The organism is Bradyrhizobium sp. WSM1253, assembly GCF_000244935.1.
GTDB classification, from domain to species: domain Bacteria; phylum Pseudomonadota; class Alphaproteobacteria; order Rhizobiales; family Xanthobacteraceae; genus Bradyrhizobium; species Bradyrhizobium canariense.
The window spans coordinates 1219342-1334684 of sequence record NZ_JH600073.1 but is presented as its reverse complement, the minus strand read 5'-3'; the positions used below and the strand labels follow the sequence as shown (position 1 = coordinate 1334684).

Sequence of the window (115343 nt, the reverse complement as noted above, 5' to 3'; positions counted from 1 at the left end):
TCCCCTTGCTGTGGCCGCCGGTATTGATGCAGGACTTCGGCATGCTCCAACGAGTGCGACGTGAGCGCCATGGATACCATTCTTGTTATCAATGCCGGCTCTTCCCACCTCAGATTCCGTATTTATTCGGTCGAAGGAGAAGGAAGCCTACGGCAGCAGATCAAGGGGCGGATCGACGGGATCGGACGTTGCCCGCGACTGCAGGCGAGCAGCGCCGGTGGCGATCCGCTTGCCAATCGCGCCTATCCGATCGAAGCAGTGCGGGATATTCCGGCCGCACTGAACATTGCAGGCGCCTGGTTGCGGGATGAGCTTCATATCAGCCCCATCGCTGTCGGGCACCGCGTCGTTCACGGCGGTGCGGAGCATGACCGGCCGGTCCTGATTGATCAGGGGATGCTGGCTCGCCTGGAAGGACTGACGGCGTTGGCGCCGCTTCATCTACCGCACAATCTGGCGCCCATTCGAGCGATCCTGGCTGACTTCCCGACGCTTCCGCAGGTCGCCTGCTTCGAGACCGCATTTCATCGAACACATGCTGCGGTGGCCGACCACGACGCGATCCCTCGTGGGCTTCATGCAGAGGGCGTACCGCGCTATGGATTTCATGGCCTTTCCTACGAATACATCGCGAAGACCTTGCTGAGGGTTGCGCCGGAAATCGCGATGGGACGCGTGATCGTCGCGCATCTCGAGAGCGGGGCATCAATGTGCGCGCTCGATGGAGGGCGGAGCGTCGAAAGCACCATGGGCTTCACCGCGGTTGACGAACTGCCGATGGAAGCGCGACCAGGGCAGATCGACGCGGGAGTTGTGCTTTATCTCATTTCGGAGAAGGGAATGGCAGCATCCAGAGTGCAGGAGCTTCTCCAGGGAGATTGCGGGCTGAACGGCCTCTCGGGCCTCAGCTGCGATATGCGTCAGCTCGAGGCAAGTAAAGACGTCAACGCGAAATTTGCGATCGACTATTTCGTTCACTGGGTCAGCCTTAACGCTGGTATGCTCGCAGCTGCGTTGCAGGGGCTCGATGCGTTCGTCTTCACCGCCGGGATCGGCGAAAGCTCCGCGTCGATCCGTTTGCGTGTGGCGGAGCGGCTCGCATGGCTCGGTGTCAAGCTTGATGTGGCGCAGAACGCGCGGCAATCGCAGTTGATATCGTCTGCCGCGAGCCGCATTCCGGTTTACGTCTTGCCGTCCGACGTGGATCTTATGATCGCGAGACACACGTTGGCGCTGCTAATGAACAGCAGCTCGACAGCATCAAAGGGGGCGTCGTGATCGGTTCCCCTTGATCGGGGTTGCGGTCAAGCGTCAACGGGGTCCCGTGGTCGGCGCTTGCGGAATCATCGGACGGCTTCTTCGATGTCGGCACCAGGAGTGCGTATTGGCGGTTCAATTCCTGCTCGGTACCTTGATCAGCGTGATCAACATCATGATTCACGCGCTGGTGACCGTTGCGGCCATCGACATCGCCCGTACCGCCGGATTGAAGCATACGGCGCGGCCGCGGTCGCACCTGATGGCCGTGATGGTCATCACTGCTGTCATTTTGATGGTCGCGCACGTCCTCGAGGTTCTCATTTGGGCGCTCGCCTATGCGGCGGTCGGCGCGGCGCCTCCGGGAAGCGATCTGCTATATTTCACCTTCGTGAACTACACCACGCTCGGCTATGGGGACATCACGCCCGTGGCGGGCTGGCGGCTGACCGGACCTATGACCGCCATGAACGGCATCCTGATGTTTGGTTGGTCGACCGCGGTTCTTTTCGAGGTCCTGCGCAAGACGGTTGAACATCTCGCGGCGATTGCGGCGCCTAAGTCTAGTTCTGGAGATCGAGGCTAGCGAGCTTCAGCCGGTCCAGCAGCACGATCTGGCGCTGGGTATTTCCGACGAAGCCGAGGATACCGAGTTCATGCAACCGCGATAATGCGCGGGAGACGGTTTCCAGCGTTAATCCGAGATAGTCGGCGATATCGCGCCGCGACATCGGCAGCGCCATGATCCCGGCGGCTGTCAGCCGCTTGTCCATCTCGATCAGGAAGGCTGCGACCCGCTCCAGCGACGTCTTGCGGCCGAGCAGCAGCATGTGGTCTTCCGCATGCTGAAGGTTGGTCGTGGTCATGCTCAGCAGGTTGCGAGCCACCACGGCGTCGTCCTGCGCGACCAGCTCGAGACTTTGGCGCCTCACCAGGCGAACCGTGGTATCGACGATCGCTTCCGTCGTGAACCTGTGCGCACTGCCGTTTTCCAGCCCGAAGATGTCGCCCGCAAGATGAAATGCGCCGATCTGGCGGCGGCCGTCCGACAGCAGCTTGTAGCTCCGCACAGCGCCGTTCTTCACCTGATAGACGTACTCTGCGGGCTCCTTTTCGCCGTAGACTTCGGAGCCCTTCTTATAGGTAAACTCGTTTAAACTGATGATCGGGTTTGAATCGGTGTTTAACCCTAGCTCGCGGAGCGAATGAAGCCGCGAGGAGGCGTCGGCAGCGGTGCGAACGAACATGGCCAACTCCCGAACTGATGGTGACGCGGTATTTCCATCGCGGGAATAAGGAGCCGCCGAAAATCCGCTTCCCGCGAAGGTTGTTTAGGCGATAATTGGGGTTTTCAACCATTGTCTGTAGGTGCATTGTACCAAGGTACAGGAGGGGTTCGATGCGCTGACTGAGAACCCGTCAGAGTGTCTGTCAGATGGTGCGGCAATATGCCGAAAACGGACGCTTCGTTCCCGATTGCAGCATCCCAATTGGGCTGCTTTGCTTAGGCATCAACGGCACGTCTGGTCTTTCTGCATTTGAAGTACCCATCGAGGGGAAAAAACTTGTCCGGCTTCGTATATGTCGTGGACGACGACGCATCCTTTCGGATGGCGATTCAGCGTCGGCTCAAACTGGCTGGGTATGAAGTTGTGACCTACGCGTCTGCCCAGCAGCTGCTGGATGATCCGCCAGGGGCCGACCATCCGGGATGTATCTTGCTCGATGTGCAGCTTCCGGGCCTGAGCGGGCCGGAGTTGCAAGCCTCGCTCGTCCAATGCCATTCGCCGCTGCCCATCGTCTTTCTGACCGGACATGCGGATACCGCGACGACGGTCCGTGCAATCAAGGCCGGCGCAGAGGATTTTCTGACCAAGCCGGTGTCGTCGGAACAGTTGATCGATGCGATTGAGCGGGCAATGGCTCAACAGGAGGTGGCGCGGAGCCAACAAAGCAAGCTCGATTCGGTACGTTCTCGCTTGAGGTCTCTATCGCGACGCGAGCGACAGGTCTTCGACCTGATCGTGCGCGGGAAGATCAACAAGCAGATCGCCTACGAGCTTGGAACGACCGAACGCACGGTGAAGGCGCACCGCCACCAAGTGATGACAAAGATGCAGGTACTATCGTTTGCCGAATTGGTGTCCGCTGCCGAGCGGCTCGGCCTGCTGGATTCGGCAAAGGTGTGACGCAGTCCGGTTTTCGTGCGCTTCGTCAGGTCTGCGATCAGACCTGTACGATGGGACAATATGAAATGTTATTGACATAATTCGCCCTGGGCCGCCTACATACCGGCGTCGTTAGCCGTCGGATTAGCGCAGGAACCTTTGCCGCGTAGCGTCGTTGCGACGCGAGTGCCAGGTTTCCAATCAGAAAGACGGGCCCATTGTTTGCACGTAAGCCGATTTACGTCGTGGATGATGATTTATCGATGCGCCGAAGCTTGGAGCGGTTGCTTCGAAAGCATGGGTTTGAAGCGGTTGCTTTTGATTCCGCCGCTGCGCTGCTTCGTTATGGCTGCATCGAAGAGGCGTGCTGCATCGTTCTGGATATCAATCTGAACGGAGAGTCGGGTATCTCACTCCGCGGCAGGCTCGCGAGCGAGTGTGCCAGTGTCCCGATCATCTATATTACCGGCAACGACTGCCAGGCAAATCAGGCTGCCGCGATTCAGTCCGGGTGCGCCGCCTATCTGGCCAAGCCCTTTGCAGCAAGCGCACTCATCGACTCCATTGAACGCGCCTGCGCCGAGCATGGCTGAAGCCGCCGCTGCTCACTCGTCGATGTCCTGCTCCAGAGTCTGTGCGGGCGCGCCGTTGTGAGCCGAGCCGAACTGTGCCAGCGGCAACGATGTCGTCAGAGACAGAAGGTTGGAATCGGTGACCTCGAGCACCAGAGTCTTGCCGGCTTCCATGTCCTCGATGAACCTGGGATCGGCGGCGTCTGCGGCGATACAGGTATTGGTCAGGCACCAGGTGTAGGGCAACGATCTGGAAGTTCCCTGATCGACGGTCAGCTTGGCAGGCCGTTGCAGATACATCCCGACGGGGACAAACACTTGCAGCCGGGCAGTGCGGTCGCCGTCGCGCTCGATCAGGTCCACGCGCACCGCCATCTGGCCCGTTGCAAACTTGCCGGTGATCGAGGTCCGGCACAGCATCGGCGCACCGCCGGGCTTGACGCAAAGCTTCCGCCAGTCGCTATAGGTGATGTCCTTGGCTTCGCGCTGTCCGCGAGGCGCGATTTCGGCGGACTTTGCCTCTGGAGCCGGCTTGGGCGCGACTGCATTCTGCGCCGAAGCTGGTCCGGCAAGAGCCGCCGCGAACAATATCGACACGCAGACGAGCGCACGCCCAGACGAAAGCACTGAAGTTGTGTCAATCATGTTCTGCCTCCACGTCAGCCTCTGCGGCTATTTCTGCGCGTCAAGAAATCGTTCGACGAGCGGTGACCACATCGGGATCGTGTCGGGCGAGCCGATGAAGAAATGTCCTTCGCTGCCGAAGGGCGGCATCAGATGATATTCGGCCCTGCCGCCGGCCGCGGTGAAGGCCTCATGCATGCGCTTCGATAGGGCAGGGCCGAAGAACGTGTCGTTCTCGATATAGAACCACAGCATTGGCACCCGCGACGTCCGGCCGAAATCGGCGGTCGCTTCGACCAGCTTGTCCGGTGCGCAATTGTTATTGGGTTTGCCATCGACGCGGCCGCCGCGTCCTGCGGCGAAGGTGATGATCGCCTTGACCTGCGGAGGATTTGCGCTGGAGAGCGCAATGGAAGCCCAGCCGCCTGCGGACTGTCCGATGACGATCACGTCCTTCGGCAGAACGCGTTTCTCGGCCACCATGTAGTCGATGATCCAGAGATCGACCTGTGCCACCGCACGCCCGGCGTCGTGGAAGTTCGGATTGGTGCAGCTTCCGACCTTGGAGAAGAAGGGCCCGTAAAGACCGTGCTCGGGAATATCGATGGCGGCCGCGCCGTAGCCGGTTCCGACCGGCGCTACGACGAAATAGCCGCGGCTGGCGAACCACTTCGCGGCATTGCGGAATTCCACCAGCGGGAAAAAGCTTCGGTCGACCGCTTTGAGCGAGACGCCATGGTTCATGATCGCCAGCGGGAAGGGGCCATCGCCGACCGGCCGCACCACATAGGCAAACATCGGCAGCGGGAGCGGCAGGGCCCAGACCTCTTCCTGGATCCGAACATTGTCGTCGGCGCGCACAGGGGCAAGAAAGCAGGCCAGGATGCTCAGTGCTCCCGCCAGGTAGGTCACTGTTGAAGCATGCCGCAAATTCACGTGCGCCTCCTTCAACCGGCGAAAGTGCTGGCCACGATGATCGGGCCAAGCACAGTCAGCACAACGTTGCCGACCGCGTAGGGCACAGCGACCCCAAGCACCGGCGTTTGGCTTTCTGCAACTTCGCAGGCCCCGGTCACCGCGGCGTCGACAGTCATGGCGCCGGCCAGCGCGCCGCAAATGATGACCGGGTTCATGCGGAGCACGCGATGGGCAAACAGGGTCGTCACGATCAGCGGTACCAGCGTGACGACCAGGCCCATGCCGACCAGCAGCATGCCGTGCGACTGGATCGCGACCCAGGCCGCGTGGCCGTTGCCGAGCCCGATCGCGGCGATAAAGCCGCCGAGCCCGAGGTCGCTCAGCGTTTGCTGCGCGGCGGGCGGCATTGCACCCATCGTCGGCCGGCGCGAGCGCAGCCAGCCGCAGAAAAGTCCCGCTATCAAGGCACCGCCGCCGCCGCCCAGAGTCAGAGGCACTGAACCGATCTTGACGCTCGCGAGGCCGGCGAGCAGACCTATGGCAATGCCTGCGGCAAGGAATGCGATGTCGGTGCGGTCTTCGGAGCTCAGGATCTGTCCAACCTGCGAGGCGGCGCGCTCGATGTTGCGGGTGCTGCCGACCAGCGTCATGACATCACCGACATAGACGCGGGTGTCCGCGCTCAACGGGACCTCGCGTCCCATCCGCGTCAGGGTGCGCAGGAACACGCCGCGCGCGGCGTCGCCGACGCGTTCAGCCATGTCCTTGACGGAGCGGCCATGGAGCTTGCGATTGTCGACGAGGACGTCGACCACGTTGCCTGGAAGCGCCTTCAGGATCTCGTCGGCGTCGATTTCTGTGCCAACAATCGGCTTTGCAGCGACGATGGCGGCGGTGCGGCCCGCGATAACGATGTCGTCGTTCGCTTCAAGAACGGTGTCGCGATGCGGTTCGACGTCAGCGCCCTGGCGCACGATCCGCTCGATCACGCTGCGGCTGCCGATCTGGTCTTCGACGGCGCCGACGGTCCGTCCCGCCGCTGCCGACACCCGGTACGCGCGCGCCTGGAACTTTCGATAATGCAGATTTTCGGTCTGCGGCGGGTTGCCACCCGACAGCTCCGCCTCGAGCTTTGCAGCTTCCGCTTTCAAATCGATCCGCATCAATTTCGGCGCGACGAACGGCACGTACAGGAGCGTGAGGATATAGCCGAGCACGTAGGTGACGGCGTAGCCGGCCGCGATATTGGCGTCCTGCTGCTGCAGCAACTCTTTGGGGAGTCCGAGCTGAGCTAGTGCGCCAGATGCGGTGCCGATGACCGACGATTGTGTCAGGGCTCCCGCAGCAAGACCGGAAGCGGTGCCGGGACCGAGCGCGAACACATGGGCAAATACGAGAACGATGACGAGGCCGGTGCCGCCAAGCACGAGTGCGAGCGCAACCTGCGCCAGGGTCCGGATGCTCAACGAGGCAAAGAACTCGGGTCCGGACCGGTAGCCGATCGTGAACACGAACAGGCTGAAGAGGATGACCCTGAGCAAGGACGGAAACGTGAAGGTGCCAAGCTGCCCGATCAGGACGGCAACGATGAGCGTGCAGGCCGTGGTGCCGATCGAAAAACCGCGGATTCTGACGCGGCCAAGAATGGTGCCCAGCGCAACCGACAGCAGCAGGAAAATTTCCGGGGCGGCGGAGATGATCCATCTGACCGTGCTCATGGCGCATGCCCTCCAGCGATTTGTGCTAAATCTGGTTCGTCAAACCTGGCGATGCTTGATTCAGATCAACCCCTGCCGGGGGTTAACCCGCTCCGTGTTGAGCCGCAGGATTTGACGTGGGGACCTGAGCACGATGGATACCGCCGTTGCTTCGTCGATACGCCGCGACGAAACGGCGCCGATTGCGCTGCTGCTTGCCTTCGCCGGCGGCTATATCGACGCCTATACGTGGATCATCCACGGCGTGATGGCCAATGCCCAGACCGCAAACCTTGTGCTGTTGTGGGTTTATGGCTCGATCGGAAATTGGACGAAGGCGCTGCACTTCGTCCCGCCGATCCTTGCATTCGCCGCCGGTATTCTGGTCGCTGCATGGCTGCGCCGGGCGACCGGAGGGCGCGCCAGCGCGATCGGTACACTGATCGAAATCCTGCTGCTGGTCACCATCGCCATCCTGCACAATCGCCTGCCGGATCTCGCGGGAACGCTTGGCATTTCCTTCGTCGCCGCCGTACAGAGCGCGGTCTTCACGAGGGTCGAGGGCGCGCTCTACAGCTCCGTCATGATCACGGGCAACATGCGGCAGGCGATTGAAGGGCTGTTCGCTGCGGCCTCCGGCAATGGGACGCTCCGTCCCCCCGGCATTTTCGCCACGTTATGCGTCGCCTTTGGTCTAGGGGCGGCTGTGGGCGCCTTCGCGACCAAGCAAATCCCGAATCTGGCGCTCGGTCTTCCCGTGATCGCACTGCTGGTCGTGCTGTTGCTCTGCGAAGTCTCAAGCGAGGAGGGCAGGCTCTGATGTCTTCCGGGCGGAAATGGCGCTGGATCTTCCTGTTTCCGCCCGCAACCTGGTTGGCGCGGTATCACCGCGCCTGGCTGCGTTCGGACGCCATCGCCGGCATCACGCTCGCGGCCTACGCCATTCCGGTGTCGCTGGCCTATGCCACGCTGGCGGGCCTGCCGCCCCAAATCGGCATCTACGGCTACATGCTCGGCGGCGTCGGCTATGCGCTGCTGGGGTCGTCGCGCCAGCTTGCAATCGGTCCGACCTCGGCGATCTCGCTGATGATTGCGGCGACCGTCGGGACGCTGGCCGGCGGAGACGCGGCGAAATACGCCGAGATCGCGAGCCTAGCCGCCTGTGCGGTAGCGCTGCTTTGTCTGATCGCGTGGCTGTTCAAGCTCAGCGTTCTCGTCCGCCTGGTGAGCGACAGTATCCTGGTCGGTTTCAAGGCCGGTGCGGGACTCACCATCATGATGAGCCAGTTGCCGAGCCTGTTCGGCGTCGCCGGAGGCGGTCACAATTTCTTCGATCGCGCCATCAAGCTCGCCGGCCAGCTCGGCGGCGTCAATTGGCTGGTTCTGGCGATCGGAGCCATCGCGCTCTTGTTCCTGCTGGTGGGAGAGCGGCGGCTGCCGGGAAGGCCGGTCGGGCTCACGATCATGGCGCTATCGATCATGCTGGCGACACTGCTTGGCTTTCCGTCGCTTGGCGTGCCGGTGACCGGCAAAATTCCGGAGGGATTGCCGGCGTTTGGATTACCCAGCTTTGGTCTATTGGAGCCCGACGAGCTCTTCCCGCTGGCCGCGGGATGCGTGCTGCTGGCCTATATCGAAGGCGTCTCCGCCGCACGCAGCTTTGCTGCCAAGCACGGCTATGCCCTCGATGTCCGGCAGGAGCTTTTGGGGCTCGGCGCGGCGAACCTCGTCACCGCCTTCGGCCACGGCTATCCCGTGGCCGGCGGGCTGTCGCAGTCTGCGGTCAACGACAATGCCGGGGCGCGCACGCCGTTGGCCCTGGTGATCTGCTCGGCGGCGCTTGCGCTGTGCCTGCTGTTCTTCACGGGGCTTTTGACGAACCTGCCCAAGGCGGTCCTGGCGGCGATCGTTTTTGCCGCCGTCTACAGGCTGGTGGACATCCGCGCGCTGTTGCGAATGTGGCAAGTCAGCCGCATCGACTTTTATGCCGCGGCGATTGCCCTCCTGTCAGTGTTGCTCCTGGGCATCCTGCAGGGCGTCTTGCTGGCGGCCGTCGCGTCGATCTTCCTGCTCCTGGCGCGAGCCTCGCGTCCGAATGTTGCTTTCCTCGGCCGGCTGCCCGGTACCGGCCGCTATTCCGACAATGCGAGGCACGAGGGCGTCGAGCCATTGGTCGGCATCATCGCGTTTCGACCCGAAGCCTCGCTGCTCTACATCAATGCCGAAACGATCCTGGAGACAGTGTTAGGCACCTTGCCGCTGTCGGCCGGCGTCAAGCTCGTTGTCTGTGATCTGTCGGCCGCGCCCTACATCGATCTGGCCGGCGCGCGCATGCTGCACGATCTCTATGACGAACTCGCCTCCCGGAATATCACCTTCCGCATCGTCGGCGCGCACGCACAATTACGCGATCTGCTGCGGGCTGAAGGCTTGGCGGAAAAGACCGACAGCAGGACGTGGCTTCGTTCGGTTGACAGCGTACTCGGGGAAACCATGACCGGGCAATCATCTGATCCCAATCCATAAGATACGCCCGACCTATGGGCGGGCCGGCTCTGACGCGATCTCACCATCATCCTCAATCGGTCACGCGGTAGCGCCTTGGACGATGTCCGCATCGCAAATTGTTCCGGGCCTCTTCAAGGCGCTCGACCCTTGACTTGGATCAATGGGCCGAGGTGAGCGGGCATCACGATCCCGGCCGAGACGTCGCAAAGATCCGGAGAGAGACATGTCCAAGGACGCCAAGGCTACAGAAAAGCGCATCGATCAGTTCATTTCCGGGCCCGGCGGACGGGCGGATGATTGGCGCGATCTGGTGGAGGCAGCGAAGGCATGGGCGCGCGGCGGTGACCGCACGAAGTACGATGCGGCGCTGGCGGATCTCTCCGTGATAGAGGAGTTTCACGGCTATCCGGGGCTGCAGTTGATGGCGGCTTTGCGGGAAGCGGCCTCGGCCGGGGATGCGGCGGGTTCACTTGCTCTCGCGACGCGCATCACGCAGGCGTTGATGACGAGATCTTTCCGCCAGCTTGCCGGCGACTGGAATGCCAAGGACGACGGCAACGGTGATGCGCCCGAGCTTGTGCCGTCAACTTTCGGATCGCATGAGGGCCATCGACCCTATTTCGAGACACTGATCGTCACCGGCCTTTCGTCCAACCATTGGCCGGCGCTCGCCGCCGAATGGCGCAAGTTGCGCCGTCCGGTCGATTCTTTCGTCTATGAGCCGGTGATCGTCGGTAGTCTTGAAGACGCCTTCTGCGCGACGATGCTCAACCCCAATATCGCCGCCGTCGTCATCAACGAAGGGTTCGGCCTGCGCTCGCGCCACGATGCGCCGATACTCCGCACCATGACCGCCGCCGCGGGCATCAAGGACGAGGCGGACGCGTCCGCGCTCCGGCTGGCGCACGTCATCAAGCGGGTACGTCCCGAGCTCGACATCTACCTGATGTCGAATCGCGACGTGGAGGCAATGGCGGGGAACCCCGAAGCCAATGTGGTTCGGCGGATATTTTACTCCATCGAAGAGCTCCTCGAGCTGCATCTCTCCATCCTCGAAGGGATCCAGGATCGCTTCGACACACCGTTCTTCGACAATCTCAAGAAATACGCGCAACGCCCGATCGGGACGTTTCATGCGCTACCGATCGCTCGCGGCAAATCTGTCTTCAGGTCGGACTGGATCCGCGATATGGGCGAATTCTACGGGCTGAACCTGTTCCTGGCCGAGAGCAGCGCGACCACCGGCGGTCTCGACAGTTTGCTGGAGCCGACGGGCACCATCAAGAGAGCGCAAGATAAGGCGGCACGCGCGCTCGGCGCCGATCGCGTGTTCTTCGTGACCAACGGCACCTCGACATCCAACAAGATGGCGGTGCAGGCGCTGCTCGGGCCAGGCGACATCGCGATCGTGGATCGTAACTGCCACAAGTCGCACCATTACGGCATGGTTCTGGCCGGTGCTCAGCCCATCTACGTCGAAGCGTTCCCGATGACCGAATATTCGATGTATGGCGCGGTGCCGCTGAAGACCATCAAGCAGGCCCTGCTGAATGCCAGAGCCGACGGCCGCCTGGACCGCGTCAAGATGCTTGACCTGACCAACTGCACCTTCGACGGCCACATCTACAACACCCGCCGGGTGATGGAGGAATGTCTCGCGATCAAGCCAGATTTGATCTTCCTGTGGGACGAAGCCTGGTTCGGCTTCGCGCGCTTCTCTCCGTTCCTGCGGCGACGGACCGCGATGGGCGCCGCCAACGAGATCGAGACCTGGATGCATGATCCGAAATCGGTCGCGGCTTACGAGAAGCAGCAGGCCGACCTCGGCAAGACCCCCTCGGACGAGGTGCTGCTCAAGACTCGTCTGATCCCGGATCCGCGTCAGATCCGCCTGCGCGTCTACCAGACCAACTCGACCCACAAGTCGATGTCGGCGATCCGGCAGGGCTCGATGCTGTCGGTCAAGGACGTCGAATTCCACACCGTCGAGCAGCAGTTCAAGGAGGCGGTGTTCACGCACGCGTCGACCAGCCCGAACCAGCAGCTCATCGCCAGCCTCGATGTCTCGCGGCGCCAGATGGAGCTTGAGGGCTACGGTCTCGTCGCCAACGCGATCGAAATTGCGTTCGCGATCCGCAAAGCGGTCAACAGCAATCCGCTGATCTCGAAATACTTCCGGATTCTCGGTGCGGACGCGATGGTGCCGGCGCAATATCGCCAGAGCGGCTTCACCGACTATCTCGCAACAGGCATGAACTGGGCGAGCGTCCTGAAGAGCCTGGACGACGACGAGTTCTGCCTCGACCCGACCCGGATGACGTTGGTCTGCGGCACCGCCGGCTACGACGGTACGCAGTTCAAGGGCATCCTGGCCAACGACTACAACATCCAGATCAACAAGACATCGCGCAATTCTGTGTTGTTCCAGTCCAACATCAACAATACCCGCAGCGACGTCGCGCATCTGGTGAGGGTGCTGGCCGAGATCGCGGGAGAGGTCGACCGCGGGTTGGTTCAGGGCGGCGCCAATGCGAAGAAGACCTTCGAGGCGCGCGTCAAGAGCCTGATGACCGATGTGCCCGACTTGCCGAACTTCTCGCAGTTCCACGACAGTTTCCGTGGCGATGCCGGCACCAGGACCAACGAGGGCGACATTCGTAGCGGCTTCTACTCGGCCTATGACGCAGCGGGATGCGAATATATCCGGCTCGGCGATTCCGAGATCGACCGTCGTCTCAAGGCCGGTCCCGACCTCGTCTCCGCCAGTTTCGTGATCCCGTATCCGCCGGGCTTCCCGATCATGGTGCCGGGGCAGGTCATCACCCAGGAAACCATCGACTTCATGCGCAAGCTCGATGTGAAGGAAATCCACGGCTACGACGCCAAGGAAGGGCTGAAGCTCGTACGTGCCGAAGCCCTGGCGAAGATTGGGCGGCCCAAGCCCGGCGCCGCGCCGAAGCTGAAGGCGGCATCGTAATAAAGGGGACGGATATGCAGAGCTTTTTCACGTTCTTGCAGCAGAACCCGTTTCTGTTGCTGTTCTTCGTCGTTGGGCTCGCCGTCTGGATCGGCCGGGCCAGCATCAAGGGTTACGGCCTCGGCATGGTCGCCGGCGCCATCGTGGTGGGCGCAGCCCTTTCGGTTTGGGCGTCGGTCTACGGCGTGAAGCTTGAGCTGAACGCGTTCGCCAAGAGCCTGTTCTACTATTTGTTCATGTATGGCGTCGGCTTACGTGTGGGACCGTCCTTCATCAACAGCCTGAAGGGCGATGGTCTCAAGTTCTGCATCCTGGCGCTGGTGTCGAGCGTTCTCGGTCTTGCGCTTGTCGTTATGCTTTCGAAGCTCTTTGCGCTGCCGATCGGCGCTGCCGGCGGCATGCTGGCGGGATCGCAGACCATGTCGGCCGCGATTGGCTCGGCTGAGCAGGCCATCACCTCGGGCGTCGTGAAGCTTCCCGAAGGCATGAAGCCCGAAGACGCGTCGGGCATGATCGCGCTGTCCTACGGCATCACTTATATCTGGGGCACCGTTGGCATCATCCTAATCTGCAAATATCTGCCGCGCTGGTGGGGCGTCGACGCCAAGGCCGCAGCCAAGCAGTACGAGCAGGAGTTTGGCGTCAAGGACCTCGAGGGTGGTGGCCTGACCGGTTACCGGCAGTTCGGCCTGCGTGCCTACCGGCTGGATAATCCGGCCCAGGTCGGCATGAGCATTGCCAAATTCCGCACGATGAATCCCGAATACCGCATCGTCAATGTGGCGCGCCGAGGAGAACCGCTGGGTGCCGACCCCGAACTCGTTCTGCAAAAGGGCGACGTCGTCGCGCTCGGCGGCTCGACCGAGCATCTCACCGACAAGATGGGCCTGCTCGGTCCGGAGGTTGCCGACGCCAAGGCACTCGGTATTCCCATGGATCAGGCGGACATCCTCGTCACCAACAAGGAGATAGCCGGACGGACCTTTGAATCCTTCCGCGATACGGCCATCGCCGGCCAGCTGCAGGTCACCAAGGTGGAACGTGGCGGCGTGCAGATTCCGGCCGGTCTCAAGACCGAGTTGCAGCGGATGGACATCGTCTCGGTGGTCGGCATCAAGTCGGCTGTCAACGAGCTCGGCGACATGTGGGGACGCATTGCGCGGACCAACACCTCGACCGATCTGTTGACGCTCGCCTCAGGCATGATCATCGGCTTCCTGATCGGCATGATCGAATTTCCGGCCTTCGGCGCCAAGATCGGCCTCGGCAATGCCGGCGGTCTGTTGCTGTCCGGCGTGATCGTCTCATCGCTGGTCTCGCGACTGCGCTTCTTCGGCAATACGCCGAACGCGGCGCGCAACGTGCTGGAGGATCTCGGCCTCGTGGTCTTCGTCGCCATCGTCGGCATCAATGCCGGCGCCGGGTTGTTGGCGCAGCTCACGGGTGCGGTCGCGTTGAAGATCTTCGTCGCCGGCTTCATTGCCTGCACGATTCCGCCGTTCATCGTCTGGGCGATCGGCTTCCACGTCTTCAAGATCAACCCGGCCGTGTTGATGGGCGGCGTTGCCGGTGCGCGATCTCACTCCGGGCCGTGCCGTGAGGCCGCGGTGGAAATCCAGAGCTCCGTGCCCTGGATTGGGTTCCCGGTCGGGTACGCGGTGTCCGGCATTCTGCTCACCGTGTTCGGCTACTTCGCAATGATCCTGGCTCAATAGCTCGGCGTCACAACCAGAGGAAATAAGACTCATGAGAAAAGTCGCTATCTATGCCGCCCTGGTCGCTTCGCTGGCAGGCGTCGCCGGCTTCAGCACGCCGTCGCGGGCAGAGACCGGCCAGGTCGCCGTTGTCTTCACCAAGGGCGGTTTCATCGTTGGCGTCGGTGGCGGCGAGGGCGTTCTGCTGTATCGCGGCCACAAATATCCCTTCACCGTCTCGGGTATGAGCGTCGGCTTCACGATCGGCGCTTCGACCACCAAGCTGGTCGGTCGCGCCCTCAACCTGAGGGGGCCGGAGTCGATCGAAGGCTCCTACGCTGTCGGCGGTGCGGGCGGTGCTATCGCTGCCGGCGCAGGTGCCGTTCAGCTCCAAAACGGCAACGGCGTGATTCTGCAGCTTAGCGGACCGAAGGTCGGTGCGGAGCTGTCGGCCGCTGTGGGGGGCGTGACGATAGCTTTGAAGCGGTAGAGCGGCACTCGCGCCGCTCTAGCTGAATGACGGCTGCTTCTCTCATGCACGTAAGTCAGGGAAGCGGCGGCAAATCAGCGCCAGGTTCGGATGCCAGCCGCGTTTCGCGAGGCATCGTCGAAAAGCGGATCACGGTACCCATATCGAGGGAGGACATGCCATGCTTCGTTATCTTCTGGCTCTTGTTGCGGCCGTCGTTCTTCTCACGGCAATGCTCATTCCCGATGATGCCTATGCCCGCCGCGGAGGTGGCGGTGGTGGCTATCGCGGAGGTGGAGGGGGCATGCGCGCCGGAGGTTTCCATGGCGGTGGCTATCGTGGCGGCGCCGTTCACGCGGGGCGGATCCATGGCGGAGGCGGACGCCATTACGCAGGAGGTCCGCGGCCAAGCCATCCGATCGCCGGTCGTCCTGGCCGTCCAGGTTACCCCGTTGCGGGCCGTCCCGGCCGTCCCGTCGCCGGTTATCCCGGAGGCTATCCGCGATATGGCTATCGAGGCGCGGCTTACGGCGCTGCTGCCGTCGGTGCGGCCGCCGCGGGCGCCTACGGATACTACAACAACAACAACGGTTGTTATCAGGATACGTACGGCAACTGGGTCTGTCCCAACCAGTACCCGTATTGAAAGAATGCGCTGCTGACGGACCCAGCGGACCGTCAGCAGCGCGGTCAAGGATCAGACCGCACCGGCAGTGCGTTCGATCACCTCGTCAATAACGTTCGGCGACGAAGTTCATCCCGCGCAGGACCGCTTGGTCATTGTAGCGTCCTTTGTCGGAGCGCTTCGGCAGCTTCACCTTGTCCTTCTTGATCCGCTTGTGCGGGATAGCCTCCAGGATGTGCGCGATACAGTTCAGCCGCGCCCGCCGCTTGTCATCGGAACGAATGATGTACCAAGGCGCGTCCTTCGTGTTCGTTTTCTTGAGCATCAGGTCGCGCGCGCGCGAATAATCATACCAGCGCTTGAAGGATTCGAGGTCCATCGGGCTCAGCTTCCATTGCCGCACCGGATCGTCGATGCGGGCGTTGAAGCGGCGCTCCTGCTCCTCCATCCCGACCTCGAGCCAGATCTTGATCAGGATGATGCCGCCGTCGATGGCGTACTTTTCCATCTGCGGGCAGAGCGACAGGAAACGATCGTGCTCGGCGGGCGAGCAGAATCCCATGACATATTCGACGCCGGCGCGATTGTACCAGCTGCGGTCGAAGATCACGATCTCGCCCCCGGCCGGAAACTGCTTCATGTAGCGCTGGAAGAAAAGCTGGGTCTTTTCGCGATCCGATGGCGCAGGCAGCGCCACCACGCGAAACACGCGCGGGCTGACCTTTTCTGTGATCGCCTTGATCGTGCCGCCCTTGCCGGCCGCGTCGCGTCCTTCGAACAGGACGATGACTCGAAGCTTGTTTTCCCTCACATAATCCTGGAGATGGCAAAGCTCGATCTGGAGCTTTTCGAGCTCCTTCTCGTAGTCCTTGCGCTTCATCCGCTCTGAGGCTTCGTCCTTTGCCATGCCGCTCCGCCTTCTCTTAACTCGGCCGAAACGTGATCAGTCGCCCCAGGAAATGATGACGCCGATGTCGCCGGGCACGCCGCCAGGAAAATCGATGACCTGATAGCCGATGCGATAGCCGCGAGGCTTGAGGTATTCGGTCCAGAGTTCGAAGATCTCTTTTGGAATTCCGGTCAGCGTTTTCTCCCAGCCCGCCTCCATCTGGTTGATTGCGCGGCCCTTGTCGGTGCACAGGGTGTTCGGGAAGCGATAGACCTGCACTTCGGTCAGGCCGTTGCGAACCGCGCGCTGGATGATGGTCGAGGCGAGCTTGATTTTCTCCTCCTCGGATTTGCCGGACGGTTTGCTCAGCCGTTCGATCAGAGCGCGTTTCTCGGCTTCGGCCGCGGCGGCGAGGCGAACATATTCCTCGGCCTTTCTGGCTTCCTCGAGCGCAGCTTCCTTGCGAATATGCAGTGCGTTGGGAATGAGCTCATCGATGCCGGGCATGATTGGGGCGTTCCTGGCTTGCTGTGGGGTCGGCGTCAGGGCTAAGCTAGGTTTCGCGCCGTTCGGACCTTTGATTCATATCAAGCAATTTTCCCACCTGCGCGGCCACGGTAACGAGCCGGCGCGCAGACCGCCCTGATCCCTTCCGTGGAGGCGACCATTGAGCGAGCAACTTCATCCGATGGCCCCGCATCATCTGCCGTTCTATCTCGCGCCGGGAAGCGGCACGGACGTGCTGATGGTGGTGATGGGGATCTTCCTGATCGGCACCGTACTCTGGGTTGGCACGCTCTATTGGAAGCTGCACAGCCTGCCCGAACGGATGGCGCACAAGTCACAGAAGCTACAGTTCGAGATCGTGGCCGTGCTGGGCATCATCTCGCTCTTTACGCACATGCACATTTTCTGGGTGGCCGGCCTTCTGCTCGCGATGATCGACTTGCCAGATTTCGGCACGCCGCTGCGGAGTATCGCAGGCTCGGTTGAGAGGATCGCTGACGCCGCGCCCGGCGAGGGTCGCGAGCCAGAACTCCCCAGCTTGCCGCCGGTCGAGAAGCCGATCGTCAAGGGGAAGGAGCACAGCCATGTTTGAGCTCATGTTCTGCTCCATCCTGACCATCCTGCCGGACTACCTTTACCGACGTTATGCCCAAGGCAAACGGTTCGGCAAGGAAATCACCTTCTTTTCCATCTGGTACGAATTGCGATGGGGTATCACCGGCTGCTTGATGCTGACGATTTCGCTGATCACGATGATCTTCTACTTTCACCCGTCAACGACCTCGGCCGCGCTCTATTTTCGGACGGTCCCCATCCTTCCTGAAGGCTCCGGCCGCGTCGCGGAAGTCAATGTCGGCTACAGCGAGGCAGTGAAGAAAGGCGACGTGCTGTTCAGGTTGGACAGTTCGAAGCAGAAGGCCGCCTTGGAGACGGCCACGCGCAAGATCGCCGAGGTCGACGCCGCGATGACAAGCGCCGAAAACGACGTGGTCAAGGCCGAAGCGCAGATCCAGGAAGCCAAGGCCAGCCTTCAGCAGGCCAAGGACGAGCTGGACGTCAAGACGGAGCTGCAGCGCCGCAATCCCGGTATCGTCCCGCAACGCGATATCGAGAAATTACAGGTCGTGGTCAACCAGCGGCAGGCTGGTGTGGACTCGGCCACCGCGTCCAAGACGTCGGCGATGTTGCGGCTTTCAACGCTGTTGCCGGCTGAAAAAGCGAGCGGCCAGGCGGCGTTGGCTGAAGCGCAGGTCGATCTCGACAAGACCTTCGTTCGCGCCGGCGTCGACGGTCGGGTCGAGCAGTTCCTCGTTCGGACGGGCGATCTCGTTGCCCAGATCATGCGACCCGCCGGCGTGTTGATACCGGCGGATGCCGGCAGGGGTAGGCTGCAGGCCGGGTTTGGACAGATTGAAGCGGGGGTGGTGAAGGTAGGGATGGTCGCAGAAGCGACCTGCATCTCCAAGCCATGGGTGATCATTCCGCTCCTTGTCACCGATGTGCAGGATTACATCGCCGCCGGCCAGGTGCAGGCTGGCCAGGAATTGATTGAAGCTCAGAATGCACGTAAGCCGGGTTCGATACTCGCCTTCCTGGAGCCGCTGTACAAGGGCGGCCTCGACGGCGTGACGCCGGGCAGCAGTTGCATCGTCAATGCCTACACCAGCAATCACGAGGAGATCTCGGCCAAGGAGACCGGTACAGGCCGGGCAATTGCCTTGCACGTCGTCGATGGTGTCGGCCTCGTGCACGCCATGCTCTTGCGAATTCAGGCGCTGCTGCTGCCGATCAAGACGCTGGTGCTCAGCGGGCACTGACCGGCATCGCTTTGGCTTGAATCGCATTTCGGTTCAGCGATGCGCCTCAGTTGAGCCGGTCTGGCGTCATGAGCCAGTCCGACCAGTCAGCGCATATTCACTGTGAGCGCCACATGGTCCCCGCAAAAATGCCGATCTGGCTTCGTTCCTTCATTGTCGCCAGCGCTGTCGTGCTCGTGCTTGGAGCTGGCCTGTTCGGCTACCGGTGGTATTCTCGCCCCACGACGCTGACCATCGCCGTCGGATCGCTGGACGGTGAGGCCGCGCGTCTGGTCTCGGCACTGGCGAGCCGGCTTGCCGTGGTGAACGCCCCGGTCCGGCTCAGACTGGTGGAAACGACCAACGCGGTTGATGCTGCCGAGCAGTTTGCGGCGGAAAAGGTCGAGCTTGCTGTCGTCCGGGGCGACGTCGGCGACCTATCGCAGGCGCAGGCTATCGTGGTTCTCGCCCACGCCGTTGTCCTGCTGGTTGCGCCGCCGGGCTCCTCCATTACCGAAATCGCTGGTCTGAAGCGCACCAGCGTCGGCGTGATCGGCGGCGAGATGAATCGCAAGCTCATCGACGTTCTGAGCGACGAATACGGTCTGGGACGTGCCAATGTGACGTTCCGCAATCTCCAGCCGGCCGATGCGCGGCGTGCACTCGATGCGAAGGAGGTGCGGGCGATCCTGGTCGTCGTTCCTCTTGCCGAAAAATATCTTGCTCTGTTACGCGGCCTTTTTCTGCAGACGCCCAAGACCGCGCCGGTTCTGCTTCCGATCGATGCGGCCGGTGCCCTCGCGGAGAAGCAGCGCGCCTATGAAAGCTTCGATGTCCCGAAGGGCACGCTGCGCGGTTCGCCGCCTATCCCGAGCGAGGATCTGACCACGTTGCGGGTCTCTTTCTACGTGGTCGCGCGAAAGCAGCTCAGCGCTGAGGTGGCCGGCAGCCTCGCCGACGCCCTGATGAAGGCACGCAGGGATCTGCTGGGGGAATTGCCGATACTCTCTCAAATGACCGCGCCGAGCACGGATTCGGACGCCTTCCTCCCGGTTCATCCTGGCGCCGCAGCATTCTACAACGGAACGCAGCAGAGCTTTCTGGACGAATGGGGAAACATCATCTTTCTCGCGCCCATGATTTTGGGCGGCCTCATCTCGGTGCTGGCCGCGGCCTGGAAATTCCTTCAGGTGCGTGATCCCTCTAAGGATGAACGGGGCCTGGACTCGCTGTATGCGCTGGGCGCGCGGATACGCAGGACGGAGGCGGAGGCCGAACTGTCCGATATCGAGGTCGAGATCGACCGGGTGCTCCAGGGCCAGCGCGCCAAGGCCGCTGCAGGAGACGAGAATGCGCTCGATGTCACGACATTGAATGTCGCTGCGCATCGTCTTCAGAGCCTGATTCACGACCGTCGGATCCTGCTGTCCGCGCACGGACATGAGCAAGCGCTCGGTCAGCCAGTTGACCGCACCTGACGGTGGTCACTCCAGACCAAGTCGAATCACGGCCGACCCCAAGCTCAGCGACCTTGATCTTGATCAAACCCTCCGGCCGCCAACCCCGTTTCCTTCAGCAATCGCGTCATGCGAAGGGTGCGGGACATCAGGGGGATAGCGGACGGGCAATGAAGCGCCGTGAGTTCATGGCCGTGATCGGGGCTGCAGTTGCTTGTCCGGTTTTCGCGCGCGCTCAGGATGGGGCACCGCGGCCGATGCCGTCGGTCGGCGTGCTGACTGGCAATTTGGTGGGCGATGGCGGCGCACAGATGCGCGTCAATGCCTTTCAGCAGGGTCTCGCCGACCTCGGCTGGATCGCCAATCAGAACTACCGACTCGATGTGCGCTGGCCGGGCTCCAATCCGACATGGCAGGAACGTGAAGCTCGCGAACTTGTTGCCACCGGACCCGACGTGCTGTTTGCGACCAGCACGGCGACGACACGGGCGCTGCGGGCTGCAACGCAGATCATTCCGATCATCTTTGTCGGGCTCTCGGATCCGGTCGGGACAGGCCTCGTCGTCGATCTGGCAAGGCCGACCAGCAATCTTACCGGCTTCTCGCTTTACGAGCATGCTATGAGCGGGAAATGGCTGAGCTTGTTAAAGGACTTGGTACCCAGCATGAGCAGTGCGATGCTTCTGTACAATCCCGAGACCGCACCATACGCGCCGCTTTATCTTCAGGCCGCACACCAGGTGGAAAATCGCCTCCGCATGACGGTTACCGGCGCCTCCGTCCGCAGCGGCGCCGAGATCGCGGGGGTCATCGAGACGGCGGCGCGGAATGGTAGCGGGCTCGTCGTGCTGCCGGATGGCGGTTTCTTCAGTACTCAGAGCGCAATGGCAATCCCGTTGCTGGCCCAGCGCCGCGTGCCGGCGATCTTCGCCGTCCGCTTCTATGCTGTGAATGGCGGGCTGATGTCTTATGGCGCCGACCTGACGCAACAGTTTCGGGACGGCGCTGGCTATGTCGCTCGCATCCTTCGCGGCGCCGAGGTCCGCAGTCTTCCGGTGCAATTCGCCACGAGGTTTGATCTCGTTATCAACGTGAGAGCCGTCCACGCGCTCGGCCTGGCGATCCCGGAACGATTGCTGATGGAGGCTGAGCTGATCGACTAGCTTGCTCGGGCGTCGCGGGGGACGAGGCAGCGTTTCGTTGATCTCGATCAACAAGCGCCAGCTCTCGGGTCTGATGATCGCCGGACATGTGTATGGAGGATCTGATGTTTTGCTGCGGCAGGACCTTGATGGCGCTTGCGCTCGTGATCGCGATTCCGCTGGCGGCGGCGGCGCAGACCGCAGATAAGGCGCCGGCCTCCAGCCCACCGCAGGCAAATCCCCCCGCGCAAGCCGCAGAGCTTCTGAAACCGGAGCAGCTCGAAGCTCTGGTCGCGCCGATTGCGCTCTATCCCGACGAGTTGCTTGCCAACGTGCTGGCGGCTTCCACCTATCCTCTGGAAGTCGTTCAGGCCGATCGCTGGCTGAAAGAGCGCAAGACTCTGAAGGGTGATGCCCTGAAGACAGAAGTCGAGAAGCAGCCGTGGGATGACAGCATCAAGGCACTGACTTCGACCGCCGAGGTCCTGACCATGATGAGCGACAAGCTCGACTGGACCAAGGCGCTGGGCGACGCCGTGCTGGCACAGCAGCCGGATGTGATGGATGCGGTCCAGCGGCTGCGGACCAAGGCTTATGACAACAAAAAGCTGGTGACCACCAAGCAGCAGAAGGTGAGCGTCAAGACCGAGGAAAGCAGGCAGGTGGTCGTGATCGAGCCGGCGGTTCCCGATGCGATGTACGTGCCGTACTACGAGCCTGCGACGGTCTACGGCGCGTGGCCCTACAACGAGTATCCACCATATTACTTCGGCTACCCATCCTACATCGGCGCAGGCGTCGTCGCGGCGGGTCTCGCCTTCGGCACGGCTTGGGCCATCGGTCGCTGGGGCAATTATTGGGGCGGCGGCTGCAACTGGGGCAACCGCAACGTCTATATCAATCACCGGACCACGAACATCGGAAATGGCTGGCAGCACAATCCCTCGCATCGCCAAGGGGTACGCTACAACAACGCCAACGTTCAGCAGCGCTTCGGCAATAGCAATCTGAAGGCCGGCGCCGCCGACCGGATGGATTTCCGCGGCCGCGACGGACAGCAGAAGCCGGGACAGGATCGGCCTGGTGGCGCAGATCGCGCCGGTGACCGTGCGGGAGATCGCGCTGGCGACCGAGGTGGCGACCGTCAAGGCGCCGGGGATCGCGCCAAGGCGGGAGGCGATCGCGCCAAAGTTGGCGGCGATCGCGCGGGCAAGGCGGGTGGTGCCAAAAACGCGGGCGCCAAGAACGCCGGGACCAAGGGGGGCGGCGGTGCCAAGGCCGCGAACCGAGCTGGCGGCAGCCCACGCGGCGGGAGTGCGCTGAACGTATCGTCTGGCCGCTCGGCGGCCGCAGCATCGGCCCGCGGTCACGCCAGCATGGCGAGCATGGGACCGCGTGGCGGCGGTGGCGGCGCGAGCTTCGCCGGTCGTGGTGGCGGCGGTGGCGGATTCCAGGGCGGTGGTGGCGGCGGCCGGGGCGGTGGCGGCGGCGGGCGCCGCTCCGACATCGTGCTCAAGCACGATGTCGTTTTGCTCGGCTATCTCGCCAACGGGCTTGGTTACTACCGCTTCAGCTATATTGGCAGCGACAAGGCCTATGTCGGGGTCATTGCGCAGGAAGTCGAAGAGGTGAAGCCAGAAGCCGTTACCCGCGGAGCCGATGGTTATCTCCGGGTCTATTACGAGAAGCTCGGTCTAAAATTCCGTACGTATCGGGATTGGCTCGCCGGCGGCGCAACGGTTCCTGCGGAGGTGATGCCATGATGAGCTTTAAGTCGCTTCATCGCGTCGCGCTGCCGGGCATCATGGCGCTGGCGCTCATGAGTTCGCCATCCCGGGCGCAGCAATCTTACCCGACACCGGAGGATGCAGCGGCGGCGCTCGCTGCCGCCGTCAAAAGCGGGCCCGACCGGGCCATCCTGAAAGTCCTCGGCAGCGCTGCCGAGGACATCGTCTCGTCCGGCGACGAAGTCGCCGATGCCGATATCCGGCAACGCTTCACCTCGATGTATGAGGCCAAGCATTCGATCAAGGCGGAGGGCAACAAGAAGGCGACGCTGGTGCTGGGCCCGGACGACTTCCCATTCCCGATCCCGCTCGTCAACACCAGGACCGGCTGGGAATTCGATACCGCCGAAGGCCGCATTGAGGTGCTGTATCGCCGCATCGGCCGCAATGAACTCGACGCGATCCAGACCAGTCTCGCCTTTGTCGATGCCGAGAACGAATACGCCGACAAGGATCGCGGTGAGGGTATTGGCGTGTACGCGCAGCGCATCGTCAGCAGTGCCGGCAAGAAGGATGGACTGTTCTGGCGCGACGACAACGACCAGAGCCCGCTCGGTGCATTGGCGGCGCAGGCTTCGGCCGAAGGCTACAAGCCCGAGGAGGGTGCGGCGCCTTATCACGGCTATTATTTCCGGATCCTGAAGGGGCAGGGGTCGAACGTGCCAGGTGGCGCGCTCAACTATGTGGCCAAGGGCAAGATGATCGGAGGTTTCGCGCTCATCGCCTGGCCTGCCGAGTACGGCAATTCCGGCGTCATGACCTTCCTGGTCAACCATGGGGGCGTTGTCTACCAGAAGGATCTCGGGCCTCGAACCAAAGTCCTCGCCTCCCGTATCACCGCATTCGACCCCGACCAGACCTGGAAGAAGGTCGATGGTGTAAAACCCTGAGCGACTGACGGAGATACTGCGTCTGGCACCCTCGTATCGATCGCCAACCTCAGCACGATCATGATCTCTATGAAGTGAGCGAAATGCGGAACGGTCGTGACGGTCTCGTACCGTCATGGCGCCGAAGCGGGAGCGGAAATTGGAATTTCCAGCTCGAAAATGGAGCCCTTGACGTCCGATTTGATCAGCCTCAGCTTTCCTCCACACCTTGCGGCCAAATTGCAGGAGATAGCCAGCCCCAATCCCATACCGCCTTGTTTCGTCGTGAAGAACGGATCGAAGATGCGCTCTTGATCACGTGGCGAAATGCCGGCGCCCGAATCTTCAATGGACAAATGGACCGTTGTGCCTCCATCAAGACGGGTTTTCATACGCAGCTCTCGTTGATCGGCGGGGACAGAGCTCATTGCGTCAATCGCGTTCTTGCAGAGGTTCAGGAGAATCTGCTGGAGCTCAGTGCCGTCCAGGACGACTGGAGGAATGTTGCCCTGAAACTCCGTCGTTACTGATACGCCGTTGGCCAGGAGATCGTGCCTCAGCAGCCTGCGCGCCAGCTCGGCGACATCCTCGACGTTTGCCGAAGCGCCGCCGTGCGCCGTTTTGATCGTCATCTCGCGAATGCTCGATATGATGTCTGCGGCCCGGCTGCCATCGGCTTCGATGTCACAGAGGATGTTCTCGAGTTCCTCCAGTTCAGGCGAGGTCGCTCGGAGGTGACTGAGCCCTGTCGCAGCATTGAGCGAGATGGCCCCTAACGGCGATCTCAGCTCATGGGCGATCGCACCAGTGACCGCGTCGATGCTGAGAAGCCGGTTCGCTCGTTCGCGTCGCTGCAGGGCGATGACGCTGGCGAGGCGCGAATAGATAAACATCGTTTCGATGAGCAATATGGTCAGCAACATGCAGCTGCCGACCAGAACGAAACCGCGTGCTGCGTACCAACCCACGGTGAATCGAACCGAGCTGCCGATGATCGCCACCAGGAAATTGGGCAGGTAGGCGAGCAAAGTCACCATCAACCAAAGGTCAAGAATGGTGCGCATGCGCGCAAACAGGACGGTGAGAGCAGTCACATTCCAAAGCAAAAGTATCAGGTTGACCTGATTACCGAGAGGCGTCTGATGCCTGACGTCATTCACGTAGAAGCTCGGGAGAAACTCGGCTTTCGCGGTCACCATCCACGTCAGTCCCGCCACCGTGGCGGCGATGCAGCCGAATGCTAACACGATCGCGGCTATCGCAGGTCTGCCTGGTCTGCCGGCGGTGGAACGATCTTTTGTGAATCCGTACACTAGGATCGCTGCGGGAAAAGCCGTGTGCCAAAGCACGTAAAGCCAAGCGGGGCTGTTCAGTCCGTCCCCAATGAGACCCGCGGGAGCGTATCCGTTCGGAAAGGCGAGCGTTTGCAAGAATGCGAACGATCCGCTGAAAACGTATCCGCTTGCGAGTGCAAGAAGTGCCCGCTGAGGCTGGATCGAAAATTGAGCAAACAGCAGGGCTGCCGTGATGAATTCGGCCAAGGCCAACGCGGTCTGCAAGACTGGAACGAAACCATTGATCTGGCCCAATTGGATCCGGGCGAACGGCGCGATGACCGCTGCAAGGACGATGAGCGAGACGGCGACACCCACGGCCCAGGCCTTTTGGCGGGGGGTTGCGGGGATGTTCGCGATGACCAATGGGAATTCTTGCTCATCATCGTAAGCGGGCTCGGCGGCTGCGTTGGCCAATCGCTCGCTCGCTAGCGCAATGCCCGGCTCTGATGCTGTCGCACCGCCGCCAAGTCCCATGAACTTGCGCTGGCTCATGCCGCCTCCGGAGCACCGCGAGACACATCCTACTCGTCTAAACGCCCTCAGTGAAGCGCCTGATTGAGAGGTGGATATAGACTGGGGGCTCCCGCCAATGGTGCGGATGGTGTGCTCCCGATGGACACGCTCCGCGTACGTCGCCAAGAGTGACTCGGATTCCATGCCATGGGGCCCTCCAGTATGAGGCTGCGCATTAAACTAAAGCCGCGGGACTCGTCGAGCGAAACACCCGCCAGCGCCGTCAACCCCTCTTTGCAAAAATATTCCACTTTACCGAAATTCGGTTTTGACGTATGTGTCACTCATCCCGGCTCATCCTTGAGGGGCGATCTTGTGGTCGTCATGTTCGCGAGCCGGGCTTGCGGTGGACGCGGCAGCGTTCGGGTGCGAGTGGCCAAGGGCAGGGCGGATTGCTCTCCGTGAGCCCAAGGCTTCGTTCCGACGAGCGGCGCTGCTAGGCTTCGTCTCGTCTGTAAGTTTCCGGCTCCGTCGACAGGGCTGGAAAAACTGCGGCGAAATGGCGGGCCGTGCGTACGGCAAAACCGTGTGGTCCTGGCCGTCGTTGCTACGGTCAAGCCCTGGCGAATGCGGCATCTGCGTCAACCGGCGCGGTGCCGGTGAATTTCGCGAAGGCGAGGGAGGCCAGCAGGAACTCGGCTCCCGGGAGAGCACGGCATAAGCCGTCCAACCATCGCGCAGGGAAGGCCGAGTGATTGGCACCACCTGTATGCTGCTGTGCGGTTTTCCTGCGCACCATTTTCGCGCAGCGGACCGCGGGTGCGAGGTCAGCACCCGGCCTTCCCTGCGCCCTCTTGGACAAGAGGGTGGAATGACCAAGCAAAGCTCGGGCGATTTGCGCCGCGAGGACGCGAAACTGCGCGGTTTGCTATCACCCATGCTGACTGGCACGCCTAGCGATCCGCTGAAAGACCAGGCCCGGATTGATCCGCCGCAGGCGCGTGATGGTTTTCACGGGGGATCGATCTGGATGATCCGATTCTCGCGATCGACGGAGACAGGTCGTGCGCCGTCGGAATATCCGGCCCGCCCGCTGGCGAGGGAGGTTCCACGACCTCGCGCACAATGCCAGGCAGGAAGGTCGCGCACTCGGCAACCCCGAGACCGCCAGGGTGGTGGGTGGCCAGACCCGTGAATTTCTCAAATCATTAACAATGTTGAATCACAGGCCGGAGCCATTGCTCTACCGTGAACTTTCCGCTGGGGCTTTCCATGATCGATACCGCGACCAAGGCGTTGTTGCGCACCGTTCTCGATGAGGTGTGTGAAGGTGTTCCACGCTGTGAGATCGGCGCCAGGACCCGCGTAGCCTCGAAGCTTCTGGAGACTGCAAGCAGGGGTGACATCTCTGCGGATTGCCTCAAACAAGCGGCCCGCAATGCTCTCTCAGAAGTCCCGACGATGTGACGACGGTCATGTGGGGGCGGGGGTGAATTTCCAAGTGACGGTCCTCAAGATCCTGGTGAGCTACCCGGATGGGTTCGCCGTCATGGAGGATCTCAAGCGGGATATGGCCATTCTAGCGACCAGCGGTCGCGACTGGACCGAGCGCACCCGGCGGCTTGCCGGGCGGGTGCCGGGGCTGGACATCTTTTCGCAAGGGCTGATCGATCGGACAAATGGCGGGTGGCGGATCACGGACAAGGGCCGCGCGGTACTTGATCTGATGGAAGCTCGTCCGGACCAAGCCCCGATTGCCGCCCAACAACCTCCCTCAGAGCCGGAGCTCGCACCGGCGATCTCGCGACACATTCCGGCGGAGAGAGGGCGAGGACGGCTCGCGGCGCGCCGTCGCCGACGCAACGCCCGCAAGCAGGCTCCGGCCTCCTAGCGAGGAACGAGCGTCGCTCCCGAAGCTTGAGCAAACGCCTTGTGATGGAAGACGCTCATGCAAAGTTCCGACTCCACGTTGTCGACGGCCCGTCTGTCGCGAGCGACGGACGATATCTGGGTCGTGGACGACGCGCCGATCAGCGCCACGGGTCTGAAACTCCCGGTGCGCATGACCGTCATTCGGCTGTCGAACGGCGATCTCGTGCTGCATTCGCCGGTGAGATATTCGCCGGCCCTCCGCGGTGAGTTGGAGCGGCGAGGCGCGATAAAGTATTTGCTCGCGCCGAATATCGCGCACTGGATGTTCCTGTCCGAGTGGCAGAGGGAGCTGCCGCAGGTGACAACGTTCGCGGCGCGCGGCCTTGCGGCGCGCAGGCAAATTCGAGCAGCACGCATCCGTATCGACCGCGAGCTTGGAGACGCGATGCCTGAGGAATGGAGGGCCGACCTCGAAGCCGTCTCGGTGAACGCTCCGATGTTCTCCGAGATCGAGCTGTTCGACAAGCGCAGCCGGACACTGATCCTGACGGATCTCGTGCAAAATCTCGATCCCAATGATCTCAGCGCGCCAAACGAGGCCGCGGCAAACCTCCTCGGCATCTCCAAGCCGAACGGTACGGCGCCGGTCTATTTGCGGCTGCTGCTGCGCCTCGGCGGCCGCTCCGTGCGGTCCGCAGCCGAGCGGCTTGTACGGCTGTCGCCGGAGAGGGTGATTTTCGCGCACGGCGAGTGGTTCGAAGCGAACGGAACCGAGCGCCTTCGGCGATCTCTGCACTGGCTGCTTCCGGCGGCTGGCTCCGGATATGAGCCGCGGCAAATGACTGGCACGCACGTCGTCATTACCGGTGCCTCGAGCGGAATCGGGCGTGCTACGGCGCTGGCCTTCGCCGGCAAGGGCGCAAGCGTCGTCCTGGCGGCACGCCGTGCTGAAGTCCTGACGAGCCTCGCCGCCGAATGCGAGGCGCTCGGAGGCCGCGCACTGGCGATCCCGACCGATGTCACCGATGCAGAGGCGGTGCAGCGACTGGCCCGAGAGGCCGAAGACGCGTTCGGCGGCATCGACGTCTGGATCAACAACGCCGGCACCGGCGTTTTCGGGGCCTATCAGGACGCGGATATCGCGCTTCATCGCCGAACGATCGAGGTCAATCTCCTCGGCACCATGCATGGCGCTTTCGCGGTGCTTCCAATCTTTCTCCGCCAGAACCGCGGCATCCTGATCAACAACGTCTCGCTCGGCGGCTGGGCGCCGACGCCCTTTGCTGCGGCCTATACCGCGAGCAAGTTCGGCCTGCGGGGCTTCACCGCGAGCCTGCGTCAGGAGCTCAGGGCTCACCGCAACATCCATGTCTGCGGTGTCTTCCCGGCCATGGTCGACACGCCGGGCTTCGTCCACGGCGCCAACATGTCCGGCCGAACGCTCGATCCCGGTCCGCTGCTGTATCAGGCGGAGGACGTTGCCGAGACGTTCGTGAGCCTCGTTCGCGCACCCCGTGACGAAGTCGCCGTGGGCCGGCCGGCTCGTGTCGGCCAAATTGCCTACGCGATGGCTCCGCAGATCACCGAGAACCTCGTGGGAGCTGCCTTCCGCTACCTGCTGTCGCGCGCGCGCCCGGCGAAGAGCAGCGAGGGTACCATGATCGAAGCTGGTCCGCAGGGCACGTCGATCGACGGCGGTTGGCTGTCACGCAAGCAGCTTCCACCTGCCGATGTCATCAGTCAGGGGCTCGCGGTACTGGGACTAGCTGCGGGCGTGGCTCTCCTGGCTTCAGCAGTTGCGCGTCGCGCCGGCAGATCGGGACAAGGCGTCGCCAAGCACAAACAAGTCCTGCCGAGGCAGATCAGGGCAGCGCGTAGGCCCGCACGTAATCGCCGAGTTTAGTTCCGAACGAGCCGTGGCCGCCGTCGACCGTGACGACGTATTGCTTGCCGCCGGCCTCATAGGTCATCGGCGTCGACTGGCCGCCGGCAGGAAGGCGGTCCTGCCAAAGCTGTCTGCCATCGCGAACGTCGAACGCGCGGATATAGTCATCCATCGTTCCCGTGATGAAGATGACGCCGCCCGCGATGACGATCGGACCGCCCAGCATGGGAACGCCGAGCTTGAATGGCAGCGGCAGCGGGGCCTGATCGCGGATCGTGCCGATGCGATGTTGCCAGGCCACTTTGTGCGACCTCAGATCGATCGCTGCGATGTTGCCCCATGGCGGAGCAAGGCAGGGGATGCCGAGCGGTGAGAGGAAAATGCCGAGATCAACGCCGTAGGGGGCGCCGTACATCGGCTGCACACCCAGCTCGGTTCCTGGTGGATGCGCCGCATTCGGCGCGGCCGGATTGTCCTTCCCGCGCGCCACGAGCCGCGAGACGAAGGGAATCGATTGAGGGTTCGCGATCGCGATCTGGCGTTGTGGATCGACGGCGATGCCGCCCCATTCGAACATGCCGAAGTCTCCGGGAAACACCAGCGTGCCTTGTTCAGACGGCGGCGTGAACGGCCCCTCATAGCGCAGGCGCTTGAACTTGATCCGGCAGGCGAGCTGGTCGAACATCGTGCTGCCCCACATCTGCGCGTCCGTGAGTTTGCCGGAGGGGCGGAAGCTCAATTCCGAAAAAGGCTGGGTCGGCGATAGCCGATCTCCATTCGCGGCGCCCTGCGGCACTGGCTTCTCCGGTGCGGGCACCAACTGACGCCCGTCGCGGCGGTCGAGCACGAAGATGTCGCCGGTCTTGGCCGGGATGTAGATCGCAGGCGTCACGCCGCCGTTAGCGCGCAAATCGACCAGACTGGGCTGCGACGGCATATCCATGTCCCAGAGATCGTGGTGCACGTTCTGGAACGACCAACGCAGTTTTCCGGTCGAGACATCGAGCGCAATCAATGCCGAATCGTAGCGCTCGTTTTCAGGCGAACGGCCGCCGCCCCAGATATCCGGAGAACTCGAGCCGAGCGGGACATAGACGAGTCCGAGCTTCTCGTCGACCGCCGAAATGCTCCACGAATTGGGTGAACCGGCTGTAAAATGATGCGAGGCCGAAGGCATTTCGTTCGGATCGGAGTTGCCGGCATCGAACGCCCAGATCAACCGTCCGGAATAGATATCGAAACCACGAATGACGCCCGACGGCACGCGATCGGAATAGTTGTCGATCACCGCGCCGCCGACGATCAGCACCTTGTCCGTGACGACGGGTGGCGAGGTGCCCTCGTAAAGGCCGAGCGTCTGGATCTCGCTGCCTTGCTTGAGATCGATCTGTCCCTGGTTGCCAAAACTCTCGCAAGGCGAGCCGCTCTGCGCATCGAGCGCGAACATCCGTCCGTCGTTGGTCGGGACGAAAATGCGCGCCGCACAATCGCTCGGCGCCGGCGTGCCGTCGGCAGTTACCGCGCCGGGCATGGTCGCGTGATAGGATACGCCGCGGCAGGTCATGTGCTGGAACGCCTTGTTGTGCTGGACCTGCGGGTCAAACTTCCAGCGCAATCTTCCGGTCGCGGCTTCGAGCGCAAACACGATCTGGTGCGGCGAGCAGGTGTAGAGGAGATCGCCCACCTTGAGCGGCGTTGCCTGGTTGGTGATCTCGTCGGGGTCATCAGGGCCCTTGTGGTCACCGGTGCGGAATTCCCAAGCGAGCTTGAGCTTCTCGACGTTGTCCTTGGTGATCTGGCTCAGCGACGAGAAGCGCGTACCGAAGGCGCCGCCGCCGTAGGCCGTCCAGTTCTGCCCGGCGGCAGCGGGCTGGTCCGGTTCGGGAGCCGCGATGGCCCCCGTTGTTTCGCCCTCAGGTATCGTGCCGGCAAGATCGCGGCGATCACTCGTCAAGGAAATGCCGACGACGATGGCTGCGGCTATCAACACAAGGCCAAGCGCCCATCGCGCTGCGCGCAAGCGAGGCGCTAGGCGGGAGGCAATGAAGGGCAGCATTAGCCACAGGCCAAGCGGCACGAGCACATCGCCGCGCGGCGCCAGCGACCAGAAATCGAAACCCACTTCCCAGATCGCCCAGGCCATCGTTCCCGCCAGCAGCGCGGCATAGGTCCAGAGCGCCTCGGCGCGACGGCGCGCGAGCAGCCAACTCGTGAGCAGAAGCATGATGCCCGCGATCAGATAATAGACCGAGCCACCCAGGGCCGCGAGCCAGGCACCGCCAGCCAGGAGGCCCAATCCCATGATGGCGACGACCACAATGGTGATGGCCAGCAATGGCGCCTCACGGAACCAGTTCGTTGAACGATGCGTCGATGTCATGATGGTCACTTCAGCGTATAGAGAAACGCCGCGATGTCCCGCGCGTCCTTCTGCGGGATGCCCATTCGCGGCATGGCATTGCCCGGCAACGCCCGCTGTGGATCCTCGATCCAGTCGGCCATGTTGTCTGGCGAGTTCTGGATGTAGCCGGCGATGTAGCTTCGCGTGCCGATCCGATGCAAGGGTGGGCCGACATTGCCTTCGGCGCCGGCGATACCAGGAATATCGTGACAGCCGCCGCAGTGGTACTGCTTGACGAGGTCGGCGCCACGGCGCGCGTCGCCCATGAAATTGTCCGGGCCCGCAGCGTTGCAGGCGGCGCCTGTCGTGGCCAGCAGTGCAGTGACCAGCAATTTCGCGATCGGATTTGCCATTGCTGCTCCGCTCGGCCGGTCAGGGCTTCTGGCCGAAATTGAAAGACTTGGTGGCAGACCAGGGATCGGTCGTGGAGACCTGCTCGCTCGGGACTTGCTCGACCTCGGGCGATGGCAGATTCGCAGAAAAGGTGCGGCCCCATTGGTGGCTCGGCTCGTTGCTGATCTGACCGATATAAGTGACGAGATCCCAGATCACGCTGTCGGGCAATACGCCGCCCCAGGCTGGCATTCCGTTCGGCCGCCCCTGGTAAATCGAGAGAAAGATGTTCTCGGGCTGCGAGCCGTAAGTAAAGTTGTTGTTGCTCAGTGCCGGACCCATGCCGCCGCCGCCATTGGGTGCGTGGCAGCCGATGCAGTTGAAGTTGACATAGTAGGTCATCCCGCGCTGCTCCGCATTGGGATCGCCCTGCACAGGATTCTTGATTTGCGGCGGGTCCGGCTGCGCGCCGGGATGGAGGTGACTGACCGGGACCTGCATGAAGACGCCGGGCCTACCATTGCCGACGCTGCCACCGAAATTCGGGCGGGGAGACAGCGTCGGCATCTGCGCCTCCTGCGACTGCGGCAAAGTCTGCTGGGCCAGCCCCGCGCCATTCGGCACGACCACCAGCAGCAACGATAGGGCGCTCGCGCGCAGTACTGGACCAGACATCACTCATGTCCTCCCGATGCCGTGACCGGCAGCTCGACCAGAGGTACGCCGTAGCTTCGCAGCAAGGCGTTGATCTCGGATCGGTGCTCGTCGATGAAGGCATTGAGTCGGTCGCGCAGGGCGTGGTCACCTTTGCGCACGCCCATCGCGATGGCGAACTGGAATTGCTGGGGCGCAAAGCGCTCGTAATCCCTGATCGGCGTAACCGTCAGCGGCACCGGAGAGCGCTGCGCGAAATAGCCGCCCAGCGGCCCCCATGCGGCGGCGACATCGAGGCTGCCGCTTTCGACGGCTTCGATCAGGCGCCCGGGCGGATCGGCCTGGCGATAGTCACCGTAGATGGAATACCCGCGAACATTATCAACGATGCCCTGTTCGCCGAGCGCCTGCGCCGGCGGGGGATTGTTGCCGTCATCGCCGATCAGATGCACGCCGATCGCGAGGTGATGCAAGCGCGGATCGAGCAGGGACGAAAGGTCAAGGTGCTGGTCCTGCCGCGTGACGAACACGTAGCTCGAGCGATAATAGGGCCTGGTCGTCTCGACGAGATCATAGCCGGACGGCACGCCCATGACGACATCGCATCTGCCGGCTTTCAGTGTGTTGCGGATGAAGCCGCGGCGCTGCGCCCACCAGGTGTAGGAGACCTGCAGGCCTAAATGCTCGGCCACCATGGCCGCGAGCCTGTTCTCGAATCCTGCTTCGGCGCTGTTCGAGAACGGCAGATTGTTGGGATCGGCACAGACGCGAAGCCCGCCCTCCGTGGCCGGCGCAGCCGTGGTCGCGAACGCGAGAAGAAGCCCAAGGGTGAAGCCGAGGCGATTACTTGGAAGGCGCATGGCTGGTGTCCTCACCAAACGCGCCGCCGAGCTTGAATACCAGCAGCTCACTCCCGCCCGCGGTATAGAAGGGCAGGTCCTGGGTGGCGCCGGTGAAGCCCAGTGCGGCGTTGCGCACGCGCTGATCGACCTCCGCATTGGCGACGACGCCCGGCCAGCCGCCGACGCCCGACAGGATCGCGACGTATTGCTGTCCGTCGGAGCCGCGATAGGAGATCGGTTGGCCGATGAAGCCGGAGCCGGCACGGAATTGCCAGAGCACGTGCCCGTCCTTGGCATCCACTGCCTTGAACAGGCGATCCATGGTGCCGTAGAAGGCGACATCGCCTGCTGTGACCAGTGCGCCGCTCCAGACCGGCAGCTTCTCGTGAATCTCCCAGACTTTCTTGCGCGCGATCGGGTCCCAGGCCATGAACTCGCCGCGATAGCCGCCGGGGCCGGCATACATGTCTACGTCTGCACCGACGTAGGGCGTCCCGGCGATGTAGCCGACTTGAGAAGCCTTGAAGCTCATGCAGAGATGCTGATGGGGCACATAGAGGAGTTTTGTGCGCGGCGACCACGCCGTCGGTTGCCAATCCTTGGCGCCCGGCGCGCTCGGGCAGATGTTCTCGACCGTCTTGCCGACAAGCGGCATCTTCTCCTCGTTCGGGATAATCTTGCCGGTCTTCAGATCGACGCCCTTGTAGCTGTTGACGAAGTCATACGCGTCCGCCGAGATCACCTCGCCAGTGGCGCGGTCCATGACGTACATATAGCCGTTGCGGCCGGGGTGGATCAGCACCTTGCGCGGCTTTCCGTTCAGTTCGAGGTCGACGAGCACGTTCTCGTTGATCTCGTCGTGGTCGAACAGATCGTGCGGGTTGATCTGGTAGGCCCATTTAGCGCGACCGGTATCGGGATCGCGGGCAAAGATTGTCGTGCTCCAGAGATTGTCGCCGCTGCGCTGGTTCGCATTCCAGGGGCTAGGGTTGGCCGTGCCGTAGTAGATCAGGTTCAGCTCGGGATCGTAGGAGATCCAGCCCCAGACTGTGCCGCCACCAATCTGCCAGCGGTCGGCGGGCCAGGTCTTCACGCCGAGATCCTTGCCTTTCAGGCTGTCGTAGTACGGCTTGAAATCGTCTCCGATCAGCACGTCCTTGTCGGGACCTGTCGAATAGGCGCGCCACGTGATCGCGCCGGTGGTCTCGTCGAGTGCGGTGACCCAGCCGCGCACGCCCATCTCGCCGCCGCTGTTGCCGACAAGGATCTTGCCCCTCACCACCACGGGAGCCATCGTGATGGTTTCGCCCTTGTTGATCTCCCCGAGTTTCGTGTGCCACAGCTCCTTGCCGGACTTGGCATCGATGGCGACGGTATGGTTATCGAGCGTGTTGAGGAAAATCTTGCCATTGTCGAAAGCGAGTCCGCGATTGACGACGTCGCAGCAGGCAACGCCCGCGGCAGCGGGCTCCGGCTTCGGCGCGTAGGACCATTTCAATTCACCGGTCGTGGCATCGAGTGCGAACACACGGTTAGGGTAGGGGCCCGCATAGGGGCCGACCACATACATGGTGCCGTCCACCACGAGCGGCGCCGCCTCCTGACCGCGATCGGCGCCGACCGAGAACGTCCATGCGAGCTGCAGCCGCGATGCATTGGAGGCGTTGATCTGGTCGAGTTCGCTGTAGCGCGTGTTGGCGTAGTCGCGCGCCGCCATCGGCCACTGGGCCGGGTCTTTCATGCGGTTGGCGAGATCGCTCTGTGCTGACGCGGACGACAGCACCGCGCAACTGGCGCAAAGAGCACAAAGGATGCCCGGAAGCAGGCCCAGCAAACGCGTGAGACCACGCACTAACATATGTAAAGATCTCCACGGCAGTGACGAGGCCGTGCTGCGTTGCAGGCCGGTTTACGAACCTACAAACGTTCCGCCTTCGCTTGGTTCCAAAATGGTGAGATCGACGAGCTATCTCACGACGTTGCCGGATACGCCGGCGCCGAGGTCGACTGCGATCTGATCTTCCTTGCCGTTACACTTCGGGTGACCAAATCCAGACGGACTTTTGCCGTCAGGTCCGATGTCAAAGATGATCGCGTCCTTCATGTTGGGGCTGACGCCGGCCGGCACGCGGTCGAGCCCGAGCTGGTGACGCACGCGCCAGGCCACATTGTGATCCGCGCAGGAACTGTCACCGCTCACACCCAGCGCCCCGGCCACGCCGTTGCCGTCATAGAGCGCCAGCCCGCCTCCGAACACGATGGTGCCGCCGACCGGCTTGCCCACCATCGGATCCTGGGCCGTGCCGAAGTTGTCCGGAGATCCGGTGTACAAGGCTTCCGGGGATGGCGGGTTGCCGAGTGCCGCGCCGAACAGGAACCCGCCGGGCTGCGCACCGGCATAGAGATTGGCCGTCGCCATCGCCTTGTCCTTCAGGCTGAATGCATTCGCCGTGTTGGCCTTCTCGGCCGCGATGGCCCGGCTGCCCAGCCACTGGTCGTCGACCTTGCCGCCGCTGTAGGCAATTGCGCAGACGACGCCCTGCCGATTGACGACGGCAGCCCATTCGTTGTTGTCGAGACCTCCGTTGCTCGGGCCGCCGCCCGGCTTGACACTCTTCTTGAGGATATCCGCGAGCTTGTCATGGTCGACCGGGCACGACACCCCCGGCCGGGGTTGATCCTGCGCGTTCAAGACTGCAGGCATCACGAATGTCGCAGTGAGGATAGCCGTTGCCGCTATGAGCGATCGTTTTTCCATGTGGCCTCCGTGGAGTGTCGCAGTCGGCAGGCGAACGTTCGAAGAGAAGTTGCGGTTCCTATGCAGCGTCGCTCAGCCCGGATGCTGAAGGAGCAGGCGCGTCCTCCCGCCGTTCGCGGTCAACCACCGATGAGCGAAGAACAACGCCGCGCCGGTATAGAGGATGCCCATGGGCACCCACATCAGGATGCCGGCGAGTTGCTGATCCTCGAGTGTCGAAAGGCCGAACTCGCCAGCGAGGGCGCCCTGGCCTGGGATCCAAAGCCGCGGCGACACGGTCAGCAGGGCCCCGAGCACGCCGGAATGCAGAATGGTGATGAACAGGCAAGCGACAGCGATGCCATCGCGAATTCGTGTGCTACGGCCCTGACCGCGGCCATGCAGCAGCACCCACCAGAACAACAGCGCGGTTGCAAAGAAGCTGATGTGCTGGAGACGATGGATCGCCGTATTCTCGAGCGCCCACGCATACAAGGGCGGTGCGTGCCAGACCCAGAGTGCTGCGCCGTGGAGGATGGTCGCGCTCATCGGATGGCTCACAAGCCGCCACGGCCACGCCAGTATCGGCAGATTGAGCACGCGACCCGCCGCAGGGCGGAGCCGGGCCGGCAGGCTCCACAGCAGCGGACCATTGATCCGGGCGAACGCCATCAGCGGTGCCGCGACCACCATCAGGAGTTCGTGCTCGACCATGTGCGCGGTGAACAGACGCTCGCCGAGCCAGTGCAGCGGCGAGGTCACGGCGAGCGCGGCCACCAGCCATCCGGTCCAGAATGCGGCCACCTGGCGGAAGCTGACGCCGTGGCCGCCGCCCGCATGATGCCAGAGCCGCTGCGTTCCGACATAGAAGGCGATACCGACGGCATAGAGCGGGGCCATGAGCCAGGGATCGTAGCTCCACAGCGAGCCGGGATCGACCTCCGATAGTCCGTGCGCGGCGGCCGGTCCCGCGAGCAGCGCAAGCAGCAGTGCTGCAAGGCTCAGCGCAGGCATGGGCTGATCATGAGCGAGGCGGCGAACTGGTTCGCAATCACCAACGCAAACAGCACGCCGGAGCCGACGCCAAGCCAGGCCATGAACGTTCGTGGCCCGCCACCCCGCGCATCGGCCCATTCAGCCCCCGCGCCGCGCCGAACCGCGCGGGCCGATATGACAGTGCCTGCGAGGGCGACGATAGCCAGAACCGCACTCATGATCGTGCCGCTGATCCTGGTCTGTTCGCAGGAGAAGTGCGCGAGCACGTAGGCGCCCTGCAAATTGATACCCCACGCGATGGGCCCAAGCGCAACGCCGGCCCAGTAGAGCAGTCTGGATTGTTGATCGGTTGCGGTCATAGGCGTGGCACCCAATCCAGCAAGACATAGAGCGGCAGCCAGGCGAGCACGACGAAGTTCCAATAAAACACGTTGTCGGTCACGTCGCTGAACCGGCGCGGTTTCGCATGACGCGTGAACATCAACACTGCCAGCACGACCGTGTCGCCGACATCGGTGGCAAGGTGGGTCGTGTGCAGCCCCAGAATGAGCCATACGATCGAGCCGTAGGCTGAATTGTCCCAGCGGGTGTTGAGATGTGCGAACTCGAAGCCGCGCAGCACTAGGAGCGCGATGCCGATCAGGGCCATCACGATGAGACCGATCCGCACCTTCGCGAGATCCTGGCGGTGCGCGGCGCGGTTGGTGAACTCGTTGGGAATGATGCTCAACACATAAATCACGGTCTCGACCGTCCCCGGCCAGAGATCCGGCGGGGAGGCTCCGATCGGCCAGCTCGGGTTAACTGCGTAGAGATAAAGGTACGCGCCGATTGCAACGGCAAAGCCCATGCCTTCGAGGGCCATGAAACCCATGGCGCCCCACCACGGGCCACTGCGCGGGCCGTAGCCGTAAGTCGGCAGGTCCGAGACGTCGTGGACGATGGTCTGTCTCACTCCTCGTCCTCCTTGCTGCCGCTCGGCCAGAACCAGCCGATCAAAGTCACGGCCATCGGCGGCGTGCCCCAGAGCACCGCCCAAGGCGTGAAGATCGATCCGATGAAGAAGATCGTCGTTGCGATGGCTGTGAGCAGGGGCCAGATGCTCGGCTCGGGCGAAGCCTCGCGGATCTGGGGCTCGGCTTCCGCAAGCGAGGTCAGCAGGACCTCGCGCCGCTCGGCACTCAGACCCGCGACCACAGACAGGCTCTCGCTATCGGCCCACAGCGGATCGCGGTGCTTGACAACCGGAATGCGGTCGAAGTTCTGCGGCGGAGGCGGCGACGAGGTCGCCCATTCCAGCGTCGAGGCATTCCAGGGATTGTCGCTTGCAAGCGCGCCTTTGCGAAGGCTGTAGATCACATTGGCCAGAAGAACCGCGAAGCTAAACGCGAAAACGAGAGCACCGCCGCTGGACACGAGGTTCAGGTGCGCCCAGTCCATGTCGGCGGTATAGGTGTAGACCCGGCGCGGCATTCCGATCAGCCCAACGATGTGCATCGGGAAGAAGGCGACGTTGAAGCCGATGAAGGCCAGCCAGAAATTCCAGCGTCCGAGTCTTTCGCTCAGCATGCGGCCTGCGATCTTGGGAAACCAATAGTAGACCGCGCCGACCAGCGGGAAGACTGCGCCGCCGATCAGGACATAATGGAAGTGGGCCACGACGAAATAGGTGTCGTGCACCTGGGTGTCGATCGGCACCGAGGCGACCATCACGCCGGACAACCCGCCGAGCACGAAGATGACGATGAAGCCGATCACGAACAGCAGCGGCGTCCGGTACACCGGACGTCCATCCCAGAGCGTTGCCAGCCAGCAGAAAATCTGCAGCCCGCTCGGCACCGCGATCAGCATGCTGGAGGCCGTGAAGAGGGCCGCGCCGAGTTGGGGCAGGCCCGTGACGAACATGTGGTGGACCCAGAGGCCGAACGACAGGAAGCCGGTCGCGATCAAGGAGAGGATCACGACGGGATAGCCGATCACCGGCCGCCGCGCGAACGTCGCGAGGATCGCCGAGACCATTCCCGTACCCGGGATGAAGATGATGTAGACCTCGGGATGGCCGAAGAACCAGAACAGATGCTGCCAGAGCAGGGGATGCCCACCCGATGAGGAGTCGTAGAAGCGCGTATTGACGAGCCGATCAAGGATCAGTGACGTCGATGCGACCATGATCGACGGCATCGCGAACATGACAAGGAAGGCCGTCACCAGCATGGCCCAGACGAACAGGGGAATGCGGTCGAGCGTCATGCCGGGCGCGCGGAGCTTGAACACGGTGACGACGATCTCCACGGCGACTGCGAGCGCCGCGACCTCGGTAAAGGTGATCATCTGCGCCCAGACATCGGCCCGCTTCGTCGGTGTGAACTGCAGGCTCGAGAGGGGAACGTAGGAAAACCAGCCGACATCGGGGCCGACGTTGAACAGGAACGAGATCCACAGAAAGCAACCGCCGAACAGAAACATCCAATAGCTGAAGGCATTCAGGCGCGGAAACGCGATGTTACGCGTGCCGACCATCAACGGCACCAGATAGACGGCGAACGCCTCCATGACCGGGACGGCGAACAGGAACATCATCGTCGAGCCGTGCATCGTGAAGACCTGATTGTACTTGTCGGCGGAGAGAAACGTCTTCTCCGGCCCGGCAAGCTGAACACGCATCAGGATCGCGAGAATGCCGCCGAGAAGCAGGAAGGCGAATGCGGTCAGGATATAGCGGCGTCCAACGACCTTGTGGTCGACCGACATGAGCGCACCGACAAGTCCAGACGGCGTGCGCCACACCCGCTCGAGCTGCATCGAAAGCTGCAGGCCGTTCAGGACGTCGTCCCGCAACTCATTTGGTTCAGCGGCCATGCTCACTTGAGCTGCTCCAGATAATGAATGATCGCGATCATTTCGTCCGATTGCAGCGGCATCTTCGGCATCAGATTGCCGGGTTTGATGTGCTGGGGATCGGCGATCCAGGCGCCGAGCGTGGCCGACGTATTCGGCAACGTTCCCGCCGCGATCGTCGTGCGGCTGCCGATATGCGTGAGGTCCGGACCCAGCTGCCCGCCGGCCATCGTACCGCTGATGTTGTGACACAATGCGCAGCCGCGTCCTCGAAACAGAGCTTCACCCTGCTTGCCGAGTTGATCGGTAGGGCTGTTCGCGCTCTGGTTTTCATGATCGCGCCAGCGCCCGAACTCGTCGGGCGACATCGCGATCACGGCGAACGCCATATGGGCGTGCTGGATCCCGCAGAACTCGGCGCATTGCCCGCGATAGATGCCCGCGTTCTTCGCCGTGAATTGCAGCTCGTTCTTCTGCCCGGGGATCAAGTCCATCTTGCCGGTCAGGCTGGGCACCCAGAAGCTGTGGATCACGTCGGCGGATTCCAGCTCGACTTTCACCGGCTGGCCGGTCGGGATCCGGATCTCGTTGGCGGTCACGAAACTCTGGTGCGGACTGTCGGCTTCATAGCGAACCTCCCACCACCATTGATGGCCGATGATCTTCAACGTGAGGGCATTCTCGTCCTTGGCGAAGACGGTGCGTTGTCCGGCATAGCTGACGAAGGAGAGACCGAGCACGACGACGGTGGTCGCAATCCCAAGCGCCAGGACGACGCGCCCGGAGCGTTGTTCGAAGGGCTGGTGGAGGTCCAGCGGCTGATCGGCTGTGCGCTTCCGGCGTAATAGCCCCAGGCCCAGAACGATGACGACAGCGGTCCAGACGATCGCCGCGACAATGAGGAAGATGAATAGCGTATGCCGAATCTGCTCAGACTGCAGCCCTTGAGGGTCAAGCGCCGACTGCTGGCCCGCGCACGCAGCAAGCGGCCAGGTCATGCACAACACCAGAAGCCTTCGCACCCAGACCTGCATTGACGCTTTGTCGCACTCCGCTTCACAGGCGGAACCGGGCAGGCCTACAAAGGTTCCTATGCGCTAACCGGAACAGTTGGCCGAAGAAGGACATGTCCGACATCGATCATCGGGCTAGAATGGCCAGCCCTTCACGGCGATCACGATCGCCGCGTCGCCAGCGGCCATCAGCAGCAGGACGGCGAGACCGGCGATGACCGCGCCCGGCTGGGCAAGCACGCGCAGCTGTCCAAGCATTTGTTGGCTCCAAAACGCAGCAATGCCGCGATGCGCCTGAGGGTTCCTGCGGGTCTGCCGGGGGTTGACATGCGAGCGCCGGAACGAAGACTCGAGATCGCGCGCTCCTGCGACGAATTTGAGGGTTCACGTGCCGCGCTATCATTTCGATCTGGTCGACTCCAAGACCGTTGCAGACGAGGGAGGTGCTGAATTACCCGACGACATCATGGCGCTGGATGTTGCCGAGGAGATCGCGAGGAGACTTCTTGCGGAGCGTCCCGAACTCAGGAATCGTCATTTTTCCATCCTGGTCACGAACGAGGAGGGTGAGGAGATCGGGAAAGTGCCCCTGGATGTCCTGCACTGAAGACCATCCAAGACGGTGCACAGATTGCATCGAATCACCTAAAGGTTGCTTTTGGGAATCTCGCTCTGAACGCGCCATGAATCGTCAGGAACGCCGGGCTGCTGCTCGAGAATCTCGCAGATCCAAAGGCCGCGCAGATTCTACCACACCGGTCGCTGCGCTTTTTGAGTCTGGGTTCGTCCACATGCGAGCCGGACAATTTCGCGACGCGGAGGTCTGTTGCCGCCAGGCTATTGCACTGGACGCCAACCACGCAGACTCGCTCCACTTGATGGGTTTACTATCCCAACAGGTCAAGCGCTATGACCACGCACACCAGTGGATTTCTCGCGCAATACGACAGGATCCCAAGCCAGTATACTTCCTCAGCCTTGGAATCGCCTTTCTGTCGCAAGGAGATCACAACGAGGCGCTGAAGGCCTTCGATAAGGCGCTCGAACTGGGATTAGACGATCCCAGTCTGTGGCTGTCTCACGGCCAGACCCTGGTGAAACTGGAACGACCTGGCGACGCTCTGATCAGCTTTCAGCACGCGCTCAAGCTCAGTCCACAATATTGGGAGGCTGCGAACCAGTGTGGGATCCTTCTCCATCAACTGGGGCGAACCGAGGAGTCGCTTTCATATATCAACATATGCAACCAGTTGCGGCCAAATCACCTTCCAACCCTGCAACAGAGAGCCGCATTGCTGCACGGCTTGAAGCGGTTCGAGGACGCACTAGCGATCTGCCGCGATGCGTATGAACTCGACACCCTCATGTTTCACCTTATCGAATGTGAGTTAGGCGTTTAAAATATTACGACGATCGCTTTTCCGTGGCCCCCATGATGGATTGGACCGAGAGTTCAGTATTTTCAGTTGGTTAGAAGGCGGCGTGTGCACGACGTGTGCACCGGGAGATCAAGAAAAATACATTGACGGCAAGCGTGGGCGATCACGCCTTGAGGCAATTTGACGTCTGCAGAAGCTAGCGCGCCTGGCGCTTCCGATTTTCACAGTGGGTGAATCAGCCTGCCCGATCGAGCAGCATGACGCAGTTATCACGTAAGTCCTGGTCCTGCTTTTGGTCGAGTTCGCCGGCTCCGTGACGAACATCAGCGTGCGGCAAGGCTTCAGACGCCATGCTGCCTCATCGCTATTGCTGTCGCGTGCGGCCTGCGCACCCAGCTAGTCCGTTAATGCACGCTTGCGCCCATCGACCGCTCGAGCGCGTTGTCGCGCGCGAGAAAGCCGAAGATAGCAACGGCCCGGGCGGTAGACACTTAAATGCGAAATGTGCAGCACCTCGCTCAAGCCTCACCGCGGGAGGACAGTGAAGTTCACTCCCTTCAGGGCAGTCGAGCTGCACAGTCTCTACCTCGTTCACTAACGCAGGTTAGATCGGGTTCCAGTCAGTCCTCGGGGGTCTGCTCCCCCGCGGCTCGCCGTCGCTGCGATCGAGTGCTCGGAGGCGACCGCAATGCAGGTACAGCCGAGGCGCTTCGCTCCGCCTCTTTGACTTTAAGCCGGAGATCTTCCAGCTCTGACAGTTGACAAACGAGGTCGTTCAACCGTTGGACAAGAAGGACCGAGCGATAACCCTGCATCAACGCCCTCCTGAGTCTGCAGCTATCCAGACAGCAAAAGGACCCAGCCTCGGGGCGGGTGAAGCTGGGGCTGTTGAGCTGCCTTGGCGAAGGCAGTCGCCCCTTGGGGAGGGCCCGGGAAAACTTGGCAATCGGCAAGTCGTTCCAAGCCGAACAAAAATGAGCTCCAGGCCCGCGGGGCAACGGGGAAAGCTGGGGCCGACTGCATTACCCACTTGGGGATGGGCGTTGGGAAAAGTTGGTAACCGGCGAGCCGTTCCGACTGCCGTGCCCCCGAAAATGTTTGTCGTCCTTGCCGTTGGGGCTGCCATCGCCGTCGCCGTTACCTCACGGCTCGCTTCTTCGTCGCCTCCATGAGCACGTGCGCCGGGGAGTGGTCGATCGATAAGCAGTGTCGACCGATCGAAAGCGCAGCCGGACGACTATAAATGAGGTTGAAATTATATCTTTAATCTAGTTTAATATCGAAAATTAAATCGAACTGGTATTTTCGGGATTTCGGAATCATGCCTCAGTCTCCGTCCATCGTGCCCCATCCATATCCACGTGACGTCTATATTGTGCTTGAGGATTTCGGAGGTGGGCTCGGACGTGCCTGGAGCGAAACCTCCGAGGAGGACGCTAGTCGAGCGACGCTGATGCGCCAAATAATGGAAGGCCAATACAAGCATCCTGCTCGGATCGTAGTCTTCAACACGGTAGAGGGTTGGTCCCGTGATGTAACTGTAGAGATTGCAGATGAACTGCGCCGCTGCTTTGTCGAATTCGATGACATTGCCCCAGCCGCGTTGGAATTCATCGAGAGAGTTGGAAGGAGTTGATTGTGGTGCCCACCGTACCCTAGTTTGCGCCAGTCTCACCAGCTTATCAGAGATGAGGATGATGCGACAGCACGAACGAACAAGCTGCCGCGGCGAGGCGTGAGGCGACAGCTTGGTGCGGTATTAGGCCATCCCGTTGTTATGTCTGGTTGTGTTGGGAGCTGCCATGTCGATGAACTTCCGCAGCCGTGCGCCTCAGCTGACTGCCGGCAAGCAGATATTGTCATACGATTGAAAGAGGCGGAGCATCGATCGATGGTCGAACGCAGCTTTCTGGCCGTCGCGGACCGGGTCCAATATTGGCACGTGACCGACCTCGACGCCGCTGAGCCCTGCGATGCCTGCCGCACCTGGAGGCAATGATCGCGAACCTGATCGCTATGTTGCGAACGGACGACCCGCGGTCCTAAATGCTTGCTGGTGAGCTCGAGGCAGTAACAGTCGGAGCCGCCGGGCAGCCTTCACTCATTCGCGATTCGTCAAGATCAATGTTCATCCTCGCCAGGATGTAGCCGAAGGCGAGCCCAAGGCATTCACTTCTTCGACCGCGCTCTCCATCCGTATTCCTCATGCGGAATCGTTGCGGTGATCTCGACGTCATTGCCGGCCGAAACGCGCCAGGCTGCCACCCCGAAGCACAAGGTCAGCGTCAGGGCGAGGGCAAGCAGAAGCATAGAGACGAAATGGCTCACGCGCGTGTATCCGTAAATCTGAAACCAGTTGAGAGCGTGCACAGAGGCCCGATTCGGAAAATGCAGACGATCTGACCCATCGGCCGTTTTCCCCATCCTTACACGGGGCCAAAAGCGCTCACGATCCCGATCGTGATCGGCACGAGTGCGACCACCACCCACAGAGCGGGCGAGCTGGAGGACAGGCCGACGACCAGTATCAAAACACCGATACCTACGAGGGCCGCTGAGATTGCGTAGGCGACTGCCTTTTCCATCTGTCGATCCACGAACAATAAGGGATCGGTCGCGCAAGCACGACTCGAGGCAAATCGAAACGTTCCCGTCTCGATTTAATTTGGTCTCAAAATTTCATTTAATTCCGTTTCAGTGGCTTAATTTCGCCAAATTACAACGCGCTTTCTGCGCGTCGGGGCAGGGCTATTAACCCGGAGTCCTGCATGTTCAATCGAGTAGTCGTAGCTTTATTGCTCGCTTTTGCGACATCCATTTCTTCTGAAGCACGCCCCTTGCGCGCCGCTTCGCCACCTGAATGCAACGTGATTATGCCATGCGACTTTTCATCTTCGCTGGTGCAGGCGCAGAGATACACGAGACCGGCACCGCGCCTGCAGCGAGGTGCCGTTGCTAGTCTACGGATGTCTGTGGCCAGCTCAGGGGCCTTAAGTAGTGAGATCGTCAGCGGTCGTCCGGCCGGTTGCCCTCGATCGTTCTGCGGATGTGGTGCGGCGATCCGAGTGTTTGGTCGGGTAGTACCGGAACTGAACCTCGCAGCCAATTGGCTGCGCTTTCTCCGCACCTCGCCAGCACCGGGAATGGTTGCCGCGCGACGTGGACACGTCTTCGTCCTTGAACGGCACATCGCCGGTGACATCTGGAAGGCGTACGATGCCAACTCAGGTGGGCACGCAACGCGAATTCACCCGCGCTCCCTGCGAGGGTACACCATCGTCAACCCTCATGCGGCCTAGGGCCATCGCGCAGCGTTCCCATTAGATTTTTCTCGCCATGTTCCGGAGCATCCGGCTCGCGGCTTCCGCTCAAAAACAGGGCCGCAGCAGTTTTCGCTGCGGCCCTGAAGTTGCAACTTGATTCTGCGCCAGCTTGTTCTCGCAGTTGGTCCCGAACACCGAAGTTGATAGGGTCCCGGTCGTGTCCCCGGTGGTGGTGTAGCTCGGTAGAGCAAAGCCGCCCGGACGCGCGCCCCCCAATAGCGCCGTAGCGGGCGGGCGGCTTTGCGGTGGTCACCGGCAGTTCTCCGGTAGGATCGGGTTGCGACACGCCAACGCAACCGAGGAACCACCGATGACCGACGACATGATGAACCTGCGCACGCTCGTGGAGAAGACCCCGGATGCCGATCTGTTGCGCGAGATGATCGGCTTTGCCGCCCAGCGCCTGATGGAGCTGGAAGTCGAAAGCCAGACCGGGGCGGCCTATGGCGAGAAGAGCTCCGAGCGTCTGGCCCAGCGCAACGGCTACCGCGACCGGATCTGGGAGACCCGCGCCGGCGCCGTCGAGCTGCGCATTCCCAAGCTGCGCAAGGGCTCCTACTTCCCGGGCTTTTTGGAGCCGCGCCGCATGGCCGAGAAGGCGCTCACCGCCGTGGTGCAGGAGGCCTACGTGCAGGGCGTCTCGACCCGCTCGGTGGACGACCTGGTCCAGGCCATGGGCATGACCGGCATCTCCAAGAGCCAGGTGAGCCGGCTCTGCGGCGAGATCGACGACAAGGTGAAGGCCTTCCTCGCCCGGCCGATCGAGGGCGACTGGCCGTATCTGTGGATCGACGCCACCTACGTGAAGGTGCGCCAGAATGGCCGCATCGTCTCAGTCGCGGTGATTGTCGCAGTCGGCGTCAACAGCGACGGCCGCCGCGAAGTGCTCGGCATGGACATCGGCCCCTCCGAGGCCGAGACGTTCTGGACCGCGTTCCTGCGCAAGCTTGCCCGCCGCGGCCTGCGCGGCGTCAAGCTGGTCGTCTCCGACGCCCACGAGGGCATCAAGGCCACCGTAGCCAAGGTGCTCAACGCCAGCTGGCAGCGCTGCCGCGTCCACTTCATGCGCAACGCGCTGGCGCATGCCGGCAAGAGTGGACGGCGTGTCGTCTCTGCCTTCATTGCCACAGCATTCGCACAGGACGATGCCGAGGCCGCGCGAACCCAGTGGCGCAAGGTCGCCGACCAACTCCGGCCAAAGCTGCCGAAGCTTGCTGGCTTCCTAGACGAGGCCGAGACCGACGTGCTGGCCTACATGACCTTCCCGCCGCAGCACCGGACCAAGCTGCACTCCACCAACCCGATCGAGCGCCTCAACGGCGAGATCAAGCAGCGCACCGAGGTGGTCGGCATCTTCCCCAATGAGGACGCCATCGTTCGCCTCATCGGCGCGATCCTGCTCGAACAGAACGATGAATGGGCGGTCCAGCGCGCCCGTTATATGACACTGGAAACAATCGCGCCGTTGAGCGATGATCCGAGTGTCAGCCTCACGGCTATCGCCAGCTGACCAGCCCGGCTCTCGCCGGCGAACGCGGTGATCCACCGCCAGCTACACCACGCTACGGGACACGATCTAGGTCCGCCATCATGGGAAGCTTCAATGCAGCCAGGGCGTACCATGACGATCATTGGTGTTCACATCAGAACGATAGAATTCGACGATGCGGTGCTTCATTGAGACCCGGACACGATAACCAGCGGATATCCACGCTCTCGCTTGAGGACCTGCTCTCTTCAGTGTGCTCCACCACGCAGTGAAGGTGTAGGCCGATCTCGGCAGAGGCTTCCCCAAGATCGCTTCAATTTCTGAAAAGGTCAGGCGGAGACTTTGACCGTTCTCCGTTCGCAGCCTTTCATGCAATGGCTGGTAAATCGACCTCGGCATGCGAGCACTATATCGACAAAATGGGCCGGCTGCCCGGCATTGGAATAGCAGTCTGGTGCATATAGAGCGCGGAGGCAAAAGGCATTATCATTCAGGTCTGCAAGACCTCGCGGAGCCTGACGCAGCGACGCCTCTTTAGTGTTCCCTTAGCTCTAGGTCTCTCAGCAGCACGTGGAGAAAGTCGCTGGCGTGGTCATAGCATTTACGACCATTCACGATCTCGCGGGTGCGCGGCTCCAGTGTGCTGGCGATGGCTTCCGCGCCGGGTAGATCAGCCTGGTGCGACCACTGCTGTAGCGGCCGATCAGGAATGTTTTGAGCGGATCCAAACAGCTTCAGCACACAATAATCGCCATCGTGCTTGTGATCAGCTTTCGCATAAAAAGCGAATAACCCTCGAAAGGTATTACGGGAAACGGCAGGTTTTGCCATTTAACATTCCCCAACGTAAAATCGACTCGCTTTTAGTCTAGAAATCTGACGCGTTAACAAAATAAAATCCAGTGGAATTTAATCGCTTGCCTTCGAAAAAGAGGTCATCAGAACTGACGTAAATCGAAGCACCATACGTCACAGTTCGCGCCGTCCTGCGTCTCCGATACCCTATGCTGCTACGGGACAATCGACCTTAGCAGGCGGCCGAGTAGGATGGGCGGGCCAGGGGCTGCCCCGCAAAATTGCTACCAGACCTCGCAAGTGACTGAGACGACCGATGTTCGCTCAACCCTCTCCCGAAGTCGCTCTCGTAATCAGACAGTCGGTCTGGCGCTGCCCGGTGAATAGCGCGCGATAGATCTGTCCCCGATCGAGGCCAGTTCAATTTGCATCGGCTGCGGCGACCCACTCGATCGGGGTGTCGCGACCGCATGCCGGCACCTAGCCGCTCGACAGGGCATTGTCTGGTCGCCATTTCATGGCTTGACGTAGGTCCATCCCTGCTCCTGCAACTGCATCACCCTAACGACGCCCGACCTCACCACTTGGGCTTGGGCAACGATCGGAATGTCTTTATTTTCGGCCTTTTGCATTTTCTCTTGCGTGTTTCCACAGGCTTTGAATGATACTTCCGGCGTGCTCAGAGCCATTTCCTCGATTCGTGCTTTCACCGGCGACGTGTCATCGCGGAGCATATGGAGGCCGGGGCCGAAGGTAATCACCTCAACTTTCACCCCTTCACCAACCTCCTTGTAGTATTGCGCGACGTTGAGTGCATTGTTCAATGCAAGATTCATTGACGCGGAGTCGCTTGTGTTGACCTGAAGGATTAAGCGGTGCTCTTTCTTGGCAGCAGACGATGGCACGATGCGCGCCAGCTCAAATTGTTTTGGCGTCGCGGCCCGCGCCGATGAATTCGCGTGCGTTCTTGCCACGCCATGTGTTGAGGCTGCAGGCAAACTAGGCTGTGCCGGGAGCAGGCGAGTCTCCTGTGCCGCGGAACTAGACAGCCCGACCAGGAGCGAGATGATTGTCGCGATCATCGCTGTGATAATCTTCGGAAATTTGGGCATTATGTTGTTTCTCCAAGCAAGCTGAGGTTCATGATCAATTGTTGGGCTTCGCGATCGCGCGTGGCCATTTGCATGTTGTCGCCAATTTTGCACGCACGCTCTCGATACCATCGAGAGCGAACACTGCACCGGCGCCGGCCCCCGTCCGGCGTGACACATGCACGGAAAGTTCGCTGTGGCCGGGGATCGATTGCAACAGGCGAACGACATCGCTTTCAAGTGCGACACCGCGCGCCGCCGTGATTGTCGAGACCTGAAAAGGTGGATCATCATTGATGCGCAGGGAGACGGTGTAATCCTCGCGGCGGCCCGATAGGCCGGCTCCATCAAGCAACACTTCGGTCAGGCCGCCGCGACACCGTATCGACAGGCTCATTGCTGCGTCGGAACTGCCCCCTTGAGATGGTAATGTAGCCTTGATGATCGATGAATAATCGACTGGCGAGGTGGTCTCGCTGACGATCCACGCCCCGACTCCATTTGCGGGCCGATCAGAGACGCGAACCGGCGCCACGGGGTCTTCGGCGCCTCGGGCCCGAGCGAGGTCATTTGCGATCGCGAGCGTCACGACGAGAGCGATCAGGGTGAACGTCATTGTGCCGCCTGGCTCGAACGCGGAAGACGATCGAGCCAGGCCTGCGCCGCGGGGAAGCGCGTCAGGCCAGGGACCGTCGCCGCCAAGTTGATCGACTTCCATTTCGGATCGAAACCGGGCTCCTGCAGCTTGTTGATCCGCGAGAACAGGCGGTCGACAAAGCGCGCCACACGATGAAAGCGATTGGATTTGATCGGCCAATTGAAAGCGACCAGCACGGTTGGAACGGCAATAGTCGTCACGCGTTCCCCCTGCCTGATCAAGTTCGGGTAATCAGCTGCGTCCAGCCAAGATGGCAGATAATAATCTTCAAACTTGCTCTCGTAGGGGACCGGCAAGAACTTGAAGCCGACATCCCAGCGACCACGTATGAATGCATCCACCGGCTTCGAGGTTATGAAAACGACGGCGGCCAGCTCACCCCTGCGCATTTGTTCCATCGCAACCTGATGGGGGATGAATGCCTTATCGACCTCGATCCCAAGCCGGCTGAAAATCAGCGGGCCCGAATAAGCTGCGGCGGTACCTTTGGTGTTGAAATTGACCTTCTTTCCGACCAGATCACTCAAGCTCTGAATTTCGGGCCTGACGAATACGTGCAGTTCAGATGGAAACAGGTTGAGCACATAGGTGATCCGTCGCTGGATGTCCGGCACTTGGCTCTTGTACTCGTCAAGTGCGTCGGAATTGATGATTGCTGCATCAATGCCCCGCAAATACAGCAGCGAATTGACGTTTTCGGTTGCGCCACGGGTCACGATGGGCAGCACGTGGAGGTCCGTTCCATCATCGGCCACTCGCGCCATTTCCGCGGCAAGCCGAATGGGAGCTCCTTCCAGCAGACCTCCGGCAATTCCAACAGTCCAATCGTTCATGGCCGCAATTTCCGTCCTTGCATGATCCGCACGCGCCCGCGGAGTCTGCTGGGCCATTGCCAGGCAACAGCCCATGATCAGAAGCGGAGCGGCTATCACGATGAGGAGAAACCAAGAACGTATTCCAACCAGCTGCTTCATCGATCCGGCTCCCCTAGGAACATCTATTCTGTTTTGTCCGCTGCGCTCTTCACTTCGACACGTAAGTTAAAATTCGATCTGACTAGTCGATACAGCGCACGACCATTTGTCTGCACCGATGCTGCTAACGACCAAGTGCGTCGAACCGCTCCCTTGCCTCCTTGACCCCTCCGGCTGCTGCTCTGGCGTAAAGCTCCCGCGCCTTGGACGTGTCGCCGCGCGTTCCGCTCGCGCCCCATTTTGCAAGCAGGCTCGGATCATACGTTTCGGCGAGCGCGAAACTTGCCGGTGCGCTCCCTAATTCAGCAGCACGCTCCAGGACAACTCGTGCCGCGCCAATGTCGCCTTGTCGAAGCAATCCGGTTGCGCGAGCGATCAATCGCACGAGCGCGGCTGCGTTTTCGTTCTCGAGAACCGGGGATGGCGCCTTCGGCTCAGCTGCTGTGACCACGAGCTCTCGCGCGAATTGCGCGGGCGGCGCCTGCGGCGATCCCAGCAGCAGTGTTCGGAGCAGTTCCCTTGTTGGCGAATTGCCGGCCCCGCCTTCACCCGACACCCCGGCGGGTAGCCACGGTCCGACATTCGGGCGTGTTGCGGTAAGTTCTTGCTCATCTCGGCCAGATTGGTTGCATTCTCGCCGGAGCTGCTTTTTCAACTGTTCGGCTCGATCATCGTTTGCCGCGGCTTGCGCTTCATACGCGAACAGCTTGGAATGCGCCAACGAGAGCTCTTGCGCCAGCGCATCTGCTCTTTCGTGCTCTTCCCTCAATGAGAGCTTCAGTTTGGCCGAGGTATTCTCTGCCGTTCGGTTGGCCTGCGCCGTCTCTTCGATTGCCTTCGCGATCTGCTGGGATCGGTTGTCGAGCTCGATTCGCGTCGTCGCGAGCGTCTCCTCCAGCTGTTTGGTACGATCGTGCTCCTGTCGGAGGCCTGCCTGTACCTGAGCCTCCGCTGCCTCTTTTGCACTGATCTCTGCGGCTTGTCTGGTTACCTCTGCCGACTGGGTCTCCAGGTCGTGATGAGCGGCTGTCAGATTCTGCTCCAGCCGGTTTGCCCGATCTTTCTCCCGCTCGACAGCTTGTTGCACCTCTCTCGGATCACTCTGTGCCCGGCGTTCGGGTTCGTGACCTTCGGTGCCGATTTCGCGGCTTAGCCGTGCCTGCACTTCGAAATCGTTGCGCGTGTTGACAAGTTCCCGTTCCAGACGCTCCGTGTGCAAGCGCTCCTCCCGGAGCGATTTCTGCAGCTTATTGGTTTCATTCTCGGTGGCCTCCGCAATGCTGGTCCATTGCTCGCGTGCATGCTGCAACAGCCCCAGCACGGTATCCTGCTCCCGTCGGCATGTTCGAAGGTCAGCAGCAAGGGCCTGTATCTTCTCCTGTTCTGCGGCGAGCACTTGCCGCGATCGCTCGGTATTGCTGATTGTGGCTTGTGCGAACTTCAGGGGTGTCGTGTCGGCAGATGGTTTCAGCCGCGCCGTGCGCCACCCGTCCGAGCCGGTCGTGCCGCGCAAGTGCGTCGCCATGACATGGGCGTCGCTCGCCGGCTGATTTGGCTGCTGCGCGAGAACGGGTATGGTCAATACCGATATTACCGTCAGGACAGTCGGTGCAACCCAGGCCGACCTTGTTGCGCAGGTGCGCGCACAGCTACGAACACAATCCGAGACAATCCACACGTCTGTGCGGCGAACGGGCGATCCAAGGCCCGACCCTGCCTGCATCGGCGCTTGTGCCCACATCCGCGACATTAATGCGTCAATCCGCTTCCCAATTGCAATTTATCCATAGGCAAAAATAAACCATATTATATTTTATTCAATGATTTATATCGCTAATTAAAGTTTCGGCCGATGCGGCCGGTCGCTTGAGAAGGAGATCGTCCAATGCTCCACCGAATCCCTTCGTTGATCATTGCGATTATCATGAGCGTATCTGTGCTGGCCCTGGCCCAAGCAGGTGGCGCAGTGGCGGGCTCCGCGGGGGCCGGCACTGGGACGGGCACGGGCAGCGCCAACACTGGTGGGTCAGCTCCGTCCGGCATGGGTACAAATGCGAGCAGCGCCAACCCTGGTCCATCGGCGCCTCCAGGAATGGGGACACGAGACGTTGGTGCCGGTGCAAACCTGGACCGCGCCAGTCAAACCAACAGCCCGGACGTTCAACCCGCCACGTCGAAGTCGCGGGCGGCGGCGCAGGCCAAAAGAAATGCCGGCGCTGGCCATGCTCAAAATGGTCTGCCGATCGGAGCTATTGGCACCGGCACGAGCAACGAGGAGCAGATGATCGTTGGACCGTCACCTAACCGGAAAATACCGGCAGCGAAGGTCGACGGTGATATCGCCGGAATAGTTGGTAGGGGCTCCAGCCTTTCGGACCAGGTGAGCCGGCCGCGCGCCTCACGAGCTGGGGAAAAGGTGCTGGACGCCAAAGCGCAAGTCCAACGGCGAACGACAGTTTCGCATAAGCGCATTCCCGACCCAGAAAACAGAACTCGGTAGTCTGAGCGGCCCGAGCCGGGCAGCGAGCGCGCTTTGGCGTCCCTGCTCCGGTCTGCGCGCCGCCAGACGAAGGCGCCAGCAGGGCTTGGTTCTCCATGAGGGCGCCTTGAAGAGGACTGACGCCCGGCACACGGCCGAGCGGGATTTGGGCTAGGCGAGAGCATTCACGCGGTTATGCGAGCGCTCGATTCCGCGGCATTCGGATCATGTCCGATCGGTCGGAGCGAGGAGCCAGCCGTGCATTGTTCGAAATGCTCGCGAAGCATGTCATTAGCCAAGTGCTCCCAGAACTCAGCTTCGGCGAGAAGCTTCCAGCTTCGATCAGGATGATGCGCAGAAGTCTGTCGGCACAGCGACGCCATCGCGCGCAAGCGGCGTACGGTCTCCATCCACTCCTCCCATTAGTTTTCCCTCACCTTATTTTCTGTTTTGCGTCATATTAATTATGATTATACCGGATAACTAAATTTGCCTTCCATGGCGCGACTACCGAAACGATTTGACGCGAACGACTTTCGCTTTGCTTTCAAATTGTCTTTCAGATGAAGCGCTGCTTCATAAACCTAAAAACAGATAAAAAGCCGGGGCTTAAACAACTGAGGTGCGAGACATGATCCGCAGCATGCCGCTCGTGGATGATCTCGGTCAGAGCCGGAAAGGGACGCCGGATCAAGCGCAGCACTTTTCCTGGCACAGAGCCTTCACTCGCATCGGCCTGCCTTGAAACTCCGCTGCGCGCACGCCTCATTGAGGAGCGATCGGGCGGCTTGGAGCTGTGCCAAAGGGTTATCAGAGGCTTCAGGGTCGATCCGTGAGACGATCGTCTTCGAGTTCGCTGAAATTACGCGCGCCGCTCGCCATCATTGAATCCGCGTGCGGCAACTCGTCCCAAACCGGGGCCTACGCATCCGTGACGCCGGCCCTAATCTCGCTCTTTCTCTGAGGCTTCGCCCTTCCGCCCTTCGCACTTGCTCTCGTAGCCTCTGCAATTGGGCAAGCAGGCTAACGAGCTCCATCGCCGTTTGACGCAGAACAGCCAAGCGGCCGCAAATCCCACTACTCACTACAATACCCCCAAACAGGCCCTTGCAGGATCAGCGATCGGAAGCGTTAGTTTGCGCCGACCTGCCGGTGTGACGCTTAACTTACGGTTCATGAGGGCGTCAGTTCGCTTTACGACGATAGGCCAAAATATTTCGCATCCCTCCAGTAAGCCCTCGCATGATTGAGCGCATCCAGTCCGTACCAAGACTAGTTCCCAGCCGGTGCGGCAGCCATGCCGCAACAGGTCAACTCCGCACACGCGGCGTCAAATGAGGCGGTCGGCCCAAATTCGTGTAATGCTAGTCAGTTCGGCTCCGCGTCTGTACCGAAGCCCGCTACGCATCAGCACAGCGGCGCTTCCTCGAATATCTCCCTGGGCCGCACGACCGGCTCATCGACCCAGGCCTCGCGAGCGAACCAGTTGTGATTGGCGCGACAGACCGGGCAACGAGTATTGCCATAAAACACAACGCTCCGCAGGAAAGCCTCACGCTCCGACCTAATACCAGTAGGAATCGCGCGACCGGTTTGCGGACATTTGACCATGATCATTCCCATGCGAGCCTCCCGAGGAAATTATTATTCGTTGTGGAACGAAAGAGAACCGGCCGGCTGGAGTGCGTCGTCATCTCAGTGTGGGTTACTTGGGGGGCATCGCACACTGGGAGTGCTTGTTCGAGCAGGGCGGGTTGCTCGTGACAACGTTTTTCCAACCGGCCGGATCGCTGCTTGAGCGATTCCTTGGACGCCGCCACTCTTTGGCTCGGCAGCGCGGGCGTTGATTATTCGTCTCTCGAAAGCTCCTGGGGCGCCGCTGAAAATGGGCCAATCTGAGCGGGTGGGAGTTTTGCGCGTGCTATGCCGCTCGCGACGAAGACGATCATGTCGCCCGTGATGGGCAAATTGGCTAATTCGATCACCGGTTTCACTCCACTCTCGTCAGCGAAATATTCGTTGTTAGAATTTAATCCTGCAAATTAAGCCTTGCGCTGTCGGTCTGGTTTGCGACTCTCGTCAAGTTTTATTTTTTGCTGTCCTGCACGCAGGAGGCCAAGATCATCGCGGCGATTTCTGCGACGCTGTTCTTGGTCGGCTGTTTTCGACGCAGGACCCGCTTCTTGGTATTTGAATGGTTGCATCCGGTTCAAACATGAAATAAATATTGATTATATTGAGATCATATAAATCTCGTTGTTAATTGTTGTCAATGACGTAAGCTGTTTTCGTCATTTTTTTGGTCGGAGGAGACGATGCGGGAATCAGTCCAGAAGAAGCGCAACTCCACCTCGGCTGCGAAGCAGTTGGCTCAAATGCGCGAGAAACTAGCGAGCATCAGCGAGAGGGAGCGCGTTCTACGAGAGCGGAGTGCTGCTCGCGAAGTTTACCGCTATCTGCTGGACTCTCACCGGTTGACCGCGCCGGCGACCTTTCTCGGAGGACAAGTGTTGAATATTTCTCCATCTGGGGTGAACGAGGGTGGTCAGCTGGCGGCGTGACCCGGGGCCGTATGGTCATTCGAAACGAATCCCAGTCAGGCGATGTGCATCCGCACTGAAGGTGGATTTGCGCCGCTGTAGCACGGCGATCAAACCGAATTTCCTCGGCAACTGCAGCTCGTTTGAACGCGCCGCGGACAGGACATTGCAGGATGTTGTCGCCACCGCGTCGACACGGCGCCGAAACAGATATCGTTCCTATCGGGCATAGCCATGCTGGAAAAAACATCGGCAGAGATGGTGTTGAGACCCGCCGCGGGTGCAGTCTTCGCGCTGGTGGACGGTCGATCAGTGCTTTTCAGCGAGACAAGGCAGAAGCTCTATGAGTTGGATCAGCTAGGGGCATTCATTTGGTGCAAGTTGGCACAAGGCGCTTCTTTGGAAGACGTCCATCAGGAGCTTGGGCAGCTAGGCATTGGCGAGCGCGCAGCGCGCGAGTTCACGTGGCAGGCGATGAACGTCTGGATCGATCGGGGGGTGCTCGATCTCGACTGGCGAAGGTCGGCCGATTGTGCCTTCTCAACTGTTCTTGGTCAGCGCAGGATCAGCGTCCGGGCTGCAAATCGGGACCTCTTACAACAGTTGAGTTCGCTATTTTGTGTTACGGACGACAGCGGCGAGGAGGAGGATATTGCGATCGAGACAATGATGCTCGGCGATCGGGTATTTTTCCGCGGGAATGACGCGAGCATCCAAAGATGTGAAGCCGCAGCTCTGGCCCCTACAATCAAAGCTCACATCACCGAGCGACTTATCCGAAGCAATCAGTGGGCTTTCGCGCTCCACGCCGCTTCTCTTGTAAAGTGCGGCATGGGCTTGCTGCTGTGCGGCCAACCGGGAGCCGGCAAGTCGACTCTTGCACTAGAACTGGTCGACGCTGGATTTCAGTATGCTGGCGATGACGTTGCGCTAATTGGGGCTGACGGAACGATCTGCGGCATCCCATTTGCCCTCACCCTCAAGCAGGGATCGTGGCGGTTGCTATCCCGACTGTATGGCGATTGGAACGACGTGACGCACCGCCGGTCCGATGGCGCCGAAGTGCGGTATTTGCCGATTCCGGATGCGCACAATGGGAGCCTCTCTGCCAACTGGATCATCTTTCTGAACCGGGTTGCAAGCGGCCCCGTCGAGCTGACCCCCCTGGATCAACTTGATTCGATCAAGCGGCTCATTGAGGGCGCTTTTGCCGCAGACGGGAAGCTGTCGCAGCCCGGCTTTTTCGCTTTGAAGCGGATTGTTGCGGGCGCGCGATCGTTCCAACTTATCTATTCGGAATCGGCACAGGCTCGACAGCTGCTGATGGACTTGTGCAATGACAAGGCATAGTGCGGCACTGACAAGCCTATGCAACTGCTTGCGAGGCTTGCCGCCCGTCGAAGTGGAGTGGACCTCCGTCATCGGGCTCGCAAACCAGACGTTGACGACGCCTGCGCTCATTGACTTCGTCGATCAATTTGCATCGGTGTTGCCAGAGGACGTGTGCACCTATATCCGCCAGATCCATCGCCGAAACGTGCTGCGCAACGATCGGCTGGCCGGTCAATTGGAAGAGGCCGTCATTGCGATGAATGGCCAGGGAGTTACGCCGGTGTTGCTCAAGGGTGCGGCAACGCTAGCCACAGCACCTGTCGAGCGGCGGGGAGTTCGGCTGATGTGTGATCTGGATATTATGGTCATGCCGGACGAAGCTGAAAGGGCGGTCGCCGCTCTGGGCGCAATTGGCTATGAAATTCACGATCAAGCGCGCCCTGAAAGCCGGAGGTGGTATGTCGAGCTAAGTCGACCGCGGGATGTCGGAACCATCGATCTGCAGCGGGCCGCTCCAGGCCCCGCCTACCTCTATGCTGGCTCGGGACATGCCCTGGACCATTGCGTCCCCGCGCTGCTGGGGCGCGGACGCGTGTACGTCCCGACGCCCACTTATCGAGCGCTGATGTTGATCATCCACGATCAGTTCCAAGACTACGGCTACTGGCTTGGCGAACTCGATCTCCGGCATCTGGTTGGGTTGCGCGACTTGAACGATTCTGAAGGGTTGGACTGGCAGGAACTTGCCTCTCATGTCTCGGGCGAATTGATGAAAAACGCGGTCGAAACCCAACTGCTCGCCCTTGCTGCGCTGCTTGGGGTCGAGATCCCGCGCTCAATGCGCACTCGGCTGATTCCTCGTCTGCAGTTCATGCGACAATTAATGCAAGCGCGCTTTCCGGCCACACGTGTGCCGTTCCTCGCAATGACCGTCCTGGACCTCAGAAACTACCGGCGGGAGGCGACCTCTGGCTGCACGCAAACCGGCATGCGCCGGCCTGGATTGTGGTCCGTGCCAAGAACGGACACCTTGAAGTTCCTGTTGAGGGCCGCCACCGCCGTTCGTGTCGGAAAGGTGTAAAGCCAGCAACGCTCGCACGCCTTCAAGGCCAAACAATTTTAGCAAACGACATGTCGGCAGTTGCGCGGAGTTAATGCCCTTGTCCACCGGCATTCCGATCGGACGACTCGTCGTTTTCGCGAATCCTGAACTCTTCGAGCGTGTGGCCCGATTGGAGCGCGGCAACTAGCCAGCGCGGCTGTTTGCCACGCCCCGACCAAGTCTCCGTCGGGCGGAGTGGATTGAAGTATTTTGGCACGACTTTCGGGTATTTGCGGCGCGGCGGCTCGCTCGGTCCAGCGTTGGCGGCCCGGCGTTCAGCTTCACCGAATTGATCCGGCTGGTTGAGTTGCGCAAGACGTTTTTCGAGTTCTCGCTTCTCGACAGTGATCTTTTCGGCAAGTATCTTTGTCAGCTCTTCGTGAAGGAGCCAGAGTTCCTCAAAGTCCATGGCTTCGAGATCTTGCCGACGCATAGCATTCTCGTCACCGTTTGACTGACGCCTGATCCATCTGTCATCCTCAGCTTACGAGCACATCATTGCCCGAACGCCCAAATCAACGATGGACCAAAGCCAGTGCTTCAAATCGACGCTACAGTAAATAAATAGTATATTATTTAATAATTATTACTAGGGTTATTTTATTAAATGGGGGTAGGCAGATCAACGACTTGCTGCAAAGCAAGAAAGGGGAGTCTCTCAATCGAGTTCCTCTCGGCGGCACAGTCGGAGCATCCTTCCCCGGCTGGCCCCTCGGACATTCGGGACCTGAAGCTCAAATCGAGTTCAGGCGGTTTGGGCTGAGGGACATTGAGTTCGTTGGCGCTCGTGCATATCCGAAGGCTGCAATATCGAGATTGCCCAGAACAAAGGACAGCCTACGCCGACCATATTCATCGAGAATATTGCGTCGCGGATGACTTGTACCGGCGCTCGATGTGATCTCATCATATCAGTTCGCTTGAATGGTTCCACGGCTGCCCGCTGGACGTGTGAATTTATCCGCTCAGCAATTAGATTATGCGGATAGCCCATTGTTTCGGCTTGATTGATTGCTGCGACGCAGTTATCTGGGAATGCGGATTAAGTGCGGTTCCATACATTTTGTTGGGTAAATCTAGTTCACCATCTTGATTAATGTCGATGCGGGGCATATTAAGTTTGGCGCAACTACAGGGTGCGAGCATGCCAGCTAAGAAACTCGAATTAGAATCAATGTCCCTTGACGATCTCTGGTCGCTTCATGAGGAAATTAGCGGGATCTTATCGGACCGAATTAAGGCAGAAAAGCACGAACTGGAGAAGCGCTTGGCGGTTCTCGGGGGCGGGGCGGCTGTTTTGGCGGACTCAAGCGGACCGGGCGTGTCTCCGACTGCCAAGGCGAGACGCAAATATCCGCGTGTGCTGCCGAAATACCGGAACCCCCAGACCTCCGAGACCTGGTCGGGGCGCGGCAAGCGGCCGCGGTGGTTGGTTGCTGCCATGAAGTCTGGCCGGAGAATTGAGGACTTTCGCATAGGGGATGCAAGTCCGAAGCTTCGTCAGCGCGCGTAACCTGATCTGCACTGTTCGACGGGGTGGTTGGGGTTAAATGGCCGCCGCAGTGCCGTGATCCTGTGGCCTAATAGGCGTTGCGTCCCCGCAGCACTTCGAGGGGAGTTCGCAGCAGGATTACGAGATCAAGCCGAAGGCTCCAGTTGTCGATGTACCAGAGATCGTATTGTACGCGTGTTTCGACCGTGATGGCTGTGGGGGTTGGACCGCGGCAGCCATGGACTTGGGCCCATCCGGTCAATCCTGGCCTGACCCTACGGCGTAGGGCGTAGTTCCGCACGAGCTTGTCAAATTCTCCGTCATGAGCCAAGGCATGAGGACGCGGACCGACCAGCGACATGCTGCCGTCGAGCACATTTAACAGCTGTGGCAGTTCATCGAAGCTTGTCCGTCGCAGCCATTTGCCGACGCGGGTCACCCGTCGGTCGAGGCGACGGGCCTGAAGGATCGCGGGCCCGTCCTCGAGCACATGCATCGTCCGGAATTTGCGGATCAGGAAGATCCGGCCATTAAAACCACAGCGTTGCTGTCGAAAGAATATGGGGCCGGGCGAGTCCAGCTTGATTGCAAGTGCGGCCAGCACAAGCAGCGGGGCAAGTATCGTCAAGGCGAGCGCGGCGCCGAAAAGATCAATGATTCGTTTGGTCGCACAGTCCAGCTGCGTAAGCGGCCCACGCTGGAGTTCAACACAAACCGTACTTCCAAGGCTTCGCGTGGGGTGTCGAAGCAATTCGGATGTCGTACCGACCGGCACGAACACAACCGGTAGCGGCAAGACCCGCAAGTCGGCAACGAAGGCCCGAAGTTCGGGCCATCGTTCCGGGGTCGCTTCCACAACCACCTGGTCGAGCTCGGAGCTGCGAATGTAGTCAATCACGCGAGCCGTGAGCCGCCTTCGACAGGCAGGACCGAAGCCGATTGGGGGCAAGCTGAACCGGCCTCGGACACAATAACCATGCATCGCCAGCGTTTCAGGCAGTCCGGCGTTTTTCGATGGCGGCTGGTCGCTGACCAGAACAATGTTTGTGCTGGCGAATTTTCTGCCGCTCAGGCCCTTCCCGAGAAGCGCTCTCACTCCCCACCGCTCGGCCATAAGCAAGCCCAGGCCCAGGACAGCGAAAAGTGTGCCCGCTTGGTGAGAAGAGCCCGAACCAATTGCAAAACCGTACCCGGCCCATATCAAGAACAACAATGACGCCCATGCAATCCAGACGGCGCGCATCTGACTTCGCAGGACGAGGAGCTCGGCTGGCCGATAAAGGCCGTGCGTCTTCAAGAGGCAAACGAGACATGTTGCGCTGACTAGGGCCAGGCCAAGTGCGTTGCTTAAGTCGCCTGCAGCCCATCCACTCTGAGCTTGGCTCAGCCACGTCGAAACGACGCTCGCAAAAACAACGGTCGCAATATCCGCACAGAGCGCCACGTATTCGATCGAGTCGTAACGGAGAGGCCATTTGTGCTGGCGGGATACTATCGGCCCGGGACTGACACGATCCGTAACTTCCCGGTCGGGGAAATGTCGGTTCACGAAATTCATTGTCGGGACACCCGCGAGTTAATATTTAATATATTATTAATTAATCCGATTTATCAAGAGAAAAATCCTGGTTTCCGCCATTTAAATATGTCGCACTGCTCAGAGGATCCTATCGAGATCCCTGTCGCGAATTCCGCGCGCGCATGTTGTCGAGGTAGGTCGGATCGAGCTCCGAAATTAAGTTCTCGAGATAGATCTTCCCCTCGGCCGAGGCTGACCGGTACGCGGCCAGAAGCGCTGGTCTGATAGCAGGTCGACGCGTAACGACGAGGCTGACGTCCCGCTTGATCAAGTCCCGAAATTCAAGCTCGCGTACCACAGCATCTGTAGCGAGCGCGACGGACAGCCTTAATGGAAGCAGATCCAGATCGTTCGGCGCAGTATAGTACGACATCTTAAGCATGGCTGCCGTCTGGATCGAATTCTGTTTCGGCGCCGCCGCGAGCATGAGCCAAATGTCGCCGCGGAGCGGCGACGAGCGCAGCGCGCGGGCAAACGCATTCGACGCTGCCGGAAGTTCCGTTTTTTGCTCGTCCGCGGCGAGAGCCGGATCTCCACGGGATCGTGATTCCCCTCGGATCCAAAGGTCTTCATGCGCTGCCGCAGCCGAAACTGGTTTCGAGATCCCGTTTGGCCATGCTGCTGCGGCCGAAACAGCTGCCGACAAAGAAGACTGACCTCCGAGATACCGGCCAGGGAGGACCATCCATATCGTCTGTATGATCAGCGCTATTCCAAGCACCGCCAGAGCAGCGCGCGGCCATGGGATGGCAAACGCTGGCGCGAGCCTTGGACGAGACGCCGGAGCTGGACCGGCCATCCAGTCCGAAGCCCCTTTCGATTCCAAGGATATGGCCTCACGGCCCGCACCGGAGACGCTTTGACCGAACGCCAGCCCAAAAAGCGCAGCGACCAAAAGCGATGCGCCCAAACCCAGAATTCCATGGTCGGCAAAGGCCAGGATCGTCAGTGCAATCGAAGCACCGGCGCCCAAGGCGGGGTACACGTAGTCGTAAGCTCGTGACAGAGAACGCCTGATCAGAATACAAGCGCCGAGCATCGCTATTACTACAAGGCCGCAAAGGAACGCCCAGCCCATGTCTATAACCATTGCGGCGGCAGCCGTTGGCCTTTCTCGCGGGGCGCCGATTCCAATGTCCCGATAAAGCGGCAAAAGGACCGTCGAAGCGCCGGCACCGGATCCCGCCGGCCTGACCTCCTGTAGCATCCGTTCTGTCGCGATCTGACTGCTCGTTGACAAGGCGATCGTCACATCGGTGTTCGTCCTAAACGGAATAACCGTTACGCTGGCAATAAAGAATATTGCGGCGGTTGCGAAAACGCCAGCGGTGCCCCACAAGCCCAAGAACCACCTGCGAATAACGAAAACCGAGAGCAAGATTGCTGATCCGAGGAGGGCGGCGACGACGGCGGTGGAGTTGGTCCGAATGAGCAGCGCGGCCAAGCAGACAATCATTGCGATGGTCGCGGCGGACAGTGCAAGGAACGGAACTGGCGCAACTGTTCCTGGCCGACTGTGCCGCGCTATTTGATCGGCCGCGCGTATTGCCGTGGCGCAGGAGAGCAAGACGCCGAGCACTGCGACGGTTGCGCCATCGGGCCCGGCGACACCGGCAGTTTCCTTGCCGAACCACATGGCCGTGGCAATCGTGGCTATCGACAGTAGTATATGCAAGACTTGCGCTGCGCGATATCGGTCAAGCGTGATGACCGCAGTGACGAGGGCCGCGGCGAGCACAGCGCAATACTGCGCCAGCGAGCGCATAGTCGCCCCCATATCGAGTGTGATTTTTTCGGCGAGGGGCTCGCTTAAAGCCGCCGAAGCAGTTGCCCAGATGGGATTTCCGAGCGTGTCCATAGGCATCGGCACCACCTGTAACGCCATCCAAAGGGCCGGAGCCGCGAGCACAACGACGGGACCAGTCCGGAGCAGCTTGGTGAGCCCGAGGGAGGCGGGCGATGGAAAGAGCGCTACAATCAGCGCGGCTGTTGCTAGTATGAATGATGCCAATCCCAAGCTTTGCAGGCTTTCCGGCATTGCGAGCGCCGCGGTGATCGCCACAAACTCGGCTAACAGGACAAGCCAGATAATCATGTAAACACCATGGTGTGGTGCGGCCACTCCGGTGGCCGGAGAACGTGCAGGCCGCTACGAGACAGCATCAAGAGCCGGAAAGGCCATAACGGATATAGTGGCTGTCATGATAGTAATAGCTCCGATGGCCGTCATATCGAGCCATTGCCTTGGTATCCGTCTTGCTGAGAACTGCCCCAATCAGCGATTCATGAATGTTGGGTGCCGTGTGCAGTGCGTGCTGCACGACATCTATTTTGGTCCGGCCCCATTCAACAACGAGAATGTAGCCGTCAATTAGAGATGAAGTGGCTCGGACATCAACCAGCGGGGTCAAGGGAGGAAGGTCGACGATGACGTAGTCATAGTCAGCTCGCAAACGGTCGAACAGCTTGCTTATCGCATCGGCGCACAGAATTTCGCTGGTGTGAAGCAGGGGTCCGCGCCGTACGGCGGGAAGAAATGCAATATTGGTCGTCGGATCCCGCCAGATAGCGTCCGCCAGGGAGCGGCTGCCGTTCGCAACTTCGATGATTCCGGCGACAGCTTGGGGCGCAAAGATGGCAGATAGCGAGGGATTCCTGAGGTCGCAATCAACGATGATGGCTTTCTTGCCGGTGTGTCCGATCAATTGCGCGAGCGAGGCTGCAATCGTAGTCTTCCCCTCATTCGGCAGGGCCGAGGTAATGCCGATGACTTGGGAGGAGATTTTCGCCGGATTGTGGTCGATGGCTAGCTTGATGGAGCGAATTGCCTCGGTGTATCGAGATAGCGGCATCCCGACCACGGTCCGATGAATTGCCGTTGGGGACGGAACTATCCGTTGTTGAACATCATCATCGGTTGGCTGAGAGCGAACTGGTAGTTTCGCGGATTTGCGAGCCGGCAACAATGGGACCAAGGATAGGCAAGGCAATTCCAACACAGTTTCTACTTGTGAGGAGGTACGAAAGACGCGGTCCATGAGGTCTCTGAGGAGCGCCAAACCGACGCCCAGCGCTAGACCGCCGAGAATGCCGAGCGCCAGTACCAGACTTGTCTTCGGCTTGCTCTTGCTCGCCGGCGGTGAAGCGGGAAAAAGTACCCGCGTTTCTGAGATGGAAAATGTCTCCTGCTGTGCGGATCCCATGTAACGCTGCAGGAACGTCTCGTACAAGCTACGCAAGCCCTTTGCCCGGCTTTCCAAATCCCTGATAGTCAGCTCGGCAGAATTGACTGAACGGGACTGCGAAATGGCCTTGGACAGCTGCTTTTCGATTTCTTGCTGGCGCTGTTTGGCGAATTCGAATTCGCTTCGGCTGACTTCGGCAAGTCTCCTGACTTCGTCGAAAATGGAGACGCGAAATTCCCGCACGCGGTTCCGGACATTGACGACTGCCAGGTGGTCGCGACCAACCCTGGCCGTCAACTCGGCCTCACGTCTCATGAGTTCTAGATACTGCTGGCGCAGCCCCGTAATGATCTGACTGTTTGTCGCATCGGCTCCGATAGCATCCAGATTGCCCATCGAGGACGGCTTTGTCGGATCGGAGGCAAGGAGAGATTCATACCGAGCCAACTTGGCCGCGGCCTCAGAAGTCTGGGCGCGTGCGGCAGCCAACCGATTGTTGATTTCTGTGATCTGCTGTTCGTCGATCGGCTTTCCGTCTAAAGAAACGATATTGTTCTGGGTCTTGTAGGCGTCGACGGCGCGTTGTGCAGCAAGGGCTTGGTCACCCAGATCGCGCAGCCTGTCCTGCAGCCAGCTTGTTGCTCTGCGATTGGCATCGAATTTTGCATTGAGCTGGTCCGCAACATAAGTAGTGGCTACCGCGTTGACGATCTCCGCGGCTCGGGCTGCGTTGCTCGAGTTGAAATTGACCTCAATGACGTTGCTGAACCCGACACGCCCTGCTGAAAGCCGATTCAAAAATGCGTCTACGACTGCGTCCGACGGTCCGGTCTGCGTATCGGGCGGACCATCCTTCTTCGGCCCAGGCGAGGCCCATGACCGAATTCGCTGCCAAAGCGACTGTAGAGACAGCTCTGACCCATTGAAGTCCGGATCGTCCGTCAGTTTCAACTGATCGATGACCGCAACCGCAACGGCCTTTGATCGAAGGAGTTGAAGCTGGGTTTCGATTTGACTGAGATCGAAAGCCGGCTCGGTGATAAGGGATTGCTGCTGGACGAATTGAGGCTTTGGATTAGCCAACAGGATCTGAACCTGCGCGGTGTAGGTTGGAGACGCCAACCGCAGATAGAGCAGACTGGCTGCAGTTACGAGCCCGGCAGTGACAAGGATCATGAGATATTGGCGTCGCAGAAGGCCGATGCCGAGATTAATGACCTCGCTGATTCCTCCGCCGTCCGCCTGAACGGGTTGGGCCAGCTCGGTCATAGGCAGCCGAAGATTATCCGTGTGTTGAAGATTGTTATGAAGCATCACGTACCTGTCGGACGGTGGGTCACGTTGCGGCGCCCGCCCGCACACCACATTTAAAGAGGCCAGCGAGACGGCGATAAATTATATAGCTTATAAAACTCCGCTTGCCAAATTAAATAAATCATATATTAATTGGAGCGAGACTGAAAAACAACAGTTTGGCTGTGCCTTTTGATCTACGCGGATTAAATAGAAGGTATTTCAGTGGTTTACGGTTGGTCAGCATTTCCATCGGAAATAATGTGCGTTTGGAAGCCGGATCGAGAGGGCGGGAAATTAATTCCAGCTGGATTATGGTCCAGCGCATCGACGCTCGATCCGAATTGAGGGCGGGCAGGAGGGTACCAATGCTGGAACTGCGATCCTTGGCGATCCCTGATGTCAAAGTAATTCGCCCAGATCGGTTTTCCGACGCCCGCGGCTACTTCTGTGAAACGTTCCAGCGATCGGCGTTTGCAGCAAAGGGAATTCTCCATGACTTCGTTCAGGATAATCAGTCCAGCTCGGATCGGATCGGTACTGTACGCGGCTTGCATTTCCAGCGACCGCCCTTCGCCCAGGCGAAGCTCATACGGGTGTTGAACGGAGCTATTCACGATATTGCTGTTGATCTCCGGCGCTCATCGCCCAGCTTCGGCAAGCACATCGCCATTCAGTTGGATAGTGAAAGCGGTGAGCAGCTGTTTATTCCGAAGGGGTTCGCGCATGGTTTCTGTACGCTACAGCCCCAGACCGTCGTCTTGTACAAGGTCGACCAGGTCTACGCCCCGAGCCATGACGCCGGTATCTATTGGGCAGATCCAGCATTGGGGATCAAGTGGCCCGTGACAACCTCAGAGGCTCAGGTCTCGCCGAGGGACCAGACGCTTCCTGCGCTCAACCAGTTTGCTTGCGTTTTCGAGTAGTGGGGATGAGTGAAATGCGCATCTTGGTGACCGGCGGAGCGGGATTTATCGGTTCTGCGGTGTGTCGCCGTTTGGTGCAGCAGACCGGTGCCGCAGTGATCAACGTCGACAAGCTGACATACGCAGCCAACCCGGCTTCGCTGGCGAGCATCGAGGGACTGGAATCTTATGCGTTCCTGCAGTCCGATATCTGCGATCGAGAGGTTATGCATCTCGCGCTCGCCGACTACGAGCCGGATGCGATCATACATCTGGCCGCCGAAAGCCACGTCGACCGTTCGATCACCCGGCCCGACGACTTCGTCAACACCAATATAGTTGGGACCTATACGCTGTTGGAGGCTGCCAGGACTTACTACGAACGTCTGCCGTTTCTGCGACGGAAGCAGTTCCGCTTCATCCACGTATCGACGGACGAAGTCTACGGCTCATTGGGCCCGGACGACCTGTTTCGCGAGGACACGCCCTACAGGCCGAGTTCGCCGTATTCGGCGAGCAAGGCCGCCTCGGATCACCTCGCACTCGCGTGGTTCAGAACCTACGGTCTGCCGGTCATCGTATCGAATTGCTCGAACAATTACGGGCCGTACCAGTTTCCGGAAAAGCTCATTCCGCTGACGATCCTCAATGCGATCGACCGCAAGCCTCTGCCGGTCTACGGCGACGGCAAAAATATTCGCGACTGGCTTCACGTCGATGATCATGCCGCCGGCTTGATAAGACTGCTGCACGAAGGAAGGCCGGGCGAGAAGTACAATTTCGGCGGAGATGGCGAGCGATCCAACTTGGAGGTAGTTACCCAGGTTTGTGACGTGCTGGATCGAGTGTCTCCGGGCCCGGGAGCGAGACGATCTCTCATTACTTTCGTGCCGGATCGTCCGGGACATGATGCCCGCTATGCAATCGACGCGTCAAAGGCACATCGCGAACTTGGCTGGGAACCGACGAGAACCTTCGAACAAGGCTTAGCCGAAACCGTCGGATGGTATCTCAAAAATCGTGCATGGTGGGAGCGTGCTCGCTGCGATGTCTATGACGGCTCGCGTCTCGGTCTTCTGGCTGCCCAACACTGAGGTGAAGATGACAGATCGACCCATCCTGATTGCCGGACGGCATGGTCAGTTGGCGACGTGTCTTCGTGATCTCGCTGCAATGCGCGGTCTGCCGGCGGTGGCCCTCGGGCGTCGAGAGCTCAATCTAGAGAACCGCGAAGGAATCCACAAGCTCATCGGGTCGATCGCGCCATCTGCAATTATCAATACGGCCGCATATACGGCGGTTGATCAGGCCGAATCCGAACCAGCGAAGGTGTTTAGCATCAACCGCGACGGCGCGGCGGCGCTGGCAGATGTCGCGTGGCAGATGAACATTCCGCTGATCCATCTCTCGACCGACTATGTGTTCGACGGCGCAAAACCGGATGCGTACGAGGAAAGTGACATTCCCGCTCCGTTGAATGTCTACGGCGCGTCAAAGCTTGCCGGCGAAGCTGCTGTATTGGCCGCGCATCCGCTCGCGACCGTGATCAGGTGCTCGTGGATTTACAGCCCCTATGGCGGTAACTTCGTTCGAACGATGTTGCGGCTATCTAAGACGCAGCCGATGGTAAGGGTTGTTGGGGACCAACATGGAAATCCGACCTACGCATTCGACCTCGCGGAGGCCGTCCTTCGGATCGCAGAACGGTCAGTAACGGACGATCGGAGAACCACGGCCGGCATTTTTCATCTCGCCGGTCAAGGCGAGGCAAGCTGGTACGACTTTGCGCAGGCTATCTTCGACGAACTGTCCCGTCGTGGAGCGCGGATTCCGGCGCTCGAGGCGATCACGACTGAAGAGTTTCCGACCGCTGCACGTCGACCACGAAACTCGCGCCTGGATTCATCGAAGGCCGAACGCGTGTTCGGGATTCGATTGGGACCTTGGCGCCATTCGCTCGAAGCCTGTCTTGACCAGCTAGTCGGAGGAGAAACCGATGTTGAAGGGAATCGTGCTGGCTGGCGGAAGCGGAACGCGCCTCTATCCGATCACGCGCGTGGTCAGCAAGCAGCTGCTCCCGATCTATGACAAGCCGATGATCTACTATCCCCTGTCGACGCTGATGTTGGCAGGGATCCGCGAGATTCTGATTATTACCACGCCGTCAGACCGGTGTCAGTTCGAGCGGTTGCTGGGGGACGGGAGCCAATGGGGCATTCGGCTCAGCTACGCGGAACAGACCCGTCCCGCCGGTCTCGCGGACGCCTTCATTGTTGGTGCCGATTTTATCGGCGGGGATCGCGTGGCGATGGTGCTTGGAGACAATATCTTCTTCGGCGATGGCCTGAGCGAACTGCTTGCCAGGGCGGCAGGACGCGAGGAAGGTGCAACAGTTTTTGCTTATCACGTGCGGGACCCAGAACGATATGGCGTCGTTGCGTTTGATGAGGCGGACCGTCCAGTATCGATTGAGGAGAAACCCAGACGGCCAGCTTCGAACTGGGCAATTACGGGGCTGTATTTTTTCGACAATTGTGTTGTCCGCTACGCCCGTCGCGTCGAGCCATCGCCGCGCGGAGAGCTCGAGATCACCGACCTTCAGATGCGCTACCTTTCAGCCGGCACGCTACACGTTGAGCGCATGGGGCGGGGGTTTGCCTGGCTGGATACGGGCACGGTCGAGTCTCTCATCGATGCCGGGTCGTTCGTGCAGACCCTGGAAAAGCGGCAGGGAATGAAGATCGCCTGTCTTGAGGAGCTCGCCTTCAGACTCGGCTTCATCAATCGTGGTCAACTTCTCGCCCTTGCCGAGTCGCTGCAGAAGAGCGGGTATGGCAGGTATCTCAATGAAATCTTGCAACTTCGTCGTTTAAATTGAATGTTATAATAAATGTATTGAAATCTCGGTTAATTTAATTCTTAATTGAATCGCATTCTGTTGTGCTGATTTCGAGAGGCCCGTCATGCTGAACCAAAAGGCGAGCGTCCTTGATCAAGGTACCGGGCCCCTCTTGCTGGAGGAGGGCGATGGTTGGTCAGATGCTATCGCGCGAGGCGCATGGTTGTGGCCCATGCCCGGCGCTTGGGCGCCGCCAGTGTTGAATCAGTTTTGGATGTCGCCGAATGCAGACCAGCCCGTCGGCGGGCCGGAACTCCGGTCCAGGGCAATTGCGGGTATCAACCCTGGTCAGGCGGCAAGTGCATTGCTGTCGCGTGGTGGTTTGCGCGGGACGCCGGGACTCAGTATCCCGCCATTCCAGTCGAGATTCGCCGCTCTGCTCTCGAGTTCAGCAAACCTGGTGGCCCGTTCCAACGCGGGGCGTCCGACGTTCTCATCCGTGCCTGACCATCAGGAGGCATCATCGATATCGAGCGCCGGCACCACTCATTGGATCAATTCGAGCAACGACTCCGGTCCATCCGCATTTGAGGGGCTCTGGACCCCGCTGCGCGCGGAGCCTGTCAGCGGGTCAGAGCACCAGCCCAACGCGGCTGCGGGAATGCCGAGCCAGTACTCGAAATTGGTGGATCTCAGCGCACATGGCGGATCTGCCGTCAATTCTCTGCCGAAAAGTTCGCTGTCCGTAATGACGGACAGCGCGGACTACGCACCCGGCAGTACGGCAACGTTTACCGCAGCCGGCATCCGCTCGGGAGCGTCGGTCACATTCAATATTGCCGACCTATTGAGCGCGCCCGGCGCTAACGGCATTGCCGATGTCTATACGCCTTTCACGATAAAGGACGGCGGGCGCGGCGACTTGGATGGTGTTCCCAACGGCACGGTGGTCTCGCAATGGCAGGTGCCAGCTGATGGCAGCGCCACAAATGCCACGTTGCAGCTCGTCGCGACCTCCGGCGGCCGCACAGCGACAGCGACGTTCAGCGACGCCAGCAACGAGATAGTCACGGAGAATCAACTGGCGGGTACGCCCAAGAGCGTGTGGTCAATCCACGGCTCGATTGCCAATCAAGGCGACTCGCAGATTGAGGGATTTGCCACCCAGATCAGCACTAATGCTGGACAGACAGTCTCCTTCAAGGTCGATGCCGCCTCGAGCGGCTACACTCTCGATGTTTATCGACTCGGCTACTATGGCGGCAACGGTGCCCGCCTTGTCACCAGCATGCACCATAGCGGAGCATCCAATCAGCCGGAACCCATCTTCAATGATGCGACCAACACGGTCGATGCCGGGAATTGGTCCGTTACAGATTCATGGACAATTCCGGCCAGCGCCGTTTCCGGCATCTACTTTGCAAAGCTGACGACGGATACTGGCAATTTCCAGAACATGATTCCGTTCATCGTACGCAATGATGGCACCATCTCGGACATTCTGTTCCAGACCAGCGACCAGACCTGGGAAGCGTACAACCCCTGGGGCGGATATAATTTGTATCAAGGCCCCAGCGGTACGAACAGCGATCGCGCCTATGCGGTGAGCTATAATCGTCCGATTGCGATGAACTCGACGTCGAATGAGGCCGGGCCGGCGGATTTCCTTTTTGGCGAGGAATACGCGGCGATTTATTGGCTGGAGCAAAACGGTTATGACGTCAGCTACATCTCAGGTATCGATGCCGCGACCACCGCTGGGTCGCTGCTCAACACCAAGGCCTACATCGATGTCGGCCATGACGAATACTGGACCCAATCTCAGTTCGCCAATGTCAAAGCGGCCGCCAATGCAGGTGTCGATCTCGCTTTCCTAAGCGGCAATCAAATCTATTGGGACACCGAACTTGCTCCAAGCTTCGATGCCAGCCATACGCCAAATCGGACCGTTGTCGAGTACAAGGACATCTGGAGCGGCACACAACTGGACCCGAACGGCGCCTCCAACGGCGGAGCAGGCCTGTTTCGCGATCCCGTTTACGGACCTGGAACTCCGGAGAACGCGCTTTCCGGCACGATCTTCACGGTCGACGACATTCAATCGCTCGACAACATCACGATTCCCGCCAGCATGTCGCAGCTGCGCCTTTGGAGAAACACCAGCATTGCCAGCAGCAACGGAGGAACGCTGACCCGGCTGCTCGGCTACGAATGGGACAGCGACCTCGACAACGGCTTCCGGCCAGGCGGGTTGATTGACCTGTCGTCGACGACAAGAAACGTCAATTCGCTGCTGCTAGATAACGGGGCGACGACCGGTTCCGGGACGGCCACGCACAGCCTCACGCTCTACCGTAATCCGACCAGCGGCGCTTTGGTTTTCGGCGCCGGCACGGTCATGTGGTCCTGGGGACTATCGAACCAGTACGCTCCATACCGTGGTCTCACTGCACCAGTCAGCACCGTCGTGCAGCAATCAATGGTCAACCTGTTCGCCGACATGGGAGTGATGCCGCAAACGCTGCAGACGGGTCTGGTGGCAGCCCAGACGTCGACCGATCACACTGCGCCATCCGCCGTTATCAGCTCCCCGACGGGCGGGACGAGCTTCAGTCAGGGTCAGTCGGTCACGATTACGGGTACCGCATCGGACGTTGGTGGAAGGGTGGCGGGCATCGAAGTTTCAACCGATGGCGGCACGACCTGGCACCCTGCGACCGGAACGACGAGCTGGAGTTATTCCTGGGTTGCGCCGGCCTTCTCCGGTGCGCGAGTCATCGAAGCGCGCGCGACCGATGATAGTGTCAATACGCAGGCGAGCCCTGCGACGGTCAGCGTTAACATCACAGGTAGCGGGGGGAGCTTCTTCACCACCTCTACCGTACCGGCCCAGACCAGGTTGAATGATGGTACGCCACTTGAGGTGGGTGTGAAGTTCACGTCCTCTGTGGCAGGCCAAATCACCGCGTTGAAGTTTTACCGCAGCCCCGGCGACACCGGCTCGGACCTTCTCGACCTCTGGAGCTCGACCGGCACCAAGCTCGGCAGCGCGACTTTCACCAACACCACGGCAAGCGGCTGGCAGACGGTCAATCTGGTGACGCCCGTCACGATCAGCGCCAATACAACGTATATCGCCTCGTATCACACCAATGGTGCCTACGTCGCCACGAGCAATTACTTCACCACCGCGTTTACAAGCGGAACTTTGACGGCGCCTTCGTCCACCTCATCCGGCGGCAACGGCGTCTATTCCTATGGTGGCACCAGCAGCGCTGGGATCTTTCCGACCAACACATTCGCTTCTTCGAACTACTGGGCCGACGTGGTGTTTACCGCCTCAAGCGGCGGCGGCACTGACCGGCCGCCGGTCGCGGTCAACGACAGCGGTTTCACCACGACGCAGAATACCGCGCTCAATATCCCCACCTCTGCGCTGCTCGCCAACGACAGCGATCCGGACGGGGATCCGCTGACGATCACGGCCGTCAGCAGTGCCGCAAACGGCACGGCAACTTTCAGCCCCCAAACCAATACCGTGACCTTCACTCCGACGACCGGCTATACCGGACCGGCGTCGTTCGCCTATGCCATTTCCGATGGTCGCGGCGGCACCGCCAGTGCGTCGGTCTCTCTGACCGTGACTACTTCGTCCTCAACAGTAAGCCTATTCACCGCCTCGAACACGCCGGCCCAGACCAGGTTGAATGATGGTACGCCACTTGAGGTGGGTGTGAAGTTCACGTCCTCTGTGGCAGGCCAAATCACCGCGCTGAAGTTTTACCGCAGTCCCGGCGACACCGGCTCGGACCTTCTCGACCTCTGGAGCTCGACCGGCACCAAGCTCGGCAGCGCGACTTTCACCAACACCACGGCAAGCGGCTGGCAGACGGTCAATCTGGCGACGCCCGTCACGATCAGCGCCAATACAACGTATATCGCCTCGTATCACACCAATGGTGCCTACGTCGCCACGAGCAATTACTTCACCACCGCGTTTACAAGCGGAACTTTGACGGCGCCTTCGTCCACCTCATCCGGCGGCAACGGCGTCTATTCCTATGGTGGCACCAGCAGCGCTGGGATCTTTCCGACCAACACATTCGCTTCTTCGAACTACTGGGCCGACGTGGTGTTTACCGCCTCAAGCGGCGGCGGCACTGACCGGCCGCCGGTCGCGGTCAACGACAGCGGTTTCACCACGACGCAGAATACCGCGCTCAATATCCCCACCTCTGCGCTGCTCGCCAACGACAGCGATCCGGACGGGGATCCGCTGACGATCACGGGCGTCAGCAGTGCCGCAAACGGCACGGCAACTTTCAGCCCCCAAACCAATACCGTGACCTTCACTCCGACGACCGGCTATACCGGACCGGCGTCGTTCGCCTATGCCATTTCCGATGGTCGCGGCGGCGCCGCCAGTGCGTCGGTCTCTCTGACCGTGACTACTTCGTCCTCAACAGTAAGCCTATTCAGCTCCAACCCGACGCCGAGCGTGGTTTCGGTTAACGATCTAAATTCGGTGGAGCTTGGTATGAAATTCCAGGCTTCCACTGCGGGCGACATCACCGGCTTGCGCTTCTACAAGGGGCCGAACAACACGGGCATCCATGTCGCCGATCTTTGGAGCAGCACGGGTACGTTACTGGCCACAGCAACGTTCACTAATGAGACGGCAAGCGGCTGGCAGCAGCTAAATTTCAGCACGCCCGTGACGATAGCGGCGGGGACAACCTACATCGCGTCCTACCACACTGCGGGAAACTACTCGGCGGACCCAAATTTCTTTGCCAACTCGTTTACCAACGGACCACTGACGGCTCCCGCGTCCGCATCCAGTGGCGGCAATGGCGTCTACGCCTATGGGACCGGGAGCCTCTTTCCGACCAACACCTTTAACTCGAACAGCTACGCCGTGGACGTCCTCTTCAGGCCGCAGCTGGCAGCATAGGAGTCTGGAATGCACGCAGAAATCTACACCGATGGAGTGGACGAGATCACGGTCGGTGGGTCGATCGTACGGGTCGATCTGATCAGCCTCTCGCCTAACGAGCGTGACGCCAATAACGAGCCCAAGAAGGTCTTGTGTCAGAGGCTGATCTTCTCCGTGGAATCGTTCGCGAACTCAGTCGAAGTGATGCAGAACGCTCTTCAGGGCCTGATTGATGCCGGCGCGATCCGGCGCAACCAGCCGGGGACAGCGGAGTCTCCGCACAACATTACGTCTGCCGAGCGCGTCCCCTCAGCCACGATTAGCCTACGGTCTCCGAATGTCTCGAGTAATTTCAGCTGAACTCGGCGGCGCCGACAGCTCAGTTGTGGTTTGCGCCGAACCCCCGCATACGGCTGCTCGAACCGCACAGGAATGTCTCGCCAAAGTCGCAGCTCACCACGGCGTCGATTTGCCTGCCGACCGCCTGCAGCATGCCTACGCCACCGACGGCGGGGCTCTCGCGACGGATCTGCTGTTGCGAATGGCACGCGAGGCCGGGCTTCGCGCAAAAGCTGCGAGCCTCGATTGGGGCGCGCTGTGCCGTCTGGGAGAGGCCTATCCGGCCATCGTCCGGCTCACGAACGAGAATTGGATCGTTGTCCTTGGCGCCGGGCAGGGGGCAAACGGCGTGGAGGCGGTAACGGTATTCGATCCACTTGCCGATCGCCAGCACGAGCCCCTGATCATTGACAAAGACCGGTTCTGCGCGCGCTGGGCCGGTGAGGTGGTCCTGACGAAGCGTGAGAATATGTCGTCAGACAGTCGGAGAACGTTCGGGTTGAGGTGGTTCGTACCCGAACTTCTCCGGCAATGGCGGCTGTTCGGCAATGTCGCGCTTGCCGCGATTCTCCTCTATGCGCTGGGCCTTGTGCTTCCGATCTTCTTTCAACTTGTCATTGACAAGGTTCTTGTACACGAGAGCTTCACGACGCTTTACGTGCTCACGGCCGGCGCAACCGCAGCACTCGCCTTTGATGCGATATTCGGCTTCTTGCGACGTTACTTGTTGCTCTACGCAACAAACAGGGTGGATATCCGGGTCGCAACCAAGACATTCGGCCACCTCCTCGGGCTGCCGGTAACGTTCTTCGAGCACATTTCAGCCGGCGTTCTCGTAAAGCATATGCAGCAGGCCGCGCGGATTCGCGAATTCCTGACGGGCCGGCTCTTCCTGACCATGCTCGATGCTCTATCGCTGTTCGTCTTCATCCCAGTGTTGGCGCTCTACAGCATCAAACTGACATGCGTAGTCCTGGCCTTCACTGCCATCAGTGCAACCGTCGTCACGCTATTAATGGGTCCGTTTCGGCGTCGTCTCTATGAGCTCTACCAGGCCGAGGGCGCGCGGCAGGCACTTCTTGTCGAGACCGTTCACGGCATGCGCACGGTGAAATCGCTCGCGATGGAACCAGTGCAGAGCAGGGTATGGGACCAACGCTGCGCTCAATCGGTGACGATGCGCTTCGGGGTTGAGAAGATTTCGGCAGTCGCCCAGGCAGTTACCGGATTCCTCGAGAAAATGATGACGCTCGGGATCATCGCGTTGGGCGCGCTCGATGTGTTCAGCGGCGAAATGACTATCGGCGCGCTCGTTGCGTTCAACATGCTGGCAGGACGGGTCTCGGGGCCGCTCGTCCAGCTCGTGACCATGGTGCATGAATATCAGGAAGTTGCGCTCGCAGTTAAGATGCTCGGCGAGGTGATGAACCAGAAACCCGAGCGTGATGGCAAGAGCGATGGCCTGCGCCCAGACCTTGCGGGAAAGATCGAGTTCGAGAGTGTGTCGTTCCGCTATGGACCGGAAGGAGCGCCGGCGCTCGATCAAGTCTCCGTCTCCATCGCGCCCGGCTCGATCTTCGGGATCGTCGGCCGGAGCGGCTCCGGAAAAACCACGCTGACAAGGCTGATTTCGGGAATGTATCCGGTGCAGCAGGGCTTGCTGCGCATTGACGGATATGATGCCCGGGAGCTCGATCTCTCACACCTGCGCCGGAATCTTGGAGTTGTCCTGCAGGACAATTTCCTGTTTCGCGGAACGGTTCGCGAGAACATTGCCTGCGTGAAGCCCGATGCGACCTTTGCGGAAGTCGTTAGAGCGGCGCAGCTAGCGGGGGCCGACGAGTTCATCGAGCGCTTACCCCGCGGCTTCGACACCATGCTGGAGGAGGAGGCTTCGAACCTCTCTGGCGGCCAGAAACAGCGGCTGGCCATTGCAAGAGCTCTCATCACCAATCCGCGCATATTGATTCTCGACGAGGCGACCAGCGCACTCGACTCCGAGAGTGAAATGATCATCAGGCGTAATCTGCGCCGCCTGGCGGCAGGAAGAACCGTCATCATCGTCTCGCACCGCCTCTCGATGCTGGCGGAGGCCGCCCAGATCCTCGTCATCGACCGTGGGCGCGTGGTCGATATCGACCGTCATGACCACCTGCTGTCGAAATGCACGATCTACCGCCATCTTTGGAACCAACAGACGAAGCAAGTCGCATGAGCAGGACGGTGAAATCTCCCGCGAACAGAGGGCCCGACGAATCGGTCGGAAAGACGGATCGACGGCGCCGAGCGATGTTCAGGTCGGCGGCCTTGCCGCAGCCACGCGTGGTCACGGAATTCCAATCCGACGCGCTTGAGATTGAGCAGCGGGTGCCGTCGCGGGTCGCACACATGATGCTCTATGCTGTTGTTGCGCTGATAGCGGTCGCGATCGCGTGGGCATCGCTGTCGCAAGTGGATATGATCGTAACCGCACAGGGCAAGCTGACCACAACCCACCCCAATCTTGTGGTGCAGCCGCTGGAAACGTCGGTCATTCGGGAGATCAACGTCAGGCCTGGCGATCGCGTCAACCGCGGCGACGTGTTGGCGACTCTTGATCCAACCTTCTCGCAAGCAGATCTCGACCAGTTGCGTATCCGCGTCGCCGCCTTCGACTCGGCCATCGCCCGGCTCCGCGCGGAATTGGACGCGACGGAGTATGTCGTCAGGAATCCCGCAAATGCCGACGAGATGCTTCAGCAGAAGGTGTTCCTGCAGAGAAAGAGCGCCTACGACGCCCAGTTCCAGAACTACCAGGCGCAGATCGCTTCCGCGCAGGCCAATCTGAAGACGGCGCAGGATGAAGAGGCGGTCCTGGTTCAACGCCTAGACAACATGCAGCTCGTCGAGAACATGCGAAGTTCGTTGATGGCCAAGGAGGTGGGCTCAAAGCTGAACTTCCTGCTTTCCCGCGATGCGCGGCTCGAGGTCGAGAGCAATCTGGCGCGCGTTCGCGGCAGTATCGTCGACAATTCGCATCGTTTGGACAAAGCTCGGGCAGATCAAAAGGTGTTCGCGGAGGAGTTTCGCCGCACCGCCTATCAGGACCTGGTCGAGACCTTGGCCAAGCGTGACAGTAACGCCGAAGATCTCAAGAAGGCCGAGCTCCGCCGGCAATTGATCGTGCTGCAGGCCCCGGCAGACGCAGTGGTCCTCGAGATTGCCAATCGGACGGTCGGATCGGTAGTTCGCGAGGCCGAAACTCTCTTCCTCCTCGTTCGTCGGGACGCGCCGCTCCAGGCCGAAGTCAACGTGGAAGGAAGGGATATCGGCCAAGTGACGGTCGGACAACCGGTGCGGATCAAGTTCGAAGCGTTTCCCTTCCAGAAATACGGCACTGGCACGGGAGAGGTCAGCGTCGTCAGTCAGGACTCATTTTCTTCTGACCTGAAGGGTGAGGGCGCGCGTCACCAAACGGCTCCTTATTACCGCGTGCGAATTGACCTGTCCGAAACGCGTCTTCGCCTGCCGCAGGAACGCATGCAGTTGATCCCGGGCATGGCGGTCACGGCCGAACTGAACGTGGGACGGCGCACCATCATTTCATATTTCCTGTATCCCCTGCTTCGCGGCCTGGACGAAAGCATCCGCGAGCCGTGAAGGTTCGCAGATATTGGTTTCAGTGAACTCTCAGAATGCTCGGATGAAGGTAGCAAAGCATGCTTGGTGTGACTGAATGTCCCGTTCGAATTCTTGCCGCGGTGAATTTTCACTTCCGAGAATCACGCCTCCAATATCTTTTTCAGGTCATTCGAGCGCTTTGCGAGTATCCTGTGGAAGCCTTGGATATTGTCATCACCACCAATGTTGACCGGGACGGAGCGCTCAAGGAAATTACAGACTTGTGTGGACCGCTTTTCAGGCCATTTCCCGCGCGCTCAAAGTCGACAAAAGGCCTTTCGATTGAGAGCTTCCCAAAACTTGCCACTCCCTGGCTTTTGCCGTGGAGCCACAAGCATCTCATTTCGGAGAGGTTTCTTAGTGCCGAATCGACCTACACGCATTTCATATACGTCGAAGATGATATTTTGCTGTCCTTCGACAACTTCTGCTACTTCACCCGCTATCGAGAGATGCTGAAGGGGAGAAGGCTAATCCCGTCCTTTCAGCGCATCGAATACAACGACGCTGATAATCATCTCTACCTGGTTGATCAGGTCGGCGTGAGCGATTTGAGCTCGAGAAATCGTGTGGATCTGGATGGGTATGCTTTTATCAATCTCGACTATCCATTTAACGCGATGTTCATCTTGGACCGAGAGCTCGCACTTGAGTACGTGGAAACACCCTCGTTTGACCGCGAGCGCAGCAAGCTGGTGCGGCCAGACTGGGATGTTGCTTGTCGCGCAGCAATGGGCTTGTGTTTTGAAAATCCTCCGGAGGGCTTTGCTGCTCGTTACGTGTCACCCGTCGATCCGGGCGCCCTGACCACACCATCTTGGTCTTGGGTTTATCACTTGCCCAACAACTACGCGAAAGATCGCCTAAAACCTTTTGCCAAGACGCGAACAGATCAGCAATTCAGCTCGGAAGGGAACGTTGTTGGCTGGCGTCCGGCTTCCAAGGTGGTTGAATATCTTGCGCTGATGAGGGGCAAAAAGCGGTCTAGCGGGCCCGAGCCATCATTGTGACCGCTATGAACGGCGGCACCTGGCGGTAGTTTCTCTTGCGCTGCCCGTCACCGTCAGTCAGCCACCTTCCATTGAATTTTTTGTTGTACGAAATCGCGATCGCTCAACTGACCGAGCATCAGATATTGCCTCGCCAGATAATGCTGCAATAAGCCGAAGCTGAGAGAATTGAAGATCTTCCCTCTTCGCTCCATTCCGCAGATAAGGGCATCTGTGACATTCAGGTGTGCGTCGTTGAGAAGCCTAATGGCCGTATCTTCCACGAAAAATTTAAGGTGAGTGCGATCCAAAATGCCCGCCTCCCGATAGTCGAAGCGACGTCGCAGCAGAAGGGGTATAGAAACGCTAAAATGAGCTATATTAGGAACTGAAACGATCACTCGGCCTCCCGGATTTAGTACCTTTGCTAGATTTTGAAGGGTCGCGCGTGGATCAGGAAGATGTTCGAGAACATCAAGCAAAAGGATGAGGTCGTAGCTCTTGAGCTGTGCGAAGATTTGATCAACGGGACCAATGATCGCCAAGTCCGCATTCAGCATCAACTCATCCAACAAGGCTGGATTTATCTCGACCGCAGTGGTTTCTGCCTTTGGGTAAAACTCCTTCAGCCATCTTAGCGTGGCGCCGGCCCCGGCTCCGACCTCAAGTATACTGGTAGATTGCTTCGGCAAAAGCGGCTCAATGTCACGTCGAATCCAGTGGTAATAGTCCATTTCCTTAGTCACTCCAGACTGCCCATTTCGAGATCAACATTGATGGCGACTTGAATGATATTACGCATTCTTGACGCGGCCGACAATGCAGCTTGCCTTAGCCCCAAGATCGTCCAAGGATGGAGCAATGCTTCATCTGTGAAGCGGGGTTGGTTTACGAAAGAACAAATTATCGCGTCCTGCGAGAGCAGGGAGCTGGGGGGAAGACGGGGGACGTGCGTTAAACCAGCTGCCGTGCTGCTCTCTTGGCGTTCTCAATTCTTCGTGGAGCAAACTGGCAACGTCGCATGTAGGAGGACCTCAGCATGACGTTTCGCGCAAGAGTTTGCGTTGAATTGCTCGTTGAAACTGTCGGACAAGCGGCAGCGTATCGCTGACCATTCGTGTCGGTGTGCGACGATAGCGTTCATCGCGCAAACTAGCTCAGATTTGTTCGGCTGCGGCCGAAATCGCATGAGGCCCGCAGTCTCCCAATTCGCTTTTTCGGGACTGCCGAGAGGATTGGCGACCACAAAACCTCGACTTCCGTCTGTGCCAACCTGCTCGCGGGCGCCACCCACCTCGCTTATGACGACAGGTAGACCCGCGCTTAGTGCTTCCATGCAGGCAAGCGACCATCCCTCGAAGAATGAATTCAGAACAAAAGAGTCGGCGGCGGCGAGCAAGGTAGAGGGATTCGCAAATGAATGCCTAAGGTGAATCCGGGCTCTACTAGGCAACTTGTCACGGAGTACACAAACCTGACGCGTGTACATGACGTCGTCCAAGCGACCGGCTATCAGCAGATGCACGTTTGGATTGATCCTTGCCACCTCGGCGAACGCATCTACCAAGCCATATGAATTCTTCTGCACAGTATGACGACCAAGGGTGAGGAAAAGAAACTCCTCTTTAAGGCCTAGCCAAGCCCGAGCTCTTGAGCGATCTCCAAGAGGGCGATGCGTGTCGTTAAACGCGTTGGGGATGGTGGTAATCGCGTGGCCCGGAAAAGAAGGGTTGCCTGCAAGGTACTGTCGTCTGACGAAATCGCTGACTGCGACAAAAGATGTGATGAATTTCGACCTCCGACTCTCATGTTTCCAGTCGGTACTTATGGGAGTTGGAATCCCGTGCAGCGTCTCGACAACGGGAATGCGGGCATCCGCCGCCGCTTCCAAGATCCACATAGGGGGATCATGCGCACTGATGACATCTGGACGGTTCGCGCGCAACCACCGACAACCATCGATCGGCGATGTTACGAGAACAGTCGTTCCCTCCTTCTGCAACGTTTCGGACAATTGTCCAACGTAGGATGGCGAGGTTGTATTCGCGCACATCACAGTAACGCGGAATGCCAACGCGGGGAGTCGTCGCGCTAGAAAGGCGACGAATTCATCAATGCCTCCGGCGTCGAGCACTGGAGTAACAATCAGGCAATGCACGCAGTCGGATGGCACGTGGCGTTCAGCCGAAGACAACAATGCACCGGTTGGAATTGAGGGTGGCTCGTCCGGAGCGCTTGGCTCGGCCTCGCTATCGTATGGCACGAGCGGCTTCGCCCAATCATCGATAAGCCCGTCGTCTGCCCGAGCCAATTCGCCGCGGATCATCAATTCTTTTGCCGCACGTCTTACGGCGCGCGGTAGGCGCCACGAATTTCGTTGCGCCCACAGCGCTACGCGTCCGCGAGAAGAAAAGTCGCTCTGGCTGGAACTGGTCATGCCCTCTTATTTTTTAAGCTGTGCTCCAAAAGAGCAATTTCGATACTGATTGATTGAGATTGATTGAGCTCGGCGCGCAAGATCATCTTTACTCGGAATTTCGTTAGCAAAAAAACGTCCTTTATTTAAAAGGCGATTCAAATGATAATATAGGTTGATAATGAAGTAAAAGGTATTTTATAAATCGTTTCTGAGGGTCTGGGACAGTCACGATAGCGAAGTGTGTCTCGCGGAGAAGCATAGTTCATGAGTTCCGTAGACGTAGTTGTTCCCTGTTATCTCTACGGGCGCTTCCTGCGGGAATGCGTCGAGAGCATTCTAACGCAATCGGGGCCCACCTTACGGGTGCTAATTATCGATGACGCTTCGCCAGATGACACGGCGGAAGTAGCGGGGGCTTTGGTTCGGGCTGATTCGCGTGTCAGTTTTCGCAGACATGCCTCGAATCGAGGTCACATCGCGACCTACAATGAAGGCATCGCCTGGGCATCAGCCGAGTACATGGCTCTCCTGTCTGCGGACGATTTTCTGGCGCCGGGTGCACTTCAAAGGGCGGCGGAATTTATGGATTGTCACTCGTCCGTCGGTTTCACGTTTGGTGGAGCGATTGCGCTTGAAGACGGTAAGATGCGACCCTTGGCAGTTGCGTCGGAGTTACGTCGTGGAACGCGCGTATTGCCCGGACTAGAGTTTATTAAGCTCGGTCGCGCGAGAAACATCGTGCTGGCGCCAAGCGTAGTGGTCAGAACGAGCTTGCAGAAGAAAATTGGCGGATATTTATCGGAATTAACTCACAGCGGCGATATGGAGATGTGGCTGCGGTTCGCCGCGCACGGTGACGTCGGCTTCATCGATGAGATTCAGGCCGTATATCGCCGGCATCCAACCAATATGTCACACGGGTACTCGCCCGAAGAAGATCTCCTCCAACGGAAAGCGGCGTTCGACCATTTCCTGAGTGCTTGCAGTGCGGTGATTCCAAATATTCATTACCTTTGCATCTGGTTGACCAGACAACTAGCGCTCGACGCGATCGGCTGCGCGAGCCGCGCCTTCAATGAAGGGAACATTGAACTCTCAGCACGCCTTTCTGATCTCGCGTTAGACCTTGATCCTCGGGTTGGAAGATCGCGTCGTTGGTGGTCTCTCGCTTGCAAGCGGCGGCTTGGTCTGCGTCGATGGGAACTGATTCGACCCGCCGTTGATCGGTTAAGGGGTTTGTCCGCAAGTTTATGACTTGTCTCATCGCGTCGCCTTCATCTCGCGTGTTGCCTGAATAACCAGTCGTCCGTTAGGAAACCGATTTGAGCAGTGAGCGGTCACTGATGGCAGCGATGAGGGTGGTCAGGAAGAAGCGCGAAAGAGTGCTTGGTCAGGCGACGATCGGTCGGAAATTATGGCCGATGGCGGAGAGAATGACGTTAGCGGCATCGCCGGCGCGAGATAGCAACGGCCGAGGTGACCTTCCGACTTCAGGTGACCGATGACGGGCTCGATGGCGGAGCGGCGGCGCAGCTCGCGCATGATGATACCGAAGACCCTGCGCTTCTGGCCGGAGATGAAGATACGATGCGGGTTGTGCGGGTCATGGCCGCGGTATCCTTTGTCGACATAGGCCCGCTCGATCGCACAGCCGTGCGGTCGATGGCGTCCCGCAGCGTATGACAAGAGCTTGGCATCATCGGTCGGAAAGGTGATGGCCTTCGGCTGCACCGTGGTATCGCCCGTGACCCGGGTCTTGGCTGCGGAGCGCGCCGGCCTCGTGCGCCACCCGCAGGCTATCGGCCAGCAGCTTCTCGCCGAGTCGCTTGCGCCAGTGGCTCAGATCCAAGCGCTCGCGCGGGAATGCGTGTTGGAAGAACTCAACCAAGTTTGAGCAGAGTTTAATAACAGCCCCCGATAAATCCTGGGAATGAGCAGCGATCATCGGCGTAGGACCGTTCTGAGAGCGTCGGCCACATAAATCACATCGTCCTCGGTCATTTGCGCGTAGATCGGGAGTAGGATCGAATGATCCTGCGCAAGCTCCGATTGGTGCAGCTTATGACGCGGTTTCTCGGCCGTATAGGCCGTTTCGCGGTGTGCGCACATGATGCCACGGCGTGTCGCAATACCTCGATCGAGCAGTGTCTGCATCAGCGCTTTCTGATCCAGCCTATTCGGCAGACGCACGCAATAGCTCTGCCAGTTGGACCTGGCCCACTCGGGCTCTGCGGGGAGCCGCAGCCCCTCGAAACTCCCAAGTAGCTCGGCGTATCTGGCAGCGACGGCGCGGCGTCGCGTCACCAGCTCCGAAAGCCGCTCGAGCTGTTTGCGCCCAACCGCCGCCTGGATGTCGGTCATCCGGTAATTGTACCCCACGACGAGATAGTCTTCGAAAATGATGCGGGGCGAGTCATGCCGTACCGTATCGGGAACGCTCATGCCGTGTTGGCGCAGCAGCCGGAACCTGCGGTCAAGCTCTGGATCTGCGGTGGTGAGCATCCCGCCCTCGCCAGTCGTGATCACTTTGCGCGGGTGAAAGGAGAAGCAGGCGATGCGGCCGTGCGGCTTGCCAATCCGCTCCCAGTCTCCATTGACCTGAATCTGGCTTCCGGCGGCACAGGCGGCATCTTCGATCAGTGGGACGCCATGCCGATCCGCGAGGACCGTAAGCGCCGCCAGATCGCACGGCATGCCCATTTGATGAACCGTGATGATCGCGCGCGTGCGCGGCGTAATGGCTTCCGTCGCGCGGGCGGCATCGATGTTGTAGGTCTCCGGGTCAATATCCACAAAGACAGGGGTGGCGCCCTGGTACCGAACGGAGTTGGCCGTTGCAATGAACGAATGGCTCGGTGTGATCACCTCGTCGCCGGGGCCGATGTCGAGCGCCGCCAGCGCCACCTGCAGGGCTGTCGTGCAATTTGATACGGCGCATGCGAAGGGAGCGCCGACCAGAGTGGCGAATTCGTGTTCGAAGGCGGAGACTTGCGGACCTTGCGACACCCAGCCGGACAGGACGGCGGCGCGCGCCGCGTCGGCCTCTTCATCGGCCAGGAGCGGCATTGCGATCGGAATCACGATGCAGCCAACTGTCGCGGACTGACGGCAGTGGTTCCGCGTTCGGCGCGCCACCATTTTACGAGCTCCGCCAGGCCCTGCTCAAGCGTAGTGGTCGCCCGAAATCCCAGCAAGCGCTCCGCCTTTCCGGTCGACGCGAGCCGACGCGGCACCGGATTGATCGAACGCTCTGGCGCGAACTCCAAGCCTATTCCTTGTCGTCCCATCACCGACGCGAGGGCTTGAGCGAGCTGCACCAAGCTCGTCTCGGTGCCGCTGCCCACGTTGAACACCTCGTCCGTCACCTTTGCCCTCGCCGCGAGAATATTGGCGCGGGCGACGTCGCGGACATGCACGAAATCCATGGTATGGCGGCCCTCACCGAAGATAACCGGTGGCAGACCGGCTTCGAGCCGCTCCATCCAGCGGATCAGCACCTCGGTGTAGCGCCCGTGAATGTCCATGCGGCTACCATAGACGTTGAAATAGCGGAACGCCACATAGTCAAGGCCGTACATGTCGTTGCACGCGCGCAGCAGCCCTTCGTTGAAGGCCTTTGCGGCGCCGTAAAGAGTTCGGTTCTCGTACGGATTCTGCCGCTCCGTCGTGGGAAACTCCTCCGCCATGCCATAGACAGACGCCGAGGAGGCGGCGATCACCTTCTCGACGTCATGCTTGATACAGAGTTCAAGCAGGTCGAACGTGGCATCCACCATGACTTCCTTGGCCAGACGGGGCTCGCTGGCGCAGTGCGTGATGCGCAGTGCAGCCTGGTGAAATACAATATCGGCCGCCTTGACCAGCGCGCCCATCAGCTTGCCATCGCGTATGTCGCCCTGGACCAGCCGCACCGGCCCGCGTCCCAGCGCCCGGCGGAGATTCTCCGGCCGACCTCTGACCATATTGTCGAGAGCGACGATTTCGATGCAGCCCTCGTCGCACAACAGGTCAGTGATATGGGAGCCGATAAATCCCGCACCGCCAGTGACCAGAATGCGTTTGCCCTTGAGATCGATCAACTTGCCCTCCTGTTGTTGGGCCTTGCCAGAATTTCGTCCCGTTCGCCGTCAATCGGCCGGGCGAACCCCAGGGGCGACACCGTCTTCAGCTTGGAAACGATTTCGGCCACCTGCTCCGGCAACAGCTCCGGATAAATGGGGAGCGAGAGGAACTCGTTCGCAAGCCTCTCGGTAACGGGAAGATCGCCCAGACCATAGCCGAGCTCCGCGTATGCTTTCTGCAGATGCACCGGAACGGGATAATGGATAGCGGCGCCAATACCGGCGCCGTGCAGGGCGCTCAGTGCTTCATCGCGGCGCGACAGCCTGACGGCATAAACGTGATAGACATGGCGGCTGTACCAAGGCGGCAGAGGACGAGCGGGTGAAAGACTCGACAGCAACCGATCGTACTCTGCGGCGATTGACCGGCGCGCCTCTGTCCAAGCTTCAATGTAGTCCATCTTGACATTCAGCACCGCGCCCTGAATGCCGTCCATGCGGTAGTTATAGCCGGCGATGACATGATTGTATTTGGTCTCTTGGCCCCAGTCGCGCAGCAGTGAGACGCGACGCGCAAGATCGGGCCGATCCGTCAGGACTGCCCCGCCTTCGCCAAACGCGCCGAGATTCTTGCCTGGATAGAAGCTGAAGCAGCCCAGATCGCCGATCGAACCAGCGCGGCGCCCCTTGTATTCGGCGCCATGCGCCTGCGCGGCGTCTTCGATGACAAGGAGACCATGCCGTCGAGCAATCGACATGATCGGATCCATGTCCGCCATCAGTCCGTGAAGATGAACCGGCAGGATCGCCTTCGTCCGCGGCGTGATCGCGGCTTCGATGGAGGCCGGATTCATCGTCCATGTCACTGGATCAACGTCGACGAAAACCGGTTTGGCCCCGCTGTAGAGAATTGCGGCGGTCGTCGCGACGAACGTCATCGAGACAGTGATGACCTCGTCGCCCGGTCCGATACCGGCTGCGAGCAGCGCAAGATGGAGGGCCGAAGTGCCGCTGTTTACCGCATGGCAATGAGCGACCTTGCAATAATCCGCAAAGCGTTCTTCGAAAGCAGCAACCTCCGGACCGAGCACAAATTGCGCACTCCCGATGGCCCGCGCCACAGCGGCATCAATTTCAGGCTTGATCTGACGGTACTGGGCTTTCAAATCCAAGAAAGGTATCAAGTTACGAACCTTTTTGCTGTGTATTTAATAACATTTAAAGTGCATTATTCTTATTAAACCAATTCAAAGGAAAAAACAATGAAAAAGGCTATAAAGGATTAAGCGGAACTGCTGGCGCTCGTGGAGCCATTCAGAGTCGAAATGACCCGGGCTGGTACCCCGGCGACAATCGCGCCCGGCGGGACATCCATCGTCACGACCGCGCCAGCGCCGATGATAGCGCCGGCACCTACGGTCACTCCGCACAAGACCGTCGCGTTCGATCCAATCGATGCTCCCTTGCCAACATGGGTGTGCTGCACTGTCCAATCGGCCGCCCCCTGAGGCCGGCCCTCCGCCGTGGTCGCCCTAGGATATTTGTCATTGGTGAACATGACGCCGTGCCCGACGAAGACCTCGTCCTCGATCGTGACGCCTTCGCAGACGAAGCTATGCGAGGATATTTTGCAACGTGCACCGATCGCTGCCCCGATCTGGATCTCGACGAAAGTCCCGATCCTGGTCTCGTCGCCGATCGTGCAGCCATAGAGGTTGACCAGATCGGGATGGAAGATCTTCACGTCGCTGCCGAGCTTTACGTCTTCAATGGGCATCGCCGCCTCCCAAATAGCCAGAACACTGTTACAGCGCCGAGCGCGATGGTCGCAGTTTTGGCGCAATGCGGATCAGCCCCGCTGCAGCGAGATGAAGTTGATGCAGCAGCGGGTGGCCAGTCAGTAGCAGCCCCAGCCACCAGCAAACCGCCGCAGCACACAGTGCCAACACGAGACTGGCAAGAGATGGCAGCATTCCCGCTTCCGTCAGCACCGCGCAACAGGCTACGCCGAAAGCCGTCGCCGCTGTGACGAGACCGCTCTTCATCAGCGCCCGGGCTAGATCCTTCAGCCCGAAGCTTAGGTGCCGCCCAATAAAATAAACTGCGACCGCAGCCTGGAACGGCAACGTCAAAAGTGCGGATGCGGCTACAGCCTGCACACCGAAGAAGGACGCGCCTAGAATTAGGAGAAGCGACGGCGGCAGCGAGATGAAAGAGGAGATCAATGCGTCCCGGACGCTTCCAACCGCCACAAGTACCGGATAGCTCAAGCATGCCGCAAAGAGCGCCATGTTTGCGATGCAGAGCAAGCGTACGAGCGGCACGATCTCCAGCCAAGTCTGGCCGAGCCAGATCGCGATGATCGGGCGCGCCATAATCGCCACGAATATCAGGAATGGCCATTGCGCGGCGGAGAGCAGCTCAATCGACTTAAGGTAAACGGTCTTCAGGTCCTCCCCGGCTTGGCGCTTCGCGACAAGCGCCGGCATGACGACGGGGTTCAATACTTGCGTGACCAGCCTGTCAAAAACCTGGGTCAAGTTGATCGCGCGGCTATACAGACCGACGGACGCAAAGTCGAGAATTCTTGCAAGGAACAGCTGGGGGGCGAGATTGTAGAAGACGTTGATGATGCTGACCCCGCTGGAATAAAGGCCGAAGCCGACGATTTCGCGGTATTCGACGAGCGAGGGACGCAGTGCGTCAAAGTCACGATGACCAGCAAGCAACGCCAGGGCCAGAATCACGCTTCCTGCGAGGCCACCCCAGACCGGGGCCATGTAGCTGAATCCCACCAGTGCGAGTCCGATCGAGACCAGAGCAACCGCCACACCGGCTGCGAAGTTGCAAATGGCTAACGTACCGAATTTCATGTCTCGGCGCAGCAAAGCAGAAATTGTCCCGGAAAACGGTATCAGCAGAAAATTCAGCGCCGATATCTCGATGCCTCTCTTGAGATTGGCCTCGGCGAAAAGATCTGAGAGCGCGCCCGCAAGAACAAACAGGAGAAGCGCAATCGCTAGTGAGATCCCGAGCGTGATGGTGAAAGCTGCGCGAACGTTCTCTGTAGACAATTCGCGCTTCTGAATCAGATAATTTCCGCCCCCGAACTCCTGAAAGGATGCCCCGATTACCGTGGTGACGGCATTGACGACCGCATAGATACCGAATTCCGCCGGCGACAGCAGGCGAGACAGAACCGCGGTGGCGACAAAGAACAGCGCAAGGCTGCCATAGCGATCGGCCGCCGAAAACAGGATGGAACGTTGTACCGAATTCATCGCAGACCGTCGCGTTGCTGGCGGAGTAGAACGTCGTCCGCCAAAGAGTTCAGGCCGTCGCTCTCGTCTGCGCCCGGATCCCGGGCTGCTGCCGTTTCAGCAGGACCGGTTTGCCGTGCTCGGCGATCGAGCGCGATGCAGCCTCCAGGACCTCGATCACCCGCAGTCCAGACATGCCGCACGAAATCGGCGCCGCGCCGCTACGCACACAATCGACAAAGTGGTCGACTTCGATCTGAAGCGCTTCATTGGGAGAGACGTGAGGCGCCCACATATCGCCAGCTCGATATCCGATCCGCAGTTGATGGGCATTGTCGGAGGGCCCGTCGACGGTGATACCCTTATCATACACTTTGATCTTTTCGGTCGGTTCAAGATCGTCATAGACGATCATCTTCTTGCTGCCTCCGATGAACGTCTGGCGGACCTTGATCGGCGAGAGCCAGTTGACGCTCACGTGGGCCACGCATGCGCTATCGAAAAACAAAGTGATGTGGGCCATGTTTTCCGGAGAGCCGACCACATGGCATGACCCAGTAGCTGAAACCGCGACGGGCTCTTCATCCAAAATATAGTGGATGATCGAAAGGTCGTGCACGGCCAAGTCCCAGATCACGTTGACGTCGCTTTGGAATAGACCGAGGCTCGAGCGGATGCTGTCGTAGTAATAGACGTTGCCAAGCTCCTGCTTGAGCAAGAGCTCGCGGATCTTCTGCACGGCGGGTGTGTAGAGAAAGGTATGGTCGACCATCAGCGTTAGACCGCGCTCGGCCGCCTCATCGATCAGACGCCGGGCCTGATCCGAACTTTGTGCAAACGGCTTTTCCACCAGCACGTGCTTGCCGGCCTTGAGGGCCGACAGGGCAAGTTCATAGTGAGTATGAACCGGCGTTGCGATGGCGATTGCATCAACGGCTGGGTTCCTGAGAAGATCGTGATAAGAGGATGTCGTTATTATGCTTGGATACAGGCGTTTGCCAGTCTCAAGCTTCTTCGAGTCGAGGTCACTGAGGCCGACCAGGTGCACCTTGGGATGAGACGCAAAATTGCGGACGAGGTTTGGTCCCCAGTAGCCATATCCAATAACGCCGACGCCGACAGATCCATTTGACATCTCGAGTACCATTTCTCTCTATGTATGTTGGCAGCGTCTCATCTGAGTTTAGGTGAAATCAGACCTCGAATTCGATGAGAAGGCGAATGGGGAGGGGGGCTTGTCGCGTTCCGGACTGGACGCGCCCGCCGCGGGGTTGCTCGCCGAGTGGCCAAGTCGCTCTGAGGAGCGATGATTGACTGTGCCTTGTGAAAGAGCATTCAAATCGTGCAAAGTGGGTATATTCATCAGGCACTCACCCGTCTCTTTCAAAATCGACGCGCTAAAAGTATATCGTAGCAAACCGGAAAGCCATATTTAATTTTATTATTCTGCCTAATTATAAAATAATTTCGGAACGGGGCTATTCCCGTGGGAATTATGCTTCGGACCGGTAACATTTGACCTTTAGCTCTAACTGAATCTCGGTTTTCGCAGCAGTCGTCGGCGTCGGCGGGTTCGTGCGCGTGTTCGGAAGCTACTCTCCACTGCGCGGTTGATATTAATATGCAGAGCAGTCTGATTTATCGTTGATTTAAATGTGCGGCTGATTTAAACGTTCGTGGGTTGGCGGCATGTGCTCTCTTCGATGTTACGGACCGAGCGAAAAGCAGCCAAGAGGCTTGCTGCACCTGCTGCCTCACATCTGATCCATTCCGACCAGGCCAGCAATGATCTCGATCATCGTCCCAGCTCACAACGAGAGTTCTGTAATTGCTCGGCTGTTGGGCCAATGGGTCAGCAATCTGGCCTCTGACCAAATCGGCGTGGTCGTTGTTTGTAACGGGTGTACGGACGACACCGCGAACGTCGCTCGCCGCTTCGGTTCAACTGTCCAGGTTGTCGAAACCGATACCGCAAGAAAAACACACGCCCTTAACATCGGCGATCAGGTCTCGGGCGCATTTCCGCGGATGTACGCTGATGCCGATATTGTTATTACCCTCGATGCCATTCAAGCTCTCGCACGGCGCCTGGAGAAGGGTGACGTTTTGGCGGTAGCGCCAACGGCTGATATCGATCTGACGGACTGTTCCCGGCTCGTCCGCGAGTACTACGGGATTCGATCGCGGCTGCCTTCCTCGCGCGAAGGGATCGGTGGTTCCGGCGTCTACTTCTTATCCGAGGCGGGGCGCAGGAGGTTCGGGCAGTTTCCAGACGTCATTGCTGATGACATCTATGTTCGCCTTCAATTTAAAGCGGAGGAACGCGAGACGCTCTCTCACGTCAAATCGACGGTATTTCCCGCGCGCACAATCCCGCAGCTTATCGCTGTCAGAAGTCGCACCTACGCCGGGGTACTTGAAATCACCCGTCGCTTCCCCGAGCTCTCGGTGAACAGAAGCGAAACCAACGATCGAACGCTCATTCGACTATTCAGGGAACTACGCCTGTGGCCGGGATTGTTGATCTATTGCTATGTCAATATTCTTGCTCGGTTAAGAGCCGTAATTCGTTCTCGTGTCAAAGCTGCCGTGTGGCAACGAGATGGTACATCACGTCGAACGTTATCAGCTGGTTCGCACTCATGAGCTCGTCGCAAATTTAAGCAGGAAACAATGAAACGCATCTTTTTGAGAGGTGACACGTGGTCAGTTTTTGTACAAGCAGCCGATTGCAACGTCTGTCAGGGAAGAAGATGATTGAGAGCCACATTCCCGGCGGCCACTCAGCGCGGCGGATTGCATTCGCTACCATCGGCGATGCGAGCGAGGTGAAGTTCTGGTCCGGCACGCCATTTTACATGTCGAAATCCCTCGCAAACCAGGGTCACGAGGTCGTCAATATCGGACCCCTGAGCGCACCGAGCCTGCCTCTGTACAAGGCATATTCTAGACTTCGCCGTACTTTTCGCAGTCGGGGCCTCTCCCCATTCCAGGCGGGCCCTGTCGTTGCACAGTATGCAGCGGACGCAGTACGCAAAATCCGCGCCGTGTCGGCCGATATCGTCTTCGCGCCCGCCGGATCCACCTTCGCTTGGAGCGTGCCCGACGGCGTTCCCCTCGTCTATGCGTCCGATGCGACCTTTCGGCTTATTGAGGACTATCATCCCAACTATCGAAACCTGTCACGCTCGGCTCGAGAGACCTCGGAACGCCTGGAGCGGGATACAATCGCGCGTGCCGATCTGATCCTCTATCCGTCGCAATGGGCGGCCGAATCCGCCGTTAGGGATTATGGCGCCGATCCCGCGCGGGTGCACGTCGTTCCTTGGGGCGCCAACCTCAAAGCGGCGCCCGGTCGCGACTCTGTGCTTGGATGCCGGAAGCCTGGCCCGTGTCGGATGCTTCTGATCGGCGTCAACTGGAAGGAGAAGGGCGCCGACACCGCGATCGAGATCCTTGCTGAACTGAACAACAGGGGCGTGAAGACGGAACTCGTGATCTGCGGATGTACTCCGCCGGAGCCTGTCACCCAGGATGGCCTGACGATCATCCCTTACCTCGACAAAAATGATCCTGCACAGCGCAACCGGCTCGAGCAACTCTATCGCGATGCGGATTTCTTTCTGTTGCCGACGCGGGCGGACTGCTTCCCCATTGTGTTGTGCGAAGCCGCAGCCCACGGCGTGCCGAGCATTGCGCGCGCCACCGGTGGCGTGCCGTATGCCGTCCGCGAGGGGAAGACCGGCGTACTGGTGCCGCCGAACGCGACGAAGGCAGACTACGCTGGCATCATTGCGGAGATTTTTGCGAACCCGAACAGGCTGGCCAGCCTGAGACAATCGAGCCGAGAGGCTTACGAAACCCAGCTGAATTGGCAGGCCTGGGCCCGGCGTGTTTCAGACTTGATGCAAGCTCTATGATTGTCCTCAACTATCACGAACTGGTGGAAGCCTCACCTTCGAATGCGTGGTGCCTGACGCATGGAATATTCGATGCGCATCTCGCCGTTTGCGGCGACAAGCTGGTCTCACCCCAAACTTTTCTGGAGCATTGCCCCGATCCGAAAACCAGCCGCAGCGGTGCAGTCCTGCTCACGTTCGACGATGGATTTCTTTCGGACTACACGCACGTCTATGCTCGTTACCTGGAGACCAGTCGAATTCCAGGATTCATGTCCTTTATCCCGGTGGATTTTGTGGGCTCGCCTGGACGTATGAGTTGGGACATGATCGAGGAACTTGGCAGGGCCGGCGTTGTGATTGGCTCGCATGGCATGGCCCATGTCGATTTGACCACTGTCTCGGATGTCGAACTCGATCGCGAGCTTACGATGTCGAAGTCGATGCTGGAGGATCGCCTCGGGCAACAAGTTACCCTTTTCGCCTTCCCATACGGGCGCTTTTCACGACGGGTTTGGGACGCGGCTCTGAAGACGGGTTACTCGCACCTCTTTACAATCCAGCTTGGGCATCATCGCGGGTTCGAATCCTTTCTCTATTCCCGCCTTTGCCTGACGAACGACATGGATGCGAAGTACATGCGCCAGCATTTGCTTGATCCGGATGCAAAGCGCGGCTTTGCCTGGAGGATCAGCACAAGATTGGGGCTCTATCGCCAACTGATGCGCTTGCGGTATCGATAATGTCACCAGTTCAGCGAGGCGGCCAGGGCATTTTCATATCGGATGGAAATCGGTGGAAAGCATTGCAACAAGAACACCTCGTCATGTTGGAAGATCGTTGCCTTCCGTCGGCCGACTAGCGGTTCAGCCGACACGGAGGCTCAAGATCTGCCCGCTCATTGCGATTTTTGTCGTTGGCCACGCCGGTCCCTTTCTACGTCGATCCGACCCATACCGGCTAGTACTGGTAGCGACCTTCATTCCGTGTTTGCTAGCGTGGATGTCAGGTCGGGCAGGGCGGATACGGCTGCCGGACATCTTGATGCTCTTGGCAGCGATATGGCCCGTATTGGTGAGCCAACACGGCATCGATAGGGATCTGCAGTCAGGCATATCGGGTTTGCAGTCCGCAGGCATATTCGTACTAGAGACATTCGGAAGATTCCCTTTTGCAGGGCAGGGCAATAAATTCGAAATATTTGCGCGTTTCAACGCATGGTGAGATGTCTGGCACTCATGGTCGTTTTGCTCCTGCCATTCGCCGCGTACGAGACTATCTCGGGCTCGCTGGTCTTGATTGAATTGTTCGGCAAGGTATTTTCCGTTTACAGGATCGTCGATGATGAGTCACGACTGGGGCTTAGACGAGCTTAGGGTCCTTTCGAACACCAGATCCTGTTTGGTGTCGCGTGTTCAAGTGCATTCGCCTGGGATGCTCCTTACGTCTTGCTCATCTTCCTGCTCGGTAGCGGCATGTTGATGTTCGACCACAGCAACGGGATCGCTTACCGCGTACGACATTCATTCCCGTTGGGTCACTCATCCCGACGTGTGAAGATTGCCCTGATCTATGTTTCGTTTGAAAGTTGAAAAAGACAAAAGGCCCGGAACGCCGGGTCACTTACATCTTACGGTTGTATGCCCCCCCCAGGGGTCGATCCGTTGCGTCGGGCGTGTTCACCGAGTCGCTATCGGGTAAGCGGCTCGCTCTTGCCAGTTCTAATTCCCACTGGTACGCATGTCGTACAATTGTTGATAGTTCATCATAGCGGGGGAGCCAACCAAATGATCTAAGCCGATCACTGTTTGCGACTACCGATGCCAAATCCCCAGCTCGACGCGGGGCTAACCTAACCTCAAAATCAATTTCAGTTACTGCCTTAACGACATCAACAACCTCTCTCACCGAATAACCTCGACTATATCCGCAATTTACGGTGAAGCTCTCAGCTCCTCCTTGCAAACGACTAAGAGCCAGGACATGAGCGTTCGCTAAGTCTGCAACATGGATGTAGTCTCTGACAGCAAATCCATCGGGCGTCGGGTAGTCATTTCCAAAGATTTCCATGCAAGGTCTTTTCCCAAGAGCTGTTTCAAGTGCTACCTTAATGAGATGAGTAGCAGTTTTCGTTGATTGACCATTTAGGCCCTTTGGATCAGCGCCGGCCACGTTGAAGTAGCGCAGAATTCCATAACGCATGTTGTACGCTGCTCCCACATCCTTGATCATGCACTCGGCCATGTACTTTGACCGGCCATATGGCGATTGGGGATCAGCCTTCTGGTCTTCCGAAACAAGCGATTCTGAGCTTTCGTAAACCGCCGCGGTGGAAGAAAAAATGAAATTCCTGACGTTCTCGCTTACTGCTGCTGCGAGAAGCGTCTGCGTCTTCACAGCATTCGTTAGGTAATAGCCAAGCGGGTCGCGAAATGAATCCGGAACAACAGTCTTTGCCGCAAAATGTAAAATAGAAGTTACCTTGTTTGTCCTGACCACTCGACAAACCAGGTCAAGGTCCCCTGCGTCGCCTAGAATAAGTCTAGCGGGGTCTGGGACGGACCAGCGGAAGCCCGTAGAAAGGTCGTCGAGAACAATAACTTGATGTCCCGCATCCAGGAGGGCGAGAACTGTGTGGCCCCCAATGTACCCGGCCCCACCTGTGACCAGACACGTCAACTTAGATTGCGGATTAAGCGGGCTCGTTTTTGATCCTTCCATACGGGATTCCCATTCTAGGCTGAATTTGCTTGTGGAAAAAGATCGTGGCCCGCTCGGGCGCCGTGACCTGGATCTATGCTCTCCATAACGAGTAAAGCGCTCATCGACGTGATCGAAAAATGCCGTTCTGCGTTTCACTCCGCCCAACGGACCTTAAATCCTCGGGGTACCTCGTCCTGCTCGCGGCGCTCGAACAAGGACATCGCGAGATGATTTGGATTGATACCGACATCATCCTCACTATGCCCGTGGAAAAGCTTTTCTGCGCGCTCTCCCTACCTGAAAAGAGAATCGTAGGCTGCCATCAATTTCGGCTCTTCATGCTCCCACGACAGCTCGTCGCGCACACGCTTGCGTCCGTACATGCCCATCTCGCGGCGACGATCTGGGTCGTTAATGAGTTCAAGGATCTTCTCACCAAAATCGGCCGTGTCGGTGTTACTCGCATAGAGAGAAGCAGACCGGGCCGACACCCGCCCTTCGACTAGATCGAACTGCACGATCGGCTTGCCGAGAGCCATATACTCCATGATTTTGTTCATGGTCGACATGTCGTTCATCGCGTTGGGGCGGTCCGGATTGACGCAGACGTCTGCTGTCGAAAGCACCGTGAAGAGCGTCGTGTCGTCGATCCTGCCGGTAAAAGTGACAAATTCCGAAAGTCCCATCTGCGCACACGTGTGTTTGAGCTGCTTCAGACTCGGTCCCGCGCCCATAATGACGAACTGGATATCGGTGCGTTGGCGTGCGGACGTGATGTGTCTGACCGCCTCTAGTAGAAGGTCGATGCCTTCCTGCTCCCCGATCACGCCAACGTAGGCGACCAGATGCGATCGGCCGTTGCGCCAAGTCTCATCGGGAGCGAGTTCACGCACGCGCGCCAGGTTTGGCCCTGAGCGGACGACGAACACGCGATCGGACTTCATCTTGCCGCGCTGGACGGCGACTTCGGCGTAGGACCTGTTGGTGGCAATGGATATGTCAGCCAAGCTGAAAGTCATTCGCTCGAGAAAGACAAGCACCTTCCAGATTGGTCCGCGATGTCCAAATTTTGCCTCGAAGAGCTCGGGGTTCAAATCGTGATGGTCAAATACAAACTTCTTGCCGAAAAGGTATTTGTAGAACGCACCGACCAGGAAAATAAGATCTGGCGGATTGCAGGCGTGAATCACATCGAAACCTCGCCGCCAAAACACCTTGAGCGAATAGGCGAACTCCCACCATAGCGCGCTGCCGTATTCGGCAAGGTAGCCAAGCTTGCCGCTGGCTTCGATTGGCAGCGGATGGCGGTGAACTTCGATGCCGTCAATCGTTTCGAACGGAGCTTCTGCGAACGGACCACGCGGACAGATCACTGCCACTTCGTAGCCGGCTCTGTGCAATGCTTGGGCCTCGGCCCAGACTCGGCGATCGAACGGAACGGGGAGATTTTCAACAATGATCAGGATTCTTCGCCGGCGCATGCTGCGCGTTGCGTCAACTACCGAAGCCAACGTCATAATCCATCCCCCGACTTACCAGCAAATACCGCGATATTCGCTTCCGGTCGGCTTTTCCGGCGCGATGCGAACAAGATCGATGATTATTTTGTCGTGACCTTTCAAAACCGATGAGTTCTTCAGAAACTCCTTACGGTTTCCTACGACGAGAACCTCGGCAAAGGAGGCGAGGTCGCTCATTTTCTCTCGAAGCAGACAAGCAATGTGCGGCAGGCGGCTCGTCAGATGATCCCTGTTGACCCCCGTGAGACGAGAAAGGCGAACGTTCGAGTCATAGATCGCGAGCTGATAACCGCGACCAATCAATCTTTCGGCAATCTCAAGCATCGGACTGTAGCGCAGATCGTCGGTGTCCGGCTTGAAGCTCAGCCCGATGAGTCCAATACGCCGTTTTCCGGTCGCGGCAACAAGTCGGAAAGCGCTTCGAATTTGGTTCTCATTCGCCTGCAGCACGGCATCGAGCAACGGCGTGTCAAGGTCGGCGTTTCTTCCAGCGTAGCGCAAAGCGCTCACGTCCTTTGGCAAGCAGGACCCGCCAAATGCAAACCCCGGTTTGAGGTATGCTGGGGAGATATTTAACTTCTTGTCGGCGACTAGGACGTTCATAACTTCGTGGCTGTCGACGCCCATCGCCTTGCAAAGCAATCCCATCTCATTCGCGAAGCTGATTTTCGTCGCATGCCAGGCGTTGTTTGCATATTTGACTGCCTCGGCGCCGCGAATTGATAAGATGCGAGGCGTTGCCGTAAATTTCGCGTGAAGTTGCAGGAGCCGCCGAAGCGTTAGCGGATCGTTGTCAACGCCGATAACGATAGTTCCTGGATCGTCGTAGTCGGCTATAGCAGTTCCTTCCCGCAGGAATTCGGGAAGATAGGCGACTCCGAAATCTTGATAGGCTCTTTTGCCGGACGTCCGCTCCAGGATAGGTATGACTATATTTTCCATCGTGCCCGGCAGCATCGTTGAGCGCATTACGACGGAATGAAAGTTCGTACTTTTCCGAATACTTTCTCCAATCTCCTGCGCTACCCGGCTCACGAATGACGTTTCCAGTGATCCATTATCCTGCGAGGGTGTTCCGACGCAGACCAATGAAATGTCGGTTGACGAGACAGCGGCCAAGGAATCGGTGGTTGCCTTCAGGCGACCGGCGCGAACAACGGAACGGATACGTTCAGCGAGCTTCGGCTCGACGATTGGTGGCAGCCCTCGGTTCAGAAGGTCGACCTTGTCCTGATTGACATCGACCGCCACGACGTCGTGCCCGTCTCGTGCGAGACAGGCTGCTGAAACTGTGCCGACATAACCGATTCCGAAGACGCAAATCCTGAACTTGGCACTGTCCAGGCGAGTCTTTTCGTTCTTTTCTAAGGTCGAACTGTCCCAGGCCGAACGGAACCGACTGCCAACGAATGTGTCCATCCATGATCTCTTGGAATTCAAAAACGCGCTGACGAAATTTAATTGCTGATTATTATAGTTAAATATAAATCTGATATCAACTGGAATTTAATGATGTTAAATATTGGGACCGGCCGTTTTGGCGGGCTCGGAGCTGAGCGGCGCCGGCCTCCCTCGATAGTCTCTACGGCGTGATTCTGGGCTGGCTTCGCAGAATTTGCGTTTTTGCGGCGATTCAACCCGCGACATTGATTTTCTTTGGTGGCGAGCGAAAGATCATGGTTTATTTAAATGGATTGGCGGGGCGGGCTTCTTGTTCTCCGGCCCGCGGATTATTTATAATGAAATTAAATATGGTGCTGCTCTGAGATTCGCGTTATGTCGTAGTCGCATAACGCCTCCCACTAGCGGACGGGCCGGATGGAAAGCATTGCAACAAGGACATCGCGCGATGTGGGAGGCTCGCTAGCTTTCGAAGGCGGGCGAGCCGCGGCGGTGCGGTCAACTCGGAGCCCCAAGACCTCCCCGCTCATTCCAATCTTTGTTTTCGCCCTGGCTATGCCGATCCATTTCTACCTCGGTCCGACACGCTTGTCGCCCTACCGGCTAGTGCTAGTATTGACCTTCATTCCGTGTCTGGTGGCGTGGTTATCTGGATCCGTCGGGCGAATACGGCTACCGGACATTTTGATGCTTTTGGCGGCGACATGGGGCGCAGTGATCTTGGTGAGCACGCGCGGCGTTGACGAAGGTCTGCAATCCGCAGGTATATTCGTCATAGAGACGCTGGGAACGTTCCTTTTCGCAAAGCGCTACATTCGAGATGTCTTCTCGTTCCAGCGCATGGTGAGCGCTTTGGTGCTTATGGTCCTTTTTCTTCTGCCGTTCGCTATCTACGAGAATGTCACCGGCTCGCCGATCTTGATTGAATTGTTCGGGAAGATATTTTCCGTTTACGGTATCGCTGACAGTGAACCAAGATTCGGGCTTAGACGAGCTCAGGGCCCATTCGAACACTTCATTCTATTTGGTGTCGTTTGTTCAAGTGTATTCGCCTTGAGCTTTTATGTATTTGGCTCGACGCGCCGGGGAGGGCGATTAGCTACGGGTTGTGTGGCAATGGCGGTACTCTCCTCACTTTCCGCCGGTGCTTTCCTATCGGTTGCTGTCCAGACGATCTTGATCGTTTGGGACAAGGTCACTGCAAGCGTGGCGCGACGTTGGGGAATATTGGCCGCAGTTGTCATTGCTGCCTACATTGTCGTGTCTTTCAGCTCCAATCGCAGCCCTTTCATTGTCTTTATTTCTTACCTGACCCTCAACACAGACAACGCCTACATCCGTGTGATCATCTGGAACTACGGGATGCAATCCGTGATGCAGCACCCGATCTTTGGACTTGGCTTCGGTGATTGGGACCGTCCAGATTGGCTGGGTGGCAGCATGGATAATTTCTGGTTGGTCACTGCCGTGCGCTACGGTATCCCCGGCTTTTTGTTCACCGCCGGCGGTTGTCTTTCGGTTTGCTTCGGTCTGGGACGGCTCAGAAACGTCTCATTTCAGGTGGCCCAATGCCGAAAGGGTCTCATTATCACCGTTTGCGGACTAGCCTTCGCCGCTTGCACGGTCCATTTGTGGGATGCTCCTTACGTCCTGTTCATCTTTCTGCTCGGCAGCGGCATGTGGATGTTTGAGCAGCCCAATTCACCCGCTCTGTTCGCCGCACACAACGCTCAATCCCATTCGCCGCGCAGCGTGTGGGGAGGTTCGGAAGCGCGCAGCAACGGGCCGGATGATCCTGCCAGCTGGCCTGGGCGCATGGCTACGAGACGACGTCGGCTCACAAGGAAAGCATGACGGGTGCTCTCGCCACCACAGTTCGCTCGGACCATCCAAGTCGATCAAGACGAATTTCGAGGATGTAGCGCCAAGCGGGCCGCTCAGCAGTCTTTCTGAAGAGCAGTCGCTCCCTTTGATTCTAAGGCGGCCGCACCACGGTGGAGGCGGTGGCAGCGAAGATAAAGGTACATGCGACGCGGTCACGGCCACGGAAGCTGGTCTTGTCTTGCCCGGCGACCGTCTTGATCCAGCCGAATGCCTCCTCGATCCGCTTGCGGATGCGCTGACTGACGGCATAGCTGCCGTGCCGGGTCGTTCGCCCGTCAATCGCAGAACTACGGCGGGTTGTGTTCTGTGCAACATGCGGCGTCACGTTCATCGAGCGCATTCGTTGACAAAGTCTTGTGCATCGTAGGCTTTATCGGCGCCCAGCGTGATCGCCTATCAAGGGTTTACGGCAGGCGCGGGAAATGCAGATCGCGGCCGCGGGATGAGCGCTCCGAGGACGAGTTTATCGCCCTGCCAACTCGCCCAGCGTACGTTGTCCCATTGCGCGATGTTGATGCGCCGTCCCTTTACCACGTCGAACAGGTACGCCCCGTAGCGGAAGGAACCACGCACGAAGTAGACATTCTTCAGGCTCACTGAGGAGCCGCCATCTGCCGGGATACGGAGTCCGTAAGTGCCGCCCTCGAACAGCACGTTCTCCAAGACGTGTGAGCCTCGCCAGTCGTCCGCCGACCAGTAACCCGCGGTCGTGGGTCCAGCCACCTTGAACGTCGAGTTCTTCACCGTGACCGCGCCCGTGGAACCTGGGCCGTAGCACTGTAATCCGTCCGCGTGGTCATCGTCGACCCCTGTGGCCGCGACATAGACCCACGTCAGATTGATGTTGCCGCTGATGCAGCGAACACCCTCTCGTGACTGAATGCGAACCCGCGTGAGGCTACAGGAGCCCTTGCAGGTAATCGTCGGCTCCCCGGAGTTCTCGATGATCGACAAGTCCGTCAGGGACGAATCCGACGACAACGCGATACGATCCGTGCGACTCGTGACGTTGGCATAGACAGGATCGTTGAATCCCAGCGGAACGTCGGCCGAGCTCGCTGGGTCTGGTGTGCGGTGGGGCGTAGTGTCGGGCGTCGGGCTAGGAACGACCTCTACACGTTTCGCTGCGGTTATTCCGTCGCCGCTGCGGCGCATCTCGAACGCTTGCCCTGGAGCTCCCAAGGCATGATCATTGCACGCTTCCTGCCGCTTATCAGCCCGTGTGTGGATCGAGAGTACCGCGCCCGAGGAGTCACCGCACGTCCACTCCGCGGACTCAATCCGCGTCGAGGTGACTGTTGGTTGGGCAATAACTACCCCTGCCGACAACAGGGCCAGCGCCACCAAGTAGCGCATGGAAGCTCCTAACGCCTATTTTCTCTCTGCGCATAGCCATCTTACCGAAAATCTCACAGCGGACAAGCGGCGCCGAGATGACGACGCGTTATAACAAGGATGGCTGATGATCCGGCCGCTATTGAGGCCTGTTTGTCGGAGTTTTCTGAAGGCGTATCAACTCCCGCCGGAGGAGATCATCCTTGATATTGATGCCAACGACGATGCGTTGCATGGGCACAAGTTCAGAGCCGGCTCCGCAAATCTGAACAGGGCGATAAGTGGAGTTTCTGCCTGACGGCGGGCAAGATTGTCCCGCGAATCAGGAGAGACGATGACGAGACGCGCACGCCGGAACCACACACCGGCCTTCAAGGCGAAAGTGGCGCTTGCCGCGGTCAAGGGTGACCGGACACTGGCTCAGTTGGCGGAGCAATTCGACGTTCATCCCAATCAGATCACATTGTGGAAAGCGCAACTTGAAGGCGGGCTGCCGATGTGTTCGGTCCGGGCGGCAGCAGTGCCGCGGCGGCGTTACCCGCCATCGATGTGAAGTCGCTGCACGCCAAGATCGGAGAGCTGACGCTGGAGAATGATTTTTTAGAGGGCGCGCTCACCAAGGCGGGATTGCTGAGCGCAAAGCGATGATCGACCGTGAGCACGATCTGTCGATCACCAAGCAGGCGGAAGTTTTGAAGATCAGCCGTGGCAGCGTTTATTACCTGCCGCGTCCGGTATCGCCTGAAGACCTCGCGATCATGCAACAGCTCGACCGGCTGCATCTGGAGTTTCCTTTCGCCGGTTCGCGTATGTTGCGAGGCCTGCTGGCTGCCGAGGGGTGCAAGATCGGCCGCCGGCATGTCAAGACGCTGATGCGGCGGATGTGGGATAGAGGCGCTGTACCGCCGTCCGCGCACCACCAAACCTGAGCCCGGGCATAAGATCTATCCATATCTGCTGCGCAGCATGGAGATCACACGCCCGAACCAGGTATGGGCAAAGGATATCACCTACATCCCGATGGCGCGTGGTTCGTGTACCTCGCGGTCGTACTGGACTGGGCGACCCGCCGGGTTTTGTCGTGGCGGCTGTCGATCACGATGGAGGCGGCATTCTGCATCGCGACACTGGAGGACGCTTTGGCGCGTCACGGCAAGCCCGAGATCTTCAACACCGACCAGGGCTCGCAGTTCACCGGCACGGCCTTCACCGGCGCGCTCGCCAGCAACGGCATAGCGATCAGCATGGACGGCAAGGGCGCTTGGCGGGACAATGTGTTCGTCGAGCGGCTATGGCGCAGCGTCAAATACGAGGAGGTCTACCTGCGGGCCTACGACAGCGTGTCCGACGCCCGCGCCTCGACGGCCGATACCTCGACTTTTACAATGGCCGACGTCCACACTCGAGCCTCGAAGGCGGCACGCCAGATCAAGCCTACTTCAACCCGCTGCCAATCCGCATGGCGGCCTAACCCCGGCAGAGGCTCCACTTATCGGCGCGGAGATTCTGTTCAGACAACCGGGACCAGCTCATTCTTCCCCGGCTACTGCGATTGCTATTGCTATTTGTCGCAGTAGGTGTCCTGCGGGCAGCCATCGGTTGGCCGTCAAGCTGCGGCCGGCGAAATTGCCGCCAGCAGAGCCGGAGGTGCTGGCGCACGCGCCAATCATTCTGCACGCCGACTTAGGCTTCGCCCGAGACGTCCTGATGTCGAGGTGTGAGGTCGATAGGGTCGGCTCCATGCCCGCTCCAAGGGCATGATCGCGAACGTCCCTGACTTGTCGAGGTAGGTGACGTTGGCAACCGCGTCGCCGTTCGGGAGCAAGTTGATCTCGGAGCCGAACGTGGCAAATCTCGCCCGTTCCGGCGACCCGTTTCTCCGTTACCATGTTCTCGTCGGTCAGTTCGCCGACGAGACCTTGAACATCAGCGTGATGCGCAAGAACGGACACAGGCGCGAGATGCCTCGCGCCACATGCGGGATCGAACCGGGAAATCTCACAAGTCGATTCGGCTTGGGGTACACTGCGCACAGCAGATCATCGCCGCGTTCATTGAAGAACAACGTCTCGCCCGCCCAGTCCGGGTGCCAATGCAGATGTGGGTAATACAGCAACGTGTAATGCTCGGCCACCATCGAGTCCTTGTGCACGCCGCCCTCGGCACCGAATGGATAACCATTAGCGTAGCAGCGCACCAGCCGCGACCCGCGGCGCGCTTTCTGCCACATTGCGTCAACCATTGGATACTGGCTCAACTCCTGCTCGGCCTGCGTATGCCGATCAAGCCCAGCGGTCGGCACCTCCCAGAACCCGGCGAAGTGCTTGAACCAGTAACGGCTGGCGTCGTTGCCCATATGTGAACGCGCGCCGTAGCCCCAGCCGGGGCCCTGCAAGAACTCATACATCTGCTCTTGCTCAGCATTATTCAGATAGTCGTCCATCACTTCCACATCTGCGGCGCTGTACTGGCGCGGACTAGCCCGCGCTGGGGATTGTATTGCCTTTGATGTCCCTGACATTGTTCCAACTGGATGCCATTAATCGTATCTTGCAGCCCGATGAACGCATCGCCCGAGTTTAGAGCGACGTCGTAGCTTGAAACACCGTCTCAAAGGCGCCGCAACGAGTAAAACCATTTGTCCGACAATTGGGGTTGTCCATGGGCCGAAACAAGATGAATATGTGGCCAAGTTGCTGAGCGCATTTTCACTCGTCTCAGGAGGTGGCCATAAACAGCGACTCGAGGCTCCTGATCAGATCGCGTTCCTCCGATGCAATGGAGCTCGAACAAAAGCGCCGCCTTCGCAGTGCCCTTTGCCCAGCTGAACGTGCGTTAGTGGAAGGACGCATCGAACGTGCGCAGGCCTTAACATGGGCTCGGTCGCTCGTCAGCGTCGACATCAAATGAGAAGGGGTTTCGGCTATGTCGACCGCTAACATCAAGCTTGCCGTCATTATCGTGTCATACTGCAACGCCGAGGATGTAGATCGTTGCTTGAAGTCGCTCGCGCGTTCGGATTGGGATCACTTTGAGGTCTTCATTTGCGAAAATGGCGGGGAAGCAGCCTACCGGGGATTGCTGGCTGCCCTCGTAGGACCGGACAGAACGTTGCAACGAAGTTCGGATGCGTCGGATACTCTTGACCAGCCACAGAAGCGACTGGCCGCAGTGGCAAAATGCCGGTTTCAAGATCGCACGAATGCTGTCCGAGTTGGGCTCGCCGTCGAGAACCTCGGTTACGGTGGCGGTGTCAACACCTGGCTCGAGCCGTTGCTTGCCGTCCCCGGTTGGGGTGCAGTGCTTGTCCTCAATCCTGATACCGAAGTGGATAGCCGCAGCCTGTCTGAATTGATTGCCAAGTCTGCTGAGGGATTCGGCATGGTGGGCGGAAGCCTGGTCTTCGACAACACCCCCGATAAGATCATCAACTACGGACTGCATTGGTCTCGAACGACAGGCCGTGTTGTTGCCGTAGGAAGAAATGCGCCGATTGGTAGTGCCCCCTCCGTCGAAGATCTTGGCCGGATCGATGCGGTAAGTGGAGCGTGCGTTCTGGTAACGCGGGCGTTCGTCGAAGACGTCGGTCTCATGGCTGAGGACTATTTCCTTTACATGGAAGATCTGGATTGGGGACGGCGGCGCGGAAAGCACCGCATCGGCTTCGCGAGCAAAGCCATCATTCGCCACATTGGCGGAACGACCATCGGATCTGCTGTTGCTCCCGAGAAACGCTCGCATCTCTCGATTTATCTGTCTGCCCGTAACGGAATTCTCTATGCGCGGCGCTTTGCCGGATGGCGCTGGATCTGCCATTTCGGAGTCGGCCTGTTGTTCGCAGCGCGATATATGCTCAAAGGTTCCGTGCCGGCCGCAAGAGTTGCTTTCTTGGGTTTGCTGGACGGCGCAAAAGGCAAGACAGGGCGGCCTGATGCGATGCCCGGCGCGCAAGAGCTCGGTTGATCGGGGCGCCGATCCCGCCGAGGTCCCAACGGACGCACCAGATTTTGCCCCGCCGGCCGGTGGCGTTCGGCGAGTTGACTACTCGGCAATATTGAAAATCGCGTTTAGTTCATCGATTATATTTTGTCTGGTTCGCTGGGATTGTCGTCGCAATATCATTAATTGTCGGTTGAAAGGGCGAAGACGCTCTTGTCGAGCAATCATCTCGCGACGGGAGGGCTCGGGCGGCCCAGTATTCCTAGGTATAGGTTGATATTCTTGGCGTAGCTATTGAAGCCGAGTTGATGCTTGAGTTAATTAAAGAATCCCGGATGTATTGAATTCGTGGGCGGTGAGAATTTGGTTAGGTTGGCTGGGAATTACCTTGGGTGGGCCGTCGTGTCGTCGCAAAAAAGCCTCCGCCTGTCGTGAAGACGAACCCAACGGCGCTGCGCTAGCAGAGTCGCACTTGGGGTATCGCCGCTCGGGAAAAGTTAAATTGGGCGCGTGCCACCGACAACCAATCGAAGTTATCAGGAGAAAATTGAATGGCAGCCATTCCTCTGAGCTGGAATGACCCGATGTTTGCGGGGGTTACTAATTCGAGCAGCGTCACACTCGGAAATGGCGGAACGGTTTCGAACTTAAGCATCACCGACACCGGTCCCGTGGCGTCCGTGTATGGCGCTGGCGGCCCGTTCTCCATGGATACGGTCCGTATCAATTCAGAGGAAGGTGTGCGCATTGCGAGTGGCGGAAATATAAACATCAACAATTCGTATATTGAAACGACGGGCATAAGCGGCGATCACGCTGATGGTATTCAGTGCTACAATCCCGGCGGCGTCGGGAATGTGACCGTCACAAATACGGCGATTGTGTCCCACGACCAAAATGCAACCGCTGGATTTTGGAGTGCAGACGATTATGCTGGAACGTTCACTTTCAACAATGTGATGTTCGAAGGTGGTCCATATGGTTTGCGTATCAACGCGGATACAGGAAACGACTACATCGCCCTCAAAGATGTGTATTTTGTGGGGCCATTTGCGGGGGGGCCGTTTCTCTTTGGGGAGTTTGGGGGGGCCATACACATCACTCAGTGGGACAATGTCCGCTACGCAACAATCGTGAATGGTCAACTCGTTCCGGGCGCTCTGATCCCACCTCCTCAACCGGTGGAAGGCGGTGCATCGACCACGCCGAGCGCGCCGGCCACGCCCACCGCTGCGGCTGCACCCACTATCGCCTCGTTCTCGACCGATAGCGGCACCGCAGGGGACAAGGTCACCAACGACAATACCATCGAGCTCAAGGGTGCCGCTGCTGCCGGCAGTACCGTCAAAATCTACGACGGTGCGACCCAAATCGGTTCGACGACTACGAACTCGAGCGGCAATTGGGACTACATCACAAATGTCCTGACTGACGCCAAGCATACGCTCACCGCAACGGCGACCAACTCGTCGGGGCAGACCAGCGCGGCATCGTCTGCGCTGGCAGTCACCGTCGACACCAAAGCGCCGACCGCGCCGACCATTGCCAGCCATACGGTGAACAGCGCCAATCAGGCGGTGATGTCGGGCAATGCCGAAGCGAGCAGCGTCGTAAAGGTGTTCGACGGCACGACCCAGATTGGGACCGCAACGACCAACAGCAGCGGCGTGTGGGCCTATACCACCGCCGCCCTTGCGGCCGGTTCGCACAGCCTCACCGCGAAGGCAATGGACGTGGCGGGTAATACCAGTGTGGCGTCCACCGTGGTAACGGCCAGCACCGGTACCTCGACATCCCCCACTACACCGACGTCCCCCACCACGCCAACATCGCCAACTGCTGGCACGGTGATTGAGTCGGCCGGTGCGACACGTCTCGTGGAGAGTGGTGACAAATACTACCTCAACAGCAGCGCCGGGACGGGCCCGTCCCTGAAGTCTCACGGCGTGGATTTTGTCGACGGGTCAGATGGCACCTGGGCGCCGATTGGTGCCGAGAAGACGGCCACGGGCTATGAGGTTGTCTGGAAAGAGGCGAGCACGGGTCAGTACACGGCGTGGAACACCGACAGCAACGGCAACTACGTCTCCCATGTCAGCAGCCTGACCGGCTCCACGTCGGGCGGCTCGGTGTCGGGGACGAACTCGGGCCTTAAGTCGCTCGAGACGACCTTCCACCAGGATCTGAACGGTGACGGGCAGATCGGTGCTACCAGTTCGACCACACCGACGTCGCCAACGCCAACTGCTGGCACGGTAATCGAGTCGGCTGGTGCAACACGTCTCGTTGAGAGTGGCGACAAATACTACCTCAACAGCAGCACGGGGACAGGCCCCTCGCTGAAGTATCACGGCCTGGATTTCGTTGATGGGTCAGATGGCACCTGGGCTCCCATTGCTGCGGAAAAGGTGGCGACGGGCTATCAGGTCATCTGGAAGGAAGCGAGCACCGGCCAGTACACGGCGTGGAACACCGACAACAACGGCAACTACGTTTCCCACGTAAGCAGCCTGACCGGCTCCACGTCGGGCGGCACCGTGTCGGGTACGAACTCCGGCCTTAAATCGCTCGAGACGAGCTTCCATCAGGATCTCAACGGCGATGGGCAGGTCGGTACGTCGAGCGTTGCTACGTCGTCCACGAGCACCACTTCCCTCGCTGCGACTTCGAGCTCGACGAGCAGCAACGTACAGACGAGCACGTCAGGAAATGACGCCTTCGTTGGCACCACCAAGGCCGACACGTTCTCGTTTGCTGCGAATTTCGGCAACGATGTCATCAAGGACTTCACTGCCAGCGGACCTGCTCACGACACGATCCAGTTCAGCAAGAGCGTGTTCGACAGCTTTGCGAGTGTTCTTTCCCATGCGACCCAATCGGGTCAGGACGTCGTCATCGCGACGGGGGGCGACACGCTCACGCTGAAGAACATGAAGGTTGGTTCGTTGACCAGCCAGGACTTCCACTTCGCGTAAGGTGCGGGCATCCACACCGAGTAGTACTCAACAACTGCCTTGGGGATCTCTTCGGGATCTTCCGATAAAGGCATGGTTCAAGGGCGGCTACCATGATTGACTTTGGACGGCGGGGGGGCTTCCCCCCGCCCGCGAATCTCATTCGAATTCCACTTCTTCACATATCAGCGCTCTGGGCGGCTGGACGACAGTGGGCGGATGACGCCGAACTGCGGACGCCGCGATTGATCGGCTGGGCGAAGCGCCCGGTCGAGGCCCTGCGGCAACGGATATTCGCTGGTCGATCCCGGCCAGCGGCGGACTATGACGAGCCGCATTCAGAGATGTCGGCTTTCTTACGGTCTTGCCGCCGGATTTTCTGGGCTCTCGCCGCCTTCAGCGGCATGAGCAATCTGCTTATGCTCACCGGCTCGTTCTTCATGCTGCAAGTCTATGATCGGGTGCTGCCCGGGCGCAGCATACCGACGCTAATCGCCTTGATGGTTCTGGCTACGGTTCTTTACCTGTTCCAGGGCGGGCTCGATCTCGTCAGGAGCAGGATCAGCTCCCGGGTCGGCCGGTATTTCGATGAAAGGCTCAGCATTCGCATATTCGACGCGCTTGTTCGCCTGCCTTTGAAGACCAGAGCGGATGGCGATGGCTTGCAGCCGGTGCGGGATCTCGATCAGGTCCGCAGCTTCCTGTCGAGTGGAGGGCCGACGGCGCTCTTCGATCTCCCCTGGATGCCGATCTATCTCGGCATCTGCTTCCTCTTTCACTTCTGGATTGGCGTCACTGCGCTGGCCGGCGCGCTGGTCCTAGTCGGCATTACGATACTTACGGAAACACGTACGCGAGGGCCGGCGAAGGCATCCTCGCGCCTCGCCGTCTCGCGGACCGCACTGGCGCTCGAAGGGCGGCGAAATGCCGAGGTCCTGCAGGCGATGGGCATGCGGCAACAGGCGGGCTTACGTTGGCGGGATGTCAACGCGAAGTACCTCGCGGCCCATGAGCAGGCAAGCGATGTCGCAAACGGACTCGGTGGTGCCTCCAAGCTCTTCCGGGCGATCTTGCAATCGCTGGTTCTTGCCGTGGGCGCCGTCCTCGTTATCAATCAGGAATCCACAGCCGGCATCATCATTGCCGGATCGATCCTCACCGCGCGGGCACTGGCGCCCGTCGAAATGGCCATCGCGAACTGGAAAGGATTCGTCGCCGCGCGGCAATCGGGGCAAAGGCTTGATCGCTTGCTGAAGCTTCTGCCTCGCGAGGAGGAGCGGTTGGCATTGCCTGCACCCGTTGAAACCCTCACTGCCGAGCACCTCTATATTGGCGCCCCGAACTCGGAGAGGCCCACCGTCAGTGAAGTGTCGTTCCAGCTGCGGAGCGGGCAAGCCGTTGGAATCATCGGTCCGAGCGGGTCCGGCAAATCGACGTTGGCACGCGCGCTGGTGGGAGTGTGGCCGTGCATTCGAGGCAGGATCCGGCTCGACAACGCTTCGCTCGATCACTGGTCTTCGGACGCCCTCGGCAAGCACATCGGTTATCTGCCTCAGGACGTCGAATTGTTCGACGGCAGCATTGCAATGAACATTGCACGGTTCGATCTGCAGGCAACGGCCGCCGCAGTTCTGGAAGCTTCGCATGCCGCGGGCGCACACGATCTCATCCTCTCGCTTCCAGACGGCTACGGCACGAAGATCGGCGAAGGAGGGTTAGCGCTGTCGGCAGGGCAGCGGCAGCGTATCGGGCTCGCGCGCGCCTTTTACGGCAAGCCGTTCCTGGTCGTACTTGATGAACCCTCTTCCAATCTCGATGCCGAGGGCGAGGACGCCTTGACCGAGGCGATCTTGAACGTGCGCCGTCGAGGCGGAATTGTTGCCGTTGTTGCGCATCGTCCGAAGGCGTTGGAAGGTGTGGACCATGTCTTGTGCCTCGGGGAAGGCAAGGTGCAGTCCTTCGGCAAGAGAGAGGAGGTCCTCAAGAGGGTGTTGCGAAATCCCACACCGCTCAAGGTCGTCGCGGAAGCTCAAGGAGGTGGCCGATGAATGGCCAGGTGACGCCGGCAATGCAATCCATTCAGCGTTACATGATCGTGGGTATGATCATGTTTGGTTTGGTAACCTTTGGGGTCGGCGGCTGGGCGACAACGACCCAACTGTCGGGCGCGGTGATCGCTCAAGGCGTGGTCGTGGTGGATTCGAGCGTCAAGAAAGTTCAGCACTCCACTGGCGGGATCGTGGGAGAGTTGCGCGTGCGGGAGGGCGCGCGGGTTAATGCAGGGGATGTTTTGATCCGCCTCGACGAGACGCAGACGCTCGCGAATGCCACCATCGTCACCAACAGCCTTGATGAGCTGTTCGCGCGGCAGGCGCGTCTGGAGGCCGAGCGCGATGGCGCCGAGCAGGCCATCTTTCCCAAGGTGCTGCTCGACCGGGCCAAGGAGAGCAACTCCGAGGCGAGCCGTGCAATCACTGCGGAGCGAAAGCTGTTCGAGCTGCGTCGTCAGGCGCGGAGCGGCCAAAAAGCGCAGTTGCAGGAGAAAAGCGCGCAGCTGGAGAACGAGATCAAAGGCCTTACGGGGCAGACCGAGGCCAAGCAGAAGGAAGTCGAATTTATCCGGCAAGAGCTGGAGGGCGTGCGCAGTCTCTGGCAGAAAAATCTGGTGCCGATCACGCGGCTCAATTCCCTCGAGCGCGATTCCGCCCGCCTCGAAGGCGAGCGCAGCCAGCTGGCTGGAATGATTGCTCAGTCGAAGGGCAAGATCGCCGAAATCGGGCTCCAGATCATTCAGATCGACCAGGACCTGCGGACGGAAGTGGGCAAGGATCTGATCGAAACGCGATCGAAGCTCTCCGAGCTGAGCGAGCGCAAGACTGCGGCGGTCGATCAATTGAATCGGATCGATATCAGGGCACCGCAAACCGGCCGGGTCCACGAGCTGAGCGTCCACACGGTTGGAGGTGTGATCTCTCCCGGCGAGCAGATCATGCTGATCGTGCCCGATGCGGACTCGCTTGCGGTCGAGGTCAAGATCGCACCGCGCGATATCGACCAGGTCTATATGGGGCAGACCGCGACAATGCGCTTCGCGGCGTTCAACCAGAAGACCACGCCCGAAATCGACGGAGAGGTCAGCATGGTCTCGGCAGACATCACCCAGGATCAGCGTGCCGGCACGAGCTACTACACGGGCCGTGTCCTGCTGAAGCCGGAAGAGCTGGCGAAACTCGGGTCGGCCAAGCTACTGCCCGGCATGCCGGTCGAGGTCTTCATCAAGACGGCAGGTCGGACCGCGTTGTCCTATCTGCTCAAGCCGCTGCAGGATCAGGCGGGGCGTGCATTCAAGGAGCGCTGACTCTTCTGCATGCATTCGGGACCGGCGCTCTATCCCTGGGCGTCGGCGTTGCGACCAGCCTCTGAAAGCACGGCTGGGCGGCCGCACGCATCGGCGGCGGGCGTGTCTGGTCGACGAAAGCGCGTCACGAGCCGGGACGGAGTCTGCGGTCTGGTTCTGGTGATGTCAGATCGCGGCAACAAATTAGGTGGGGCGAACGTCGTGAGGTTGCCCCACCTCCTGATCAACCGCAGTAGAACGCGCGGCCTTCGACGGATCGACCGTGACGGATGCCTGTTGCCCACGGGCAAGACGACTGAGCGCTCGAACGAGCCTCCGCTCCGCACGTCCATTCGCCGGGCGTGCAGGGTCATCGCCGCCACGAAGACAAGTATCGCGGCTTCGGCCCCCAGAATGACGAGCAGCTCATCCGGCATCTGAAATCTGTCCTATCCGAGGAAGTAGTATTTGAAGATTTTGCCTCGGTGAAGGTTTGGCCTCGGTGAGTAATTAAATCAACGGCTGTAATTATATTTTAATATAAAATGCTGGGCCGATTCCGGCTGCGCAAGGCGCGCGTCTGCGCCGCGCGTGCCCTTCCGTCGGACGCCCGAGCCAATCAGGATGTCTCGATCCATTCATCCATCCTTCGACAGGACCCGCCGGCGTCACCTCCGGCTCGCTGCGCGCGCCTTTGGCGTCGATTTAATTGTGGAATATTTATTGTGGTTTAAATTACATTATATTAGCATTAAATAATATAATTTAACCGGCGGTCATTCCCACCGCGCGGAGCGGTGAAGCCGCGCCTTGGTTTGGCGTTCGCTGGGGGATCGGGCAGATGCAACGAACCTCGGGACCGGTCGTGGCGGCAGCCATAGCCATCGTGATCGGAGGCGCTCAGTGCGGGCGAGCGGCGTTGTTGACTGTGCCAGGGGCTCCGCAGGCGGCTCTTGCACACATCGAGTTGGGACGTCCGACGCTCGCGCCCTTCAGTTATACGGTGTTTTGCCAGCGCTATGAGACCGAGTGTCGCCCGCGGCGCTTCTTCCGCGGCGGGCCGGTGCGGTTGATTGAGAAGCGATGGGCGGACCTGCGGGAAATCAATCGCACGGTCAATTCGGCGATAGCGCCGGTTCGCAACGAGCTCGGACTCGCTGGCGAGACCTGGATCATCAACCCCGCTGGCGGCGATTGCAATGATTACGCAGTCAGCAAGCGCCACGAGCTGCTTCAGCGGGGCTGGCCGGCGCGGGTCCTGCTATTGAGCGAAGTCGTGGTCGGCTCCGGAGAGCACCATTTGGTGCTTCTCGTGCGTACCAGGAGCGGCGATGTGGTTCTCGACAATCTCACCCCGCAGATCAAGCCGTGGTGGCGGACGCCCTATCGCTGGGTTCGGGTCCAGAGCCCCGGCAGGGACAGGCTGTGGGCCGTGGTTGGGCGGTAGGGGCATGAGCTCGAAATCAATGAATTTAGATTGCGGCGCGGCACGCTTGTACGAGTTAAAGCGTTAGGGAGAATCAAATGGAGTTCCGAGGATCCAGTGAGGTAGAGGCTGAGGGATTGCGAAGGGTGTGGCTGATTCCACCGTCGGGAAAGGATGTGGTTCCACACTTCGACTTTCTCGATCAAACGCGATCCAAAGGAAAACCTCATCGGCGCGGACAATGGCACTATCCGGTGGTGTGGTATGCCACGTGGGTCGTGCTGCTTTTGCTATTTCCAGTACTGACCTACGGGATGGCATTTTGGCGGCTTCCTGCCCAGTCGCTTCCATTTGGCTGTCTTGTGGCGTCTTTCGTCCTAAGCGCCGCATGTACTCTCTTTATTAGCCCCTCATCACCGGGGCGGGGATTGGGCGGGACAATCGCGTCCACAATGGCGATTTTTGGTGTGGTCTTCTTGGGGTTTGTCCTCACCAGAACCGATTATTCCCGCGCCATCACGCTCGGGATTTTCACGTCTGCCCTGGTGCTCGTCCCCGCCCCACTTCGTAGGAACTGCGGCACTGCACCAAGCTCTGGCGCTTGGCGGCCTGCTGGCAGCGGCGGCCGCGGGGTTGTTCGCATTGCGGGTTACACCCGAGATAGCGGTGCATAATACCTTAATCAAGGCTGAGTTCTACAATTTGGACGTTCACACTTATTCGAACGCGTTTCCAAAATCTGCGGTGCGCGGCGGCGCACTGGCCCGGATCGGCGATCGTTATCTTCTCGTGAGCGGAGACGGCCATCTCCATGTCTTCTCCTGGGAAGCGGTCGACCACATGACCGTCCACACGCTGCCGTATCTGGTACCGATCAACGGCGAGGCGTTTTCCGCGGCTGCAGGCCGTCCATGGGCAGACCGCTCCGACTGGGTGCCTCAAGAGACCCAGAGCAGAGAGGCCGGACACGAGATTCTTAATCCTGAGTGGTTCCGAACGTATGACCTGCTGGTTCAGGAGGTCGGCGCCAGTACACGCATTTTCGTCTCGCACGCTTACTGGCATGTTGGTCAGGAATGTTGAACCGAACGCATCTCCGTCCTCGAGGCGAACCGCGCGGCATTACTTCGCGGCGGATCTGTCTCCGGATGGAGAACTCTATATGAGACCTCACCTTGCCTGCCAACGCGCGGCGAACACCGCCGCCGCGGGATTCCTTTTGTCGGTTATTTTGGTGGGGGCCGGATGGCTCTCCTAAATCCGGAAACGCTGCTGTTGACCGTAAGCGCTTAGCCGCAACCCTATTGAGGCTGGCTTGACGTTTTGCGGAATCGCCACGGCATGAGGTCTTTGATGCGGCTATGGGGATGGCCGTCGATGATCGTCTCGAGTGTTTCGGCGATGTAGGCGGCCGGGTTGACGTCGTTGAGCTTGCAGGTGGCGACGATCGAGGCGAGCAAGGCCCAGTTTTCGGCTCCGACCTCATGACCGGCGAAGAGCGCTATTTTT

At 59.6% G+C, this 115343-nt stretch carries 90 protein-coding genes and 4 pseudogenes; 46 read left to right on the top strand and 48 right to left on the bottom strand.

Annotation, left to right across the window (positions count from 1 at the left end; all coding sequences use genetic code 11):
- Positions 1–69 precede the first annotated feature (69 nt).
- The gene (locus tag BRA1253DRAFT_RS08225; RefSeq protein ID WP_007592982.1) at positions 70–1278 is read left to right on the top strand and encodes an acetate/propionate family kinase; all 1209 of its coding nucleotides are present in this window, start codon (positions 70–72) and stop codon (positions 1276–1278) included.
- A gap of 106 nt (positions 1279–1384) precedes the next feature.
- Positions 1385–1843: a potassium channel family protein gene (locus tag BRA1253DRAFT_RS08220; RefSeq protein ID WP_007592980.1), complete on the top strand. Its 459-nt coding sequence runs from the start codon at positions 1385–1387 to the stop codon at positions 1841–1843.
- Here BRA1253DRAFT_RS08220 and BRA1253DRAFT_RS08215 read toward each other — a convergent pair.
- The gene (locus BRA1253DRAFT_RS08215) at positions 1821–2504 is read right to left on the bottom strand and encodes a helix-turn-helix domain-containing protein (protein WP_007592978.1); all 684 of its coding nucleotides are present in this window, start codon (positions 2502–2504) and stop codon (positions 1821–1823) included. The genes BRA1253DRAFT_RS08220 and BRA1253DRAFT_RS08215 overlap by 23 nt on opposite strands.
- Before the next feature lie 318 nt (positions 2505–2822).
- On the opposite strand from BRA1253DRAFT_RS08215, the gene BRA1253DRAFT_RS08210 reads away from it, so the two are divergent.
- Both BRA1253DRAFT_RS08210 and BRA1253DRAFT_RS08205 read left to right on the top strand, forming a co-directional pair.
- The gene (locus BRA1253DRAFT_RS08210) at positions 2823–3446 is read left to right on the top strand and encodes a response regulator transcription factor (RefSeq protein WP_007592977.1); all 624 of its coding nucleotides are present in this window, start codon (positions 2823–2825) and stop codon (positions 3444–3446) included.
- Positions 3447–3643: 197 nt separating this feature from the next.
- Positions 3644–4018, top strand: a complete 375-nt coding sequence (locus tag BRA1253DRAFT_RS08205) for a response regulator (RefSeq protein WP_007592975.1) — start codon at positions 3644–3646, stop codon at positions 4016–4018.
- Positions 4019–4030: 12 nt separating this feature from the next.
- Here the strand turns inward: BRA1253DRAFT_RS08205 and BRA1253DRAFT_RS08200 are convergent, their stop codons facing one another.
- From BRA1253DRAFT_RS08200 to aspT, 3 genes are read right to left on the bottom strand one after another with little or no spacing between them, the layout of a single operon-like run.
- Positions 4031–4642, bottom strand: a complete 612-nt coding sequence (locus tag BRA1253DRAFT_RS08200; RefSeq protein ID WP_007592974.1) for an invasion associated locus B family protein — start codon at positions 4640–4642, stop codon at positions 4031–4033.
- A gap of 27 nt (positions 4643–4669) precedes the next feature.
- Positions 4670–5512, bottom strand: a complete 843-nt coding sequence (locus BRA1253DRAFT_RS08195) for a S9 family peptidase (RefSeq protein WP_245286076.1) — start codon at positions 5510–5512, stop codon at positions 4670–4672.
- 56 nt (positions 5513–5568) lie between these two features.
- Positions 5569–7257, bottom strand: coding sequence for an aspartate-alanine antiporter (gene aspT / locus BRA1253DRAFT_RS08190; RefSeq protein ID WP_007592970.1), 1689 nt, complete (start codon positions 7255–7257; stop codon positions 5569–5571).
- 133 nt (positions 7258–7390) lie between these two features.
- Between aspT and BRA1253DRAFT_RS08185 the strand changes: the two genes are divergently transcribed.
- From BRA1253DRAFT_RS08185 to BRA1253DRAFT_RS08165, 5 genes are all read left to right on the top strand, one after another.
- A complete protein-coding gene (locus BRA1253DRAFT_RS08185) occupies positions 7391–8056 on the top strand; it encodes a YoaK family protein (RefSeq protein ID WP_007592969.1) in 666 nt (221 codons plus the stop codon).
- A complete protein-coding gene (locus BRA1253DRAFT_RS08180) occupies positions 8056–9762 on the top strand; it encodes a SulP family inorganic anion transporter (protein WP_007592968.1) in 1707 nt (568 codons plus the stop codon). The genes BRA1253DRAFT_RS08185 and BRA1253DRAFT_RS08180 overlap by 1 nt, the downstream gene beginning before the upstream one ends.
- Positions 9763–9967: 205 nt before the next feature.
- Positions 9968–12721, top strand: coding sequence for a decarboxylase (locus BRA1253DRAFT_RS08175; RefSeq protein ID WP_007592967.1), 2754 nt, complete (start codon positions 9968–9970; stop codon positions 12719–12721).
- 14 nt (positions 12722–12735) lie between these two features.
- Positions 12736–14436, top strand: a complete 1701-nt coding sequence (locus tag BRA1253DRAFT_RS08170) for an aspartate:alanine exchanger family transporter (RefSeq protein WP_007592966.1) — start codon at positions 12736–12738, stop codon at positions 14434–14436.
- Positions 14437–14467: 31 nt separating this feature from the next.
- Positions 14468–14905 carry a hypothetical protein gene (locus BRA1253DRAFT_RS08165; protein WP_007592965.1) on the top strand — a complete coding sequence of 146 codons (438 nt, stop codon included), beginning with the start codon at positions 14468–14470 and terminating at the stop codon, positions 14903–14905.
- Between the two features lie 55 nt (positions 14906–14960).
- On the opposite strand, the gene BRA1253DRAFT_RS44365 is transcribed toward BRA1253DRAFT_RS08165, so the two are convergent.
- The 3 genes from BRA1253DRAFT_RS44365 to BRA1253DRAFT_RS08150 form a co-directional block, all read right to left on the bottom strand.
- The gene (locus tag BRA1253DRAFT_RS44365; protein ID WP_198288233.1) at positions 14961–15239 is read right to left on the bottom strand and encodes a hypothetical protein; all 279 of its coding nucleotides are present in this window, start codon (positions 15237–15239) and stop codon (positions 14961–14963) included.
- A 376-nt stretch (positions 15240–15615) separates the two neighbouring features.
- Positions 15616–16416 (bottom strand): polyphosphate kinase 2, encoded by an 801-nt coding sequence (gene ppk2 / locus BRA1253DRAFT_RS08155; RefSeq protein WP_007592959.1) that lies wholly within the window; start codon positions 16414–16416, stop codon positions 15616–15618.
- 36 nt (positions 16417–16452) lie between these two features.
- A complete protein-coding gene (locus BRA1253DRAFT_RS08150; protein ID WP_007592957.1) occupies positions 16453–16905 on the bottom strand; it encodes a hypothetical protein in 453 nt (150 codons plus the stop codon).
- 181 nt (positions 16906–17086) lie between these two features.
- On the opposite strand from BRA1253DRAFT_RS08150, the gene BRA1253DRAFT_RS08145 reads away from it, so the two are divergent.
- The 6 genes from BRA1253DRAFT_RS08145 to BRA1253DRAFT_RS08120 all read left to right on the top strand — a co-directional run bounded on the left by BRA1253DRAFT_RS08145 (position 17087) and on the right by BRA1253DRAFT_RS08120 (position 23977).
- On the top strand, positions 17087–17497 hold the full coding sequence (locus BRA1253DRAFT_RS08145; protein ID WP_007592955.1) for a hypothetical protein: 411 nt from the start codon (positions 17087–17089) through the stop codon (positions 17495–17497).
- Positions 17490–18722, top strand: coding sequence for an HlyD family secretion protein (locus BRA1253DRAFT_RS08140; protein WP_007592953.1), 1233 nt, complete (start codon positions 17490–17492; stop codon positions 18720–18722). The genes BRA1253DRAFT_RS08145 and BRA1253DRAFT_RS08140 overlap by 8 nt, the downstream gene beginning before the upstream one ends.
- A 113-nt stretch (positions 18723–18835) precedes the next feature.
- The gene (locus BRA1253DRAFT_RS08135; protein ID WP_007592951.1) at positions 18836–20179 is read left to right on the top strand and encodes a TAXI family TRAP transporter solute-binding subunit; all 1344 of its coding nucleotides are present in this window, start codon (positions 18836–18838) and stop codon (positions 20177–20179) included.
- A 59-nt stretch (positions 20180–20238) separates the two neighbouring features.
- Positions 20239–21321, top strand: a complete 1083-nt coding sequence (locus BRA1253DRAFT_RS08130) for an ABC transporter substrate-binding protein (RefSeq protein ID WP_245285884.1) — start codon at positions 20239–20241, stop codon at positions 21319–21321.
- 104 nt (positions 21322–21425) lie between these two features.
- Positions 21426–23063 (top strand): DUF3300 domain-containing protein, encoded by a 1638-nt coding sequence (locus BRA1253DRAFT_RS08125; protein WP_007592947.1) that lies wholly within the window; start codon positions 21426–21428, stop codon positions 23061–23063.
- Positions 23060–23977: a DUF2950 domain-containing protein gene (locus tag BRA1253DRAFT_RS08120; protein WP_007592946.1), complete on the top strand. Its 918-nt coding sequence runs from the start codon at positions 23060–23062 to the stop codon at positions 23975–23977. Before BRA1253DRAFT_RS08125 ends, BRA1253DRAFT_RS08120 begins: the two co-directional genes overlap by 4 nt.
- Before the next feature lie 113 nt (positions 23978–24090).
- Here the strand turns inward: BRA1253DRAFT_RS08120 and BRA1253DRAFT_RS08115 are convergent, their stop codons facing one another.
- Entirely contained in the window at positions 24091–25785 is a 1695-nt protein-coding gene (locus tag BRA1253DRAFT_RS08115) for an MASE4 domain-containing protein (protein ID WP_007592943.1), read from the bottom strand.
- A 1233-nt stretch (positions 25786–27018) separates the two neighbouring features.
- Here BRA1253DRAFT_RS08115 and BRA1253DRAFT_RS45105 point away from each other — a divergent pair.
- The 3 genes from BRA1253DRAFT_RS45105 to BRA1253DRAFT_RS08105 are packed head-to-tail and all read left to right on the top strand — an operon-like array spanning position 27019 to position 29521.
- Positions 27019–27213, top strand: a complete 195-nt coding sequence (locus tag BRA1253DRAFT_RS45105; RefSeq protein ID WP_083869813.1) for a hypothetical protein — start codon at positions 27019–27021, stop codon at positions 27211–27213.
- Positions 27185–27637: a hypothetical protein gene (locus tag BRA1253DRAFT_RS08110; protein WP_007592940.1), complete on the top strand. Its 453-nt coding sequence runs from the start codon at positions 27185–27187 to the stop codon at positions 27635–27637. The genes BRA1253DRAFT_RS45105 and BRA1253DRAFT_RS08110 overlap by 29 nt, the downstream gene beginning before the upstream one ends.
- A 57-nt stretch (positions 27638–27694) precedes the next feature.
- Positions 27695–29521 (top strand): SDR family oxidoreductase, encoded by a 1827-nt coding sequence (locus tag BRA1253DRAFT_RS08105; RefSeq protein WP_007592938.1) that lies wholly within the window; start codon positions 27695–27697, stop codon positions 29519–29521.
- Here BRA1253DRAFT_RS08105 and BRA1253DRAFT_RS08100 read toward each other — a convergent pair.
- The 12 genes from BRA1253DRAFT_RS08100 to BRA1253DRAFT_RS45850 form a co-directional block, all read right to left on the bottom strand.
- Positions 29481–31883, bottom strand: coding sequence for a glucose/quinate/shikimate family membrane-bound PQQ-dependent dehydrogenase (locus BRA1253DRAFT_RS08100; RefSeq protein ID WP_035995029.1), 2403 nt, complete (start codon positions 31881–31883; stop codon positions 29481–29483). The two genes, BRA1253DRAFT_RS08105 and BRA1253DRAFT_RS08100, sit on opposite strands and share 41 nt — an antisense overlap.
- A 5-nt stretch (positions 31884–31888) precedes the next feature.
- On the bottom strand, positions 31889–32257 hold the full coding sequence (locus BRA1253DRAFT_RS08095; protein WP_007592935.1) for a cytochrome c family protein: 369 nt from the start codon (positions 32255–32257) through the stop codon (positions 31889–31891).
- Positions 32258–32276: 19 nt separating this feature from the next.
- Positions 32277–32912, bottom strand: a complete 636-nt coding sequence (locus BRA1253DRAFT_RS08090) for a cytochrome c (RefSeq protein WP_007592933.1) — start codon at positions 32910–32912, stop codon at positions 32277–32279.
- Entirely contained in the window at positions 32912–33751 is an 840-nt protein-coding gene (locus BRA1253DRAFT_RS08085; protein ID WP_007592932.1) for a substrate-binding domain-containing protein, read from the bottom strand. Before BRA1253DRAFT_RS08085 ends, BRA1253DRAFT_RS08090 begins: the two co-directional genes overlap by 1 nt.
- Complete coding sequence (locus BRA1253DRAFT_RS08080) at positions 33735–35591, bottom strand: methanol/ethanol family PQQ-dependent dehydrogenase (protein ID WP_007592931.1); 1857 nt, start codon at positions 35589–35591, stop codon at positions 33735–33737. Before BRA1253DRAFT_RS08080 ends, BRA1253DRAFT_RS08085 begins: the two co-directional genes overlap by 17 nt.
- A gap of 108 nt (positions 35592–35699) precedes the next feature.
- Positions 35700–36491 (bottom strand): heme-binding protein, encoded by a 792-nt coding sequence (locus tag BRA1253DRAFT_RS08075; RefSeq protein ID WP_007592930.1) that lies wholly within the window; start codon positions 36489–36491, stop codon positions 35700–35702.
- Between the two features lie 72 nt (positions 36492–36563).
- Positions 36564–37484, bottom strand: a complete 921-nt coding sequence (locus BRA1253DRAFT_RS08070) for a cytochrome c oxidase assembly protein (RefSeq protein ID WP_007592929.1) — start codon at positions 37482–37484, stop codon at positions 36564–36566.
- Entirely contained in the window at positions 37472–37825 is a 354-nt protein-coding gene (locus BRA1253DRAFT_RS08065; RefSeq protein ID WP_007592927.1) for a hypothetical protein, read from the bottom strand. Before BRA1253DRAFT_RS08065 ends, BRA1253DRAFT_RS08070 begins: the two co-directional genes overlap by 13 nt.
- Positions 37822–38421, bottom strand: coding sequence for a cytochrome c oxidase subunit 3 (locus BRA1253DRAFT_RS08060; RefSeq protein WP_007592926.1), 600 nt, complete (start codon positions 38419–38421; stop codon positions 37822–37824). The genes BRA1253DRAFT_RS08065 and BRA1253DRAFT_RS08060 overlap by 4 nt, the downstream gene beginning before the upstream one ends.
- Entirely contained in the window at positions 38418–40325 is a 1908-nt protein-coding gene (gene ctaD, locus BRA1253DRAFT_RS08055) for a cytochrome c oxidase subunit I (RefSeq protein WP_035993011.1), read from the bottom strand. Before ctaD ends, BRA1253DRAFT_RS08060 begins: the two co-directional genes overlap by 4 nt.
- Positions 40326–40327: 2 nt before the next feature.
- Positions 40328–41302: a cytochrome c oxidase subunit II gene (gene coxB, locus BRA1253DRAFT_RS08050; RefSeq protein WP_245285882.1), complete on the bottom strand. Its 975-nt coding sequence runs from the start codon at positions 41300–41302 to the stop codon at positions 40328–40330.
- A 150-nt stretch (positions 41303–41452) separates the two neighbouring features.
- Complete coding sequence (locus BRA1253DRAFT_RS45850) at positions 41453–41575, bottom strand: hypothetical protein (RefSeq protein WP_007592920.1); 123 nt, start codon at positions 41573–41575, stop codon at positions 41453–41455.
- Positions 41576–41705: 130 nt separating this feature from the next.
- Here BRA1253DRAFT_RS45850 and BRA1253DRAFT_RS08045 point away from each other — a divergent pair, with 130 nt between their 5' ends.
- Positions 41706–41924 (top strand): hypothetical protein, encoded by a 219-nt coding sequence (locus BRA1253DRAFT_RS08045; RefSeq protein ID WP_007592918.1) that lies wholly within the window; start codon positions 41706–41708, stop codon positions 41922–41924.
- Between the two features lie 76 nt (positions 41925–42000).
- Positions 42001–42717, top strand: a complete 717-nt coding sequence (locus BRA1253DRAFT_RS08040) for a tetratricopeptide repeat protein (protein WP_157158563.1) — start codon at positions 42001–42003, stop codon at positions 42715–42717.
- Positions 42718–44865: 2148 nt separating this feature from the next.
- Here BRA1253DRAFT_RS08040 and BRA1253DRAFT_RS45100 read toward each other — a convergent pair.
- A complete protein-coding gene (locus BRA1253DRAFT_RS45100) occupies positions 44866–45024 on the bottom strand; it encodes a hypothetical protein (protein WP_245285881.1) in 159 nt (52 codons plus the stop codon).
- Between the two features lie 98 nt (positions 45025–45122).
- Positions 45123–45281 (bottom strand): hypothetical protein, encoded by a 159-nt coding sequence (locus tag BRA1253DRAFT_RS44360; RefSeq protein WP_007592914.1) that lies wholly within the window; start codon positions 45279–45281, stop codon positions 45123–45125.
- Between the two features lie 1048 nt (positions 45282–46329).
- Between BRA1253DRAFT_RS44360 and BRA1253DRAFT_RS08025 the strand changes: the two genes are divergently transcribed.
- Positions 46330–47529, top strand: a complete 1200-nt coding sequence (locus tag BRA1253DRAFT_RS08025) for an IS256 family transposase (RefSeq protein WP_007592913.1) — start codon at positions 46330–46332, stop codon at positions 47527–47529.
- Positions 47530–48042: 513 nt separating this feature from the next.
- Here the strand turns inward: BRA1253DRAFT_RS08025 and BRA1253DRAFT_RS08020 are convergent.
- From BRA1253DRAFT_RS08020 to BRA1253DRAFT_RS44850, 6 genes are all read right to left on the bottom strand, one after another.
- Complete coding sequence (locus BRA1253DRAFT_RS08020) at positions 48043–48339, bottom strand: hypothetical protein (RefSeq protein ID WP_007592912.1); 297 nt, start codon at positions 48337–48339, stop codon at positions 48043–48045.
- Positions 48340–48818: 479 nt separating this feature from the next.
- Positions 48819–49415, bottom strand: coding sequence for a DsrE family protein (locus BRA1253DRAFT_RS08015; protein WP_007592911.1), 597 nt, complete (start codon positions 49413–49415; stop codon positions 48819–48821).
- Between the two features lie 34 nt (positions 49416–49449).
- Positions 49450–50010 (bottom strand): hypothetical protein, encoded by a 561-nt coding sequence (locus BRA1253DRAFT_RS08010; protein ID WP_007592910.1) that lies wholly within the window; start codon positions 50008–50010, stop codon positions 49450–49452.
- Positions 50007–51026, bottom strand: a complete 1020-nt coding sequence (locus BRA1253DRAFT_RS08005) for a TAXI family TRAP transporter solute-binding subunit (protein WP_007592909.1) — start codon at positions 51024–51026, stop codon at positions 50007–50009. The genes BRA1253DRAFT_RS08010 and BRA1253DRAFT_RS08005 overlap by 4 nt, the downstream gene beginning before the upstream one ends.
- Positions 51027–51150: 124 nt before the next feature.
- Positions 51151–52608: a hypothetical protein gene (locus BRA1253DRAFT_RS08000; RefSeq protein WP_083869810.1), complete on the bottom strand. Its 1458-nt coding sequence runs from the start codon at positions 52606–52608 to the stop codon at positions 51151–51153.
- Positions 52609–54912: 2304 nt separating this feature from the next.
- Complete coding sequence (locus tag BRA1253DRAFT_RS44850) at positions 54913–55128, bottom strand: hypothetical protein (RefSeq protein WP_007592893.1); 216 nt, start codon at positions 55126–55128, stop codon at positions 54913–54915.
- A gap of 692 nt (positions 55129–55820) precedes the next feature.
- Between BRA1253DRAFT_RS44850 and BRA1253DRAFT_RS07995 the strand changes: the two genes are divergently transcribed.
- The 3 genes from BRA1253DRAFT_RS07995 (at position 55821) to BRA1253DRAFT_RS07985 (ending at position 58458) form a co-directional block, all read left to right on the top strand.
- A complete protein-coding gene (locus BRA1253DRAFT_RS07995; protein ID WP_007592890.1) occupies positions 55821–56066 on the top strand; it encodes a hypothetical protein in 246 nt (81 codons plus the stop codon).
- 213 nt (positions 56067–56279) lie between these two features.
- On the top strand, positions 56280–57395 hold the full coding sequence (locus BRA1253DRAFT_RS07990; protein WP_007592888.1) for a hypothetical protein: 1116 nt from the start codon (positions 56280–56282) through the stop codon (positions 57393–57395).
- A 37-nt stretch (positions 57396–57432) separates the two neighbouring features.
- Positions 57433–58458 carry a nucleotidyltransferase family protein gene (locus BRA1253DRAFT_RS07985; protein WP_245285879.1) on the top strand — a complete coding sequence of 342 codons (1026 nt, stop codon included), beginning with the start codon at positions 57433–57435 and terminating at the stop codon, positions 58456–58458.
- Between the two features lie 70 nt (positions 58459–58528).
- Here the strand turns inward: BRA1253DRAFT_RS07985 and BRA1253DRAFT_RS41240 are convergent, their stop codons facing one another.
- The gene (locus BRA1253DRAFT_RS41240; RefSeq protein ID WP_007592884.1) at positions 58529–58912 is read right to left on the bottom strand and encodes an H-NS family nucleoid-associated regulatory protein; all 384 of its coding nucleotides are present in this window, start codon (positions 58910–58912) and stop codon (positions 58529–58531) included.
- A gap of 711 nt (positions 58913–59623) precedes the next feature.
- Between BRA1253DRAFT_RS41240 and BRA1253DRAFT_RS07980 the strand changes: the two genes are divergently transcribed.
- On the top strand, positions 59624–59992 hold the full coding sequence (locus BRA1253DRAFT_RS07980) for an H-NS family nucleoid-associated regulatory protein (protein WP_007592882.1): 369 nt from the start codon (positions 59624–59626) through the stop codon (positions 59990–59992).
- 67 nt (positions 59993–60059) lie between these two features.
- On the opposite strand, the gene BRA1253DRAFT_RS07975 is transcribed toward BRA1253DRAFT_RS07980, so the two are convergent.
- From BRA1253DRAFT_RS07975 to BRA1253DRAFT_RS07965, 3 genes are all read right to left on the bottom strand, one after another.
- Entirely contained in the window at positions 60060–61529 is a 1470-nt protein-coding gene (locus BRA1253DRAFT_RS07975) for an exopolysaccharide biosynthesis polyprenyl glycosylphosphotransferase (RefSeq protein ID WP_007592880.1), read from the bottom strand.
- 109 nt (positions 61530–61638) lie between these two features.
- Positions 61639–63645 carry a hypothetical protein gene (locus BRA1253DRAFT_RS07970; protein WP_035993004.1) on the bottom strand — a complete coding sequence of 669 codons (2007 nt, stop codon included), beginning with the start codon at positions 63643–63645 and terminating at the stop codon, positions 61639–61641.
- Between the two features lie 67 nt (positions 63646–63712).
- Positions 63713–66004 (bottom strand): AAA family ATPase, encoded by a 2292-nt coding sequence (locus BRA1253DRAFT_RS07965; RefSeq protein ID WP_035993001.1) that lies wholly within the window; start codon positions 66002–66004, stop codon positions 63713–63715.
- Positions 66005–66396: 392 nt separating this feature from the next.
- Between BRA1253DRAFT_RS07965 and rfbC the strand changes: the two genes are divergently transcribed.
- The 9 genes from rfbC to BRA1253DRAFT_RS07920 all read left to right on the top strand — a co-directional run bounded on the left by rfbC (position 66397) and on the right by BRA1253DRAFT_RS07920 (position 79717).
- Entirely contained in the window at positions 66397–66954 is a 558-nt protein-coding gene (gene rfbC / locus BRA1253DRAFT_RS07960; RefSeq protein ID WP_007592877.1) for a dTDP-4-dehydrorhamnose 3,5-epimerase, read from the top strand.
- A gap of 14 nt (positions 66955–66968) precedes the next feature.
- Positions 66969–68027: a dTDP-glucose 4,6-dehydratase gene (gene rfbB, locus BRA1253DRAFT_RS07955; protein WP_007592876.1), complete on the top strand. Its 1059-nt coding sequence runs from the start codon at positions 66969–66971 to the stop codon at positions 68025–68027.
- The gene (rfbD, locus tag BRA1253DRAFT_RS07950; protein WP_245285878.1) at positions 67981–69021 is read left to right on the top strand and encodes a dTDP-4-dehydrorhamnose reductase; all 1041 of its coding nucleotides are present in this window, start codon (positions 67981–67983) and stop codon (positions 69019–69021) included. Before rfbB ends, rfbD begins: the two co-directional genes overlap by 47 nt.
- Positions 68930–69811: a glucose-1-phosphate thymidylyltransferase RfbA gene (gene rfbA / locus BRA1253DRAFT_RS07945; RefSeq protein ID WP_007592873.1), complete on the top strand. Its 882-nt coding sequence runs from the start codon at positions 68930–68932 to the stop codon at positions 69809–69811. Before rfbD ends, rfbA begins: the two co-directional genes overlap by 92 nt.
- A gap of 85 nt (positions 69812–69896) precedes the next feature.
- A complete protein-coding gene (locus BRA1253DRAFT_RS07940) occupies positions 69897–74726 on the top strand; it encodes a DUF4082 domain-containing protein (RefSeq protein ID WP_007592872.1) in 4830 nt (1609 codons plus the stop codon).
- A 9-nt stretch (positions 74727–74735) separates the two neighbouring features.
- Positions 74736–75068 carry a hypothetical protein gene (locus BRA1253DRAFT_RS07935; protein WP_007592871.1) on the top strand — a complete coding sequence of 111 codons (333 nt, stop codon included), beginning with the start codon at positions 74736–74738 and terminating at the stop codon, positions 75066–75068.
- Entirely contained in the window at positions 75046–77262 is a 2217-nt protein-coding gene (locus BRA1253DRAFT_RS07930; RefSeq protein ID WP_007592870.1) for a peptidase domain-containing ABC transporter, read from the top strand. The genes BRA1253DRAFT_RS07935 and BRA1253DRAFT_RS07930 overlap by 23 nt, the downstream gene beginning before the upstream one ends.
- A 107-nt stretch (positions 77263–77369) precedes the next feature.
- Positions 77370–78686 carry an HlyD family type I secretion periplasmic adaptor subunit gene (locus tag BRA1253DRAFT_RS07925; RefSeq protein WP_035995007.1) on the top strand — a complete coding sequence of 439 codons (1317 nt, stop codon included), beginning with the start codon at positions 77370–77372 and terminating at the stop codon, positions 78684–78686.
- Positions 78687–78745: 59 nt separating this feature from the next.
- A complete protein-coding gene (locus BRA1253DRAFT_RS07920) occupies positions 78746–79717 on the top strand; it encodes a hypothetical protein (RefSeq protein WP_007592868.1) in 972 nt (323 codons plus the stop codon).
- A gap of 53 nt (positions 79718–79770) precedes the next feature.
- Here BRA1253DRAFT_RS07920 and BRA1253DRAFT_RS07915 read toward each other — a convergent pair whose 3' ends face one another.
- Positions 79771–80430 carry a bifunctional 2-polyprenyl-6-hydroxyphenol methylase/3-demethylubiquinol 3-O-methyltransferase UbiG gene (locus BRA1253DRAFT_RS07915; protein WP_035992998.1) on the bottom strand — a complete coding sequence of 220 codons (660 nt, stop codon included), beginning with the start codon at positions 80428–80430 and terminating at the stop codon, positions 79771–79773.
- Positions 80431–80684: 254 nt separating this feature from the next.
- Entirely contained in the window at positions 80685–82133 is a 1449-nt protein-coding gene (locus tag BRA1253DRAFT_RS07910; RefSeq protein ID WP_007592859.1) for a glycosyltransferase family 4 protein, read from the bottom strand.
- Positions 82134–82379: 246 nt separating this feature from the next.
- Between BRA1253DRAFT_RS07910 and BRA1253DRAFT_RS41235 the strand changes: the two genes are divergently transcribed.
- Positions 82380–83369 (top strand): glycosyltransferase family 2 protein, encoded by a 990-nt coding sequence (locus BRA1253DRAFT_RS41235; protein ID WP_007592857.1) that lies wholly within the window; start codon positions 82380–82382, stop codon positions 83367–83369.
- 139 nt (positions 83370–83508) lie between these two features.
- On the opposite strand, the pseudogene BRA1253DRAFT_RS07905 reads toward BRA1253DRAFT_RS41235, so the two are convergent.
- From BRA1253DRAFT_RS07905 to BRA1253DRAFT_RS07875, 7 genes and pseudogenes are all read right to left on the bottom strand, one after another.
- Positions 83509–83997, bottom strand: a pseudogene (locus tag BRA1253DRAFT_RS07905) (IS5/IS1182 family transposase); the annotation flags it as partial.
- Between the two features lie 59 nt (positions 83998–84056).
- Entirely contained in the window at positions 84057–85253 is a 1197-nt protein-coding gene (locus tag BRA1253DRAFT_RS07900) for a DegT/DnrJ/EryC1/StrS aminotransferase family protein (RefSeq protein WP_007592853.1), read from the bottom strand.
- Positions 85193–86194 carry an NAD-dependent epimerase/dehydratase family protein gene (locus BRA1253DRAFT_RS07895; protein WP_007592851.1) on the bottom strand — a complete coding sequence of 334 codons (1002 nt, stop codon included), beginning with the start codon at positions 86192–86194 and terminating at the stop codon, positions 85193–85195. Before BRA1253DRAFT_RS07895 ends, BRA1253DRAFT_RS07900 begins: the two co-directional genes overlap by 61 nt.
- Positions 86191–87360 carry a DegT/DnrJ/EryC1/StrS aminotransferase family protein gene (locus tag BRA1253DRAFT_RS07890; RefSeq protein WP_007592850.1) on the bottom strand — a complete coding sequence of 390 codons (1170 nt, stop codon included), beginning with the start codon at positions 87358–87360 and terminating at the stop codon, positions 86191–86193. Before BRA1253DRAFT_RS07890 ends, BRA1253DRAFT_RS07895 begins: the two co-directional genes overlap by 4 nt.
- Positions 87361–87503: 143 nt before the next feature.
- Positions 87504–87734, bottom strand: a pseudogene (locus tag BRA1253DRAFT_RS46155) (DapH/DapD/GlmU-related protein); the annotation flags it as partial.
- A gap of 247 nt (positions 87735–87981) precedes the next feature.
- Positions 87982–89457, bottom strand: coding sequence for an oligosaccharide flippase family protein (locus tag BRA1253DRAFT_RS07880; RefSeq protein WP_007592848.1), 1476 nt, complete (start codon positions 89455–89457; stop codon positions 87982–87984).
- A gap of 49 nt (positions 89458–89506) precedes the next feature.
- Positions 89507–90583, bottom strand: a complete 1077-nt coding sequence (locus BRA1253DRAFT_RS07875; RefSeq protein WP_007592847.1) for a Gfo/Idh/MocA family protein — start codon at positions 90581–90583, stop codon at positions 89507–89509.
- A gap of 638 nt (positions 90584–91221) precedes the next feature.
- Between BRA1253DRAFT_RS07875 and BRA1253DRAFT_RS07870 the strand changes: the two genes are divergently transcribed.
- From BRA1253DRAFT_RS07870 to BRA1253DRAFT_RS07860, 3 genes are all read left to right on the top strand, one after another.
- Entirely contained in the window at positions 91222–92082 is an 861-nt protein-coding gene (locus tag BRA1253DRAFT_RS07870; protein ID WP_007592845.1) for a glycosyltransferase, read from the top strand.
- Between the two features lie 182 nt (positions 92083–92264).
- Complete coding sequence (locus tag BRA1253DRAFT_RS07865; RefSeq protein ID WP_245285877.1) at positions 92265–93356, top strand: glycosyltransferase family 4 protein; 1092 nt, start codon at positions 92265–92267, stop codon at positions 93354–93356.
- Positions 93353–94078, top strand: coding sequence for a polysaccharide deacetylase family protein (locus BRA1253DRAFT_RS07860; RefSeq protein WP_007592842.1), 726 nt, complete (start codon positions 93353–93355; stop codon positions 94076–94078). The genes BRA1253DRAFT_RS07865 and BRA1253DRAFT_RS07860 overlap by 4 nt, the downstream gene beginning before the upstream one ends.
- Before the next feature lie 880 nt (positions 94079–94958).
- On the opposite strand, the gene galE is transcribed toward BRA1253DRAFT_RS07860, so the two are convergent.
- From galE to BRA1253DRAFT_RS07845, 3 genes are all read right to left on the bottom strand, one after another.
- Positions 94959–96014, bottom strand: a complete 1056-nt coding sequence (gene galE / locus BRA1253DRAFT_RS41230) for a UDP-glucose 4-epimerase GalE (RefSeq protein WP_157158707.1) — start codon at positions 96012–96014, stop codon at positions 94959–94961.
- A gap of 317 nt (positions 96015–96331) precedes the next feature.
- Entirely contained in the window at positions 96332–97555 is a 1224-nt protein-coding gene (locus tag BRA1253DRAFT_RS07850; RefSeq protein WP_157158562.1) for a glycosyltransferase family 4 protein, read from the bottom strand.
- A 15-nt stretch (positions 97556–97570) separates the two neighbouring features.
- Positions 97571–98977, bottom strand: coding sequence for a nucleotide sugar dehydrogenase (locus BRA1253DRAFT_RS07845; protein ID WP_007592837.1), 1407 nt, complete (start codon positions 98975–98977; stop codon positions 97571–97573).
- A gap of 669 nt (positions 98978–99646) precedes the next feature.
- Here BRA1253DRAFT_RS07845 and BRA1253DRAFT_RS07840 point away from each other — a divergent pair.
- A complete protein-coding gene (locus tag BRA1253DRAFT_RS07840; protein WP_035992988.1) occupies positions 99647–100813 on the top strand; it encodes an O-antigen ligase in 1167 nt (388 codons plus the stop codon).
- Between the two features lie 121 nt (positions 100814–100934).
- On the opposite strand, the pseudogene BRA1253DRAFT_RS07835 reads toward BRA1253DRAFT_RS07840, so the two are convergent.
- Both BRA1253DRAFT_RS07835 and BRA1253DRAFT_RS07830 read right to left on the bottom strand, forming a co-directional pair.
- A pseudogene (locus BRA1253DRAFT_RS07835) lies at positions 100935–101236 on the bottom strand (transposase); the annotation flags it as partial.
- A gap of 3 nt (positions 101237–101239) precedes the next feature.
- Positions 101240–102199, bottom strand: coding sequence for a hypothetical protein (locus tag BRA1253DRAFT_RS07830; RefSeq protein ID WP_007592831.1), 960 nt, complete (start codon positions 102197–102199; stop codon positions 101240–101242).
- A 313-nt stretch (positions 102200–102512) separates the two neighbouring features.
- On the opposite strand from BRA1253DRAFT_RS07830, the pseudogene BRA1253DRAFT_RS41225 reads away from it, so the two are divergent.
- Positions 102513–103649: pseudogene (locus BRA1253DRAFT_RS41225) on the top strand (IS3 family transposase).
- Between the two features lie 429 nt (positions 103650–104078).
- Here the strand turns inward: BRA1253DRAFT_RS41225 and BRA1253DRAFT_RS07815 are convergent.
- Entirely contained in the window at positions 104079–104621 is a 543-nt protein-coding gene (locus BRA1253DRAFT_RS07815; protein WP_007592828.1) for a hypothetical protein, read from the bottom strand.
- A 482-nt stretch (positions 104622–105103) separates the two neighbouring features.
- Between BRA1253DRAFT_RS07815 and BRA1253DRAFT_RS07810 the strand changes: the two genes are divergently transcribed.
- The 6 genes from BRA1253DRAFT_RS07810 to BRA1253DRAFT_RS07780 all read left to right on the top strand — a co-directional run bounded on the left by BRA1253DRAFT_RS07810 (position 105104) and on the right by BRA1253DRAFT_RS07780 (position 114917).
- A complete protein-coding gene (locus tag BRA1253DRAFT_RS07810; RefSeq protein ID WP_007592827.1) occupies positions 105104–106141 on the top strand; it encodes a glycosyltransferase family 2 protein in 1038 nt (345 codons plus the stop codon).
- A 527-nt stretch (positions 106142–106668) separates the two neighbouring features.
- Positions 106669–109092, top strand: coding sequence for an Ig-like domain-containing protein (locus BRA1253DRAFT_RS07805; RefSeq protein ID WP_007592826.1), 2424 nt, complete (start codon positions 106669–106671; stop codon positions 109090–109092).
- A 323-nt stretch (positions 109093–109415) separates the two neighbouring features.
- On the top strand, positions 109416–111119 hold the full coding sequence (locus BRA1253DRAFT_RS07800) for a type I secretion system permease/ATPase (protein ID WP_007592825.1): 1704 nt from the start codon (positions 109416–109418) through the stop codon (positions 111117–111119).
- Entirely contained in the window at positions 111116–112429 is a 1314-nt protein-coding gene (locus BRA1253DRAFT_RS07795) for an HlyD family type I secretion periplasmic adaptor subunit (protein WP_007592824.1), read from the top strand. The genes BRA1253DRAFT_RS07800 and BRA1253DRAFT_RS07795 overlap by 4 nt, the downstream gene beginning before the upstream one ends.
- Positions 112430–113249: 820 nt before the next feature.
- Positions 113250–113855, top strand: coding sequence for a transglutaminase-like cysteine peptidase (locus BRA1253DRAFT_RS07785; protein WP_007592823.1), 606 nt, complete (start codon positions 113250–113252; stop codon positions 113853–113855).
- Positions 113856–114500: 645 nt separating this feature from the next.
- Positions 114501–114917, top strand: a complete 417-nt coding sequence (locus BRA1253DRAFT_RS07780; RefSeq protein WP_157158560.1) for a hypothetical protein — start codon at positions 114501–114503, stop codon at positions 114915–114917.
- Between the two features lie 218 nt (positions 114918–115135).
- Here BRA1253DRAFT_RS07780 and BRA1253DRAFT_RS07775 read toward each other — a convergent pair.
- On the bottom strand, positions 115136–115343 hold a 208-nt coding region (locus BRA1253DRAFT_RS07775; protein WP_007592818.1), incomplete at its 5' end, for a transposase domain-containing protein.

What these genes read in the sequence shown, in the direction of transcription:
- BRA1253DRAFT_RS08070 (WP_007592929.1), bottom strand. Translation starts at nt 37,484, where the DNA reads ATGCCTGCGCTGAGCCTTGCAGCACTGCTGCTTGCGCTGCTCGCGGGA.
- BRA1253DRAFT_RS08010 (WP_007592910.1), bottom strand. Translation starts at nt 50,010, where the DNA reads ATGACGTTCACCCTGATCGCTCTCGTCGTGACGCTCGCGATCGCAAAT.
- BRA1253DRAFT_RS08175 (WP_007592967.1), top strand. Translation starts at nt 9,968, where the DNA reads ATGTCCAAGGACGCCAAGGCTACAGAAAAGCGCATCGATCAGTTCATT.
- BRA1253DRAFT_RS08180 (WP_007592968.1), top strand. Translation starts at nt 8,056, where the DNA reads ATGTCTTCCGGGCGGAAATGGCGCTGGATCTTCCTGTTTCCGCCCGCA.
- BRA1253DRAFT_RS08065 (WP_007592927.1), bottom strand. Translation starts at nt 37,825, where the DNA reads ATGACCGCAACCGATCAACAATCCAGACTGCTCTACTGGGCCGGCGTT.
- BRA1253DRAFT_RS08020 (WP_007592912.1), bottom strand. Translation starts at nt 48,339, where the DNA reads ATGGCAAAACCTGCCGTTTCCCGTAATACCTTTCGAGGGTTATTCGCT.
- rfbC (WP_007592877.1), top strand. Translation starts at nt 66,397, where the DNA reads ATGCTGGAACTGCGATCCTTGGCGATCCCTGATGTCAAAGTAATTCGC.
- BRA1253DRAFT_RS08150 (WP_007592957.1), bottom strand. Translation starts at nt 16,905, where the DNA reads ATGCCCGGCATCGATGAGCTCATTCCCAACGCACTGCATATTCGCAAG.
- BRA1253DRAFT_RS08075 (WP_007592930.1), bottom strand. Translation starts at nt 36,491, where the DNA reads ATGGAAAAACGATCGCTCATAGCGGCAACGGCTATCCTCACTGCGACA.
- BRA1253DRAFT_RS07965 (WP_035993001.1), bottom strand. Translation starts at nt 66,004, where the DNA reads ATGACCGAGCTGGCCCAACCCGTTCAGGCGGACGGCGGAGGAATCAGC.
- BRA1253DRAFT_RS07815 (WP_007592828.1), bottom strand. Translation starts at nt 104,621, where the DNA reads ATGGACGACTATCTGAATAATGCTGAGCAAGAGCAGATGTATGAGTTC.
- BRA1253DRAFT_RS07860 (WP_007592842.1), top strand. Translation starts at nt 93,353, where the DNA reads ATGATTGTCCTCAACTATCACGAACTGGTGGAAGCCTCACCTTCGAAT.
- BRA1253DRAFT_RS07970 (WP_035993004.1), bottom strand. Translation starts at nt 63,645, where the DNA reads ATGATTATCTGGCTTGTCCTGTTAGCCGAGTTTGTGGCGATCACCGCG.
- BRA1253DRAFT_RS07920 (WP_007592868.1), top strand. Translation starts at nt 78,746, where the DNA reads ATGCTTGGTGTGACTGAATGTCCCGTTCGAATTCTTGCCGCGGTGAAT.
- BRA1253DRAFT_RS07850 (WP_157158562.1), bottom strand. Translation starts at nt 97,555, where the DNA reads ATGACGTTGGCTTCGGTAGTTGACGCAACGCGCAGCATGCGCCGGCGA.
- BRA1253DRAFT_RS08125 (WP_007592947.1), top strand. Translation starts at nt 21,426, where the DNA reads ATGTTTTGCTGCGGCAGGACCTTGATGGCGCTTGCGCTCGTGATCGCG.
- BRA1253DRAFT_RS08225 (WP_007592982.1), top strand. Translation starts at nt 70, where the DNA reads ATGGATACCATTCTTGTTATCAATGCCGGCTCTTCCCACCTCAGATTC.
- BRA1253DRAFT_RS08140 (WP_007592953.1), top strand. Translation starts at nt 17,490, where the DNA reads ATGTTTGAGCTCATGTTCTGCTCCATCCTGACCATCCTGCCGGACTAC.
- BRA1253DRAFT_RS08105 (WP_007592938.1), top strand. Translation starts at nt 27,695, where the DNA reads ATGCAAAGTTCCGACTCCACGTTGTCGACGGCCCGTCTGTCGCGAGCG.
- BRA1253DRAFT_RS07840 (WP_035992988.1), top strand. Translation starts at nt 99,647, where the DNA reads ATGCTTTTGGCGGCGACATGGGGCGCAGTGATCTTGGTGAGCACGCGC.
- BRA1253DRAFT_RS07975 (WP_007592880.1), bottom strand. Translation starts at nt 61,529, where the DNA reads ATGAATTTCGTGAACCGACATTTCCCCGACCGGGAAGTTACGGATCGT.
- aspT (WP_007592970.1), bottom strand. Translation starts at nt 7,257, where the DNA reads ATGAGCACGGTCAGATGGATCATCTCCGCCGCCCCGGAAATTTTCCTG.
- BRA1253DRAFT_RS07845 (WP_007592837.1), bottom strand. Translation starts at nt 98,977, where the DNA reads ATGGACACATTCGTTGGCAGTCGGTTCCGTTCGGCCTGGGACAGTTCG.
- BRA1253DRAFT_RS41235 (WP_007592857.1), top strand. Translation starts at nt 82,380, where the DNA reads ATGAGTTCCGTAGACGTAGTTGTTCCCTGTTATCTCTACGGGCGCTTC.
- BRA1253DRAFT_RS08015 (WP_007592911.1), bottom strand. Translation starts at nt 49,415, where the DNA reads ATGCCCAAATTTCCGAAGATTATCACAGCGATGATCGCGACAATCATC.
- BRA1253DRAFT_RS07910 (WP_007592859.1), bottom strand. Translation starts at nt 82,133, where the DNA reads ATGACCAGTTCCAGCCAGAGCGACTTTTCTTCTCGCGGACGCGTAGCG.
- BRA1253DRAFT_RS08120 (WP_007592946.1), top strand. Translation starts at nt 23,060, where the DNA reads ATGATGAGCTTTAAGTCGCTTCATCGCGTCGCGCTGCCGGGCATCATG.
- rfbB (WP_007592876.1), top strand. Translation starts at nt 66,969, where the DNA reads ATGCGCATCTTGGTGACCGGCGGAGCGGGATTTATCGGTTCTGCGGTG.
- rfbD (WP_245285878.1), top strand. Translation starts at nt 67,981, where the DNA reads ATGTCTATGACGGCTCGCGTCTCGGTCTTCTGGCTGCCCAACACTGAG.
- BRA1253DRAFT_RS07795 (WP_007592824.1), top strand. Translation starts at nt 111,116, where the DNA reads ATGAATGGCCAGGTGACGCCGGCAATGCAATCCATTCAGCGTTACATG.
- BRA1253DRAFT_RS08145 (WP_007592955.1), top strand. Translation starts at nt 17,087, where the DNA reads ATGGCCCCGCATCATCTGCCGTTCTATCTCGCGCCGGGAAGCGGCACG.
- BRA1253DRAFT_RS07900 (WP_007592853.1), bottom strand. Translation starts at nt 85,253, where the DNA reads ATGGTGGCGCGCCGAACGCGGAACCACTGCCGTCAGTCCGCGACAGTT.
- BRA1253DRAFT_RS08025 (WP_007592913.1), top strand. Translation starts at nt 46,330, where the DNA reads ATGACCGACGACATGATGAACCTGCGCACGCTCGTGGAGAAGACCCCG.
- BRA1253DRAFT_RS07875 (WP_007592847.1), bottom strand. Translation starts at nt 90,583, where the DNA reads ATGGTACTCGAGATGTCAAATGGATCTGTCGGCGTCGGCGTTATTGGA.
- BRA1253DRAFT_RS08215 (WP_007592978.1), bottom strand. Translation starts at nt 2,504, where the DNA reads ATGTTCGTTCGCACCGCTGCCGACGCCTCCTCGCGGCTTCATTCGCTC.
- ctaD (WP_035993011.1), bottom strand. Translation starts at nt 40,325, where the DNA reads ATGGCCGCTGAACCAAATGAGTTGCGGGACGACGTCCTGAACGGCCTG.
- BRA1253DRAFT_RS07870 (WP_007592845.1), top strand. Translation starts at nt 91,222, where the DNA reads ATGATCTCGATCATCGTCCCAGCTCACAACGAGAGTTCTGTAATTGCT.
- BRA1253DRAFT_RS07990 (WP_007592888.1), top strand. Translation starts at nt 56,280, where the DNA reads ATGCTGGAAAAAACATCGGCAGAGATGGTGTTGAGACCCGCCGCGGGT.
- BRA1253DRAFT_RS07785 (WP_007592823.1), top strand. Translation starts at nt 113,250, where the DNA reads ATGCAACGAACCTCGGGACCGGTCGTGGCGGCAGCCATAGCCATCGTG.
- BRA1253DRAFT_RS08100 (WP_035995029.1), bottom strand. Translation starts at nt 31,883, where the DNA reads ATGACATCGACGCATCGTTCAACGAACTGGTTCCGTGAGGCGCCATTG.
- BRA1253DRAFT_RS07805 (WP_007592826.1), top strand. Translation starts at nt 106,669, where the DNA reads ATGGCAGCCATTCCTCTGAGCTGGAATGACCCGATGTTTGCGGGGGTT.
- BRA1253DRAFT_RS08165 (WP_007592965.1), top strand. Translation starts at nt 14,468, where the DNA reads ATGAGAAAAGTCGCTATCTATGCCGCCCTGGTCGCTTCGCTGGCAGGC.
- BRA1253DRAFT_RS07935 (WP_007592871.1), top strand. Translation starts at nt 74,736, where the DNA reads ATGCACGCAGAAATCTACACCGATGGAGTGGACGAGATCACGGTCGGT.
- BRA1253DRAFT_RS08170 (WP_007592966.1), top strand. Translation starts at nt 12,736, where the DNA reads ATGCAGAGCTTTTTCACGTTCTTGCAGCAGAACCCGTTTCTGTTGCTG.
- BRA1253DRAFT_RS08080 (WP_007592931.1), bottom strand. Translation starts at nt 35,591, where the DNA reads ATGTTAGTGCGTGGTCTCACGCGTTTGCTGGGCCTGCTTCCGGGCATC.
- BRA1253DRAFT_RS08090 (WP_007592933.1), bottom strand. Translation starts at nt 32,912, where the DNA reads ATGTCTGGTCCAGTACTGCGCGCGAGCGCCCTATCGTTGCTGCTGGTG.
- BRA1253DRAFT_RS44360 (WP_007592914.1), bottom strand. Translation starts at nt 45,281, where the DNA reads ATGGAAAAGGCAGTCGCCTACGCAATCTCAGCGGCCCTCGTAGGTATC.
- BRA1253DRAFT_RS08085 (WP_007592932.1), bottom strand. Translation starts at nt 33,751, where the DNA reads ATGCGCCTTCCAAGTAATCGCCTCGGCTTCACCCTTGGGCTTCTTCTC.
- BRA1253DRAFT_RS08005 (WP_007592909.1), bottom strand. Translation starts at nt 51,026, where the DNA reads ATGAAGCAGCTGGTTGGAATACGTTCTTGGTTTCTCCTCATCGTGATA.
- BRA1253DRAFT_RS07995 (WP_007592890.1), top strand. Translation starts at nt 55,821, where the DNA reads ATGCGGGAATCAGTCCAGAAGAAGCGCAACTCCACCTCGGCTGCGAAG.
- BRA1253DRAFT_RS08185 (WP_007592969.1), top strand. Translation starts at nt 7,391, where the DNA reads ATGGATACCGCCGTTGCTTCGTCGATACGCCGCGACGAAACGGCGCCG.
- BRA1253DRAFT_RS41240 (WP_007592884.1), bottom strand. Translation starts at nt 58,912, where the DNA reads ATGCGTCGGCAAGATCTCGAAGCCATGGACTTTGAGGAACTCTGGCTC.
- BRA1253DRAFT_RS07810 (WP_007592827.1), top strand. Translation starts at nt 105,104, where the DNA reads ATGTCGACCGCTAACATCAAGCTTGCCGTCATTATCGTGTCATACTGC.
- BRA1253DRAFT_RS08040 (WP_157158563.1), top strand. Translation starts at nt 42,001, where the DNA reads ATGAATCGTCAGGAACGCCGGGCTGCTGCTCGAGAATCTCGCAGATCC.
- BRA1253DRAFT_RS08115 (WP_007592943.1), bottom strand. Translation starts at nt 25,785, where the DNA reads ATGAGCCAGCGCAAGTTCATGGGACTTGGCGGCGGTGCGACAGCATCA.
- BRA1253DRAFT_RS07930 (WP_007592870.1), top strand. Translation starts at nt 75,046, where the DNA reads ATGTCTCGAGTAATTTCAGCTGAACTCGGCGGCGCCGACAGCTCAGTT.
- BRA1253DRAFT_RS44850 (WP_007592893.1), bottom strand. Translation starts at nt 55,128, where the DNA reads ATGGGAATGATCATGGTCAAATGTCCGCAAACCGGTCGCGCGATTCCT.
- BRA1253DRAFT_RS07830 (WP_007592831.1), bottom strand. Translation starts at nt 102,199, where the DNA reads ATGCGCTACTTGGTGGCGCTGGCCCTGTTGTCGGCAGGGGTAGTTATT.
- coxB (WP_245285882.1), bottom strand. Translation starts at nt 41,302, where the DNA reads ATGACCTGGCCGCTTGCTGCGTGCGCGGGCCAGCAGTCGGCGCTTGAC.
- BRA1253DRAFT_RS45850 (WP_007592920.1), bottom strand. Translation starts at nt 41,575, where the DNA reads ATGCTTGGACAGCTGCGCGTGCTTGCCCAGCCGGGCGCGGTCATCGCC.
- BRA1253DRAFT_RS07800 (WP_007592825.1), top strand. Translation starts at nt 109,416, where the DNA reads ATGTCGGCTTTCTTACGGTCTTGCCGCCGGATTTTCTGGGCTCTCGCC.
- BRA1253DRAFT_RS07940 (WP_007592872.1), top strand. Translation starts at nt 69,897, where the DNA reads ATGCTGAACCAAAAGGCGAGCGTCCTTGATCAAGGTACCGGGCCCCTC.
- BRA1253DRAFT_RS45105 (WP_083869813.1), top strand. Translation starts at nt 27,019, where the DNA reads ATGATCGATACCGCGACCAAGGCGTTGTTGCGCACCGTTCTCGATGAG.
- rfbA (WP_007592873.1), top strand. Translation starts at nt 68,930, where the DNA reads ATGTTGAAGGGAATCGTGCTGGCTGGCGGAAGCGGAACGCGCCTCTAT.
- ppk2 (WP_007592959.1), bottom strand. Translation starts at nt 16,416, where the DNA reads ATGGCAAAGGACGAAGCCTCAGAGCGGATGAAGCGCAAGGACTACGAG.
- BRA1253DRAFT_RS08200 (WP_007592974.1), bottom strand. Translation starts at nt 4,642, where the DNA reads ATGATTGACACAACTTCAGTGCTTTCGTCTGGGCGTGCGCTCGTCTGC.
- BRA1253DRAFT_RS08095 (WP_007592935.1), bottom strand. Translation starts at nt 32,257, where the DNA reads ATGGCAAATCCGATCGCGAAATTGCTGGTCACTGCACTGCTGGCCACG.
- BRA1253DRAFT_RS08110 (WP_007592940.1), top strand. Translation starts at nt 27,185, where the DNA reads ATGCTCTCTCAGAAGTCCCGACGATGTGACGACGGTCATGTGGGGGCG.
- BRA1253DRAFT_RS08135 (WP_007592951.1), top strand. Translation starts at nt 18,836, where the DNA reads ATGGTCCCCGCAAAAATGCCGATCTGGCTTCGTTCCTTCATTGTCGCC.
- BRA1253DRAFT_RS07880 (WP_007592848.1), bottom strand. Translation starts at nt 89,457, where the DNA reads ATGAATTCGGTACAACGTTCCATCCTGTTTTCGGCGGCCGATCGCTAT.
- BRA1253DRAFT_RS07915 (WP_035992998.1), bottom strand. Translation starts at nt 80,430, where the DNA reads ATGGACTATTACCACTGGATTCGACGTGACATTGAGCCGCTTTTGCCG.
- BRA1253DRAFT_RS07980 (WP_007592882.1), top strand. Translation starts at nt 59,624, where the DNA reads ATGCCAGCTAAGAAACTCGAATTAGAATCAATGTCCCTTGACGATCTC.